The sequence below is a fragment of the Streptomyces sp. NPDC001513 genome (assembly GCF_042894695.1).
GTDB lineage: Bacteria > Actinomycetota > Actinomycetes > Streptomycetales > Streptomycetaceae > Streptomyces.
Map to the genome: position 1 here is coordinate 1 of NZ_JBIAVU010000015.1, position 112,100 is coordinate 112,100.

111 protein-coding genes (1 of these 111 running past the window's edge) are annotated in these 112,100 nt (G+C 71.8%); 25 read left to right on the top strand and 86 right to left on the bottom strand.

Annotated features, from left to right (window positions below; translation table 11 throughout):
* Positions 1-229 precede the first annotated feature (229 nt).
* Positions 230-1,381 (bottom strand): ROK family transcriptional regulator, encoded by a 1,152-nt coding sequence (locus tag ACFYZ4_RS30050; RefSeq protein WP_351302499.1) that lies wholly within the window; start codon positions 1,379-1,381, stop codon positions 230-232.
* Positions 1,382-1,436: 55 nt separating this feature from the next.
* Here ACFYZ4_RS30050 and ACFYZ4_RS30055 point away from each other — a divergent pair, with 55 nt between their 5' ends.
* The 4 genes from ACFYZ4_RS30055 to ACFYZ4_RS30070 all read left to right on the top strand — a co-directional run bounded on the left by ACFYZ4_RS30055 (position 1,437) and on the right by ACFYZ4_RS30070 (position 5,570).
* Positions 1,437-2,684 carry an MFS transporter gene (locus tag ACFYZ4_RS30055; RefSeq protein WP_390785328.1) on the top strand — a complete coding sequence of 416 codons (1,248 nt, stop codon included), beginning with the start codon at positions 1,437-1,439 and terminating at the stop codon, positions 2,682-2,684.
* Positions 2,685-2,789: 105 nt separating this feature from the next.
* Positions 2,790-4,187: a solute carrier family 23 protein gene (locus tag ACFYZ4_RS30060; RefSeq protein WP_351302494.1), complete on the top strand. Its 1,398-nt coding sequence runs from the start codon at positions 2,790-2,792 to the stop codon at positions 4,185-4,187.
* A 76-nt stretch (positions 4,188-4,263) separates the two neighbouring features.
* On the top strand, positions 4,264-4,941 hold the full coding sequence (locus ACFYZ4_RS30065) for a DUF5995 family protein (protein ID WP_351302491.1): 678 nt from the start codon (positions 4,264-4,266) through the stop codon (positions 4,939-4,941).
* 47 nt (positions 4,942-4,988) lie between these two features.
* Complete coding sequence (locus ACFYZ4_RS30070) at positions 4,989-5,570, top strand: hypothetical protein (protein ID WP_390785329.1); 582 nt, start codon at positions 4,989-4,991, stop codon at positions 5,568-5,570.
* Positions 5,571-5,636: 66 nt separating this feature from the next.
* Here ACFYZ4_RS30070 and ACFYZ4_RS30075 read toward each other — a convergent pair whose 3' ends face one another.
* The 4 genes from ACFYZ4_RS30075 to ACFYZ4_RS30090 form a co-directional block, all read right to left on the bottom strand.
* Positions 5,637-7,334: a flavin monoamine oxidase family protein gene (locus tag ACFYZ4_RS30075; RefSeq protein WP_390785330.1), complete on the bottom strand. Its 1,698-nt coding sequence runs from the start codon at positions 7,332-7,334 to the stop codon at positions 5,637-5,639.
* A 40-nt stretch (positions 7,335-7,374) separates the two neighbouring features.
* Entirely contained in the window at positions 7,375-8,175 is an 801-nt protein-coding gene (locus ACFYZ4_RS30080; RefSeq protein ID WP_351302483.1) for a carbon-nitrogen hydrolase family protein, read from the bottom strand.
* Between the two features lie 199 nt (positions 8,176-8,374).
* Positions 8,375-8,806 carry a hypothetical protein gene (locus ACFYZ4_RS30085; RefSeq protein ID WP_390785331.1) on the bottom strand — a complete coding sequence of 144 codons (432 nt, stop codon included), beginning with the start codon at positions 8,804-8,806 and terminating at the stop codon, positions 8,375-8,377.
* Between the two features lie 161 nt (positions 8,807-8,967).
* Positions 8,968-9,093 (bottom strand): hypothetical protein, encoded by a 126-nt coding sequence (locus ACFYZ4_RS30090; RefSeq protein WP_351302478.1) that lies wholly within the window; start codon positions 9,091-9,093, stop codon positions 8,968-8,970.
* 187 nt (positions 9,094-9,280) lie between these two features.
* On the opposite strand from ACFYZ4_RS30090, the gene ACFYZ4_RS30095 reads away from it, so the two are divergent.
* Both ACFYZ4_RS30095 and ACFYZ4_RS30100 read left to right on the top strand, forming a co-directional pair.
* A complete protein-coding gene (locus ACFYZ4_RS30095) occupies positions 9,281-9,997 on the top strand; it encodes a GNAT family N-acetyltransferase (RefSeq protein WP_390785332.1) in 717 nt (238 codons plus the stop codon).
* Positions 9,998-10,077: 80 nt separating this feature from the next.
* Positions 10,078-10,377: a WhiB family transcriptional regulator gene (locus ACFYZ4_RS30100; RefSeq protein ID WP_351302473.1), complete on the top strand. Its 300-nt coding sequence runs from the start codon at positions 10,078-10,080 to the stop codon at positions 10,375-10,377.
* Positions 10,378-10,395: 18 nt separating this feature from the next.
* Here ACFYZ4_RS30100 and ACFYZ4_RS30105 read toward each other — a convergent pair whose 3' ends face one another.
* On the bottom strand, positions 10,396-10,851 hold the full coding sequence (locus ACFYZ4_RS30105) for an Lrp/AsnC family transcriptional regulator (protein ID WP_007262967.1): 456 nt from the start codon (positions 10,849-10,851) through the stop codon (positions 10,396-10,398).
* 10 nt (positions 10,852-10,861) lie between these two features.
* Positions 10,862-12,343, bottom strand: coding sequence for an amino acid permease (locus tag ACFYZ4_RS30110; protein ID WP_351302470.1), 1,482 nt, complete (start codon positions 12,341-12,343; stop codon positions 10,862-10,864).
* A 414-nt stretch (positions 12,344-12,757) separates the two neighbouring features.
* Here ACFYZ4_RS30110 and ACFYZ4_RS30115 point away from each other — a divergent pair, with 414 nt between their 5' ends.
* The 7 genes from ACFYZ4_RS30115 to ACFYZ4_RS30145 all read left to right on the top strand — a co-directional run bounded on the left by ACFYZ4_RS30115 (position 12,758) and on the right by ACFYZ4_RS30145 (position 22,378).
* Positions 12,758-13,777, top strand: coding sequence for a GDSL-type esterase/lipase family protein (locus ACFYZ4_RS30115; protein ID WP_351302467.1), 1,020 nt, complete (start codon positions 12,758-12,760; stop codon positions 13,775-13,777).
* A 118-nt stretch (positions 13,778-13,895) separates the two neighbouring features.
* Positions 13,896-14,876 carry an SCO0930 family lipoprotein gene (locus tag ACFYZ4_RS30120; protein ID WP_390785397.1) on the top strand — a complete coding sequence of 327 codons (981 nt, stop codon included), beginning with the start codon at positions 13,896-13,898 and terminating at the stop codon, positions 14,874-14,876.
* Positions 14,877-15,054: 178 nt separating this feature from the next.
* Positions 15,055-15,882, top strand: coding sequence for a LytTR family DNA-binding domain-containing protein (locus tag ACFYZ4_RS30125; protein WP_351303648.1), 828 nt, complete (start codon positions 15,055-15,057; stop codon positions 15,880-15,882).
* Between the two features lie 196 nt (positions 15,883-16,078).
* Entirely contained in the window at positions 16,079-16,354 is a 276-nt protein-coding gene (locus tag ACFYZ4_RS30130; protein ID WP_351303651.1) for a hypothetical protein, read from the top strand.
* 129 nt (positions 16,355-16,483) lie between these two features.
* On the top strand, positions 16,484-18,238 hold the full coding sequence (locus ACFYZ4_RS30135) for a cation acetate symporter (RefSeq protein WP_390785333.1): 1,755 nt from the start codon (positions 16,484-16,486) through the stop codon (positions 18,236-18,238).
* Positions 18,235-19,479, top strand: coding sequence for a histidine kinase (locus ACFYZ4_RS30140; protein ID WP_351303657.1), 1,245 nt, complete (start codon positions 18,235-18,237; stop codon positions 19,477-19,479). The genes ACFYZ4_RS30135 and ACFYZ4_RS30140 overlap by 4 nt, the downstream gene beginning before the upstream one ends.
* A gap of 85 nt (positions 19,480-19,564) precedes the next feature.
* Positions 19,565-22,378, top strand: coding sequence for an ATP-binding protein (locus tag ACFYZ4_RS30145; protein WP_390785334.1), 2,814 nt, complete (start codon positions 19,565-19,567; stop codon positions 22,376-22,378).
* Here the strand turns inward: ACFYZ4_RS30145 and ACFYZ4_RS30150 are convergent.
* From ACFYZ4_RS30150 to ACFYZ4_RS30290, 29 genes are all read right to left on the bottom strand, one after another.
* Positions 22,324-22,905 carry a sigma-70 family RNA polymerase sigma factor gene (locus tag ACFYZ4_RS30150; RefSeq protein WP_390785335.1) on the bottom strand — a complete coding sequence of 194 codons (582 nt, stop codon included), beginning with the start codon at positions 22,903-22,905 and terminating at the stop codon, positions 22,324-22,326. The two genes, ACFYZ4_RS30145 and ACFYZ4_RS30150, sit on opposite strands and share 55 nt — an antisense overlap.
* A 166-nt stretch (positions 22,906-23,071) precedes the next feature.
* Positions 23,072-24,514: a GuaB1 family IMP dehydrogenase-related protein gene (locus tag ACFYZ4_RS30155; RefSeq protein WP_351302935.1), complete on the bottom strand. Its 1,443-nt coding sequence runs from the start codon at positions 24,512-24,514 to the stop codon at positions 23,072-23,074.
* Positions 24,515-24,650: 136 nt separating this feature from the next.
* A complete protein-coding gene (locus ACFYZ4_RS30160) occupies positions 24,651-25,811 on the bottom strand; it encodes an XdhC family protein (protein ID WP_384349018.1) in 1,161 nt (386 codons plus the stop codon).
* Positions 25,811-27,127: an IS701 family transposase gene (locus tag ACFYZ4_RS30165; protein WP_390785336.1), complete on the bottom strand. Its 1,317-nt coding sequence runs from the start codon at positions 27,125-27,127 to the stop codon at positions 25,811-25,813. The genes ACFYZ4_RS30160 and ACFYZ4_RS30165 overlap by 1 nt, the downstream gene beginning before the upstream one ends.
* A 72-nt stretch (positions 27,128-27,199) precedes the next feature.
* A complete protein-coding gene (locus ACFYZ4_RS30170; RefSeq protein WP_351302944.1) occupies positions 27,200-27,847 on the bottom strand; it encodes a TMEM175 family protein in 648 nt (215 codons plus the stop codon).
* 116 nt (positions 27,848-27,963) lie between these two features.
* A complete protein-coding gene (locus ACFYZ4_RS30175; RefSeq protein ID WP_351302947.1) occupies positions 27,964-28,305 on the bottom strand; it encodes a nuclear transport factor 2 family protein in 342 nt (113 codons plus the stop codon).
* 12 nt (positions 28,306-28,317) lie between these two features.
* Positions 28,318-29,829 carry an ATP-binding protein gene (locus tag ACFYZ4_RS30180; RefSeq protein ID WP_351302950.1) on the bottom strand — a complete coding sequence of 504 codons (1,512 nt, stop codon included), beginning with the start codon at positions 29,827-29,829 and terminating at the stop codon, positions 28,318-28,320.
* A complete protein-coding gene (locus ACFYZ4_RS30185) occupies positions 29,826-31,082 on the bottom strand; it encodes an MFS transporter (RefSeq protein WP_390785337.1) in 1,257 nt (418 codons plus the stop codon). Before ACFYZ4_RS30185 ends, ACFYZ4_RS30180 begins: the two co-directional genes overlap by 4 nt.
* Positions 31,083-31,136: 54 nt before the next feature.
* Positions 31,137-31,967, bottom strand: coding sequence for an FAD binding domain-containing protein (locus ACFYZ4_RS30190; protein WP_390785338.1), 831 nt, complete (start codon positions 31,965-31,967; stop codon positions 31,137-31,139).
* A complete protein-coding gene (locus ACFYZ4_RS30195) occupies positions 31,964-34,369 on the bottom strand; it encodes a xanthine dehydrogenase family protein molybdopterin-binding subunit (protein ID WP_351302958.1) in 2,406 nt (801 codons plus the stop codon). The genes ACFYZ4_RS30190 and ACFYZ4_RS30195 overlap by 4 nt, the downstream gene beginning before the upstream one ends.
* A 5-nt stretch (positions 34,370-34,374) precedes the next feature.
* Positions 34,375-34,905, bottom strand: a complete 531-nt coding sequence (locus ACFYZ4_RS30200) for a (2Fe-2S)-binding protein (protein WP_351592293.1) — start codon at positions 34,903-34,905, stop codon at positions 34,375-34,377.
* Positions 34,902-35,516 (bottom strand): NADPH-dependent F420 reductase, encoded by a 615-nt coding sequence (locus ACFYZ4_RS30205; protein ID WP_384349006.1) that lies wholly within the window; start codon positions 35,514-35,516, stop codon positions 34,902-34,904. Before ACFYZ4_RS30205 ends, ACFYZ4_RS30200 begins: the two co-directional genes overlap by 4 nt.
* A gap of 24 nt (positions 35,517-35,540) precedes the next feature.
* Positions 35,541-37,025 carry an aldehyde dehydrogenase family protein gene (locus ACFYZ4_RS30210; protein WP_351297121.1) on the bottom strand — a complete coding sequence of 495 codons (1,485 nt, stop codon included), beginning with the start codon at positions 37,023-37,025 and terminating at the stop codon, positions 35,541-35,543.
* A 32-nt stretch (positions 37,026-37,057) separates the two neighbouring features.
* Complete coding sequence (locus ACFYZ4_RS30215; RefSeq protein WP_351297118.1) at positions 37,058-37,798, bottom strand: type 1 glutamine amidotransferase domain-containing protein; 741 nt, start codon at positions 37,796-37,798, stop codon at positions 37,058-37,060.
* 69 nt (positions 37,799-37,867) lie between these two features.
* Positions 37,868-38,611 (bottom strand): MinD/ParA family protein, encoded by a 744-nt coding sequence (locus tag ACFYZ4_RS30220; RefSeq protein WP_351592231.1) that lies wholly within the window; start codon positions 38,609-38,611, stop codon positions 37,868-37,870.
* Positions 38,612-39,871, bottom strand: coding sequence for a PP2C family protein-serine/threonine phosphatase (locus ACFYZ4_RS30225; protein ID WP_351592234.1), 1,260 nt, complete (start codon positions 39,869-39,871; stop codon positions 38,612-38,614).
* Positions 39,853-40,326: an ATP-binding protein gene (locus ACFYZ4_RS30230; RefSeq protein WP_390785339.1), complete on the bottom strand. Its 474-nt coding sequence runs from the start codon at positions 40,324-40,326 to the stop codon at positions 39,853-39,855. The genes ACFYZ4_RS30225 and ACFYZ4_RS30230 overlap by 19 nt, the downstream gene beginning before the upstream one ends.
* Complete coding sequence (locus tag ACFYZ4_RS30235; RefSeq protein ID WP_351297106.1) at positions 40,323-40,634, bottom strand: STAS domain-containing protein; 312 nt, start codon at positions 40,632-40,634, stop codon at positions 40,323-40,325. The genes ACFYZ4_RS30230 and ACFYZ4_RS30235 overlap by 4 nt, the downstream gene beginning before the upstream one ends.
* A 16-nt stretch (positions 40,635-40,650) precedes the next feature.
* Positions 40,651-42,789: a glycogen debranching protein GlgX gene (glgX, locus tag ACFYZ4_RS30240; RefSeq protein ID WP_351297104.1), complete on the bottom strand. Its 2,139-nt coding sequence runs from the start codon at positions 42,787-42,789 to the stop codon at positions 40,651-40,653.
* On the bottom strand, positions 42,786-43,130 hold the full coding sequence (locus ACFYZ4_RS30245) for an STAS domain-containing protein (RefSeq protein ID WP_319722283.1): 345 nt from the start codon (positions 43,128-43,130) through the stop codon (positions 42,786-42,788). The genes glgX and ACFYZ4_RS30245 overlap by 4 nt, the downstream gene beginning before the upstream one ends.
* 37 nt (positions 43,131-43,167) lie before the next feature.
* Complete coding sequence (locus tag ACFYZ4_RS30250; protein ID WP_351297101.1) at positions 43,168-44,991, bottom strand: AGE family epimerase/isomerase; 1,824 nt, start codon at positions 44,989-44,991, stop codon at positions 43,168-43,170.
* 1 nt (position 44,992) lies between these two features.
* Entirely contained in the window at positions 44,993-45,436 is a 444-nt protein-coding gene (locus tag ACFYZ4_RS30255) for a VOC family protein (protein ID WP_351297099.1), read from the bottom strand.
* Positions 45,436-46,047 (bottom strand): DJ-1/PfpI family protein, encoded by a 612-nt coding sequence (locus ACFYZ4_RS30260; RefSeq protein ID WP_351297097.1) that lies wholly within the window; start codon positions 46,045-46,047, stop codon positions 45,436-45,438. The genes ACFYZ4_RS30255 and ACFYZ4_RS30260 overlap by 1 nt, the downstream gene beginning before the upstream one ends.
* On the bottom strand, positions 46,040-47,644 hold the full coding sequence (locus tag ACFYZ4_RS30265; protein WP_390785340.1) for a GMC family oxidoreductase: 1,605 nt from the start codon (positions 47,642-47,644) through the stop codon (positions 46,040-46,042). The genes ACFYZ4_RS30260 and ACFYZ4_RS30265 overlap by 8 nt, the downstream gene beginning before the upstream one ends.
* A 10-nt stretch (positions 47,645-47,654) precedes the next feature.
* Positions 47,655-48,026, bottom strand: coding sequence for a nuclear transport factor 2 family protein (locus ACFYZ4_RS30270; RefSeq protein ID WP_351297093.1), 372 nt, complete (start codon positions 48,024-48,026; stop codon positions 47,655-47,657).
* Positions 48,027-48,039: 13 nt separating this feature from the next.
* On the bottom strand, positions 48,040-48,495 hold the full coding sequence (locus ACFYZ4_RS30275) for a nuclear transport factor 2 family protein (protein WP_351297091.1): 456 nt from the start codon (positions 48,493-48,495) through the stop codon (positions 48,040-48,042).
* A gap of 23 nt (positions 48,496-48,518) precedes the next feature.
* Positions 48,519-48,953 carry a nuclear transport factor 2 family protein gene (locus ACFYZ4_RS30280; RefSeq protein ID WP_351297088.1) on the bottom strand — a complete coding sequence of 145 codons (435 nt, stop codon included), beginning with the start codon at positions 48,951-48,953 and terminating at the stop codon, positions 48,519-48,521.
* A gap of 50 nt (positions 48,954-49,003) precedes the next feature.
* Positions 49,004-50,641, bottom strand: a complete 1,638-nt coding sequence (locus ACFYZ4_RS30285) for a thiamine pyrophosphate-binding protein (RefSeq protein WP_390785341.1) — start codon at positions 50,639-50,641, stop codon at positions 49,004-49,006.
* 53 nt (positions 50,642-50,694) lie between these two features.
* Entirely contained in the window at positions 50,695-51,519 is an 825-nt protein-coding gene (locus tag ACFYZ4_RS30290; RefSeq protein WP_351297082.1) for a type 1 glutamine amidotransferase domain-containing protein, read from the bottom strand.
* A gap of 281 nt (positions 51,520-51,800) precedes the next feature.
* Between ACFYZ4_RS30290 and ACFYZ4_RS30295 the strand changes: the two genes are divergently transcribed.
* From ACFYZ4_RS30295 to ACFYZ4_RS30315, 5 genes are all read left to right on the top strand, one after another.
* The gene (locus ACFYZ4_RS30295; RefSeq protein ID WP_384348985.1) at positions 51,801-52,073 is read left to right on the top strand and encodes a UBP-type zinc finger domain-containing protein; all 273 of its coding nucleotides are present in this window, start codon (positions 51,801-51,803) and stop codon (positions 52,071-52,073) included.
* Positions 52,070-53,806 carry an FAD-dependent oxidoreductase gene (locus tag ACFYZ4_RS30300; protein WP_351297079.1) on the top strand — a complete coding sequence of 579 codons (1,737 nt, stop codon included), beginning with the start codon at positions 52,070-52,072 and terminating at the stop codon, positions 53,804-53,806. Before ACFYZ4_RS30295 ends, ACFYZ4_RS30300 begins: the two co-directional genes overlap by 4 nt.
* Positions 53,807-53,861: 55 nt before the next feature.
* Positions 53,862-54,371 carry a hypothetical protein gene (locus tag ACFYZ4_RS30305; protein ID WP_390785342.1) on the top strand — a complete coding sequence of 170 codons (510 nt, stop codon included), beginning with the start codon at positions 53,862-53,864 and terminating at the stop codon, positions 54,369-54,371.
* Positions 54,372-54,444: 73 nt separating this feature from the next.
* Positions 54,445-54,768 (top strand): antibiotic biosynthesis monooxygenase, encoded by a 324-nt coding sequence (locus tag ACFYZ4_RS30310; protein ID WP_030706380.1) that lies wholly within the window; start codon positions 54,445-54,447, stop codon positions 54,766-54,768.
* Between the two features lie 2 nt (positions 54,769-54,770).
* Complete coding sequence (locus ACFYZ4_RS30315; RefSeq protein ID WP_351297071.1) at positions 54,771-55,241, top strand: group II truncated hemoglobin; 471 nt, start codon at positions 54,771-54,773, stop codon at positions 55,239-55,241.
* Between the two features lie 84 nt (positions 55,242-55,325).
* On the opposite strand, the gene ACFYZ4_RS30320 is transcribed toward ACFYZ4_RS30315, so the two are convergent.
* From ACFYZ4_RS30320 to fmt, 11 genes are all read right to left on the bottom strand, one after another.
* Positions 55,326-55,751 carry a barstar family protein gene (locus ACFYZ4_RS30320; RefSeq protein WP_390785343.1) on the bottom strand — a complete coding sequence of 142 codons (426 nt, stop codon included), beginning with the start codon at positions 55,749-55,751 and terminating at the stop codon, positions 55,326-55,328.
* Complete coding sequence (locus tag ACFYZ4_RS30325) at positions 55,748-56,206, bottom strand: ribonuclease domain-containing protein (protein ID WP_390785344.1); 459 nt, start codon at positions 56,204-56,206, stop codon at positions 55,748-55,750. The genes ACFYZ4_RS30320 and ACFYZ4_RS30325 overlap by 4 nt, the downstream gene beginning before the upstream one ends.
* Positions 56,207-56,255: 49 nt before the next feature.
* On the bottom strand, positions 56,256-56,477 hold the full coding sequence (locus tag ACFYZ4_RS30330) for a CarD family transcriptional regulator (RefSeq protein WP_030012151.1): 222 nt from the start codon (positions 56,475-56,477) through the stop codon (positions 56,256-56,258).
* Between the two features lie 103 nt (positions 56,478-56,580).
* Positions 56,581-57,630: a sugar-binding domain-containing protein gene (locus ACFYZ4_RS30335; RefSeq protein WP_319721175.1), complete on the bottom strand. Its 1,050-nt coding sequence runs from the start codon at positions 57,628-57,630 to the stop codon at positions 56,581-56,583.
* A gap of 105 nt (positions 57,631-57,735) precedes the next feature.
* Positions 57,736-58,422 carry a ribulose-phosphate 3-epimerase gene (gene rpe / locus ACFYZ4_RS30340; RefSeq protein WP_351297062.1) on the bottom strand — a complete coding sequence of 229 codons (687 nt, stop codon included), beginning with the start codon at positions 58,420-58,422 and terminating at the stop codon, positions 57,736-57,738.
* A 92-nt stretch (positions 58,423-58,514) separates the two neighbouring features.
* On the bottom strand, positions 58,515-59,039 hold the full coding sequence (locus tag ACFYZ4_RS30345) for a hypothetical protein (protein WP_351297059.1): 525 nt from the start codon (positions 59,037-59,039) through the stop codon (positions 58,515-58,517).
* A 17-nt stretch (positions 59,040-59,056) separates the two neighbouring features.
* A complete protein-coding gene (locus tag ACFYZ4_RS30350; RefSeq protein WP_390785345.1) occupies positions 59,057-59,908 on the bottom strand; it encodes a hypothetical protein in 852 nt (283 codons plus the stop codon).
* Positions 59,909-60,024: 116 nt separating this feature from the next.
* Positions 60,025-61,860, bottom strand: coding sequence for an alpha/beta hydrolase (locus tag ACFYZ4_RS30355; protein WP_390785346.1), 1,836 nt, complete (start codon positions 61,858-61,860; stop codon positions 60,025-60,027).
* 7 nt (positions 61,861-61,867) lie between these two features.
* Positions 61,868-62,266 carry a hypothetical protein gene (locus ACFYZ4_RS30360; RefSeq protein ID WP_390785347.1) on the bottom strand — a complete coding sequence of 133 codons (399 nt, stop codon included), beginning with the start codon at positions 62,264-62,266 and terminating at the stop codon, positions 61,868-61,870.
* Positions 62,267-62,451: 185 nt separating this feature from the next.
* Positions 62,452-63,912: an RsmB/NOP family class I SAM-dependent RNA methyltransferase gene (locus ACFYZ4_RS30365; protein WP_384349706.1), complete on the bottom strand. Its 1,461-nt coding sequence runs from the start codon at positions 63,910-63,912 to the stop codon at positions 62,452-62,454.
* A 189-nt stretch (positions 63,913-64,101) separates the two neighbouring features.
* Entirely contained in the window at positions 64,102-65,046 is a 945-nt protein-coding gene (gene fmt, locus ACFYZ4_RS30370) for a methionyl-tRNA formyltransferase (RefSeq protein ID WP_390785348.1), read from the bottom strand.
* Between the two features lie 306 nt (positions 65,047-65,352).
* Here fmt and ACFYZ4_RS30375 point away from each other — a divergent pair, with 306 nt between their 5' ends.
* Entirely contained in the window at positions 65,353-65,901 is a 549-nt protein-coding gene (locus tag ACFYZ4_RS30375) for a hypothetical protein (RefSeq protein WP_351304736.1), read from the top strand.
* 130 nt (positions 65,902-66,031) lie between these two features.
* Here the strand turns inward: ACFYZ4_RS30375 and ACFYZ4_RS30380 are convergent, their stop codons facing one another.
* The 14 genes from ACFYZ4_RS30380 to pyrR all read right to left on the bottom strand — a co-directional run bounded on the left by ACFYZ4_RS30380 (position 66,032) and on the right by pyrR (position 82,575).
* A complete protein-coding gene (locus tag ACFYZ4_RS30380; RefSeq protein WP_390785349.1) occupies positions 66,032-68,170 on the bottom strand; it encodes a primosomal protein N' in 2,139 nt (712 codons plus the stop codon).
* A gap of 54 nt (positions 68,171-68,224) precedes the next feature.
* Positions 68,225-69,433 (bottom strand): methionine adenosyltransferase, encoded by a 1,209-nt coding sequence (gene metK / locus ACFYZ4_RS30385; protein WP_384349697.1) that lies wholly within the window; start codon positions 69,431-69,433, stop codon positions 68,225-68,227.
* A 196-nt stretch (positions 69,434-69,629) separates the two neighbouring features.
* Positions 69,630-70,844, bottom strand: a complete 1,215-nt coding sequence (gene coaBC, locus ACFYZ4_RS30390; protein ID WP_351302204.1) for a bifunctional phosphopantothenoylcysteine decarboxylase/phosphopantothenate--cysteine ligase CoaBC — start codon at positions 70,842-70,844, stop codon at positions 69,630-69,632.
* Between the two features lie 107 nt (positions 70,845-70,951).
* The gene (gene rpoZ / locus ACFYZ4_RS30395; RefSeq protein WP_004948662.1) at positions 70,952-71,224 is read right to left on the bottom strand and encodes a DNA-directed RNA polymerase subunit omega; all 273 of its coding nucleotides are present in this window, start codon (positions 71,222-71,224) and stop codon (positions 70,952-70,954) included.
* A gap of 75 nt (positions 71,225-71,299) precedes the next feature.
* A complete protein-coding gene (gene gmk / locus ACFYZ4_RS30400; protein ID WP_030706348.1) occupies positions 71,300-71,863 on the bottom strand; it encodes a guanylate kinase in 564 nt (187 codons plus the stop codon).
* A 61-nt stretch (positions 71,864-71,924) separates the two neighbouring features.
* Positions 71,925-72,248: an integration host factor gene (locus ACFYZ4_RS30405; RefSeq protein ID WP_030008746.1), complete on the bottom strand. Its 324-nt coding sequence runs from the start codon at positions 72,246-72,248 to the stop codon at positions 71,925-71,927.
* A gap of 304 nt (positions 72,249-72,552) precedes the next feature.
* A complete protein-coding gene (gene pyrF / locus ACFYZ4_RS30410; protein ID WP_351302208.1) occupies positions 72,553-73,395 on the bottom strand; it encodes an orotidine-5'-phosphate decarboxylase in 843 nt (280 codons plus the stop codon).
* Positions 73,392-74,501, bottom strand: coding sequence for a quinone-dependent dihydroorotate dehydrogenase (locus tag ACFYZ4_RS30415; RefSeq protein ID WP_351302211.1), 1,110 nt, complete (start codon positions 74,499-74,501; stop codon positions 73,392-73,394). Before ACFYZ4_RS30415 ends, pyrF begins: the two co-directional genes overlap by 4 nt.
* A gap of 90 nt (positions 74,502-74,591) precedes the next feature.
* Positions 74,592-77,900 carry a carbamoyl-phosphate synthase large subunit gene (gene carB, locus ACFYZ4_RS30420; protein WP_351302214.1) on the bottom strand — a complete coding sequence of 1,103 codons (3,309 nt, stop codon included), beginning with the start codon at positions 77,898-77,900 and terminating at the stop codon, positions 74,592-74,594.
* Positions 77,893-79,041, bottom strand: coding sequence for a glutamine-hydrolyzing carbamoyl-phosphate synthase small subunit (carA, locus tag ACFYZ4_RS30425; protein ID WP_351598038.1), 1,149 nt, complete (start codon positions 79,039-79,041; stop codon positions 77,893-77,895). Before carA ends, carB begins: the two co-directional genes overlap by 8 nt.
* The gene (locus ACFYZ4_RS30430; protein WP_351302219.1) at positions 79,038-79,619 is read right to left on the bottom strand and encodes a hypothetical protein; all 582 of its coding nucleotides are present in this window, start codon (positions 79,617-79,619) and stop codon (positions 79,038-79,040) included. Before ACFYZ4_RS30430 ends, carA begins: the two co-directional genes overlap by 4 nt.
* On the bottom strand, positions 79,616-80,902 hold the full coding sequence (locus ACFYZ4_RS30435) for a dihydroorotase (protein ID WP_351302221.1): 1,287 nt from the start codon (positions 80,900-80,902) through the stop codon (positions 79,616-79,618). The genes ACFYZ4_RS30430 and ACFYZ4_RS30435 overlap by 4 nt, the downstream gene beginning before the upstream one ends.
* Positions 80,903-80,904: 2 nt before the next feature.
* A complete protein-coding gene (locus tag ACFYZ4_RS30440; RefSeq protein WP_351302223.1) occupies positions 80,905-81,885 on the bottom strand; it encodes an aspartate carbamoyltransferase catalytic subunit in 981 nt (326 codons plus the stop codon).
* Positions 81,886-81,999: 114 nt separating this feature from the next.
* Complete coding sequence (gene pyrR / locus ACFYZ4_RS30445) at positions 82,000-82,575, bottom strand: bifunctional pyr operon transcriptional regulator/uracil phosphoribosyltransferase PyrR (protein ID WP_030706334.1); 576 nt, start codon at positions 82,573-82,575, stop codon at positions 82,000-82,002.
* A gap of 290 nt (positions 82,576-82,865) precedes the next feature.
* On the opposite strand from pyrR, the gene bldD reads away from it, so the two are divergent.
* The gene (gene bldD, locus ACFYZ4_RS30450; protein WP_007263032.1) at positions 82,866-83,366 is read left to right on the top strand and encodes a transcriptional regulator BldD; all 501 of its coding nucleotides are present in this window, start codon (positions 82,866-82,868) and stop codon (positions 83,364-83,366) included.
* Positions 83,367-83,538: 172 nt separating this feature from the next.
* Here the strand turns inward: bldD and nusB are convergent, their stop codons facing one another.
* From nusB to aroC, 8 genes are all read right to left on the bottom strand, one after another.
* Positions 83,539-83,967 carry a transcription antitermination factor NusB gene (nusB, locus tag ACFYZ4_RS30455; protein ID WP_390785350.1) on the bottom strand — a complete coding sequence of 143 codons (429 nt, stop codon included), beginning with the start codon at positions 83,965-83,967 and terminating at the stop codon, positions 83,539-83,541.
* 3 nt (positions 83,968-83,970) lie between these two features.
* On the bottom strand, positions 83,971-84,537 hold the full coding sequence (gene efp, locus ACFYZ4_RS30460; RefSeq protein ID WP_351289718.1) for an elongation factor P: 567 nt from the start codon (positions 84,535-84,537) through the stop codon (positions 83,971-83,973).
* A 56-nt stretch (positions 84,538-84,593) separates the two neighbouring features.
* A complete protein-coding gene (locus ACFYZ4_RS30465; protein ID WP_351289716.1) occupies positions 84,594-85,700 on the bottom strand; it encodes an aminopeptidase P family protein in 1,107 nt (368 codons plus the stop codon).
* 82 nt (positions 85,701-85,782) lie between these two features.
* Complete coding sequence (locus tag ACFYZ4_RS30470; protein WP_351289714.1) at positions 85,783-86,541, bottom strand: AAA family ATPase; 759 nt, start codon at positions 86,539-86,541, stop codon at positions 85,783-85,785.
* Positions 86,542-86,633: 92 nt separating this feature from the next.
* The gene (gene aroQ, locus ACFYZ4_RS30475) at positions 86,634-87,074 is read right to left on the bottom strand and encodes a type II 3-dehydroquinate dehydratase (RefSeq protein WP_351289712.1); all 441 of its coding nucleotides are present in this window, start codon (positions 87,072-87,074) and stop codon (positions 86,634-86,636) included.
* The gene (gene aroB / locus ACFYZ4_RS30480) at positions 87,071-88,162 is read right to left on the bottom strand and encodes a 3-dehydroquinate synthase (RefSeq protein ID WP_351289710.1); all 1,092 of its coding nucleotides are present in this window, start codon (positions 88,160-88,162) and stop codon (positions 87,071-87,073) included. The genes aroQ and aroB overlap by 4 nt, the downstream gene beginning before the upstream one ends.
* Positions 88,159-88,677: a shikimate kinase gene (locus ACFYZ4_RS30485; protein ID WP_351289709.1), complete on the bottom strand. Its 519-nt coding sequence runs from the start codon at positions 88,675-88,677 to the stop codon at positions 88,159-88,161. Before ACFYZ4_RS30485 ends, aroB begins: the two co-directional genes overlap by 4 nt.
* Positions 88,674-89,858, bottom strand: coding sequence for a chorismate synthase (gene aroC, locus ACFYZ4_RS30490; RefSeq protein WP_351289707.1), 1,185 nt, complete (start codon positions 89,856-89,858; stop codon positions 88,674-88,676). The genes ACFYZ4_RS30485 and aroC overlap by 4 nt, the downstream gene beginning before the upstream one ends.
* A 236-nt stretch (positions 89,859-90,094) precedes the next feature.
* On the opposite strand from aroC, the gene ACFYZ4_RS30495 reads away from it, so the two are divergent.
* Positions 90,095-90,538: a spore-associated protein A gene (locus ACFYZ4_RS30495; RefSeq protein ID WP_351289705.1), complete on the top strand. Its 444-nt coding sequence runs from the start codon at positions 90,095-90,097 to the stop codon at positions 90,536-90,538.
* Here the strand turns inward: ACFYZ4_RS30495 and ACFYZ4_RS30500 are convergent.
* The 7 genes from ACFYZ4_RS30500 to ACFYZ4_RS30530 form a co-directional block, all read right to left on the bottom strand.
* Positions 90,513-90,725 carry a hypothetical protein gene (locus ACFYZ4_RS30500; RefSeq protein ID WP_351289703.1) on the bottom strand — a complete coding sequence of 71 codons (213 nt, stop codon included), beginning with the start codon at positions 90,723-90,725 and terminating at the stop codon, positions 90,513-90,515. The two genes, ACFYZ4_RS30495 and ACFYZ4_RS30500, sit on opposite strands and share 26 nt — an antisense overlap.
* Positions 90,726-90,758: 33 nt before the next feature.
* Complete coding sequence (locus tag ACFYZ4_RS30505) at positions 90,759-91,583, bottom strand: shikimate dehydrogenase (protein WP_351289701.1); 825 nt, start codon at positions 91,581-91,583, stop codon at positions 90,759-90,761.
* Positions 91,584-91,589: 6 nt separating this feature from the next.
* Positions 91,590-93,386, bottom strand: a complete 1,797-nt coding sequence (gene mltG / locus ACFYZ4_RS30510) for an endolytic transglycosylase MltG (protein ID WP_390785351.1) — start codon at positions 93,384-93,386, stop codon at positions 91,590-91,592.
* Between the two features lie 128 nt (positions 93,387-93,514).
* The gene (ruvX, locus tag ACFYZ4_RS30515; protein WP_351289697.1) at positions 93,515-93,985 is read right to left on the bottom strand and encodes a Holliday junction resolvase RuvX; all 471 of its coding nucleotides are present in this window, start codon (positions 93,983-93,985) and stop codon (positions 93,515-93,517) included.
* A gap of 2 nt (positions 93,986-93,987) precedes the next feature.
* Positions 93,988-96,657, bottom strand: a complete 2,670-nt coding sequence (gene alaS / locus ACFYZ4_RS30520; RefSeq protein WP_351289695.1) for an alanine--tRNA ligase — start codon at positions 96,655-96,657, stop codon at positions 93,988-93,990.
* Positions 96,657-97,001, bottom strand: coding sequence for a DUF6167 family protein (locus tag ACFYZ4_RS30525; RefSeq protein ID WP_351289693.1), 345 nt, complete (start codon positions 96,999-97,001; stop codon positions 96,657-96,659). The genes alaS and ACFYZ4_RS30525 overlap by 1 nt, the downstream gene beginning before the upstream one ends.
* Positions 97,002-97,009: 8 nt before the next feature.
* The gene (locus ACFYZ4_RS30530; protein WP_327412902.1) at positions 97,010-97,453 is read right to left on the bottom strand and encodes a DUF948 domain-containing protein; all 444 of its coding nucleotides are present in this window, start codon (positions 97,451-97,453) and stop codon (positions 97,010-97,012) included.
* Positions 97,454-97,599: 146 nt separating this feature from the next.
* Here ACFYZ4_RS30530 and ACFYZ4_RS30535 point away from each other — a divergent pair, with 146 nt between their 5' ends.
* Positions 97,600-99,822, top strand: coding sequence for a tetratricopeptide repeat protein (locus tag ACFYZ4_RS30535; RefSeq protein ID WP_351289691.1), 2,223 nt, complete (start codon positions 97,600-97,602; stop codon positions 99,820-99,822).
* Positions 99,823-99,929: 107 nt separating this feature from the next.
* Here the strand turns inward: ACFYZ4_RS30535 and rpsD are convergent, their stop codons facing one another.
* Positions 99,930-100,541 (bottom strand): 30S ribosomal protein S4, encoded by a 612-nt coding sequence (gene rpsD / locus ACFYZ4_RS30540; RefSeq protein WP_008740451.1) that lies wholly within the window; start codon positions 100,539-100,541, stop codon positions 99,930-99,932.
* A 286-nt stretch (positions 100,542-100,827) separates the two neighbouring features.
* Between rpsD and ACFYZ4_RS30545 the strand changes: the two genes are divergently transcribed.
* The gene (locus tag ACFYZ4_RS30545) at positions 100,828-101,505 is read left to right on the top strand and encodes a DUF2470 domain-containing protein (RefSeq protein WP_351289689.1); all 678 of its coding nucleotides are present in this window, start codon (positions 100,828-100,830) and stop codon (positions 101,503-101,505) included.
* Here ACFYZ4_RS30545 and ACFYZ4_RS30550 read toward each other — a convergent pair.
* From ACFYZ4_RS30550 to ACFYZ4_RS30570, 5 genes are all read right to left on the bottom strand, one after another.
* Positions 101,499-102,182, bottom strand: a complete 684-nt coding sequence (locus ACFYZ4_RS30550; protein WP_351289687.1) for an HNH endonuclease family protein — start codon at positions 102,180-102,182, stop codon at positions 101,499-101,501. The two genes, ACFYZ4_RS30545 and ACFYZ4_RS30550, sit on opposite strands and share 7 nt — an antisense overlap.
* A 97-nt stretch (positions 102,183-102,279) precedes the next feature.
* Entirely contained in the window at positions 102,280-103,632 is a 1,353-nt protein-coding gene (locus ACFYZ4_RS30555; RefSeq protein WP_351289685.1) for a replication-associated recombination protein A, read from the bottom strand.
* 52 nt (positions 103,633-103,684) lie between these two features.
* Positions 103,685-104,299 (bottom strand): vitamin K epoxide reductase family protein, encoded by a 615-nt coding sequence (locus ACFYZ4_RS30560; RefSeq protein WP_351289683.1) that lies wholly within the window; start codon positions 104,297-104,299, stop codon positions 103,685-103,687.
* Positions 104,300-104,423: 124 nt separating this feature from the next.
* Complete coding sequence (gene hisS, locus ACFYZ4_RS30565; RefSeq protein WP_351289681.1) at positions 104,424-105,683, bottom strand: histidine--tRNA ligase; 1,260 nt, start codon at positions 105,681-105,683, stop codon at positions 104,424-104,426.
* A 10-nt stretch (positions 105,684-105,693) separates the two neighbouring features.
* Positions 105,694-106,407 (bottom strand): MBL fold metallo-hydrolase, encoded by a 714-nt coding sequence (locus ACFYZ4_RS30570; protein ID WP_351289679.1) that lies wholly within the window; start codon positions 106,405-106,407, stop codon positions 105,694-105,696.
* Between the two features lie 153 nt (positions 106,408-106,560).
* Here ACFYZ4_RS30570 and ACFYZ4_RS30575 point away from each other — a divergent pair, with 153 nt between their 5' ends.
* Together ACFYZ4_RS30575 and ACFYZ4_RS30580 are read left to right on the top strand one after the other, a co-directional pair.
* Positions 106,561-107,352, top strand: coding sequence for a peptidylprolyl isomerase (locus ACFYZ4_RS30575; RefSeq protein WP_351289677.1), 792 nt, complete (start codon positions 106,561-106,563; stop codon positions 107,350-107,352).
* A gap of 190 nt (positions 107,353-107,542) precedes the next feature.
* The gene (locus tag ACFYZ4_RS30580) at positions 107,543-108,772 is read left to right on the top strand and encodes a DUF349 domain-containing protein (protein ID WP_351289675.1); all 1,230 of its coding nucleotides are present in this window, start codon (positions 107,543-107,545) and stop codon (positions 108,770-108,772) included.
* 64 nt (positions 108,773-108,836) lie between these two features.
* On the opposite strand, the gene ACFYZ4_RS30585 is transcribed toward ACFYZ4_RS30580, so the two are convergent.
* The 4 genes in view from ACFYZ4_RS30585 to ACFYZ4_RS30600 are tightly spaced (at most 25 nt apart) and all read right to left on the bottom strand, a layout consistent with a single transcriptional unit that may run on beyond the window.
* Positions 108,837-109,565: a caspase domain-containing protein gene (locus tag ACFYZ4_RS30585; protein ID WP_390785352.1), complete on the bottom strand. Its 729-nt coding sequence runs from the start codon at positions 109,563-109,565 to the stop codon at positions 108,837-108,839.
* Positions 109,549-109,926, bottom strand: coding sequence for a hypothetical protein (locus tag ACFYZ4_RS30590; RefSeq protein WP_390785353.1), 378 nt, complete (start codon positions 109,924-109,926; stop codon positions 109,549-109,551). The genes ACFYZ4_RS30585 and ACFYZ4_RS30590 overlap by 17 nt, the downstream gene beginning before the upstream one ends.
* Positions 109,919-111,271: a serine/threonine-protein kinase gene (locus tag ACFYZ4_RS30595; RefSeq protein WP_390785354.1), complete on the bottom strand. Its 1,353-nt coding sequence runs from the start codon at positions 111,269-111,271 to the stop codon at positions 109,919-109,921. Before ACFYZ4_RS30595 ends, ACFYZ4_RS30590 begins: the two co-directional genes overlap by 8 nt.
* 25 nt (positions 111,272-111,296) lie before the next feature.
* Positions 111,297-112,100 carry the 3' end of a RelA/SpoT family protein gene (locus ACFYZ4_RS30600; RefSeq protein WP_390785355.1) on the bottom strand. Its footprint extends 1,638 nt past the window's final position, so 804 of the gene's 2,442 nt are visible here — the last part of the coding sequence; the start codon falls outside the window, past its right edge — the gene reads right to left on this strand; its stop codon occupies positions 111,297-111,299.

Sequence of the window (112,100 nt, forward strand, 5' to 3'; positions counted from 1 at the left end):
CGAACGCACTGCCGCCGCAGGCTCCGACCCCTCGCCACGTTCGGCGTCCGAGGAGACACCCCGGCGCGCGCCCGGCCCCGGCACAACCGGCCACCACCTCGGCCCGACTCCGGCACAGCCAGCGCCCCACACCCGGCCCGAGCGGCGCAGCCAACCGGCGCACGGCCCCGGCACAACCGGCCCACCCGAAGCCCGGCCCGAGCGGCGCAGCCAACCCGCCCGACCCGTCCTATCCCCCGAACAGGGAGTCCTGTGCCGCCTCGCGGGCGGCCAGGCGGGCGCCCGTGAGGACCGCCCGGTCGCCGAGCACGGTGGCACGGACCGCTGTCGGGACCGGCGTCAGGGTGGCGAGGCGGGCGGCGACGCGGGCGGCCAGCGCGTCGCCCCCGGCCCGGCCGAGTTCACCGCCGAGGACCACGCAGCCCGGGTCGAGCACGGCCGCCACCGCCGCGGCGCCGAGGGCGAGCCGTTCGGCCAGGGCCTCCAGGAACGCGTCTCCGGCCGCGCCGGCCACCGCCTCCTCCGCCGGGCCCCGGAAGCCGTGTTCCGCGGCGAGCGCCGCCACCGCCTCCCGGCCCGCCAGGGCGTGGAAGCCGCCCCCGCACTCGGCGGCCGAGGGCAGGGTGCCGGTGCCCGGGACCGGGAGGAAGCCGATCTCGCCCGCCCCGCCGGAGGCGCCCCGGCGCAGCCGGCCGTCCAGGACCACCGCCGCGCCCACGCCCGCGCCGAGCCACAGGAGTACGAAGGAGTCCAGGTCGCGGGCGACGCCCAGGCGCTGTTCGGCGAGGGCGGCCAGGTTGGTCTCGTTCTCGACCACGACCACGGCGGGCAGGGTGCGTTGCAGGGCGCTCACCAGGTCGCGGTGCCAGGCCGGCAGGCCGATGGTGTCGCGGAGTTCGCCGGTGGCCGGGGCGACCAGGCCGGGGGCTCCGATGACGACGGTGTGGAGGGCGGACGCGCCGGCCTCGTGCGCGGTGCGCAGCAGGGCCGCCACCGCGTCCTCGGGGGCGCCGACGGGCAGGGCGGCCTCGGCGAGGGGGTGGCCGAGGAGGTCGGTGACGACGGCGGTGACCCGGTCGGTGCGGACGTCCAGGGCGGCCAGGTGGGCGCGGTGGGCGACGATCCCGTAGAGCTTGGCGTTGGGGCCGCGCCGCTGTTCGCCGGACTCCCCGACGACCTCGATGAGCCCGGCTCCGGCGAGCCGGTCGACGAGGTCGGCGACCGAGGGGCGGGAGAGCCCGGTCTTGGACTTGAGCTGGGTGGCCGTCAGCGGTCCGGACTCCTGGAGGAGCCGCAGGGCGAGGCGGTCGTTGAGGGCCCGGGCCGTGCTGGGCGAGGCGGGGGCCGGTACCGGGGCGGGGGCGGAAGTCACGGCGCCCATCCTAGGGAGTCGAGGCCATTATCTATCAGGCAGGGTCCCTGATAGTTTAATGTTCATGACCGGGGACAACGACCTCAGCCCGGCGCGCCTGCGCCACGCCCGTTTCGCCATCGCGGCCGTCTTCTGCACCCACGGCGCCGTCACCGGCTCCTTCGCCACCCGCATCCCCTGGATCCAGGACCACGCCCAGCTCAGCGCGGGCACCCTGGGACTCGCCCTCGCCTTCCCCGCCCTCGGTGCGGCGTTCGCGATGCCGCTGGCCGGGCGGATCAACCACCGGTTCGGCGCGCGCACCGCGCTGCGGGGACTGCTGGCGATGTGGACCCTCGCCCTCATCCTGCCGAGCCTCGCCCCGAACCTGCCCGCCCTCTGCCTGACGCTGCTCCTCTACGGAGCCACCGCGGGCATGTCGGACGTGGCGATGAACGCGCTGGGCGTGGAGACCGAGAACCGGCTGGGCCACTCGATCATGTCCTCGCTGCACGGCATGTGGAGCGTGGGCGCCCTGCTCGGCTCGGCCGCCGGCACGGTCGCCGCGCACACCGGTACCGACGCCCGGCTGCACCATCTCGTCGCCGCGCTCGTCCTCACCGCGGGCGGGCTGATCGCCGTACGGGGCGTACTGGACCTGCGGAGCGACGCGGAGGCGCAGGCGCCGCCGCACTTCGCGCTGCCCCCGAAGTCCGCGCTGTTCATCGGGGCCATCGGGTTCTGCGCGGTCTTCGCCGAGGGCGCGAGCCTGGACTGGTCGGCGGTGTACCTGCGGGACGTGCTGCACACGGACGCCGGGCTGGCGGCCGCCTCCACCACCGCCTTCGCGCTCACCATGGCGGTGGCCCGGCTGGCCGGGGACCGGGTGGTGGACCGGTTCGGGCCGGTGCGCACCGTCCGGGCGGGCGGCGTACTGGCCACCGCGGGCGGGCTGCTCGTGGTCCTGGCACGGCACCCGGGGGCGGCCCTGGCCGGCTTCGGGATGATCGGGCTGGGCATCGCGGTGGTGGTCCCGCTGGCCTTCGCGGCGGCGGGGCGCAGCGGGCCGGCCCCGGCGCAGGCCATCGCGGGCGTCGCGACGATCACGTACACCTCGGGGCTGATCGCGCCGTCGGCGATCGGCGCGGTGGCCGACGCGACGTCGCTGGTGGTGTCGTTCGGACTGGTCACGCTGCTGGCTTTCGCGCTGGTCGTGGGCGCCGCAGTACTGCGTCAGCGGCCGCCGGTGGGGCAGTCTGGGGGCGGGACCGGCGAGAAGGCCGGCCCGGCCGATCGCGACGATCGGGGCGAACCCCTCGATATACGTCCGTAACATGTCGACTGGCCGCAGCGGCACTTCCCGTGCGCTGCGGCCTCGACGTGTCGGCCGCCGGCGCTGGGGAGTGTCCGGAGGATCTCCGGAGAAGAGGAGTGGAACATGGGCCTCGGCGTGGGCTGGACCCTGCACGGAGACGGGCGGACCCCCGCCCCCGGCGCGGTGGTACGGCCGGAGGAGCGGCTGTCGTGGCCGCGGACCGCCGGGCTGGGCGCCCAGCACGTCGTGGCGATGTTCGGCGCGAGTTTCGTCGCGCCGGTCCTGATGGGCCTGGACCCGAACCTGGCCATCATGATGTCCGGCGTCGCGACGGTGATCTTCCTCCTCGCGACGCGCGGCCGGGTCCCCTCCTACCTGGGCTGCTCGCTGTCCTTCGTCGGCGTCGCGGCGGCGATCCGGGCCTCGGGCGGGGACAGCGCGGTCGTCACCGGCTCGGTGTTCGTCGTCGGCGTGGCGCTCTTCCTGGCCGGGCTGGCCGTCCAGCGCTTCGGGGCCCGCGTCATCCACACGGCGATGCCGCCCATCGTGACGGGTGCGGTGGTGATGCTGATCGGCTTCAACCTGGCGCCGGTGACGGCGTCGACGTACTGGCCGCAGGACCAGTGGACGGCGTTGCTGACCATGCTGTTCACCGGGTTCGCCGTGGTCTGCCTGCGCGGTTTCTGGTCGCGCATCGCGATCTTCCTGGGGCTGGTCTTCGGGTACACGATCTCCTGGCTCTCCGACCTGATCTTCGGGAAGATCCACTCGACGGTGGGCGGGGAGGCGGCCGTGGACCACTGGCGCCTGGACCTGTCCGCGGTCGCGAAGGCCGACTGGATCGGCCTTCCGTCCTTCCACGGGCCGTCCTTCGAGTGGTCGGCGATCCTGATCGCCCTGCCCGTGGTGATCGCGCTGATCGCCGAGAACGCGGGGCACATCAAGGCCGTCGGCGAGATGACCGGCGACCCCCTCGACGACAAGCTCGGCACGGCCATCGCGGCGGACGGCGCCGCGTCCATGCTGTCCACGGCGGTCGGCGGCCCGCCCAACACCACGTACTCCGAGAACATCGGCGTCATGGCGGCGACCAGGGTGTACTCCACGGCGGCCTACTGGGCGGCGGCCGGATTCGCGCTGCTCTTCGGCCTGTGCCCCAAGTTCGGGGCGATCGTCGCCGCGATCCCGGGCGGGGTCCTCGGCGGCATCACCGTGATCCTGTACGGGATGATCGGCCTGCTGGGCGCCCAGATCTGGATCAGCGGCGGGGTGGACCTGCGCAATCCGCTGAACCTGGTGCCGGCCGCGGCGGGCATCATCATCGGCATCGGCGGGGTGAAGCTCCAGATCACCGACACCTTCGAGCTGGGCGGGATCGCGCTGGGCTCGATCGTGGTGATCGGGGGCTATCACGCGCTGCGCAGTCTGGCCCCCGCGCACCTGAAGCCGCAGAAGCCCCTGCTCGACGCGGGCACTTCCGCCTACGACACCGGCGGGGAGGCGCAGGACAAGCCCCGTTGACGGGGTTTCGCCCGAATCGGGGAAGCGTACGGCCAAGTTCCCCGGTTCCGCGGCGGCGCCTGCGACTCTGCCTCCCATGGAAGCGGTGCTGGCGCGGATGCGCGCCCTGGACGAGCGGCTGCCGCCGCAGGACGGTGTCGCCGTCTTCAACCGGGTCTACCTGACCGTGACGGAGACCCTGCACCATCGGATCGAGCACGGGGGGTTCCCTGCCCCGCGCCGGGCGCAGACCCTCAGCGTGCGGTTCGCGGAGCGGTACCTGACGGCGGTGGAGGCGGACCGGGCCCCGGCCTGCTGGCGCCCCCTCCTCCAGTACCGGCGCCACCCCGGGATCCGCCCGCTCCAGCACGCGCTGGCCGGGATCAACGCGCACATCGGCCACGACCTGGCGGTGGCGGTGGTGTCCGCCTGCCGCTCCCTGGACTGCGAACCGGCCGCCCTCGAAGCCGACTTCGACCGGGTCGGCGACACCCTGGTCACCCTGGAGGAACGCATCCGGGAGGACCTGATGCCGGGCCCGGACCTCCTGGAGATCGCCGACCCGCTGACCCACCTGGTCGGCTCGTGGAGCCTGGAGCGCGCCCGCGCGGGCGCCTGGGCGGCGGCCCGCCTCCTGTGGACGCTGCGCCGCTCCCCCGAACTGGCCGAGGAGTTCACGAAGTCCCTGGACGCGGGCGTAGGCCTGGTCGGCCGCTGCCTGCTGACCCCCGTCAGAACGCCCTCGCAACCGGGCCGGTCCCCAAGCCGGCCCTGACCGCCCGCCCCGGGCGGGCCGCGGGTGCCGTCGCCTAGGCTCACGCGATGGCCAGCTTCACCACGCACCGCCTCCGGGCGCACGATCCCGCGCGCTCACCGGCGCTCCGCTTCGCCGCGCTGTGCACGTGCCTCGCCGAGTTCGCCCCGTACGGGTTCCGCGCGACCTACCACCACCTGTGCCACAGCGCCGGGATCCCGCCCGAACCGGATCAGGACCCGGAGGCGGTGGCACGGGCCGTCGAGGAGCTGCACGCGGCGCGGGAGGTCTGGTTCGCCGCGTTCCGGGCCTGGAAGGGCGTGCGGCGGGTACAGAAGCTGGCCGGCGTACGGGTCCCGGAGCCGCCGGAGCCGCGCCGCGTGCTGTGGTGCCCCGACCCGGGTTTCCACCCGGCCGAACCGCTCGCGGCAGTGATGCCGCGCATCCTGTGCGCCCCGCCGGGAGCCCTGCCGCACTGCCCGGTCTGCCCGGAGGGCCGGGGCATGGTGCCCTGGCACGACGGGAACCGGGTCCACCGGCTCTGCGCGGGCTGCGGGGTGAGTCTTGCCGACCGGCCGGTTCCGCACGATGCCCGCATCGCCGCCGACCGGGCGGAGCGGTGGCGGCTGGTCTGGAGACGGCGGGCATGAGAACGGGCCGCCGGTCCGCGTGCTGACGTTCGCGGGGCGGCGGCCCGTGATCGGGGGCCGGGAGGGTCAGTCCTCCGGGAGTTCGACCGGGGCGATCTCGTCGTAGACGTCGCCCGGGCCCGGGTTGGTGGAGTCCGTGGACCCGCCGAGGTGGTGCATGACGCCCCAGACGGCGTTGAGGGCGGTCTGGACCGCGCCCTCGGCCCAGCCGGCCGTCCAGGAGATGTCGTCGCCCGCGAGGAAGATGCCGCGCTTGTCCTCGGGGAGGCGGTCCTGCATGAAGTGGGTGAACAGGCGGCGCTGGTAGCGGTAGTGACCCGGCAGGTTGGCCTTGAACGCGCCCATGAAGTAGGGCTCGTTCTCCCAGGACACGGTGACCGGGTTGCCGATGACGTGGCGGCGGATGTCGACCTTCGGGTAGATCTCGCCGAGGGACTTCAGCATGACCTCCATCCGCTCGTTCGCGGACAGCGGCAGCCACTTCAGGCTGTCGTCGCACCAGGTGTACGAGAGGCAGATGACGGCGGGCTTGTCCGGACCGTTGTCCAGCAGGTACGTGCCGCGGGTCATGCGGTCCGTGAGGGTCATCGACATGACGTCGCGACCCGTCTCCTCGTCCTTGTCGAGCCAGAAGGGGCGGTCGACGGGGACGAAGAGCTTGGACGACTCCATGTAGTGGGTGCGCTCGATCGCCGTCCAGTGGTCGATCGGGAAGAGCGTGTCGTCGCACTCGATCTTCGACAGCAGCATCCAGGACTGGGCCGTGAAGATCGCGGCGCGGTACGTGCGGATGTCGCCGGAGGAGTCGGTGACCGTGATGCGGTTGCCGGCCGTGCGGTGCAGGCGGGTCACCGCCGGGCGCGGGGTGCCGTCGTGCAGGGTGGACAGCGAGGTGCCCCGGGCCCAGTGCACGATCTTCTCGGGCTCGCGCTCCCACAGGCGCAGCGGCAGCTGCTGCGAGCCGCCCACGATGCCGCGGTGGTGGTCGTCGGCCTCGGTGTAGACGACGCGCAGGATCTCCAGGATGGAGTTCGGGAAGTCGGTGTCCCAGCCGCCCGTGCCGAAGCCGACCTGGCCGAAGATCTCGCGCTTGCGGAAGGACTGGAAGGCCTCGGACTTGCAGAGGAAGCCGTAGAAGGTCTCGTCGTCGAGCTTCTCGACGAGCTTCGCCCAGATCTCGCGGATGCGCGGGACGTCCCGCTCGCGCATCGCGGTGTTCATGTCTGAGAAGTCGGCGCCCTCGTCGAGGCAGGCGTTCCACGCGGCGGCGACGTCACGGTAGACCTGCGGGAGGTCGGCGATGGTCTCGGCGTAGTGGGTCTCGCCCTTGAGGTCCACGACCGTCGAGGGGGTGGCCTCGGCGAGCGGGTTCGGGAAGGGCTCGGTGACCAGGCCGACGAGGTCGATGTAGTGCTGCAGGGCCGTGGAGGACGGCGGGAAGCGCATGGCGCCCATCTCCGCGGTCAGTTCCTCGGTGCCGGCGCCCTCGAAGCCGACGGTGCGCAGCCGGCCGCCGATCTGGTCGGCCTCGTAGACGACGGGCTTGAGGCCCATCTTCATCAGCTCGTACGCGGAGATGATGCCGGACACCCCGCCGCCGATGACGGCGACCTCGGTGCCGAGCTCGGTCGCCGGTATCTGGCCGAGGCCGGCCGGGTGGGCGAGGAAGTCGTCGTACGCGTACGGGAAGTCCGGGCCGAACATGGTGATCGGCGGCTGTCCGTCGCTGTGCGGGACGGCGGTGGTGGGCACCGTGGACGTCATGGGGGTACGTCTCCTTGCGGCAGGGCTGGGGGAAGAGGTCTTAGACGAGGGAGGCGTAGAGCCCGGGGCGGCGGTCCCGCAGGTAGGGGTTGTTCTCGCGGGATGCCGCCAGCAGCTCGGGGTCGGCCTCGCCGAACACCAGCTCCTCGCCGCGGCCGGCCCGGGTCCGGGTGACCCCGTCGGGGCTCGCCAGGCAGCTGAGTCCGACGAACTCGAACTCGCCTTCCGGGCCGGTGCGGTTGACGTACGCGATGTACATCTGGTTCTCGAAGGCCCGTACGGGGACGAGCTGTTCGGCGACGAACTGGAACGGGTGCATCTGCGCGGTCGGCACCAGGAGGAGGTCGGTGCCGGCGAGCGCGTGCGCCCGGACGTTCTCGGGGAACTCCACGTCGTAGCAGATCATGATGCCGATGCGGAGGCCGCCGAGGTCCGCCTGGACGACGGGGGTGTCGCCGGGGGTGAAGGCGTCCTGTTCGAAGCAGCCGAAGAGGTGGGTCTTGCGATAGTTCGCGAGCCGCACCCCGTCGGGGCCGATGAGCTGCGCCGCGTTGAAGACGGCGCCGTCCCCCCGCTCCGGGTAGCCGTACAGGACGGCGATGCCGTGGCGGCGGGCGATCTCGCCGATGGCTACGGCGGACGGGCCGTCGGCCGGTTCGGCGAGCCCGGGGATGTCCTGGAGGTCCAGCGCGTAGCCGGTCAGGAACATCTCCGAGGTGACGAGGAGCCCGGCCCCGCCCTGCGCGGCGTGCGCCGCGGCCTCGTCGAGCGCCTTGAGGTTCTGGGCGGTGTCGCCGAGAACTCCGGAGCTCTGGAGGAGGGCGGTGCGCAGCGCAGGCATGGGCTACCTCTGTGACAGGAGGGGTGGGGTCATACGAAGGTACGTTCGCGTGCTGCACCCGGACAAGCCGTGACCGTTGCGCTGCGCGCATCGATTCGTTGCGTGTTCCACGACCGGTGCGGCGATTCGTTGCGCGGGACCCCCAGAGGCTCCCGGGGAACCCCTGAGGACCGTCGCGGACCCCCTCCGCGGGCCCCTGTTACGCGGCCTTGCGGAAGGCCGGGTGGCCGGCCAGGAAGTGCAGGTCGTCGAGGATGTCGGGGGTGTGGTCGGAGACGATGCGGCCGCTCCAGGTGTCGACGAGGGCCGGGACGGTCACGGTGCCGTCGAAGTGGTGGCCGGCGGCCTCGTAGGCGAGCCGCAGTGCGGTGTACCCGGCCGATTCGATGCCGGAGCCGATGCCGGAGCCGGAGCCGATGTCGGTGCCCGCGCCGGTGCCGGTGCTGAGGACCGTGGTGGCCACGGAGTCCTCCAGGCCCAGCACGGCGAGGGCGGCGGCCACCTGCCGGGAGCGCGGACAGTCGGCGCGGAGGTAGAGGCGGTAGCGGTGCGGGACGGGGGAGAACCCGGCCCCGATGCGGCCGCGCGGGGCGGGGGCCGGGCCGGTGCGGGGCAGGACGGTGTGGGACATGGCTCTCCTGGGGCGGCGCGGGCGATGACCCGGGCGCAGGGCGGCCGGGTCACAGGGGTGGCCCGGGCAGAGCCGCACCTCAAGCGAGGCGGCGCTGCGCAGGCCGGCGCTCCGGGCGGCGTGGCGCACGCCCGGTCCGGGTCACTCGTCTGCGAGAGGGGTCAGCCGCGCGGGCCGAATGCGCTGCACACGCGCAGCAGGTCGATGTGCAGGCGCCGGGTCAGCCACCAGCGCCGCAGGGTCGGGGCTGTCGGGGCTCCCGGTTCCGCCGTCCAGGCCGTGTCCACCGGTGCTCCACCCCCGTCCTGTCCTCGTCCGTCCCGGCCTCGGCCGTCCGCGCCGCGATGGCTAGGCTTCCCACGGCGGGCACGGTCCCTCGTGGCCGTCCCCCGCAGTCTCGTGGCGGCGCCCGAGGCCGTCAAGAAGGCGGCCGCGGGACGATCGCCGCCGCCCCACGGAAGGAGTCCCGCACCCATGTCCCCCGAGACCGGCACCCTGTCCGACAGCGCTGTACTCGACAACCCGGTCTGGGCCGCACTGACCGGAACGCACCGCGCCTTCGCCGAGCCGGGGCCCGCGGGTCTGGCCGCCCGGTACGCCCTGGACACGTCCCCCTTCGCGGCGCTCTCCGACCCGGAGGATCCCGAGGCGTGGGCGGACCTCGCCGCGCTGATGGGGCCGGGTCAGGTGGTCTGGGTGACCGGGCTGCCGACCCCGCCGCCGGACTGGGAGACGCTGGTGACGGTGCCGGGCGTGCAGCTGGACGGGCGGGCGGTACGGGCCGAGGCCGCGCCGGAGGCGGTTCCGCTGGGGCGCGGCGACGTACCGGAGATGCTGGAGCTGGTCGGGCTGACGCAGCCCGGGCCGTTCCTGGACCGGACGGTCGAGCTGGGCACGTACCTGGGGATCCGCCACGAGGGCCGGCTCGTCGCGATGGCCGGGGAGCGGATGCGGCCGGCGGGCTGGTCGGAGATCAGCGCGGTGTGCACCCACCCGGACCACCGGGGCCGGGGCCTGGCCGGCCGGCTGACCCGTGCGGTCGCGGCGGCGATACGGGAGCGCGGGGACAGCCCGTTCCTGCACGCGGCGGCGGCGAACACCGGCGCGGTCCGGCTCTACGAGTCGATGGGCTTCACGCCGCGCCGCCGCCCGCTCTTCCTGGGGCTGCGCACGCCGGCCGGAGGGGCCTGATCCGGCGGCCGTCGGCGACGGCGGGGTTTCAGCGGGCGGCCTGCGGTCACACGCGGGACAACCCACGGAAAGGAACTGCCATGACCGACGTCTCACGCCTGCCCGGCTCCGGGCACCACTTCTGGCAGTGGCAGACCCGGGCGGCCTGTCGGGACCTGGGGTCCGGCCGGTTCTTCCACCCCGCCGGTGAGCGGGGCGAGGACCGCGAGGAGCGGGACGCCGCCGCGAAGCGGGTCTGCGCGGCCTGCCCGGTCCGGACGGCCTGCCTCGACCACGCCCTGCGCACCCGCGAGCCGTTCGGTGTCTGGGGCGGCCTGACGGAGGAGGAGCGCCACGCGCTCCTGGGCCCGGCGGCGGTGACCCTGGCGGCGCGGGCCTAGGCATGTGCCGCCCGACGCTTACGCCGGTGCGCCGGAGGTGAAGCGGCGGAGCAGCGGGGAGAGGACGAGGACCGACTTGGTGCGTTCCACGAAGGGCTCGCCCGCGATGCGTTCCAGGACCCGCTCGAAGTGCCGCATGTCGGAGGCGAAGACCTGGACGAGGGCGTCCGCGTCGCCGGTGACGGTCGACGCGGACACCACCTCGGGGTACCTCTCCAGTCCTCGCCGGATGTCGTCCGGCGAGGTGTTGTGGCGGCAGTAGATCTCGATGAAGCCCTCGGTCTCCCAGCCCATGGCGGCGGGGTCCACGCGCACGGTGAAGCCGGTGATGGCGCCTTCGGCGCGCAGCCGGTCCACGCGCCGCTTCACGGCGGGGGCGGAGAGCCCGACCTCGGAGCCGATGTCCGCGTAGGAGCGGCGGGCGTCCTCGGCGAGGGCGTGCACGATGCGTTCGTCGAGATCGTTCAGTCGCACGGAGGGTGAATCACTTCTGTTCAGCGGCCTCCGCGGCCGGGACGGCCGGGGCGGCCACAGTGGCCAGGCTGGAGCGGCGCATGCCGTAGAAGAAGTAGATCACGAGCCCGACGGCCATCCAGCCACCGAAGAACATCCACGTGATGCCGGGCAGCTCCGTCATCAGGTAGGCGCAGAGCAGGAAGCCCACGATCGGGGTGACCGGGAAGAGCGCGACCTTGAAAGTGCGGTTCATCTCCGGGCGCGTCTTGCGCAGGATGATGACGGCCAGGTTGACCAGGGCGAACGCGAAGAGCGTGCCGATGCTGGTGGCGTTGGCCAGTTCACCCAGCGGGATGAAGGCGGCGAGCAGCCCGCAGAAGAGGCAGACGATGATCGTGTTGACGCGGGGGGTGCCGGACTTCGGGTCGACCTTGGCGAAGGCCTTGGGCATCAGGCCGTCGCGGGACATGGCGAAGAGGATGCGGGTCTGGCCGTAGAGGACGGCGAAGACGACGCTGGCGATGGCGACGACGGCGCCCGCGGCCAGGATGACGCTCCAGAAGGAGTGTCCGGTGACGTTCTCCATGATCTGGGCCAGGGCGGCCTCGCTGCCCTCGAACTCCTGCCACGGCATGGCGCCGACGGCGACCAGGGCGACGAGGCAGTAGATCGCGGTGACGATGGCGAGCGAGAGCATGATCGCGCGCGGCAGGTCCTTCTTCGGGTTCTTGGCTTCCTCACCGGCGGTGGAGGCGGCGTCGAAGCCGATGTACGAGAAGAAGAGCATGGAGGCGGCGGTGCTGATGGCGGTCACGCCGAGCGGGGCCAGCGGGGTGTAGTTGCCGGCCTTGATGCCCATGAAGCCGATGACGCAGAAGAGCACCAGCGTGACGATCTTGACGGCGACCATGATCGTGTTGATCCGGGCGCTCTCCTTGGCCCCGCGCAGCAGGAAGAGCATGCAGAGCAGGACGACGACCAGGGCCGGCATGTTGATGTAGCCGCCCTCGCCCAGCGGGGCGGAGAAGCCCTCGGGGATGGTGAAGCCGAGCGTGCCGTCGAGCAGCTCGTTGAGGTACTGGCCCCAGCCGACGGCGACGGCGGCGACCGAGACGCCGTACTCCAGGACCAGGCACCAGCCGCAGACCCAGGCTATGAGCTCGCCCATGGTGGCGTAGGCGTAGGAGTACGAGGAGCCCGAGACGGGGATCGAGCCCGCGAGCTCGGCGTAGGAGAGCGCCGAGAAGAGCGCGGTCAGGCCCGCGAGGATGAACGCGATGAAGACGGCCGGGCCGGCGATCGGGGTGGCCTCGCCGAGGACGACGAAGATGCCGGTGCCCAGGGTGGCGCCGATGCTGATCATGGTCAGCTGCCACATGGTGAGCGAGCGCTTGAGCGCTCCGCCCTCACCCTGGCCGCCCTCGGAGACCAGCTGCTCCACCGGCTTGCGGCGGAGCAGCGGGTTGACGGGCTTCGAGGCGAGCGGTGGCGCCTGGCCGAGGTCGAGCACGAGGGGACTCCTTGTCACTGCGGATCGGGGAGGTCGGGGATGAGGCGTCGACCGCGACGATCCGGAGCAGGACAGGGCCCGACGGGGGAAGGGCCTGAGCATGGGAGGACCGCCGAGCTGGCGATCCGCCACTCCACGTACAGCGAGTGAGCCTACGAGCTGAGTGATACCGCCCGTAATGCACCATCCTTGCACATTGGCGCACGATCGTTGCGCGGATCTGTCCGGGATGGTCCTTTGTTGCGTACGGATGATCGATCGCTGCGCAGCCCTCCGCGGACCCCCTTTCTTGACACCTCGTCAGATGTGCCGCAGCGTGCCGCCTGACGGCATTGGTGCAACCGGAGGCGGTGGATCCGTGCCTGCGCGGGGTACGGGTCGCCGAGACCGCGGACACACGATCGGAGGCGGAGCGTGAGCAGACCGGGCGCTGACGAGCGGTGGCCGTGGCAGGATCCACAGCCCTTCCTGCGCGGGGTGGCCTGGCTGGACAAGGGGCGCCCGGTGCGGGCCGACCCGGCGGACACCATGCGGCTGCCCTGGGACACCGGCGAGCGGTCCACGCTGCCCATAGGGGTCCGGCTGGAGTTCACCACCGAGGCCGCGCAGGCGGTGGAGGTCCGCTACCGGGCGACCGTGCCCGGCCCCACCGACGCCCTGCGCGACCTCGCGCACGGCTTCGCGCTCTGGGACCGGCACGGGGTGGTCGCCGAGGTGTTCACCGAGCCGGCCGCGGAGGCCGTCGTACGGATCGACCTGGGGGGCGGCACCGGCCCCTTCACCATCCACCCGCCCGAGACCCAGTCCCCGCTGATCCTCGGCCTGCGCGGGATCGGCGGCCCGCTCGCCCCGGCGCCGCCCGCCCCGCGCTGGGTGGTGCACGGCGACTCCATCACCGAGGGCTGGTGGTCCACCCGTCCCGCGCACGGCTGGCCCGCCGTCACCGGCCGGGCGCTCGGCTGGGACACCGTCAACCTCGGCTACGCGGGAGCCGCGCGCGGCGAACTCAGCACCGCCGAACAGCTCGCGGGCCTGCCCGCCGACGTCCTCACGCTCGCCTTCGGCACCAACTGCTGGTCCCGGGTGCCCTTCTCGGCGCCGCTGCTGTACGAGACCACGCGCGCCTTCCTCGACCTGGTCCGGCAGGGTCACCCGCGGACCCCGCTGCTGCTGGTCTCGCCGGTGCTGCGGCCCGACGCGGAGCGCACCCCGAACAAGCTCGGCGCCACCCTGGGCGCGCTGCGCGACGCGATGGAGCGCGCCACCCGGGACCGGATCTCCGCCGGGGACGACCGGCTCGCCGTCCTCCCGGGCCGGGACCTGCTCGGTCCCGAGCACCTGGCGGACGGGCTGCACCCCAACGACAGCGGACATCAGGTCCTCGGCCTCGCTGTGGCCACGGCTCTGAGGCGCACCGGGTTCGGCGCGGGGTGAGTGAAACAGCCCACACGAACTGCCTTGAACAGATCGCTGCCATCAGGGCGTGTCCTGAGCACAGTTGCCGCCGCCGGGGGCGACGGCACGACAGACACCACATGTGGGAGAGATCAAGATGGGCATCAAGCGCGGAACCACCCTTGCAGCCGTCGCGATGACGGTCGTCCTCGCGGCGACCGCCTGCGGTCCGTCGGACGACAAGGCGGCCGACACCACCCAGCCGGCCGGTGCCGCCGCCCAGGCCCCCGCCGCGGACGGGGGGTACGGAGCCCCCGCCGCGGACGGGGGGTACGGAGCCCCCGCCGCCGACGCGGGATCCGGCGCCAAGACCGCCGGGCAGCTGGCGATCGCCAACAGCGACCAGCTGGGCGGGGTGCTCACCGACAGCGCCGGGCTCACCCTCTACCGCTTCGACAAGGACACGGCCAAGCCGCCGAAGTCGAATTGCGAAGGGGACTGCGCGAAGACCTGGCCGGTGGTCGCCGCGGGCGATGCCACCGCCGCGGCGGGCATGGACCCCGCGCTCCTCGGCGAGGTCGTGCGCAGCGACGGCAGCAAGCAGCTGACGGTGGCCGGCTGGCCCGCGTACCGCTTCAACAAGGACGCCAAGGCGGGCGACTTCAACGGCCAGGGCGTCGGCGGGGTGTGGTTCGCGTTCGCGCCGGACGGCAAGAAGGCCGCCAAGGGGGCGGCGACCGAGGGTGCACCGCCGGCCGCGGGCGGCGCCGCCGAGGCCGACGGGAAGCTGTCGGTGGCCAAGGACCCCAAGCTGGGCGACCACATCGTCGACGGCAAGGGCATGACCGTCTACCGGTTCAAGCCGGACACCCAGTGGCCGATGACCTCCAAGTGCGTGGGCGACTGCGTGGCCAAGTGGCCGGTCGTCGCGCCGGTGGAGAAGGCCAAGGACAAGGGGATCGCCGAGAAGAACTACTCGGTGCTCAACCGCCCGGACGGCATGAAGCAGCAGAGCGTCGACTGCTGGCCCGTCTACACCTTCACCGGCGACAAGAAGCCCGGCGACATCAACGGCCAGGGCGTGGGCGGCACCTGGTACGCCGTCGCCCCCGACGGCAAGCTCATCACCGTCCAGTAGTCCCGGGACAGCAGTCCCGGGACGAGTGGTCCGACGAGTGGTCCCGGGACCGTGGTCCCCGGACACCTCCGAGCCCCTCCAGGCCCCCCACCACGGTCGCGCGGCCCCTGCCCCCATCCCCCGGGGCGGGGGCCGCGCCCCGTTCCGCCGCGGCGCGCCCGTACCTAGACTCGGCGGCATGCTGCGCGTACTGGCCGTCGACGACGAGAAGCCGCTCCTGGAGGAACTCCTCTACCTGCTGCGCTCGGACCCCCGCGTGCTCAGCGCGGAGGGCGCCTCGGACGCCACCGAGGCCCTGCGCCGGGTCACCCGGGCGCTGGAGTCCGGTCCGGACGGGGCCGACGCCATCGACGTGGTCTTCCTCGACATCCACATGGCCGGGCTGACCGGTCTGGACATCGCCCGGCTGCTGGCCGGGTTCGCGCACCCGCCGCTGATCGTGTTCGTCACCGCCCACGAGGGTTTCGCCGTACAGGCCTTCGACCTGAAGGCCGTGGACTACGTGCTCAAGCCGGTGCGCCCCCAGCGGCTGGCCGAGGCCGTCCGGCGGGCCTGCGCGCAGCTGGGCCGCGCCGAGGAGGTCCCGCCGGCCGCCACCGGGCCGGCGGCGGGCCCGTCGGCCCCGGTGCCGGCGCGCCGCCCGGCCCCCGAGGTCACGGTCGCCGACCGCGCGCCGGAACAGATCGCGGTCGAACTGGGCGGCGTCACCCGCTTCGTGGCGATCGCCGACATCGCCTACGTCGAGGCGCAGGGCGACTACGCCCGCCTGCACACCGACGAGGGCAGCCACCTGGTCCGGATCCCCGTGTCCACGCTGGAGGAGCGCTGGGCGGCGCGCGGGTTCGTACGGATCCACCGCCGCCATCTGGTGGCGCTGTCCCGGATCGACGAGATCCGGCTGGACGCGGGCGCGACCAGCGTCCGGGTCGGTTCGGCGGAGCTCCAGGTCAGCCGCCGGCACGCACGGGAGCTGCGGGACCTCCTGATGCGGCACGCCACTGGCTGAAAGCGGCCGCGGCCGGGGGCCGTCCGGCGCGCCGGTCCACCGGCCGGCGACCGTCCGGCGCGCGCGGGTGCCGTTCGTCGCGCGGGGAGGGACGTACGGCGATCCGCCGGAGCCGTCGGCCGCACCGCCGGCGTGAACGGCCCGCCACGGCCGGCGCCCCTGCGTATCGTGGATCTTCCGGCGCGGGAGGAGCGAGATGTCCGAGATCCAGGCGCTGGTCGACACCCTGAGCGGACTGCCCCGCACCCGGCCCGCCGGGCCCGCCGAGGCGGAGGCGCTGCTGGCCCGGCTGCGCAGTGCGGCCGCCCGCTGGGCCGACATCCTGTACGAGGCCCGTGAGGGCGTCCGCGAGCAGGTCCCGCCGCGTGCGGAGGCCGCGCTGACGCTGGCCTTCCGGCGCGCGGAGGAGTCGTACGTGGAGCTGGAGATCGCCCTGCGGGACTGCGCCGAGCACCGCGACCCGGCGGTCTGATCCACCAGCGGCGCGGGGTGCCCGGCGAAGCCCCCGGCGGTGGCCCCGCAGGGCCGGATCGGGCCTGTTGCCCGGTCCGGGCCCGTGCATAGACTCCGGTCTCCACCCCCTCCGCCGAAGGACCGACCGGTGAACCAGACGTACGCGCTGACCGCGGTCGCCGTCGTCGTGGTGGTCACCGTCCTGGTCGGCGCGCTGGGCCTGCGCATATCCCGGACCACCTCCGACTTCTACGTGGCCTCGCGCACGGTGGGGCCCCGGCTCAACGCGGCGGCCATCAGCGGGGAGTACCTCTCGGCCGCGTCCTTCCTCGGGGTCGCCGGGCTGGTGCTGCTCCAGGGGCCCGCGATGCTCTGGTACCCGGTGGGCTACACGGCCGGCTACGTGGTGCTGCTCGCGCTGGTCGCGGCCCCGCTGCGGCGCTCCGGCGCGTACACGCTGCCCGACTTCGCCGAGGCCCGGATGGAGTCGCAGGCGGTGCGCCGGATCGCGGTGCTGTTCGTGGTCGGGGTGGGCTGGCTGTACCTGCTGCCGCAGCTGCAGGGCGCCGGGCTGACGCTGGAGATCCTGACCGGGGCCCCGCACTGGGTCGGCGGGCTGGTCGTGGCCTTCGTGGTGAGCGCGGCGGTGGCCGCCGGCGGGATGCGCAGCATCACCTTCGTCCAGGCCTTCCAGTACTGGCTCAAACTGACCGCGCTGCTGGTCCCGGCCTTCTTCCTGCTGGCCGCCTGGGCCGGGGACGGGGCGCCGCGGGCCACCTTCGACGCGCCGGCGGTCTTCCGGGAGCACACCTCGGTGACCCTCGCGGAGGACGTGCGGCTGTCGCTGGGCGAGCCGCTGACGGTCACGGTGACCGGGCAGGTGGACGGGCGCGGCTACGTGGCGGTCCCGCTGACCCTGGCCCCGGGCGGGCATTCCGTACGGGCGCACGCACGGCTGGAGTTCGCCCCGGGCACGCCCGTCCCGGACACCCGCGCGGAAGCCGGTCTCGGAGTGTCCAGCTGGTCGGAGCCGCTGTCCGGGGACCGCCCGGAGCACCGGCTGTACGCCACGTACGGGCTGATCCTGGCCACCTTCCTCGGCACGATGGGCCTGCCGCACGTGGCGGTGCGCTTCTACACCAGCCCCAACGGGCGGGCCGCCCGGCGCACCACGCTGGTCGTGCTCGGGCTGGTCGGCGTCTTCTACCTGCTGCCGCCGGTGTACGGGGCGCTGGGCCGGATCTACGCCCCCGAACTCGCCCTGACCGGCGACGCGGACGCGGCGGTGCTGGTGCTGCCCGAGCGGATGCTGGGCGGGCTGCTCGGCGAGCTGCTGGGGGCGCTGCTGGCGGGGGGCGCCTTCGCGGCGTTCCTGTCGACGGCCTCGGGGCTGACGATGGCGGTGGCGGGGGTGCTGCACCAGGACGTGCTGCCGGCGCGCGGGGTGCGCAGCTTCCGTTCGGCGGTGCTCGTGGCGATCCTGGTGCCGCTGGTCGGGAGCGTCGCGGCCACCGACGTGCCGGTGGCGGACGCGGTGGGCCTGGCCTTCGCCGTGTCGGCGTCCTCGTTCTGTCCGCTGCTGGTGCTGGGCATCTGGTGGCGCGGGCTGACCCCGCCCGGGGCGGTGGCCGGGCTGGTCATCGGCGGCGGGGCGGCCCTGAGCGCGGTGCTGGCGACCCGGACGGGGCTGGCGCCGGCGGGCTGGGTGCACACGCTGCTGGCCTGGCCGGCGGTGTGGTCGGTGCCGCTCGGGTTCCTGACGATGGTCGCGGTGTCGCTGGCCGGCCCCTCGCGGATCCCGGCCGGGACGGCGGCCACGCTGGCCCGGCTGCACCTGCCGGAGGCCGTGGCCGTGGACCGGGCGTGGGGGTCCCCCGGGTGGAGCGAGGGGGGTCCGCGGTGACCGGGGTGTGTCCGGCCCTGCTGGCCGTGCTGGCGGTGGCGGGTGCGGCCCTGCTGCTGGGCGCGGGCTGGGCGGCGGGCCGCTGGCAGGCCCGGCGCGGCGAACGGGCGGCCGGGCTGGACCTGGGGACGCCGGTGGAGCGGGCCACTTTCCACACCCTGCACACGGCTTCGCTGGCCGCTCCCCCGCTGCGCGCCGGGCTGACCGAGGACGCCGCCCGCAAGGCCGCCCGGCGGCTGCGGTCGCTGCTCGGCACGGAGGCGCTGTGCCTCACGGACCGGGAGTCGGTGCTGGCCTGGGACGGGCCGGGCGCCGACCACCACGAGCGGCGGGCGATGGCGCGGGTGGCGGTGATGCTGGAGTCGGGGCGCAGCCAGAGCGTGCGGACCGAGTGCCAGCGGCCCGACTGTCCGCTGAAGTGGGCGGTGGTGGCCCCGCTCACCGGCGAGGACGGGATGCTGGGCGCGCTGGTGGCGTACGGGTCCCGGGAGTCGGCGGTGCTGGTGCGGGCCGCCACGGAGGTCGCGCGGTGGGTGTCCGTCCAGCTGGAGCTGTCCGAGCTGGACCGCTCGCGGACCCGGCTGATGGAGGCGGAGATCAAGGCGCTGCGGGCGCAGATCTCCCCGCACTTCATCTTCAACTCGCTCGCCGCGATCGCCTCGTTCGTCCGCACCGACCCGGAGCACGCCCGGGAGCTGCTGCTGGAGTTCGCGGACTTCACCCGGTACTCCTTCCGGCGGCACGGCGACTTCACCACGCTGGCCGAGGAGTTGCGCTCCATCCAGCAGTACCTGGCTTTGGCGGGTGCCCGGTTCGGTGACCGGCTGAAGGTGACCCTGCAGGTGGCGCCGGAGGTGCTGCCGGTGGCGCTGCCGTTCCTGTGCCTGCAGCCCCTGGTGGAGAACGCCGTCAAGCACGGGCTGGAGGACTCCACCGAGGAGTGCCGGATCACCATCACCGCGCAGGACGCGGGCGCGGAGGCGGTGATCACCGTCGAGGACAACGGGGTGGGGATGGATCCGGCCCTGCTGCGCCGGATCCTGGCCGGGGAGCTCGGCGGTTCCTCCTCCGGCATCGGGCTGCCCAATGTCGACGAGCGGATCCGGCAGGTGTACGGGGACGCGTACGGGCCGGTGATCGAGACGGGCGTCGGCGCGGGCATGAAGGTCACCATCCGCATTCCCAAATACCGTGCGGGCGTGCACAGTTCACCGTCGGGACACCATCCCCCGCGCCCCTGAGCGGCCGATCGCGTGTCATCCTGGGCGGGGCGCGACGTGACCGGCGGGGGCACCCCCCGCGGTGACTGCGGAAGGGATCGCCGACGTGCGGGTCGGGCGAGAGCAGCTTCGTGACGAGTTGTGGCAATGGGTGCGCGGGGGCGCCGAGGGCGGTGGGGCCTTCCTGGTGGTGGAGGGCGAGCCCGGCGCGGGCCGGACCGATTTCGTACGGGACGCCGTGGCGCGGGCGGCGGCCCTGGGCTGCCGCGTGCGGTACGCGGCGGCCGACGCCCCGGGGACGCAACTGCCGCTGCACGCCGCGCTGGACTGCCTGCACCCCCGCGGCCCGGACCGGGCGGCGGTGGTCGCCCTGCTGCGGGAGGCCGAGGAGGCGGCGCGGCCGGGCGGCGCCCTGCTGGCCGCCATGGACCTGCTGACGGCCGCGGTCGAGGAGTGGTGCGCGCAGCGGCCGCTGCTGCTGGTGCTGGACGATGCGCAGTGGGCGGACGCGGCGAGCCTGCTGCTGTGGCGGCGCCTGGCCGACCGCGCGGTGACGGGCCGGCTGCCGCTGCTGCTGGCGGCGACCCGGCGCCCGCTGCCCAGGCGGCCCGAGCTGGAGGAGCTGTGCGCGACCCCGGGCGGGCGCACGCTCCGGCTGGAGCCGCTGTCCGGGGCGGAGACCGCCGGGCTGGTCCGGGACCTGCTGGGCGCGGAGCCCGGGCCCCGGCTGCGGGAGGCGGCCGAGCAGGCGGGCGGCAATCCGCGGTTGCTGCGGGAGCTGCTCGCGCACTGGTCCGGGCTGGTCCGCGTCGACGCGGACCGCGCGGAACTCCTCGTCCCCGAGGAGGAGTTGCCGCCCCCGCCCGGCTCGCTGACCCGCGAGCCCGACCGGCTCTCCGTACCGGCGCGCACCACCATGCGGCACGCGGCCCTGCTGGGTCCGGACTTCACGGCGCGCGAGCTGGCCCTCGTACGGGGCGGGCCGGCCCGCGAGCTGCTCGCGGACCTGGAGGAGCCGGTGGCGGCCGGGCTGCTGACGGACACCGGCGGCTCCCTGCGCTTTCGCCACCCGGCGCTGCGGCTGGCGCTGTACGCCGAGACCCCCGAGGCGCTGCGCGCCGCCCTGCACCAGGACGCCGCGCGGGCCTTCGCCGACGCGGGGCTGGATCCGGCCCGGACCGCCGGACAGCTGGTGCGCGGTGGCCGGCTGGCCCCGTGGGCGGTGCGCTGGCTGGCGGACGCGGCGCCGGCGCTGATCGCCGGGGCCCCGGGCGCGGCGGCCGAGCTGCTGGAGCGGGCCATCGCGCAGGGCGACCCGCGGGAGCGGGAGACCCGCGACGCGCTGGAGGAACGGCTGGCGGACGCGGCGCTGATGCTGCGCCGCCCCGAGTCGGTGGACCTCCTCGGCACGCTGCGCGCCCGGACCGGAGACCCCGACCGGCGGGCCGCGGTGGACTTCAAGCTGATCTCCGCGCTGATGATCCAGGGCGACATGGCCCGCTCCCTGGCGGTCACCGAGCGGGCGCTGGCGGAGGAATTCCCCTCCGTCGCCCTGCGGTTGCGCCTGGAGGCCTGCCGGGTGCTGGCCCTGGCCGATCTGCACCGGGCCGCCGAGGCGTACGCGCCGGCCGAGGCGTTGGTGGCGCGGGCGCGCCGGCTGCGCGATCCGCTGTGCGGGGCGGAGGCCCACCACGCCGCCTCCTACGCGCTGTTCCACCTGGGCCGCGGCCGGGACTCGCTGCGCCACGTCGCGGAGGGGATCGCCTGCGCCCGGCGCAGCACCGACGCCAACGACATGCGGTTGCTGCTGCTGGCCAACCAGGCGGAGGGCCACATGCGGTTCGACGAGCCGGGGACCGTGGCGGCCGCGCTGCGGGAGGCGCGGGAGCTGGCGGCGGCGACCCGTTCGACGGGGCGGCTGGTGGTGACCGAGGCGCGGCTCGCCGAGTTCCACTACCGGCTCGGCGACTGGGACGAGGCCCTCGCCGGGGTGGCCCGGGCGGGCGCGCTGCCGGTGTCGGACGGCTGGCTGCCGGTGGTGGTGCACGGGCTGCGGGCGCTGGTCCTGGGCCACCGCGACGAGCGGGAGGCGGCGGGGGCCGAGCTCGCGGACCTGCCGGCCGATGCGTTCGCCACGCCCACGGCCCGCCGCTACGCCTCCCACGTGCTGCTGGCCCGGGCGCTGCTGGCGGAGCGGGACGGCCGCCCGGCCGACGCGCTGGCGGCGCTGGCGCCCGCGCTGGAGGAGGGGGTCGAGGAGGCCGTGGCGTACGACCGCCCGTGGGTGCTGTCGGAGATCGTCCGGCTGGCCCTGGAGTGCGGGGAGACGGCCACGGCCCGGGCGGCGGTGGAGTGCTGCGGGCGGGCGGCGGCGACGCTGGCCGAGTACCCGGGGCCGGCGCTGGCCCTGCTGCGCTGCCAGGGGCTGTTCGCGCAGGATCCGGAGCTGCTGGAGCGGGCGGTGGCACGGGGCGAGCGCGGCGGGTGGCCGCTGGTGCTGGGCCACACCCTGGAGGACCTGGCGGTGGCGCGGGCCTGGCACGGCGATCTCGCCGGGGCGCGGTCGGCGCTGACGCGCGCGGCGGCGGCGTACGAGGACCTGGGCGCCCGGTGGGACATCGCCCGGGCCGATGCCCGGCTGCGCAGCCTGGGGGTGCGCCGGGGCAGCCGATCGGCGCGGCGCAGGCCGGCGAACGGCTGGGAGGCGCTGACCCCGGCCGAGCTGAAGGTGGCGCTGCTGGTGGCGCAGGGCCGCTCGAACCCGGAGATCGCGAGCGCGCTGTTCCTGTCGCCGAGGACCGTGCAGACGCACGTGTCGCACATCCTGGCCAAGCTGCAGGTCCGCTCGCGGGCGGCGGTGGCGGCTCAGGCGGCCGGGGCGAGGGGGGCGTCGGGGGCGGCCGGGGCGTCGGGTCCGTAGCCGGGCATGGCGGCGCGCAGGGCCCGCAGGGCGTAGTGGGTACGGGACTTCACGGTCCCCGCGGGTACCCCGAGCGCCTCGGCGGCCTCGCAGACGGATGCCCCGCGGTAGTAGATCTGCACGAGCACGGCGCGGTGCTCGGGGCTGAGCATGCGCAGGGCCCGGCGGACGTCGAGGACGGCGACGGCCTGCTCGGTGCGGTCGTCGGCGGCGCCTTGGACGTGCGCGAGGGCCTCCGGGCCGACCTCGGCGGGCCGCACCAGGCGGGCCCGGCGGGCGTCGATGGCGAGGCGCCGGGCGACGGTGTAGAGCCAGGGCCGCATGGAGGCGTGGTCGCTCTCCAGGGCCTCGGGGTGCGTCCAGGCCCGGAAGAGGGTCTCCTGCAGGAGGTCCTCGGCGCGCTGCCGGTCGCCGAGGGTCAGGCCGAGGAGGAAACCGTGGAGGGCCTTGCCGTGCTCGCTGTGCAGCCGGGCGAGGGCGTGGGGTTCGGTTCTGGCCACGGGGGTGCCCCTTCCTGGTCGGGTCACCTCAGCGTGACCGACCGGCGCCCCGGAGTTATCCGCCGCATGACGTATCCGCCGGCCGCCTGCGCCGAACGGTCACCCGCCACGCCGAACGGTCGCCCGCGCCCGGGAACGGCCGTGGCCCCGGCCCGTCCGCGAGGGGACGGGCCGGGGCCACGGAAGGGTAGGTCTAGCTCCAGCTGGCGTGCAGCGGCTTGCCTTCGGCGTAGCCGGCGGCGGACTGGATGCCGACGACGGCCTTCTCCTCGAACTCGGCCAGCGAACCCGCACCGGCGTAGGTGCACGAGGAGCGGACACCGGCGATGATCGAGTCGATCAGGTCCTCGACGCCCGGACGCGCCGGGTCGAGGAACATCCGCGAGGTGGAGATGCCCTCCTCGAACAGGCCCTTGCGGGCACGGTCGTAGGCCGATTCCTCGCTCGTGCGGTTCTGCACCGCACGCGCCGAGGCCATGCCGAACGACTCCTTGTAGAGGCGGCCGTCGGCGGACTGCTGGAGGTCGCCCGGGGACTCGTACGTACCGGCGAACCAGGAGCCGATCATGACGTTGGACGCACCGGCGGCGAGCGCCATCGCCACGTCGCGCGGGTGGCGGACGCCGCCGTCGGCCCACACGTGCTTGCCGTACTTCTTCGCCTCGGCCGCGCACTCCAGCACCGCGGAGAACTGCGGGCGGCCCACGCCGGTCATCATGCGGGTGGTGCACATGGCGCCGGGGCCCACACCGACCTTGATGATGTCGGCGCCGGCGTCGATGAGGTCCTTGACGCCCTCGGCGGCGACGATGTTGCCGGCCACGATCGGGACCTGCGGGTCCAGCGCGCGGACGGCCTTGATCGCGTTGATCATCGATTCCTGGTGGCCGTGCGCCGTGTCGATGACGAGCGTGTCCACGCCCGCGTCGAGCAGCTGCTTGGCCTTGGCCACGAAGTCGCCGTTGATGCCGACGGCGGCCGCGATGCGCAGCTTGCCGTTGGCGTCGGTCGCCGGGGTGTACAGGGTCGCGCGCAGGGCGCCCTTGCGGGTGAGGAGGCCGACGAGCCTGCCGTCCTTGTCGACGGCCGGGGCCAGCTTGCGGTGGCCGGCGTCGAGCTTGTTGAAGGCCTCGCGGGGGTCGATGTCGGCGTCGATGAGCAGCAGCTCCTTCGACATGACCTCGGAGAGCTGGGTGAAGCGGTCGACACCGGTCAGGTCGTGCTCGGTGACGACGCCCACCGGGCGGCCCTCGCCGTCGACGACGACTCCGGCGCCGTGGGCGCGCTTGGGCAGCAGGGACAGCGCGTCGGCGACGGTCTGGGTGGGGGCCAGCGTGATCGGGGTGTCGAGCACGTGGTGGCGGGTCTTCACCCAGGAGATGACGTCGGTGACGATCTCGATCGGGATGTCCTGCGGGATGACGACGATGCCGCCGCGGCGGGCGACGGTCTCGGCCATCCGGCGGCCCGCGATGGCGGTCATGTTCGCCACGACCAGCGGAATGGTGGTGCCGGTGCCGTCGGGCGAGGAGAGGTCGACGCCCTGGCGGGAACCGACCGCGGAGCGGCTCGGAACCATGAACACATCGTCGTACGTGAGGTCGTACGGCGGCTTCGAGTCATTGAGGAAACGCACGTGCTGAACATCCCAGTCGATCGGAGGTACCCCGACGGGTCAGCCGAGGAAACGCACGTACTTCATTCTCCCACGACCTGACGTTCACACGGTCCGGGCCGATCGTCCAGGACATACCGGGCCGCATGGTTCTTTCCTACGGGACCGTGGCCCCGGCGGGCCGGGCCGCCCCCTCCCGGCGGTGCACCGGGCCCCGGCGCCGGGCCAGCGGGAGCACCGATCCTCCGTGCCGCACCGCCGTGAACTCGGCGGCGATGGCCAGGGCCGTCTCCTCGGGGGTGGCGCCGCCGAGGTCCAGTCCTATGGGTGAGCGCAACCGGGCGAGCGCGGAGTCGCCCACCCCTTCCTCCCGCAGCCGTCTCTCGCGTTCGGCGTGGGTGCGCCGCGAGCCCATGGCTCCCACGTAGCCCACGGGCAGCCGCAGGGCGAGCTCCAGCAGCGGTACGTCGAACTTGGCGTCGTGGGTGAGGACGCACACGGCGGTACGGGAGTCCAGGCGGCCGGCCTCCCATTCCGCGGCGAGGTGCCGGTGCGGCCAGTCGACGAGGACCTCGTCCGCGGCGGGGAAGCGCTCCGGGGTCGCGAAGACGGGCCGGGCGTCGCACACGGTGACCCGGTGGCCGAGGAAGGCGCCGATCCGTGCGAGGGCCGCGGCGAAGTCGATGGCCCCGTAGACGATGAGCCGGGGCGGTTCGGCGGCCGATTCGACGAGCAGGGTCAGCGGTTCCCCGCAGAGTCCGCCGGCCGTGCCGAGTTCGGCGGTGCCGGTGCGCCCGGCGAGCAGCAGGGCCCGTACCTGACGGGCGGCGGCCCGGTCCAGGGCGGGGCCGCCGGCGAGTCCGCCCTCGTAGGAGCCGTCGGCGTGGACGGCGAGCGCGCGGCCGAGCTGGCGGGGCGGGCCGGAGACGACCCGGGCGAGCGCGGCGCGGCTCCCTGCCGCGGCGGCGTCGAGCACCGAGCCGAGCACGGGCCGCACGGGGTCGGGTCCGCGTACCGGGGTGACCAGTACGTCCAGGACTCCCCCGCAGGTCAGGCCCACCGCGAAGGCGTCGTCGTCGCTGTAGCCGAAGCGGTGGAGGCCGCCTTCGCCGGAGGCGATCGCGTCGAGGCACAGCTCGTGCACGGCGGATTCCACGCAGCCCCCGGAGATGGAGCCGAGGGCGGTGCCGCGGTCGTCGACGGCGAGGGAGGCGCCGGGGCCGCGCGGGGCGCTCCCGCTGACCGCCACCACGGTGGCCAGCGCGAACTCCCGCTGGGCGGCGCACCACGCGCGTAGCTCGTCGGCTATGTCGAGCATCAGCGGATGTACTCGTGGCGCGGGGCCTGGCCGGGGAGGTACGGGCGCGGCGGCAGGACGGCCGGGGTCGCCGGCCGGGCCGGGGCGGGCCGGGCCGCGGGGCCGGCCGGCCGGGTGACGGCGGGGCGGGCGGGTCCGGGGTATCCGTCGGGCAGCTGGGGCCGGGTGCCGAGCAGTCTGGCGGCGTGGGCCACGCTCGCGAGGGTGGCGTGGTGGTGCCAGCCGCGGAAGGAGCGGCCCTCGAAGTCGCGGATGCCCACCGGTTCGCAGGTCTCGGCGAAGTCCAGGGAGACCCGGTCGGTGAGTTTGGCGAGCAGGAAGAGCTGGGCGAGCGGGCGGTCGCCGATGTTGGTGATCCAGAACTCGGAGGGCAGCAGGGCGGCTTCGGTCCAGGCGCCGACCAGCAGCAGCGGGGTGGGCGGCGCGGGCAGGGGCCGGTCCTCGCAGGGGGTGGCGAGGATCGAGGCGGAGGTCAGCAGGGTCACCGCGCCTTCGGCCCGGCCGTGCCGGGTCCATTCGACGACGCGGCGCTGGGAGCGCAGGGAGTCGATGAGTTCACGGGCGGGGGCGGTGTGCGGTCCGGGTTTGTGCCGGCCGGCGCCGCCGAAGGAGACGGGCAGGGATCCGTCGACCTTGAAGACGAAGGGGATGTCCTGCTGGGCGAAGGACTCGATGCACTGCGGCAGATCGCCGTTGGCGACTTCCATCACCACGGGCCGGCGCTGGAGTTGCCAGGTCGCGGCCATCCGCTGGACGGCGTGTACGGCGTCCTGGGCGGGGGTGAGGGAGCGGGCGGTGTCGGGGATGCCGGCCCGTCGGCGGCGCAGGAGTTCGCTGGTCCAGGGCCCGGGGAGGGTGAGGGTCCATTCGACGGGGAAGCTGGCCTCGCTGGAGGCGAGCCAGATCCCGCTGGCCTGCTGGCAGTTGGCGGTGCGGCCGAGCTGGGGGACGAACTGCCGGCCGACGCCGACCGAGCGGTCGCCGGCCTTCTCTATGACCATGGGCTGGAGCACCCAGGCCAGGGGGCGCTGCGCGGTGCGTTCGAGGTGCTGGGCGAGGGAGCGGCGGACCGGGGTCCAGTCCCAGGGGGACTTGCTGATGAACTGCTGGAGGCTCTGCTCGACGGAACTGGCCCCTGTTCCGGCGATGTTACGGATTGTTTTCTTCCCGGCGGTCCGCACCAATCCGTTCAGATAAACGCGGGCCCAGTTTCGCTGGTCCCGCCGGGGTAACGACTCGAAGAGCAGAGAGATCAGGACGTCGATCAATTCGGAGATTTCCTTCGTGGAATCCTCCGGCAGGACTACGCGAGCCATCTGGGCCTCCCCCGCGACCAGCTAGATCCAATACCCTACTTGACCGCGAAGAACGGCCGTAGGCCCCGGCGGCTACTTCCTGAGGTCGCTGGCAGTTTCGAGCCGCTCTTCCTCTACCACGAGGGGGATGGGGATCTGGTTCGCCGCATAGTAGATCGCGATCAGGAAGTGTGCGACAAGCGTGAGCGTCGCCGAGTAGAAGGCAAGGACGACAGTGAGCGGGTAGGCGATGGCGCCGAGGCCGAATCGCACCCGTGTGGCGCGTGCGCCCGCCCGGTCCACCTTCTCGTGGAAGAGGTGGCCGACCCGGGTGACGTACCACCAGAAGCCCAGGAATGCCACGGCGTAGGCCACGGTGACGCCGCTGTAGAGGACCGCGGCGGCGGTGGCGCCGCCGCCTTCCTCCATGAGGTGCTCGGCGAGGACGTTGGTGGTGTAAGGGACCACCGATACCACCATCAGCACCAGGAGATTCAGGAACAACAAGGGGCGGTCGACCCTCTTCAGGTGACTGAAGATGGTGTGGTGATTCACCCACATCACGCCGATGATGAGGAAACTCACGACGTAGGCGGCGTAATGGGGCCATTGTTCCCGGACCCCGTGCCAGAAGTGGGATCCCGTTTCTTCCGGAACCTTCAATTCCAGAACGAGGATGGTGATGATGACGGCGAATACTCCGTCACTGAATGCCTCGATCCGCCCGGTTTCGTTTTCCATTGCCTCCCCTTTGCCACCGCCCGCATATATGCGCGGTCTGCAATCGCACGGTATGCCACACATACGGGGAGGGCGTTACCCCGCCCTCCCCGCACACGCTACCCAGATTTCAGCCGTCAGCCGCCGAACCCGGCGGTCTGCCGCCAGATTCGGCCATCGCGGACGACGAGTGTCCCGAACGCGTGCTCCGGTTCGCCGTTCAGGTTCATGATCGCCCGGTAGAAGATGGTGTCCTCGGTCTCGATGTACTCCTGGAGTTCGACGAGGGTGGGCTTCACCGTGAGATAGCCGGTGAACGTCTCCCGAACGGCTTCGATGCCGACCGAGACCCCCTCGAAGCGCAGCAGCACGGCGTCGTCGGTGTAGTTCTTCATCACCGCCTCGATGTCCAGGGCCGCCAGCGCTTCCATCTGACGGACGAACACCGGGTGCAGCTTGGAGATGTCGTACTTGGACATGTCGACTCCGTTTCAACCGGGCGGGGTGCCCTCGATGGGTGCCGTTTCGGGTGTTGCAGCAGGTGGGGCGCAGGACTGGGCGCTGCCGGCGAAGGGCAGCCGGACCACCATCCGGGTCTCGCCGGGGCGCGAGCGCGCCGTGAGCGAGCCGTGGTGGCGCTGGGTCACGATGCGGTAGCTCAGGTGCAGCCCGAGGCCCGTGCCCTTGCCCACGTCCTTGGTGGTGTAGAAGGGTTCGAAGATCCGCGGCAGGGATTCCGCGGGGATGCCGCGCCCGCTGTCGGAGATCTCCACGACCATGCAGTCGCCCTCGGCCCGGGCGCGCAGGGTCAGTACGCCCGCGCCCTCCATGGCCTCGGCGGCGTTGTCGACCAGGTTGGTCCACACCTGGTTCAACTCGCTCGGGTAGCCCGTCAGTTCGGGCAGGCCGGGTTCGTACTCACGCACGATGGTGATGCCCCCGAGCTTGGCACGCAGCACGACCAGCGTGTTCTCCAGCCCCTCGGTCACCGGGAAGCGCTGTTCGGGCGCCCGGTCGAGATTGGCGTAATCCCGGGTGGCGGAGACGAGTTGGGAGATCCTGGGACCCGCCGCCCGGAGCTCCGCGGCGAGCGAACGGATCTCCAGCAGCGCCGCCAGGTGGTCCAGGGCGCAGGGGAGGGCCGGCTCGCCGACCCCCTCCAGCCGCTCCAGCAGCCAGCCCAGCTCCAGCCCGAGGTCCGAGACCCCGGAGCCGAGCAGGCCGGGCCGTTCGGTGCCCGCCTCCTCGGCCCAGTCGGCGATCTCCTCCTCGGCGTCGGCCTGGGCGAAGGGGTCGGTGGTCACGGGCGGCGGCAGCTTGTCCAGTTCCTCGGCGAGCCGGTCGAAGACGGCCCGCTCCGCGCCGGTGGCGGCCGCGCCCCAGGCCTGGGCGGTCCGGGTGAGCCGGTCCAGGGCCGGGGCCAGTTCCTGCGCGGCCCGGGCCACGGCGGCCGCCGGGTTGTTCAGCTCGTGCGCGAGCCCCGCGGCGAGCGTGCCGAGCGCCTCCACGGTGGCCCGTTTGCGGGCCTGCACCTCGGAGGACTTGATCCGCCAGGCCAGGACCGGGATCAGGACGGCGGCCACCCCGTGGCAGCGGGTGAGCATCTCGAAGAAGACCGCCTTGGGGTACGCCACGACGGTGGTCGACGGCCCGCTCGCGGCCGCGGTGGCGACGTACGAGCCGTCGGTCAGCAGGGGCAGTTCGCCCGTGAACCGGTGGGCGGCCGACGGTTTGCCGTCGTGTTCCTCGGCGAAAGCGCTCTCTTCTTCCGTGGAGTGCCGGGTGAGCACCTCCTCCCGGCCGTCGACGACCTTGGTGACGACCAGCCCGCCCGAGAGCAGGACGTGGAAACCGGCGGCCTCCTCGCCGTCCCGGAAGAGCACCTCCCCGTCACCGAGGATCCTGGGGTCGGACACCGAGACCAGCCAGTCCAGCTGGTCCTCGGTCAGCCCTTCGAAGATCTCCAGCGAGCGCAGGACGGACCGCAGTTCTGCCGGTTTCATACCGTGCCCTCCTCTGCCCTGGTGCGGGCGGCCAGTCGCAGGGTGGCCAGCAGGGCCAGCGCGCACACCCCGGCGACGGCGGCCATGAAGCCGACGGAGGTGCGGTGCAGCCCGTGAATGTTGGTGAGCATCCCGGCGAGGACCGCCGGCACGCTCATCGCGAGGTACGCGAAGACGTATACGGCCGCGGTCAGTTCACCGCGGTGCGCCGGTTCGGCGAGTGCGCTCAGCGCCCGGAAGGAGCCGAGGAAGGCCGCGCCCCAGCCGCTGCCGAGGACCGCGGTGGCCACCAGGAACACCGCGGCCGAGCCGAGGCCCAGCGCGAGGAGCACCAGGCCGAGCCCGGTGAGCAGGCCGAACAGTCCGAGCACGGCGGTGCGCAGCGCCGGGGTGCCGCCGAGCATCAGCTGGGCGACGGTGGCGGCGCCGGCGAGCAGCGCCACCGTGGCGCCGCCGACGAGGTAGTTGGTGGACTCCAGCAGCGACAGCGCGAGGTGCGGGCCGAGCGAGAGGTAGAAGCCGCCCACCGACCAGACGGCGACGATGGTCAGCACGAGGACGGCGAAGCGGCCGCGGGCGCCCTCCGGTACGCGGATCCGGTGCGGGACCACCCGGAAGCGGCCCCCGGCGCCGGGCGCGCTCTCGCGCATCCGGAACACCCCCACCAGGGTCACGGCGAAGGCCCCGACCAGCAGCAGGTAGCTCAGGACGGTCGGCGCGGGCGCGTACTGGACGAGCAGTCCGGCCCCGATCCCGCCGAGCCCGATGCCCACGGTCGGGCCCGCGCTGTTGACCTGGGCGCCGAGCGCCGGCCGGGAGGCGGGGCTGAGTTCCAGCAGGGCCGCGCCCATCGCCCCGGTGGCCAGGCCCACGGCCAGGCCCTGGACGGCGCGGGCGGCGAGGAGCAGTCCGAGCCCCTGGGCCGCGGCGAACAGGACCATGGAGACGATGGCCAGGACCAGCCCGGCGGCCAGGACCGGGCGCCTGCCCAGGGTGTCGGAGAGGGACCCGAACAGCAGGAGCCCGGCGAGCACGGTGACGGCGTACAGGGCGAAGACCACCGTGATCATGCCGGAGGACAGGTCCCACTCCTGCTGGTAGAGCACGTAGAGGGCGGAGGGCACGGAGGAGGAGAGCATCAGCAGGACGAGGACCGCTCCCACCACCCAGAAGCCGGAGCCTCTGGGCGTACCGGCCGCGGGTGCGGCCGGGTGCACGGTGATCCCCGTGGTCGTCTTCGATGATTCGGCCACTGCTTCACTCAACTCCCCCGTGATGGGGCCCTGCCCGGGCCCCGTGATGGGCGATCAGGCGCGTGCCTGCTCGGCCCTCTGCAAGGCTCGGGCCGTCAGGACCCCCGCGAGGTGGCCGAGGTACTCGGCCGAGGTGCCGCGCCCCGGGACGAAGAGCTCCCGGGGTTCGGCGCGGAAGGCCGCGAGAACGGCGTCGGTGGTGTACGGGCCCCCGCGCAGGCGGTCTTCGACCCCGCGCAGCCGCAGTGCGCGGGGGGTGGCTCCGGTGACGGCGATGCGCGGGCCGCCGGGTGTGATCCGTACGGCCGTGGCGCACACCGGGTAGCGGGTGGCCCGGTCGGCGGTCTTCTCGAAGGCGGCGGCCCGGCCGGCGGCGGGCACCAGCAGGGCGGTGAGCACCGCGGCTGCGGGTGCGCCGTCGGCCGCGAACTCCTCGGCCGCCACGGCCGACCGCCCGTCGGGACCGGCCAGTTCGACCACGGCGTCCGCGGCGATCGCGGCGACCGGCAGGTCGGTGGCGCGGCCGGCGGCGGCGAGGTTGCCGCCGACGGTGCCGAGGTTGCGGACCTGGGGGTCGCCGTTGGCGCGGGCCGCGGCGGCCAGTTCGGGTGCCTCGGCGAGCACCAGCGGGTCCGTGGCGAGTTCGGCGAGCGTGGTGAGGGCTCCGATCCGCAGCTGTCCGCCGTCGGGGTCGCGCCGGATGCCCCGCAGTTCCGCGAGCCGCCGGATGTCGACCAGCAGGCGGGCGTGGTCGGCGCCCGTCCGCAGGTCGGGCAGGAGGCTCTGCCCGCCGGCCAGGAGCCGGGCGCCGCGCGTCCCGGTCAGCAGGGCCAGGGCCTCGTCGAGGCCGGCGGGGCGGACGTAGTCGAACTCGGTGAGGATCACTGGGATTCCCCTCTCAGGCGGCGCCAGACCTTCTCGGGGGTGAGCGGCATGTCGATGTGCCGGACGCCCAGGTCGGAGAGGGCGTCGACGACGGCGTTGACGACGGCCGCGGCGGGCGGGACGGTGGCGATCTCACCGGCGCCCTTGGCGCCGAGCGGGTTGTGCGGGCTGGGCGTGACGGTCTTGTCGAGGGCGAAGAACGGCACGTCGGCGGCGCGCGGCAGGGCGTAGTGGTTGAGGTCGTAGCTGACGAGCAGTCCGTTCTCGTCGTATTCGGCGGCCTCCATGAGGGCCTGGCCGAGGCCGTGCACGATGCTGCCCTCGATCTGTCCGTGGACGATCTTCGGGTTGCCGATGTTCCCGGCGTCGTCGACGGCCGTGTAGGCCACCACTTCGGTCTCGCCGGTCAGTTCGTCGATCTCGACGACCGCGACGTGCGTTCCGAAGGGGTAGTTGAAGTCCGGCGGGTCGAAGTGGGTGGTCTCGTCGAGGGCCGGCTCGATCTCCGGGGGCAGACCCCAGCCGTACCACATGGCCATGGCCAGCTCGGCGAAGGTCTTGGCGTTCTCCGGGTTGCCCTCTTCGTGGACCTTGCCGCCCTCGTAGACGACCTTCTCCTCGGGGACGCCCAGGAACACGGCGCCGGCCTTCACCAGCTTGGTCTTGATCTTCCGGGCGGTGAGGGCGACGGCGGGCGCGGCCATGCTGTACGACCGCGAGCCGTAGGTGCCCTGCCCGTACGGGGCCTTCTGCGTGTCGCCTTCGAGGACCTGGATCGTGTCCGGGTCGATGCCGAGCTCGTCGGCGGCGACCATCGCGAAGACGGTGCCGTGGCTCTGGCCGGTGGACGCGGAGCCCACGGTGACGGTGACCTCGCCGGTCGGGTGGACGCGGATGTTCGCGCTCTCCCAGGTGCCGCCGAGCATGCCCTCCTGGGACATCCGGGTGGAGGGGCCCACGCCGCAGATCGCGACGTAGGTGGCGAGGCCGACGCCCAGGCGCTTGCCGCGGGTGCGGGCCTCGGCCTTGCGGGCGGGCATGTCGGCGTAGCCCGACAGCTCGATCGCCCGGTCGAAGTTCAGCTCGTAGTTCCCGGAGTCGTAGGTCCAGCCCAGACCGTTGTCGTACGGAAACTTCTCCTTCGGCACCAGGTTCTTGCGCCGTACGGCCGCCGGGTCCATGCCGATCTCGGAGGCGTACCGGTCGACCAGGCGCTCCATCAGGAACGCGGCCTCGGCGCGCCCGCTGCCGCGCTGGGCGCCGAGCGAGACGGTGTTGGTGAAGGCGGCGTAGACCTCGCAGAAGGCCGCGTCGATGTCGTACATGCCGCTGATGGAGCGGCCCATCAGGGCGGTGGCGACACCGGGGCCGATGGTGGAGGGGTACGCGCCGAGGTTGGCGTAGCTGGTGGCGCGCACGGCGGTGATGCGGCCGTCGCGGGTGCCGGCGAGGGTGACGTGCTGGCGGTGGTCGCGGCCCTGGACGGTGGAGTTCATCAGGCCGGTGCGGGTGTCCACCCACTTCACGGGCCGGCCGAGCGCCTTGGAGAGCAGCAGGACCAGCGCCATGTCAGGGTAGAGGTAGCCCTTGGTGCCGAAGCTGCCGCCGACCGTCGGGGCGATCACCCGGAGCTTGTTGAAGGGGATGCCGAGGACCAGCGCGGAGAGCAGGAAGCGGTGGTTGTGCGGGCCCTGGGTGGAGGCGTAGAGCGTGTACTCGCCGGTGGCGGCGTTGAAGTCGCCGACCGCGCCGCGGGGCTCGATGGGGCTGTTGATGGTGCGCTGGTTGACCAGGTCGAGCTCGACGGTGACCTCGGCCTCGGCGATGGCCGCGTCGGTGCGGTCCTTGTCGCCACAGGTCCAGTACGCGTTCAGGTTGCCCGGGACCGCCTCGTGCAGCTGGGGCGCGCCCTCGGCGAGCGCCTCGTCGGCCCGGGTGACCACGGGCAGCGGCTCGTACTCGACGGCGATGGCGGCGAGCGCCGCGGCGGCCTGGCGCGGGGTCTCGGCGACGACCACGGCGATCGGGTCGCCGACGTGCCGCACGGCGTCGCCGGTGAGGACGGGGCGGGCGCCGGGAAGTCCGTAGGGGTGGGGCGGGAAGTGGCTCTCGACCCCGCCGGGTATCCAGATGCAGGGCAGCGGCATCACGTCGGTGAAGTCGGCGGCGGTGGCCACCTTCAGCACACCGGGCAGCTGCTCCGCGGCCTTGGTCTCGATGGAGAGGATCCTCGCGTGGGCGACCGGGCTGCCCAGGATGGCCATGTGGGCGGTGCCCGGCAGGTCGATGTCCGCCACGTACGTCGCCTCGCCGCGCAGCAGCTGCGGGTCCTCGCGGATGTCCAGCGGCTGCCCGAGCACCCCGCCACCCACGGCAGGGGCGTCCCCCGTCACTGCGGTCATGTCCCTCACACCTCCTGTCCGGCAGCGGCGGACGCGGCGCCGGCACCGGCCGCGGAGAGGGCCCCGGGCTCCTCGGCGCGGGCGGCCGCGCAGGCGCGCTGCACTCCCCGTACGACGCTGTGGTAGCCGGTGCAGCGGCACAGGTTCCCGGTGAGCCATTCGCGGATCTCGGGCTCGGTGGGGGCCTCGCCGCCGGCGGTGGTGTCGACGAGCTCGCCGAGCGCCATGACCATGCCGGGCGTGCAGAAGCCGCACTGGGTGCCGTGCTCCTGGCGCAGTGCCTCCTGGAGGCCGGTCAGCTCACCGCCTGGGGTGGTGACTCCCTCGATGGTGGCCACCTCGCTGCCGGCGGCCGAGGCCGTGAGGACCAGGCAGCTCTTGACGGACCTGCCGTCGAGCCGGACGACGCAGGAGCCGCACTGGCCGGTGTCGCAGCCGACCTTGGTGCCGGTCAGTCCGAGGCCGTCGCGGAGCCGTTCCACGAGCAGTTCGTTCGGCTCCGCCGAGAACTCCTCCGGTCTTCCGTTCACATTCAGTGTGATATCCATGCCAGCGCCTGCGCTTCCGTGAGCGGCCGGTTGAAGAGGGGCCCGCCGGGCTGCTGGAGAATTCCTCCGGAGTGCAACGGGCCGGTGTCCACGGGTGCGAATCCCAGATCCGCGATGATTCCCGCGACGATTTCCTTCGCTTTCACGTCGTCCCCCGCCGTGTAATGCGCCAGGCGCTCTCCGGATGCGACCCCGGCGACGGCGAGGGTTTCGAAATGCATGGTGTTCAGGGATTTCACGACCTGGGCGCCGGGGTACCACTCGGCGACCAGGTCGCTGGAGCCGCGCCCGCCGAGGTCGGCGGGCGCGCCGGGGCCGCCGAACGCGTTGGTGGCGTCCACCAGCACCTTGTCCTGCACGACGCGCGGCGGGAGCAGCCCCCGGACGCTGTCGAAGGGCACCATCAGCACCAGGAGTTCGGCCTGGCCGGCGGCCTCGGCGGGGTGCGCCGCCGAGGCCGCCCGTCCCAGCTCGGCCACGAGCGGGCCGAGGGTCTGCGGGCCCCGGGCGTTGGCGAGGACGACCTGGTGGCCTGCCGCCACCAGGATCCTGGCCAGGGTCGAGCCGATCCGTCCGGTGCCGATGATGCCTGTGCGCATTGCCGCTCCTTCGGGAAGGGAGTCTCAGTCCATGCCGATCCAGACCGACTTGGTCTGGGTGTAGCTCTCCAGCGACTCGGGGCCGCACTCGCGGCCGTATCCGGAGGCCTTGTAGCCGCCGTAGGGCACGGAGGGGTCGTACTGGTTGTAGCAATTGACCCAGACCGTGCCGGCCTTGATCTGCGAGGCGACCCGGTGGGCGCGCCGGAGGTCCTTGGTGTGGACACCGGCGGCGAGGCCGTACGCGCTGTCGTTGGCGATGCGTACGGCGTCCTCCTCGGTGTCGAAGGGGATGATCGACAGGACCGGGCCGAAGATCTCCTCCTGGGCGATCCGCATGCCGTTGTCGACGCCGGTGAAGACGGTGGGCAGGAAGTACAGGCCCTGGCTGGAGGCGCCCTCGGGGGTCCAGCCGGTGCCGCCGGTGCGCAGGACGGCGCCTTCCTTCTCCCCGACCTCGATGTAGGAGCTGACCTTGTCGAACTGGCCGCGGTGGGCGAGGGGCCCGAAGAGGGTGGCCGGGTCGCGCGGGTCGCCGGGCTTGAGGGCGGCGGCCCTGCGGACCAGGCGTTCGACCATCTCGTCGTGGATGGGGCGGTGCAGGAGCAGCCGGGAGCCGGCGGTGCAGATCTCGCCCTTGTTGTAGTAGATGCCGAAGAAGGCGAGTTCCTCGGCGGCGTCGAGGTCGGCGTCGGCGAAGACGATGTTGGCGGACTTGCCGCCGAGCTCCATCGTCACCTTCTTCAGGGTGCCGGCCGCCTTGCGGATGATCGACTGGCCGACCACGGTGGAGCCGGTGAAGGCGATCTTGTCGATGTCCGGGTGGTCGGTGAGGGTCTCCCCCAGTTCCACGCCGGGACCGGTGATCACGTTCAGCACGCCGTCGGGGATCTCCGCCTCCTGGAAGAGCTCGGCGATCTTCAGCGCGGTGAGCGGGGTGGCCGGGGAGGGCTTGTGGACCACCGTGTTGCCCGCCGCGAGGGCCGGCGCGATCTTCGTCATGGACAGCAGCAGCGGGAAGTTGAACGGGGTGATGGCGCAGACCACGCCCAGCGGTTCGCGCAGGGTGTAGGCGAGCTGTCCGCCGGCCGGGGCCCGGGAGGAGCCGTCGACCCGGGTCACGGCACCGGCGTAGTAGTGCATGAGCTGGGCGGCCATGGGGGCGTCGACCGTGCTGGAGAAGGCGAACGGCTTGCCCATGTCCACGGTCTCCAGCAGGGCGATCTCCTCCAGGTCGCGCTCGATGAGCTCACCGACCCGGTTCAGCCGCAGCGCGCGTTCCTGGGCGGACAGTCTGCTCCACGGGCCTTCCTCGTACGCCTTGCGGGCGGCGGCGACGGCCGCGTCCGCGTCGGCGGCGGCGGCCTGGGCCACCGGCACGATCTCCTGCCCGTCCACGGGGCTGATGTCCGGTTCGGTACGGCCGTCCCGGGCCGGGACCCATCTGCCGCCGATGAACAGTTTCCCGGGGTTCGCGAGGGGCTGGCCGCTCAGCTCACGCTTGGTCATGGCTGCCTTCCGGTGTCGGGTGCGGGGCGGTTCTAGCCCTTCGCGAGCTGCCGTAAGAAGGTCTCGGCGAGGGCCTTGGAGGAGTAGGGGTTCTGGCCGGTCGTCAGCTTGCGGTCCACCACCACGTGCGAGTCCCAGATGGCTTCGGCCTTCTCGTAGCGCGCGCCGAGCCGGGTGAGTTCGACCTCCAGGATCAGCGGGAGCCGGCCGGCCATGTTGGTGACCAGTTCCTCGCTGTGCGAGAAGGCCGTCATCCGGTAGCCCTCGAACGGCCAGCGGCCCTCGCCGTCGCGCAGCGCGAGCAGCGAGGTGTGGCCGTGGCAGACGGTGGCGAGCGGCTTGTCCTGGGCGATGACCCAGCGCAGGATCTGCGCGAGCTCGTCGGACTTGGGCAGGTCGCCGATGGCTCCGTGGCCGCCGCTGACGTACACGCCGTCGTAGTCGGCGATGTCCTTCTCGGTGAGGTCCTCCAGCGCGAGGGGCGCTCTCAGCCCGGGGGTCTCCCCGATGACCCGGACGTACTCGGCGGCGTTGGCCGCGTCCTCGTCGGGCGAACCCTGGGGGCGGACCCACTGGAGGAACTGGGGGTCGATGCTCGTCTGGTCGACCGTGGGCGCGCGGCCCGCGATCGTCGCCACGTCCACGTCGTGGCCCGCCGCCTTGAAGAGCGTGAAGGGCACGACGAATTCCTCGGCCCAGAATCCCGAGGGATGCTGTTCGCCGTCCAGCAGATGCAGTGTGGCCTTGGCCGTCATGACGACGAGAATCTTCATGATTCTCTCCTTGTTCTGGATTCGCTGCCGATTCAACACGCCCCCCGCAGGGGGCGTAAGGGGGTGACGTCAGGCCCGCGATACTTCGTCACGTGCGTCCAACGCCGAGATGATGGTGCGGAATTCACCGACCAGGGGGTGGTCGGGGTGGGCATCTGCGAATATGCGTTCCCCGTACAGGGCCGCCATTTCCGGCGAGTACGGAAGGATTCCGGCCAGCGGCGCCCCGTAGACCTCCTCGGCGCGCCGCCGGGCCCTGTCCCGGTCCATGCCCTCGGGGGCCATGCTCAGCACCACGGTCCGCCGGCAGGTCAGTCGGCCGGCGAGGGCGATGGTCTCCTCGACCCCGGACAGGTCGATCCGGTCCGCCCGGGCCATGATCATCAGTACGTCGGCGCTCGCCATGGCGGTCACCGACTCGTTGTTGAGCCCGGCGTGGGTGTCGAGCAGCAGCACGTCGAGCGCGTGGTGCTCGGCCAGCCTGTCGAAGCCCTCCGGCAGCAGCCCCACGTCGTAGCCGCTGGTCATGATCTCGCGCAGGGCGGCCGTCCCGGTCCGGGCTGGTACGACGTACAGTCCGGGCACGCCGGCCTGCTGGGCGGTGGTCTCGATCTCGCAGCGGCCGAGGAGGTAGTCGGCGAGGGAGGCACCGGGTCCGAGCCGGAACAGCAGGTCCAGGGTGGGTGACTGGATGTCGGTGTCGACCAGCCCCACCCGGCGCCCCCCGGCCGCGATCAGCAGCGCGAGGTTCGCCAGTACCGAGGACTTCCCGGTGCCACCGCGGTGCGAGTGCACCACGATGGTGCGGGCCATCTAGGCCACCACCCTGTGGCCGGCACCGTCCGCGTGCGGCCCCCGCGCCGCGCGTGGCCGGTGCAGGGCCAGCATGGTGACGTCGTCGTGCTGTTCGGCGGTGCCGGTGTGCTCGCGCACCGCCAGGTCCATCCGGTCGACCACGTCCTTTCCGCTCACCAGCGGGCCGGCGAGCAGTTCCAGCATGCGTTCGTCGCCGAGGAAACTGCCGTTCGGGCAGCGGGCCTCGGGCACTCCGTCGGTGAAGGCGAAGAGGGTGTCGCCCGGGTCCAGCTGGGCGTAGCCGAGGGTGTAGACGACGTCGGGCAGGACCCCGACGGCCGGGCCCGTGACGTCCAGGGCCAGGGGCGGGCTGCCGTCGGCGGGCAGCAGCAGGGGCGGGTTGTGGCCGCCGTTGATGTAGACGAGGCTACCGGTGAGCGGGTCCAGCACCCCGAAGAACAGGGTGGCGAAGTAGCCCTGCCGCAGGTGGTTGCGGGTGAGGTAGCCGTTGGTGGCGGTGACCGCGTTGAGCAACGGCGTGGCGCCGACGACCGGGATGCGCCGGCTGCCTCCGGTGCGTCCGGCGGCGACCAGGTGCTGGAGGCCGCTGTTCTGCGCGGTGTGCCGGAGCAGGGAGCGGATGAGCGCCATGAACAGCGCGGCGCCGACCCCCTTGTCGCAGACGTCGGCGACGACGAACGCCAGCCGGCGGCCGCGGGAGATCTCGAAGACGTCGTAGAAGTCCCCGGCGACCTGGCGGGCGGGCCGGAAGCGCACGTCGATCTCCCAGCCCGCCGGGACGGGCAGCGATTCGGGCAGGAAGCCCGCCTGGATCTCCCGGCCGATCTCCAGTTCCTTCTCGTAGCCCATGAGTTCGGCGCGGGCGTCGGCCTCCCGCAGGGTGCGGCCGAGTCCGGCGCGCTCCGAGCAGCTGTGCAGCCGGGCCCCGACGAGGGCGGGCAGGAAGGGCGGTACGAGGTAGTCGTGCCCGATCCGGACGTGTGCCTCCAGGGCGGCGAACTCCGTCACGGTCCAGACGACCACGATGGGGGCGCCGGCCCAGCGGCGCAGCCGGCGCACGGCCGCCCGGACGGACTCCCCGTCGGACTCGGCCGGGGCCAGCAGCACGTCCGCGACGGGCAGCAGTTCCAGCGGGCCCGCGAGCAGCTCCGTCAGCGTACGGGGGACGAGTTCCGCGTCCATGAGCCGTAGCGCCCGCAGGAGCTCGGGCGGTGGTGACGGGTACGCATCGAGGATGATCACGGTCGTGGAGGGCATCGGTCCGTCTCCTCAGCCTTCACGGTCAGCGTGCTGATGTTGCGGCCGTCCCGGTGCGCGTAGCCGAACTCGTCCACACTGGTCAGAGCCAGGTGGATGCCGAGGCCGCCGATCCTCCGGTCCTCCGGGGGGACCCCGGGGGCGGGCGGGAGACGGCCTTCGGCGGGGTCGAAGGCGGGTGCGGCGTCTTCGATGGTGATCTGCACCCCGCCCGGGCCGGCGCGGCCGCGGACGGTGATCCGTCCGCCACCGCCCCGGTACCCGTGCATCACGATGTTCGTGGCCAGTTCGTCCACGGCCAGCCGGATCCGGTACGTGGCGCTCTTGCCCAGGCCCGCCCGGCCGGCCAGCCGCAGGACGAACGCGGCGATGTCGCCCAGTGCCCCCACCGTCGCGGGCACCTCCAGCAGGGAGGACGTCCTCGCCAGTTCGGCCATGTCAGTCACGGTGGTCACTCATCGGAGAGGACGATGCTCCGGTCGAGTCCGGCCGTCCGGATGGTCCGGGACACGGGCTCGATGGCACCGACCACCTTGATGGTGACGTCGTTCGCGACCTTCTGCTGGGCGAAGACCAGGGAGCGCAGTCCGGCGCTGGCCATGTAGCCCACGCCGGCCATCCTGATCTCGACGGTGCTGGTGCCGTGTCCGGCGGCCTTCTCGATGGTCTGGTGGAAGTCCGGTGCGGTCTTGGCGTCCAGCTCGCCCGTCAGCTCGATGACGGTGGTGTCGCCCTCGATGCTCAGGGACACGGAAAGCGGCATGTCAGGTCTCCTTCGGTCACAGCATCTCGGGATCATTGGTACGGCCCACCAGGATCACGACCGAGCGCGGGCCGATCAGGTACTTCCCGGCGTTGTCCAGTTCCTGCTCGCCGCCGGGGGTGCGGATGTCGTGCGGTGCCTCGGCTCCGGTGTCGGCGAACAGGTGCCAGCTCCGGCCTCCCGGCAGGGCGGGCAGTTCCAGGTCGTGCGACTCCCAGTGCGCGTTCATGGCCACGTACACCACGTCGTCGTCCCCGGTGCCGCAGCGGGCCACGGCGATCAGCCGGCTCTCGGACGACCAGTCGGGCTGCCAGGCCCGCTCCCCGTGCCAGCTGATGTCCGGCAGGCCCAGGTTCTCGCGGACCTGGCCGGTGGGGTGGGCGGTGGCGCGCAGCTCGCGGTGGCGCTTGCGGAAGGCGATCATCTCCCGTGTGAAGCGCAGCAGTTCGGCGTTCTCGTCGACCTGGTCCCAGTCGAACCAGGAGAGTTCGTTGTCCTGGCAGTACGTGTTGTTGTTGCCCTGCTGGGTGCGCGCGACCTCGTCGCCGGACAGCAGCATCGGGATGCCCTGACTGGTGAAGAGGATGGCCAGGGCGTTCTTCATCTGGCGCAGCCGCAGCGCGTTGATCCCGGGGTCGTCGGTCGGCCCCTCGGCGCCGCAGTTCCAGCTGGCGTTGTCGTTGCCGCCGTCGTTGTTGCCCTCGCCGTTGGCCTCGTTGTGCTTGTCGTTGTACGAGACCAGGTCGGCCAGGCTGAAGCCGTCGTGCGCGGTCAGGAAGTTGACCGACGCCGAGGTCCCGCGGCTGGAGTACAGGTCGGGCGAGCCGGCGATGCGGGTGGCCAGTTCGCCGGTGACCCCGGGGTCGCCCTTGAGGAAGCTGCGCACGGTGTCGCGGTACTTGCCGTTCCACTCCGCCCAGCGGCCGTACGCCGGGAAGTTGCCGACCTCGTAGAGGCCGCCGGCGTCCCAGGCCTCGGCGATGAGCTTGGTGTGCCGCAGGACCGGGTCGTAGGCGAGCAGTTCCAGCAGCGGCGGATTGGGCAACGGGGTCCCGTCCGCGGAGCGGCCGAGGATGGCCGCCAGGTCGAAGCGGAACCCGTCGATGTGGTAGTCGGCGACCCAGTGGCGCAGGCAGTCGAGCACGTAGTTGCGCACGACGGGGTGGTTGCAGTTGACCGTGTTGCCGGTGCCGCTGAAGTTGAAGTAGTACCCCTCGGGCGTGAGCATGTAGTACGTGGCGTTGTCGAGCCCCTTGAAGGAGATCGTCGGGCCCTGCTCGTTGCCCTCGGCGGTGTGGTTGAAGACGACGTCGAGGATGACCTCGATGCCGGCCGCGTGCAGGTCCTTGATCAGCGTGCGGAACTCGTCGCCCTGCATCCCGTACCGGCCGGTGGCCGCGTAGCCGGCCTTGGGGGCGAAGAAGGAGATGGTGTTGTAGCCCCAGTAGTCGAAGAGGTGCTCGCCGGTCTCCGGGTTGGAGCGCGGGTTGTCGCTCTCGTCGAACTCGAACACCGGCAGCAGCTCGATGCAGTTGATGCCGAGTTCCTTGAGGTACGGGATCTTCTCGCGCAGCCCGGCGAAGGTGCCGGGCGCCGTGACCTGCGAGTTGGGGTGCCGGGTGAAGCCGCGCACGTGGGTCTCGTAGACGACGAGGTCCTCGGCGCGGATGCCCAGCGGGGTGTCGTCGCCCCAGTCGAAGTCCTGGAGGCAGACGCGGGAGCGGTACTGGTAGCCGCGGCTGCGGTCCGGCTCCACGCCCCACACGTCACGGCCGGCGATCAGCCGGGCGTAGGGGTCGGAGAGGACCTGCCGGGCGTCGAAGCGGTGGCCGGTGACCGGGTCGTAGGGGCCGTCGGCCCGGTACCCGTACTCGATGTTCTCGTGGTCGAGGCCGAAGACGGTCATGGCGAACACGCTGCCGGTGCGGAATTCCTGGGGGAACTCCAGTTCGGCCATCGGTTCGGGCTCTCCGCGCTTGTAGATGACCAGCGTCATGGAGGTGGCCTGGTCGGAGAAGACGGAGAAGCTGACCCCGCCGGGGACCACGTTGGCCCCGAAGGGGAACGGTTTGCCCGCGCGGACGCGGTACCCGCCCACCTCGTGGGTCGGGTACGCGTCGACGCGCAGGACCTGCTCGGACCGGGTCTCGGTCATCGCGCGGCCTTGGCCTTGGCGGCGGCCGCGACGGCCTCGCCGGTCTCGAAGAAGTCGAGGAAGCCGGTGGCCGACATGACGAACCGGACTTCCTCGCTCACCCCGTAGAGGGTGACGGCGACGCCGGCGTGCTGCGCCTCGCGGTAGACGACGAGGAGGGTGCGCAGGCCCGCGCTGGAGACGTAGGTGACGGCCGTGAGGTCGATCTTCAGCGGCTTGCCCTCGCGGACGAGCGGCAGCAGGGCCTGGAGCAGCGAACCGGATGTCTCACTGTTGATCTCACCGGTGGCGACGAGCACGGTGCCCGTCTTGTTCCGGCGTTCCTTGACGTTGAGAGTCATTGCCTTCCCCTCTGTTTGGGGCGCCCCCCGTTGAGCGCTACTTCTTTGCCGTCGGCCGCAGCCGGACCTTGACCTTCACCCGGCCCTGGACGTCGGGCAGCCGCACCGTCAGGGCGTCCGCGTCGAAGTCCGTGTACGGCTTCTCGTCGATCTCCACGGACGCGATCCGCACCGAGCCGGCCGGGAGCAGGTCGGGCGAGACGCGCAGGACGCGGTCGGGCAGGTTGGTCGGGTCGGGCTGGAAGTGGAAGTCCATCTCCCGGCCGTTGATGAGCAGGTTGTTGTAGACGGCGGAGAGGTAGCAGAGCTCCGCCGAGTGGTACATGGACATCGAGTGGCTGCCCTTGAGGCGCTCGGTGCCGAGCAGGTACGGCGTACCGCTGGCGAGCACGTTGAAGTAGACGGCGCCCTCGTCGTGGTCGAGGAAGAAGGTGTTGTAGAAGGCCTGCGCCTGCCGGGCCTCGCGCAGGTTCGCCTCGCCGCCGACCGTGCCGTTCAGGATCAGGTAGGCGAGGATCGCCTGCTCCTGCTGCCACCAGGCCTTGCGGTCGTGCCAGGCGAAACGATACGTCTCCTCGTCCCCGGACTTGATCCGCTCGACGACGTCGTACCAGCCGCCGCGCTGCACGTCGCTGCCGACGGCCGGCATGATCTCGCCGATCTTCCTGGCGAGGTCCTCGTACGCCGGCTTGGCCTTCAGCGAGTTCATCCGCATCAGGTTCCAGGCGATCTTCAGGTTGTGGCCGACCACCGCGCGGTTCTGCTGCCAGCTGTGCGCGGTGTCGTGCGACCAGTCGCGGAAGAAGCGCTCCTGGACGAAGGGGCTGTTCTTGTAGTCCGGGAACTTGTCCGCGATGGTGTCGAAGGTGTACTCGAGGAAGTCGGCGTACTTCTGGTCGCCGGTCGCCAGGTACAGGTTGATCAGGTACGCGGGCGCGTGGTCGCCGACCGAGTTCCAGTTCTTGCGCTCGGCGTTCTCGCCGAGGGACTCGTGGTCGGCGCTGAACAGGATCGGGTCGATGTGCGAGTAGTAGCCGCCCTGCTCCGGGTCGAAGAAGAACTTGTCGAACAGCCGGATGGTGGCGTCCGCGTCGTTCTTGATCCGGACGTCACCGGTGACCCGGTACGTCTGGATGGGGCCGGCCAGCGCGTAGATCTGCTCGTACATCGGGATCGCGTCGTAGTCGTCGGAGAACTCCGAGGTGAACAGCTTGCGCTCGCTGTCCCCGTCGACGCTGATGCCGTGGTACCAGAAGACCACGTCCTCCTCGCTGTCCACGACCCGCATGTGCTTGCGCAGGTACTCGGTGCCGCGCTCGGCGACCTCCAGGTACTCGTCCTTGCCGGTCAGCAGGTAGGCCGAGGCCATGCCGTAGACCAGGCGGGAGATCGTGTCGGTCTCCTGGACGTGGCTGGCGGTCTTGTCCCCGCCGAGCCGGATCTCGGTGCGGTACTCGGCGAAGTCCACCGGCCCGTCGCCGAACTGGGCCCGCTTGTAGAAGTCGGCCAGCGACTCGATCTGCTTGATCCACCAGCTGGGCTCCTCGAACCGGAAGTCCTCGGCGCCGCGGCCCAGGAAGACCAGCCGCTTGGCGTCGAACCGCCCGCCGTGCTCCGGGTAGTGGACTCCGTAGACGAAGAGGAAGCGGCCCGGCGAGAGCATCTCGTCGATGTGCCCGGAAGCGTCGATGTAGGGCTCGTCCAGGTTGCGGACCAGCTCGGCGCTGGGGTCCCCGGCGAGCGAGACGTCGAACCCGCGCCCGTCGGAGGTCTTCAGGCGCAGCACGCGCGCCCCGGAGTCGAAGCGTTCGACGTAGCCGGCGATGGTGTCGGAGAAGGAGAAGCTCACGGCATCCGCCATGTCAAGCACCGTCCTTGTCGTGAGAGCCCTCGTGAGAGCGGTCGTCCTCATATCCCTGGCTGACCTCGACGATCACCCCGTCGGGATCGCGGACCCACACGGTCCGCCAGCCGCAGATGAAGTCGTCGAAGTCCAGCGGCCCCAGGGTCACTTCGGCCGCGTCGCCCAGCTCGGCCAGGAACGCGTCCACGCTGTCGGTCTGGAAGGCCAGGTGGCGCATCCGGCCGGGCGCCTGCGGCCCGTCCTCGTGGGCCGGCCGGGCCGGATCGGTACCCGCCGCGAAGAGCTCCAGGTACGCGTCCCCCTTGCGCAGGAACACGATCTGCGACTCCCCGAGGTCGACCACCCGGGCCCGGGAGAAGCCGAAGTAGCGGGTGTAGAAGTCCTCCGTGGTCTTCTGGTCCACGCAGTTGAGGCCCACGTGCGACCAGACCAGGCCGGCCATCAGGCAGCCCCCCGGCCCCGCCCCGCCGCGATCAGCTCGATCAGCCGGCGGGCGAAGAGGTGGTGGTGGGCGCCGGTGCGGCCGGTGACCAGGTCCCCGTCGACCACCACGTCCTCGTTGACGTACTCGGCGCCCATGTTGCGGACGTCGCCGATGAGGTTGTTGTGGCAGACCACCTTGCGGCCCTGGATCTTGTCGGGGATCGAGGCGGCCAGCCACATGCCGTGGCAGATGATCCCCTTGAGGACCGTCGGCTCCTCGAAGGCCCGGCGCAGCAGCTCGGTCGCCGGAGCGAGGACGTCCACGTCCTCGGTGTAGCGCAGCCGGTCGGCCACCATGCCCGAGGGCACGATGATCGCCGCGTACCGGCGCAGCTCCTCGTCGCTCAGCCCCTCCAGGGACTTGTCGGCGGTGAACGGCGCCCGGTACTCGTGCCCGGAGAAGGTGATGGAGTCGTTGCCCCACAGCCGGGTCAGGAAGTCGACCTCGGCGCCCTCCTCGGCGAACCGGTGTCCGTAGTAGAAGATCTCAGGCTCGTAGTAGTCGCTCTCGACCAGGACCGCGATCCGGGTCCCGGACAGCGCGCCCTCGCGCAGGACGGCATCAGGCACGGGAGGTCCCCCTCAGGAAGTCCGCCGCGCGCTCGGCGATCATCGCGATGGCGGTGTGGCAGTTGCCCGACGGGACCGCGGGCATCACGCTGGCGTCGACGACGCGCAGGTTCCGTACGCCGTGCACCCGCAGCTCGGGGTCGACCACGGAGAAGTCGTCGATGCCCATGCGGCAGGAGCCGGCCTGGTGGTGGTAGCTCTCCGACTTCTGCTTCACGAAGGTCCGCAGGTCGTCGTCGCTCACGTAGCCGGGTCCGGGCTGCAGCTCCTGCTTGTACCAGGGGGAGAAGGCGGAGGTCGCGAAGATCTCCCGGGCGGTCTTGACGCCCTGCACCATCCGCTCCAGGTCCCAGCGGTCGCCCAGGTAGTTGGGGTTGATCAGCGGGTGGGCCAGCGGGTCGGCGCTCGCCAGCCTGATCCAGCCGCGCGAGACCGGCCGTACGACACCGGGCAGGATGGACACCGTGTTGGGGTGGTCCTGGCCGACGATCACGTCGAAGGGCACGTGGACGAAGGCGATCTGCAGGTCGGGCGCGGGCAGGCCGGGCCGCGAGGACAGGAAAAGAGCGCTCTCCGACAGGTTCTGCGCCGGCGGCGGCAGCTCCTGGGTGACCTCGGCCATCAGCCCGGTCAGGACGTGGTTGTGGAAGTTCTCGCCGACCCCGGGCAGGGCCGCGGTCACCTCGATGCCGTGCTCGCGCAGCTGCTCCGGATGGCCGATGCCGGAGAGCAGCAGCAGCTTCGGGGACTCGATCGCCCCGGCCGCCACGATCACCTCCCGGCGGGCCCGTACGGTGTGCAGCCCGGGCGCCGCGGCACTGCTGTGCCCGTCGCCCACGGTCCGGCCGGGGACCTCGGCGGGGGCCCGGAGCTGGACGTACTCGACACCCGTGCAGGTGTCCCCGTCGACGAGCAGCCGGGTGCTCTGCGCATTGGTGCGCAGGGTCAGGTTCGGCCGGCCGAGCGCGGGCTCCAGATAGGCGGCCAGTGCGCCCTGGCGGCGGCCGTCGGCCACGTCGATGTGGTGCCAGCCGGTGCCGAAGAGGCCGCGCCGGGGCCCGTCGGTGTTGAAGTCGGCGATCTCCTCGTGGCCCAGCTCGACGGCGGCGTCGATGAAGGCGCGGGAGACCGGGTTGGGGCCGTGCCGCCCGGCGTTGGTGATCCGCTGCGGACCCCGGGTGCCGGTGGTGGCGGCGGTGGCGTCCTCCTGGCCCTCCAGCAGGGCGAAGTACGGGAGCACGTCCTCGTGTGCCCAGCCGGCCGCGCCCTGGTAGGCCCAGTTGTCGAAGTCCGAGGCGTGGCCCCGGATGTGCATCATGATGTAGAGGTTGCTGCTGCCGCCCGGGGCCTTGCCGCGCGGTTCGTACGTGCGGCGGCCGTCCAGGCCGGGCTGCGGGGTGCTGGTGTAGCCCCAGTCCACGGGGCCGCCGAGGAGCTTGTACCAGGAGGACGGGTCGTCCACCTCGGGCGGGATCCGGGAGCCGCCCGCCTCCAGGACGAGGACGGAGACGTCCGGGTCCTCGGAGAGCCGGCCCGCGAGGACACTGCCCGCGGTGCCGGATCCGACGAAGATGTAGTCGTACTCTTCCGCGCTCACGGGTCCCCCCTCAGCCCTGGCTCAGCACCTGGAAGGGAACCGTGTCGTGGTAGTTCGCCATGTAGGCGATCTTTCCGTCCACGATCCGGAAGAAGTTCATGACCTCGGCCTCGATGGGCTCGCCCGAGGCGCTGACCGCGGTCAGGTGCGAGACGGCCGCGGCCTTCTCACCGTCGACGAGGAAGTGCACGGGCTCGTTCCGGAAGACCCGGTACATCGTGCCCATGCCCTTCATCATCGAGCGCAGGACCTCCAGGCCCTCGATGTGCCCGGCCAGCTGCTCGTCCATGACCTGGTCGTCGGCGAACAGGTCGCACCAGCGGTCCCAGTCCCCGGCGTTGGCGTACTCGTAGTACTTCTGAAGGATCTGTCGTGCGTCCATCGCGCTCATCCCCCTATCGGTCCCTGCGGGTTCCGTCCGGCGCGAACGGCGCCCAGAACTGGCTGAAGGCGGCTGCCGAGTCCCCGAAGAGCCCGTCGCGGCCCTCGACGATCCGGCCGTCCTGCCAGCGCATGTAGTGGAAGACCGGGTAGTCCATCCGCTCGTACGGGGAGCCGCTCGTCTCGGCCGCGCCGGCCCGCAGGGCGACGTTGCGGCACACGTCCGCGGAACAGTCCTCGCCGACGAGGACCGCCTCCAGGTCCATCCGGAAGGTGCCGCCCGTGAGCTTGTGGGTCTGCCCCATCAGCTCCAGGAAGGCGTCCAGGCTCTCGTACCAGCCGGCCAGCGGGTGGTTGCCCGGCACCAGCCAGCGCAGGTCCTCGGAGTAGTACTCCAGGATGCGCGCCCGGTCGCCGGAGCCGAGGGCGGCGTAGGCCGCCCGCACCCGCTCCTGCGTCACTTCGGTCATGGTCGCTTCTCCTTCGCCGGCGGTCAGAGGGAGCCGGAACCGGGCATCGGTGCCAGGTCGTTGACGGTGTACTGCTTGATCAGCGGCCCGTCCGGACCGGCGACCACGGTCCACGTCTGATCGGCGTCGAAGCCGAGCCACTCGCTGCGGGCGGCCGGCGGGTTCCAGATCTTGGCCTGCCAGTTGACGAGGACCCGGACGACCGCCCGGTCGCCCTCGATGACGGGCTCCACCTTCGTGACCGTGTGCACCTCGTCGAAGAAGCGGTTGGTGACGGCCTCGTACCAGCGGCCGAAGCCCTCGTGGCCGAGGAAGGTGTCCTCGGGGACCTTGAACTCCAGGTCCTCGGTGATCAGGGCGAGCACCTCGGCCGCCCCCACGTGCCGGTCCAGCGCCACGTACCACTTCTCGGCGAAACTGCGGATCTCGTCCTCGGTCAGCTGCCGCTCGGCGGGCATGCGGTCTCCTCCTGTCCGTGCTGGGACTTGCGTCGGATGGCTGTCGGCTGTCAGATCTGGATGTCGACGAGGAAGGGTCCGGGGTGGGACAGCATCCGGCCCACGGCGGAGACGGCCTCGTCCGGCTTCTCCACCCGCATCCCGCCGGCGCCGAGGGACCGGGCCAGCCCGGCGAAGTCGATCTCGGGGTGCGAGAGGTCGAAGGAGCCCGGGTACTCGTGCGCCGGGATGTCCCGCTCCCGCCAGTACTCGGCGATGTTGTCGTCCAGCAGCCGGTACTTGCGGTTGTTGCAGACCACGAACTTGGCGTCGATGCCGTGCCGGGCGGCCGTCCACAGCGCCTGGTACGTGTACATCGACCCGCCGTCACCCGCGAAGCCGACGACGAGCCGGTCCGGGCGGGCCAGCTTGGCGCCGACCGCACCGGGGAAGCCCACCCCGAGCGAACCGCCCCGCGTGAGGTGGTAGTCGCCCGGGCGCTCCGCCGGCAGGAACCGCGTGACCAGCGGTGAGGTGGTCAGCGCCTCGTCGAAGACGATCAGGTCCCCGCCGGTGCGCTCGGCCAGGGTCTTCAGGAAGACGGCCATCGGCGATCCGTCGTCCGTGGCCACCTGCGCCTCGCGGGCCCGCTCCCGGGTCCGTACGTCGAGCCGGGAGGTCGCCGCCGCCCGCTGCTGCGGGGTCAGCAGCCGGTCCAGTACGCCGGCCAGCGCGCGCAGCGCCTGCTGGGGGTCGGCGGCCAGGCCCAGGTCCACCGGGTGGTTCTTGGCGATCTCGTAGGCGTTGAGATCGATGTGGACGACCTTCGCGCCCGCCCGGAAGGGGCTCTCCAGCTCGGGGAACACCTCCGGGAAGACATAGGTGCCGACGATCAGCACCCCGTCGGCGTCCCCGACCAGCTCCTTGCTGTGCGGGCCGAACATGTGGCCCGTCTGGCCGCGCCGCAGCGGGTGCGAGGCCGCGATGTTCACCTCGGACGAGTCGACCTCGTACACGTCGGCGCCCAGCAGCTCGGCGACGGCGGCGAGCTCGTTCTGCGCCCCGGAGAGCGAGACCCCGTCACCGACGAGGACCACCGGCCGCTGCGCGGAGGCGAGCAGCGCGGCCGCCCGTCCCACCGAGGCCGGCGAGGGCGCCACGTCCGTGAGCGGCACCGTGGACGGCAGGACCGGCTCGGAGTTGAGCTCGTCCAGCACGTCCATCGGCAGCGCCACGAACACGGGCCCCCGGGGCGGGGTGAGCGCGATCTTCACGGCGCGCCGGACGGTACGGAGCACGGAGTGCCGGTCGGTGACCCGCGTCGCGTACTTGGTCACCGGTTTGGCCATCGCCACCAGGTCGGACGCCATCTGCGCGTCCATGGCGTCGTAGCGCACCCCGGCGTCACCGGCGACCACGACGAGCGGGGTGTGGCCGCGCAGCGACTGGTAGAGCATCCCGATGCCGTTGCCCAGCCCCACTCCGGAGTGCAGTTGGAGCAGGGCCGCGCCGCCGGTCGCCCGGGCGTACCCGTCGGCGATGCCGGCGGCCACGGTCTCCTGGAGGGCGAGGATGTAGGTGAAGTCCTGCGCCGCGTCCACCGCGTCGAGGAATCCCTGTTCCACCGTCCCCGGATTTCCGAACATCACATTCAGGCCGTCGGCCTTGAACTGCTCGATCAGCCTTTCCCGTCCGGGAGTGGCTTCCATGAATTCCCCCTCTGCTCTCCGACTTCCCTGCGGATTCTCCGCGGCCGCCGGGATCACCAGCCGTATCGGGTGAGACCGTCCTCCAGGACTTCCACGATCTTCTGCCCCGTGAGATACGAGTCGGGGGTGGAACGTCCGGTGACGAAGGGGAAGTCGACGATCACCGAGACCGGCTTGCCGAAGTTCCCGTGATACGCGCCGCGCGGACCCGTCGCATCGCGCAGGATGTACTCCAGCGGGTACGGCGGGGGCCCCATGTTGAAGTCGGTACCGAGGAATCCGGTGCCGTCCTTGTAGTCGTACTCCTTGCAGTGGCCGGTCACGTGCTTGCCCCAGATGATGCTCCTGCGGTCGCTCCAGTCCCGGGCGAAGGCCAGGCAGGCGACCCCGTAGCACTCCGCGGCCACGACCTTGCCGGCCTTCTTGAAGGCCAGGATCAGGGCGTGCACGCGCTCGTTGTTGGCGAGGTCCGCGATCGGGCCGCTGCCGCCGACGATGAGGATCGCGTCGTGGTCCGCGATGTCGGCGTCGAGCTTGTCCAGATCCCGGTGGTACTGCTCCAGCTTGCGCAGGTAGCCCTCGTCGCTCGTGTACGGACGCTCGGGGACCCACGCCTCGATGTCGAGCGGCGAGTCCAGCCGGCTCGACTGCTCGAACTCCCGCCCCAGCCGGGCGTTCTCCTCGGTGGTGACCGAGCGTCCCAGCGGGGGGTCGATGTAGTTCGCGTCGAGGCTCGGCGGAAGAGCGTGTGCACGCTTCCCGGTCGGCGTGGCGAATACGACCTCGTAGCCCCGCTCGTCGAACTTCGATACGGGGCCTATCAGTTCCTCGGCCCAGTAACCGTGTTCGGAGACAATGACCAGAATCTTTCTGCTCACGAATTCCTCCAGGCGCCGCCTGTTGTCGTTGGCGTCCCCCACACTGGCCGCGCCCGGGGCGTGCGTCAAAGCGCTGGTATGCGACTTCGTGAGGTAGCGGCCCAGGTCGTGTCGGCACCTCAGGAAGTCACCCGCGGACATCATGAAGTAGCTTCAGGACTACCTGACTTCGGCCGATTCGATGAACCATTACCGGGTCCCCGCCCTATGGTCTGGACGCGCCGTGAAACACGGGCGCGCGGGCCGTGTTGGTGAACGAGCACGAGAGAGGGACGGGGACGATGACGATGGACCTGTTGTGCACACACATCGATCAGATACGTCCGGTGAAACCCACCGCCGCCGGCTGCGAGGAGTGCCTCGCCGCCGGTGACACCTGGGTGCACCTGCGGATGTGCCTCAGCTGCGGGCACGTCGGATGCTGCGACTCGTCGAGGAACCGTCACGCCACCCGGCACTACCGGACCACCGAGCACGCCATAGCCGCCTCCCACGAGCCCGGCGAGGACTGGGCCTGGTGCTACGCCGACCAGCTGATGCTGGACCCGGCATGAGCGCGGCCCCGGAGAGCTCCGCCGCCCCCGCGGTGAGCGCGGCCGCCGCGGCGGCCGCCGCCGAGCGCGCGGAGCACAAGAAGCCGGTCATCCTGGCCGTGGACGACGACCCGCAGGTGCTGCGCGCCGTCCGCCGCGACCTGCGCAGCGCCTACGGCGACCGTTACCGAGTGCTCGGCGCCTCCTCGGCGGCCGACGCCCTGAAGATCCTGGACTCCCTCGACGAGCGCGGCCACGACCCGGCGCTGTTCCTCGTGGACCAGCGGATGCCCGACGTCACCGGCGTCGAGTTCCTGCTGGAGGCGGTCAGCCGCTTCCCGGACGCCCGCCGCGTGCTCCTGACGGCGTACGCGGAGACCGACGCGGCGATCACCGCCATCAACCGGGTCCGGCTGGACTACTACCTGCTCAAGCCGTGGGACCCGCCGCACGAGCGGCTCTTCCCGGTCCTGGACGACCTGCTGTCCGACTGGCTGGCCACCTACCGCCCCGCGTACGACGGCATCATCGTCGCCGGCCATCTGGTCTCCCCCGGCACCCACGCCGTCCGGGACTTCTTCACCCGCAACGGCCAGCCGTTCCGCTTCCTCAACGTCGAACGGGACCCCGAGGCGCTGACGCTGATCGCGGCCCAGCCCGACGGCGCGCTGCCGCTGGTCCGCTTCCCGGACGGAACGGTGCTCTCCGCCCCCACCGACACCCAGCTCGCCCAGCGCCTGGGCCTGGCCACGACGGCCTCGCGCCCGCACTACGAGTGCGTCATCGTCGGCGCGGGCCCGGCGGGCCTGGCGGCCGGGGTCTACTCGGCTTCGGAGGGCCTCTCCACGCTGATGCTGGACTCCCGGGCCCCGGGCGGGCAGGCCGGCACCTCCAGCCTGATCGAGAACTACCTCGGCTTCCCGTCGGGCCTCTCGGGAGGCGACCTGACCCGCCGGGCCACGATCCAGGCCTCCCGGTTCGGCGCCGAGATCCTGCACCCGGTGGAGGTGGTCTCGCTGACCCGGGACGACCCGGCGAAGATCCTGACCCTGGCGGACGGCACCGAGATCAGCGCGGAGACGGTGCTGCTGGCCACCGGCGTCTCGTACAACCGCCTGGAGGCCCCGGGCGCGGACCGCTTCGAGGGCGCGGGCCTCTACTACGGCGCGGCCACCACCGAGAGCTCCGCCTGCATCTCCCAGCACGTGTACATCGTGGGCGGGGCCAACTCGGCGGGCCAGGCGGCGGTGCACTTCGCCAAGTACGCCGCCCGGGTGACGATCCTGGTCCGCGCGGCCTCCCTGGACGCGAGCATGTCCCGCTACCTGATCGACGAGATCGACCGCACCCCGAACATCGAGGTGAAGGTCCGTACGACGGTGGTCCGCCTCGACGGCGACGAGCACCTGGAACGGCTGACCCTCCACGACGCGGACACCGGCGAGAACACCGAGGTCCCGGCCCGGTTCATGTTCACCTTCATCGGCGCCCGCCCGCACACCGACTGGCTCGCCGGCGTCGTCGAACGGGACGAGTACGGCTTCGTCCTCACCGGCTCGGACCTGATCGCGAACGGCGGGGAACTCCCGGCCGAGTGGAGCCTGGAGCGGGCCCCCTACCCGCTGGAGACGAGCGTCCCCGGCGTCTTCGCGGCCGGCGACGTCCGCGCCCACTCGGTCAAGCGGGTCGCCTCGGGCGTGGGCGAGGGCGCGATGGCCGTCTCCCTGATCCACCGCTACCGCTCGATGGGCTGAGAGCGAACGTCCGAGTCCTTGCGATCAAGGCGGTATCGGATGCAACGTTGATTACATGATTACAGTCGAACAGAGCGAACAGCTCCGCGCGTGGTTCGCCGAACGCCTGCCGGTGGACGTCTACGAGTCCCTCCTCTCGGTCACGGCCGACCGCGAGGAGATCACGGTCGTCGGCGTCATACCGGGGACCGAGTCGGTCAAGGAGTTCCGCGAACGCACCCGCGAACAGCGCATCGAGGTGGCCCGCGAGGCCGAGTCCCTCTACCGCCGCAAGGTCGCCTGGGGCGTGCGGGTGGGTGAGGAGACGACGCTCTTCACCCACCTCGCCGTCCCGGTGATGACCCGCCTGCGCCAGTCCGAACGCCAGGTCCTCGACACCCTGGTCGCGGGCGGGGTCGCCCGCAGCCGGGCCGACGCCCTGGCCTGGTGCGTCCGCCTCGTCGGACGCAACACCGACACCTGGCTGACGGAACTGCGCGACTCCCTGGACAAGGTCCGCCAGGTCCGTGAGCAGGGCCCGGACGTCTCCGGCGAGACCGACTCCAGGAAGTCCGGGTCCGAATGACCGATCGGGCCCAATCCGGCGCATGATCGCGTAAGGCTGGCCGAGACCACCAACCAGCGAGAGGCACGCACCCATGACCACCACCGTCGAATACATCCGCTACCGGATCGCATTGGACGACCAGCCTGCCTTCGAGGACGCGTACGCCCGGGCCGCCGAGGCCCTGGCCGCGTCACCCGAGTGCATCGACTACGAACTGGCCCGGTGCGAGGAGGAGAAGGAGCGCTACATCCTGCGCATCCGCTGGACCTCGATCGAGGCCCACCTGGGCGGATTCCGCAAGGGCGAGCACTTCCCGGCGTTCTTCAGCGCGATCCGTCCGTACGTGACGGCCATCGAGGAGATGCAGCACTACCTCGTGACGGGCGTCGTGGGCACGGGAAAGGCCGCCGGATAGCCATGAGCACCACACCCACCATCTACGAGTGGATGGGCGGCGCGGAGGCGATGAACCGTCTCACCGACGCCTTCTACGCCCACGCCCTGCAGGACGAGATCCTGGCCCCGGTGTTCGCCGGCATGGACTCGGAGCACCCGCAGCACGTCGCGATCTGGCTGTCGGAGGTCTTCGGCGGCCCCTCGGACTACACCGCCCACCACGGCGGCCACCAGCACATGGCCACCAAGCACCTGGGCCGCGGAATCACGGAGAAGCAGCGCCGCCGCTGGGTGGACCTGCTGATGGACACGGCCGACGAGGTCGGCCTCCCGACGGACCCCGAGTTCCGCGGAGTCTTCGCCTACTACATCGAGTGGGGCACCCGCATGGCCCTGATCTACTCGGGCCCCACCCCGCCCCCGGTCGACGCGGCCAAGATCCCGGTCTGGTCCTGGGGCCAGACCCCACCGTGGATCCCGAAGTCGGACTGAGTCCCACCTGAAAGAACCGGGGCTCCGCCCAATCCAGCCCCTCCGGCGTTTGAGGAGCGGGGTCCGGGGCGGAGCCCCGATCTTTCAGCCTCGCCGGCGCTTCAGACGCGGGGTCCGCAGCGGAGCCCCGGCGGCCGGCCCGGGCCCGGCCTCGGCCAGCAGCACGGTGAGCCCCGGCTCACCCTCCTGCTCCCGCCAGAAATCCACGGCCTCCTCCAGCACGTCCACGAAGGTCTCCCACTCCCCGGCCCGCGCCTCCGCGTACCCGCGCCACGACGTCACCGCCACCAGCCGCCCCGCGGCCCCCGGCAGCCACGACAGGTCCCGCATCGCGTCGGCCAGCGCGTCCCAGTTCCCGCCGACCCACTCCGGCAGCCGCAAGGCGACCCCGCACCGCCGCATCAGCTCCGCCTTGCCCCGTACGCCGTCCAGGTCCAGCCGTACGGTCGTCCAGCCGGCGGCATCCGCCGCCGCGAGCGCGGGGGCGAGCGGCTGCGGGTCCAGGCTCATCGGAGAACCGCCTTGAAGGTGTCGTAGTGGTCGTCCGTGTAGAAGAACTCCCCACCCTCACCCGTCACGATCCGCCGGGCCCCGCGGTCCCGCTCCCCCGGGGTCCGCACCGTGAACTCGTGGTAGTAGCCGCGCTTCTGCTTCGGCAGGACCTTCTCGAAGTTCCCGAAGACGGTGCCGTCCTGCCGGTACTGATACGGCCCGCCCTTGTCGATGAGCGCGAGCACGTCCCGGGCCTGCTGCGGCAGCGCGTCGGCCCGTACGGCGGCCATCCCCTTCGCCCACGCGGGAGCGGTACTACTGCCGGGACTGGCCCCGCGCGCACTGGCACTGGCGCTGGCGGCGGCGGGCGCGGGCTGCTGCCCGCCACAGCCCACCGCGCCGACCAGCGCGGCACAGAGGAACACGGCCCCCAGCAAACGCAGCAACGATCGGGGCACGTTCCGAAAGATCATGCACCGATCGTGCCAAATATCCGATTCGCTCGCGAATCGCCCGGTGGCCTCAGAGTGCGGCCATCTTGGTGTAGGGACTCAGGATTCGCTTCTGGACCGAACCGAAGTCGACGAGAACAGCGATCCCCTCCTCGATTCCGACGACACGGCCGAGGCCGTGCTCATCGTGAGTGACCCGGTCACCCACGTTGAACTGCCGGATGGGCTGTTCCACGGGGGCCTTGAACGGGCTGGACGGCAAATGGCGGCGAGGTACTGCTGACTTTGTCATTGGAACCAGTATGCGCCCAGCGGGCCGCCGCGCGGTCCGCCGTTCGGATCTCAATTCCGGCACCATCCGCACCGGCCACCGCGCGAGGGGCGCCGATCCGCCGCTACAGGTCGTCGGGGTCGGCCCGCTCCAGCGCGGGCCGCAGCCCGGGGGCCGACTCGGTCAGCAGGTAGTCGGCGACGGCCGTGTCCGTGACCAGACTGGTCACCAGACCGGAGCGGAGCACCGCCCCGATCGCGGAGGCCTTGCGCAGCCCGCCCGCGATCGCCACGACCTCCGGGATCCGCCGCAGCCGGTCCGCCTCGACGGTGATGCACCGCTCGCCGAGGTCCCGGCCGACCCGCCGGCCCTCGGAGTCGAACAGGTGGGCGGACATCTCGGCCGCGACGCCGAGCGAGGCGTAGTGGGCCCGCTCCTCGTCGGTGAGCATGTCGTGGACGGTGGAGATGCCCGTCTCCCACGACCCGATGGAGACGGCCGCGACGGTCACCTTGTCGAAGTACTCGAAGGCACGCGCGATCCCGGTCTGGTTGCGCAGCGCGGCCGCGGTCGCCGGGTCGGGCAGCAGCATCGGGGCGTAGATCGGGTGCGCGTCGCCCCCCGAGACCTGGGCGGCCCTGCGCACGGCCTCGACCGAACCGCGCTCGGCGGTGCCCGCGTCGTACACGCCGGTCAGCTGGACCACGGTGCACTGGGGCAGCCGGTGCAGGGAAGCGGCCATGTGGATGGTCGACCGCCCCCACGCCAGGCCCAGGACGTCGCCCTCGTTGACCAGTTCGCCCAGCAGATCGGCGGCGACGGCGCCCAGGTTCTCCGGGTCGGGCGCGTCCTCGGTGGCGTCGGCGGGCGACTCCACCACGACGGCGTGCCGGAGCCCGTACCGGGCCCTGAGCGCGTCCGAGCGCTCCGCGTCGAGTTCGGCCGGTACCCGGATCTCGATCCGTACGAGGTCACGCTCCAGGGCGGTCTCCAGGACCCGGGCCACCTTGAAGCGGCTCACGCCGAACTCCTCGGCGATCTGGATCTTGGACTTGCCCTCCAGGTAGAAACGGCGCGCCATGGCCGCCGCCTGCACCAGCTCCGCGGGTCCCATCCGCAGGGCTGACCGTCCCGCCGACATTGCAGACACCGCGTTCTCCTCACTGCTGTTCACACTCTCGTGTTCACACTCTCGACTCGCCGTTCATCCTGTCAGATCCGACGGCCGTTGATCAGCCTGGACAGCTCCCGTTCACCGAGCTGTTCATCAACCCTTGGCTCAGTGGTCGCAAGCCCACGGCGCCGCGGCGATCGCCGCACCCGCCTGGTCACGCAGCGTGCGCACGGCGGCGGCCGGATCGACCGCGCCGTAGACCGCGCTGCCCGCCACGAAGACGTCGGCGCCGGCCTCGGCACAGCGTTCGATGGTCGAGGCCGAGACCCCGCCGTCGACCTGCAGCCACAGCTCCAGGCCGTGCTTGGAGATCAGCTCCCGGGTCCGGCGGATCTTGGGGAGCATGATGTCGAGAAAGGGCTGGCCTCCGAAGCCGGGCTCGACCGTCATGATCAGCAGCATGTCGAGCTCGGGGAGGAGGTCCTCGTACTGTTCGATGGGCGTCGCGGGCTTGAGCGCCATCGACGCCCGCGCCCCCTTGGCCCGGATCTCCCGCGCGAGGCGCACGGGCGCCGCCGCGGCCTCGGCGTGGAAGGTGACCGAACCCGCACCGGCCTCCACGTACTGCGGGGCCCAGCGGTCCGGGTTCTCGATCATCAGGTGAAGGTCCAGCGGGATGTCCGTGGCCCGGCTCAGGGACTCCACGACGGGCATGCCGAGGGTGAGGTTCGGGACGAAATGGTTGTCCATGACGTCGACATGCAGCCAGTCGGCCCCCTCGACGGCCCTCGCCTCCTCGGCGAGTCGGGAGAAGTCGGCGGACAGGATGCTGGGATAAATCTGCGCGGCCATGCCCCAAGCCTGCCATGCCAGCGGCCGGTTCCGGCCACGACCCCGCAAGTCGAAACAACCGTAGCGACGCTTAACCGATCCCGGACGACGCTTCACCCTCCCTTAAGGCCCGGCGGCAGGAAGCAGGGCGACGTCACCTTGAGAGTGGCGAGGCCCTCGCCCTTGCTCCGGTCCAGGACTCCCGTGATGCCCTCCATCCAGAAGTCATCGGGCTCCGTGCGCATGCTGACCCAGGGGAAGGGCCCGGACATGTCCGCCTCGTCCGAGGAGTGGTACTCGTAGCCCTGCTTCAGCCAGGCGTCCCGCGCCTGCAGCACGAGGTTCCCGGCCTCGGTCCCGGGGACCCCGGTGAGCTTGTAGAAAAGGGTTACCTGCAGCCGGTCGTCACCGCTGCTGTCGTCCTTGGCGATGCAGGCGCCGACGGTCGCGGGGCCCGTACGCTCCGGTGTCGGCAGGGGGGACATGGCGTCCACCGCCTGCCGGATGATCCCTTCCGCCCGGTCGACGGCCTGCTGCTCGGTCATCGTGACCTGCTTCGCCGGCCCTCCCCCGCACGCGGTCACGGTGAGCGTCAGCGCGAGCACCGCAGCGGCCGAGAACGCGCTCAGCGGTTTCATGCGGGGGCCGCCGGCTGTCATGCGTCCGCGGATGCCGGGCCGGTGGCGGGTGTCGTCACCGCTACGCGCACCGCTCCGGTGGTCGAAGCCGCGACCTGGGCAACCGTGCGATCTCCGGGGTGGCCGGCGACGACGGCCGGGGTGCCCTCGACCGCCGGTACGCGGCGCACGGTCCATCCCGCGCTCTGGAAGAACGTCTGCGCGCGCGCCACGGCAGCCGCCCTCTCGCCCTCCGGCAGCAGCTCGGTCGACCAGGCGTGATGGACCGAGGCACCCGACTCGTCCCGGACCGTGCCGAGGCCCTCTCCGGGCTGCGTGGGCGCCGATCCGACCTGCAGCGCGTCGTAGATCCGGCTGGAGTGGGCGAGGGCCCGGCGCGTGGCGGGATCGTCGGCCGACGGGGCCTCGAACGCGGCAGGACTGGCCGGGGTCACCCCCGAGGCCTTGCTCTTGCCCGGCGGGAGGAAGCAGGGCGATGACACCTTCAGAGAAGCGACACCCTCACCCTTGGCGCGGTCCATGACACCGGTCACCGCGTCCATCCAGAAGTCGTCGGGACCGGTACGCATGTAGACCGACGGAAAGGAGCTGGACCAGTCGACCTCGCCCGACGCGTTGTCCTTGTAGCCCTGCTTCAACCAGGCGTCGCGTGCCTGCCGCACGAGGTTCTGGGCCTCGACCCCCGGAACACCCGTCAGTTTGTAGATGACAGTGACCGCCACGCGGTCGTCGGGGCCGTGGTCGTCTCTGGCGATGCAGGCGCCGACGGGCGCGTGGCCCATGCGCTCCAGCGTCGGCTGGGGGGACATGCCTTCCACCGCCTGGTGGATGATCTCCTCTGCCCGGTCGATGGCCTGCTGCTCGTTCATCGTGCCCTGCTTCTGTGCCGTTCCGCCGGTTTTCTGTCCGCCCCCCTGCGCGCCGCACGCGGTCGCCATGATCGCCATGGCCAGCAGTGCAGCAGCCGGGATTGCCTTCCGTAGATTCACGGCCGTCCTCCGGTAACGATCTTCGCCAGGCTGCCTAGGGGCTGCCTGTCCCAGTACTGGGAGTGCGCGGGCATCATTTCCAAGCCCTCGCCCGGCCACTTCCCGTCGGGGACCTCAAAGACCTGGCCCCCGAAGTCGTCGGTGGTCGGGTCGGTTCCGTGGACGATCGAGTGGTCGTCGAAGAGCTCCATGTACGCCTTCGGGTTGAGGGGGGCCAAGGGCCCTGCCGGCGGCGGGGCGATGTTGATGAGGTCGTGGTCGGCCGTCGCCGCGAAAACCCGGTCCGGTGAGATGTTCAGCTCCTTCGCATGGTCCACTCCCACGCCCGGACTGCCCACCATGATCGCGTTGTCGACCGGCAGGTCCACGTGCATGCTCATCGTCTCGCCCACCACCAGGGACCCGTAGCTGTGTCCGAGGAGCGTCTGGTTCACGCCGCTCTCGCGGTGGTTGGATTCCTCGATCCCCTGGATGAAATTGCCGAGCGGCTCCCTGGCGTTGTCCGCCCACTTGGTCTCCGTCGCCTCGGTCGTGATGCCCTGCGGAGCGTCGTAACCGAGCCATACGATCGATGCCGTCGCGTGGGCGGGATCCTGGCGCTCCGCCTCGGCCTGGAGCGCCACGGCCCGGTCCATGTCTCCGCCGATGGACTTCAGTTCGGCGAACGTCCCGGGCACGTACGTCACCACGTTGTCGGCGGTGTCCGGGTTGCCGATCGAGACGATGGCGCGCCCCATGTCCTTGCCGTCGAAGCCGAGGAGATAGAGGCGGTTGCTCTCGCTCGTATTGCTGTCGAAACGTTTCTGTATGTCGTCCATGCCCTTGGAGCCGTTCTCGATCTCCTTCCTCTTCTCCTCCCACTCCTTCCACGCCTCCGTCGGGACCATCGCGCCCTTCACCTCACGGCCCGTGATGGGGCTGATGTAGGGCCTGTAGTGCTCCGGCTCCTTCTTGAGCCAGGCGTCGTACTCCACCTGCTTGGCGCCGCGCTGTTCCGCCAGGACGATGCGGTTCGCGTCGTCGCGTACGGCGGAGGGAAGGCCGTCGAGCGCTCCGATGCTCGCGGGGTGCATCGAGACGTAGGTCTCGCGCTGTTCCTCGGTGAGGCCGTTCCACCAGTTGGCGTTGTCCTGGGGCCAGTCGTTCTTTGGCGGTGGCTTGATCGTGTGGAGGTAGGCATCGGCCGCCCCGCGCACGCCGTCCGTGTCCGCCGTGACGTCCGTCCAGTCACTGCCGGACACGGTCAGGTCGTCGTCGGCCTTGAGGGCCCGTATCTTCGGCTCCCACTTGGCGTCGGCTTCGGTGGCTTCCTTGAGCGCGTCGGCGATGCGGTTCGCGTACGCCATCGCCTTGCCGTAGTTCGGGTTCGGGTGGATGTTCGCCGCCTGGCGCTCCAGGGCGTCGGAGGTCTCGGTCCCGCCCGCGCTCCCGGTCACGGTGCCGCCCTCGGTGGCCTTCTCGGCGCCCGGCTTCTGTCCGGCGGGGAACGCGACCGAGCCGTCGTCGTTCACCCTGCAGCCGTCCGCCTGCGCGTCCGCGATCGCCGCCTCCAGCTTCCGCTTGGCGGCCGCCATGTCGTAGGCGAACCCGTTGAGCGCGGTGCTGATCACACCGCATTCGGTCTGCGTGTAGTGGAAGTTCTTCGCCAGGGCCTGGAGCTGCTTCTGCGCGGCCTCCACCGCCTCGCCCGTCAGCGACTTGCGCATGCCCGTGGCGACCGCGTTCTCGAGGTGCTCCCTGGCCGCCTGGGCCGAGTTGCCCATGGTGCGGTAGCCGTCGGCCGCCTCCTCGAACTCGGACGGCTTGAAGGCCTTCAGGGTCGCGTAGTCCATCGCGCCGTCACCGGCCCTTGGCCTGGCCGCCGACGGCGTTCGTGTCCGCGTACGTGGGGTTCAGCCGGTCCATCTCCGCCCGGACGCCCTCGTCGGTCGTCAACACGTCGCGGCCCACCTGGTTCAGGACTCCCTGGAGCGCGCCGCACCGCTCGCTGACGCTCTCGGCGTACTTCTTCCAGGAGTCGTACACGTCCTTCTGCGCGGCCGCGCTCAGACACCCGGCGGTCGAGCCGATTCCGCTCTGCCCGGCCGCGAGCTTGGTGAGCGCGGTGCCGATCGTCGGGCGGAGGGATCCCACGCCCTCACCGGCCGTGCTCCACGCCTTCTTGCTGGACTGGAGGCCGCCCGTCACGGCGCTCGGGCCGCCGGTACCGGGATCGGCCGGCACGTGATTGAGCCTCATGGCGACGTGCTGCCCGTCGCCCGGACCGGATTTGATCTGTTCCCACTCGTCCCACGCCATGCGCGCGCAGCCCCCGACCGTTCGTGTTGATCACCAGCCGGGAACGCTACCTCGCACCGCAGCACAGCTCATGAGTACCCGTACCTAGACGGGCACGGGCACGGGCACGGGACCGGGGCCCGGCCCTACGCCGTGCGCCGCAGCAGGGCCAGGTACATCGCGTCCGTTCCGTGCAGGTGGGGCCACAGCTGGACGTCGGGGCCGTCGCCCAGGCCCGGTACGCCCGACATGAACGGCCGCGCGTCGATCAGTTCGGCGGACACCGGCGAGGCGCCCGCGCCGCGCCCCTTCAGGACGTCGTCCACGACGACCCGGGTCTCGGCCAGGTGCGGCGAGCAGGTCGCGTAGCCCACGACGCCGCCCACCCGCACCGCCGACAGCGCTTCGCGCAGCAGTCCGCGCTGGAGCGGCGCGAAGCTCTCCAGGTCCTGCGGGCGGCGGCGCCAGCGGGCCTCCGGGCGGCGGCGGAGCGCGCCCAGGCCCGTGCAGGGGACGTCCATCAGGACGCGGTCGAAGGAGCCCGGCCGCCACGGCGGCCGGGTGCCGTCCGCCGTGATGACCTGGTAGGGGCCCGGGTTGCCCGCGAGGGCGCGCTCCACGAGCCGCGCCCGGTGGGGCTGCTTCTCCGAGGCGAGCAGGAAGGCGCCGCGCTGCGCGGCGAGCGCGGCCAGCAGCGCCGCCTTGCCGCCGGGGCCCGCGCAGCCGTCGAGCCAGCGCTCGTCGCTGCCCTCGACAGGCACGGCCGCCAGGGCCATCGCCACCAGCTGGCTGCCCTCGTCCTGCACGCCGGCGCGGCCCTCGCGCACCGCCTCCAGCGCGCCGGGCTCGCCGCCCTCGGCCATCCGGACGGCGTACGGGGACCAGCGCCCGGGCAGGGCCGAGTCCTCGCCGACCGCGTCCAGCAGTTCCTGCGGGGTGGACCGGCCGGGACGGGCGACCAGGGTCACCTCGGGCCGCTCGTTGTCGGCCTCCAGCAGGTCCTCGATGCCGGCGCGGCCGCCGCCCAGCGCGTCCCACAGGGCGCTGACGATCCACCTGGGGTGCGAGTGGTACACCGCGAGGTGTTCCTCGGCGTCGTCCTCGTACGGCGGTGCGACCCGCTCCAGCCAGCCGTCGAGATCGTGCGCGGCGATCTTCCGCAGCACGGCGTTCACGAACTTGGCGCGCCCGTCCCCGAGCACCACGCGGGCCAGCTCGACGCTCGCGGAGACCGCCGCGTGCGTGGGGATCCGGGTGCCGAGCAGCTGGTGCGCGCCGAGCGAGAGCACGTCGAGCACCGGCGGGTCCACCTCGCGCAGCGGCCGGTCGATGCACGCCTTGATGACGGCGTCGTAGGTGCCCTGCCGACGCAGGGTCCCGTAGACCAGTTCGGTGGCCAGGGCCGCGTCGCGGGCCTGGAAGCTCTCGTCCTGGCGGGCCTTCTTCAGCAGCGGCGGCAGGACGAGGTTCGCGTAGGCGTCGCGCTCGCCCACCGCCCGCAGCACCTCGAAGGCCAGCATCCGGACGGGGTCCTTCTGGGGCCGCCGGTACGGCTTGGCCTGCCGCTGGCCTGCGGGGTTGCGACGGGGACGGGGCTGTTCGCTCACGTGAAAGGTGCTCCGGGTTTACGAGGTGCTGCGGTCATGAGGTGCTGCGGTGTCGAGGTGCTGCGGTGATGAAGTGCAGGGGCGGCGGGCGCTGCCCCGGCGGGTCGGCGGTCCGTACGGTCCCGGGTCCCGGGTCCCGGGTCCCGCGCCGTCGGGGCGACGGCGCGGCCGGATTCCGCTCGGCTGGATTCAGCCTACGTCGGCCCCGCCGAGCCGCTCGCCGGGCGCGATCCGCACCCCGCGGGCCCAGTCGGCGGCGCGCATCGGCTTCTTGCCCTGGGGCTGCACCCACAGCAGCTCCACGGCGTGCGAGCCGGTGCCCACGTGGACGTTGTTCTTGGCCGGGGCCAGCTCGCCGGGCGCCAGGTCGGTGCGGTCGGCCACCAGGCCCAGCGAGATCAGCTTGAGCCGCTCGCCGCGGAAGACGGTCCAGGCGCCCGGGGCGGGCGTGCAGCCGCGCACCACGCGGTCGGCGCGCATCGCGGGGGCCGTCCAGTCGATCCGGGCGTCCTCCACGGTGATCTTGGGTGCGAGGGAGAGCCCGTCGTGGGGCTGCGCGACGGCGCGCAGGGTGCCGTCCTCGATGCCGTCCATGGTGGCGGCCAGCAGTCCGGAGCCGGCGAAGGCCAGCCGGGTGAGCAGGTCGCCGCTGGTGTCGGTCGGGCGGATCTCCTCGGTGAGGATGCCGTAGACCGGGCCGGAGTCCAGGCCCTCCTCGATGAGGAAGGTGGACGCGCCGGTGACCTGGTCGCCCGCCATGATCGAGTGCTGGACGGGCGCGGCGCCGCGCCAGGCGGGCAGCAGCGAGAAGTGCAGGTTGACCCATCCGTGCTTCGGGATGTCGAGGGCGCTCTTGGGGAGCAGGGCCCCATAGGCGACGACTGGGCAGCAGTCCGGGGCGATCTCCCGCAGCCGGGCCTGGAAGTCGGGGTCGCGGGGGCGTGCGGGCTTGAGGACCTCGATGCCGGCTTCCTCGGCGCGCTCGGCGACCGGGCTGGCGACGAGCCGGCGGCCGCGGCCGGCCGGTGCGTCGGGCCGGGTGACGACGGCGGCGACCTCGTGCCGCCCGGAGGCGATCAGGGCGTCCAGGGCGGGTACGGCGACCTCGGGGGTGCCTGCGAAGACGAGCTTCACTGGGTCCTACCTCGCTATCTCGGCTGTCAGCAGCGCACCAGTCTATGGGGCGGGCGCCCGGGGGCAGTCCGAAGGTCGCCAGGCTCCGCTCCGCCCGGCGCTCGGCAGGACACTCCCCAGACCCACCTGCGCCGTCGAGGGGGCGTACGCACACGCGCGCGCCTCTCGCATATGCCGACACGCCCCCACAGCGTGACCTGGGCGACGGGTGGCGCGTTGGTCAAGAGAGATTGACCAAAACGGGCCGCGTGTGAACGGTGTCTGCGGCCCGATCCGCCCTTCAGCACCGGTTCGAGAGGCTTCTTCATGGCCGACCACGCCACCCACGACGCCCAAGCCCGGGCCAGCCTGCACCTCCTGGTACGGGACATCGAGCGGGTTCGCCGGCAAGTGGATGCCCTGCGTACGCTCACCGCCCAGCTCGGCAACGTGTACCGCCCGCGCCGCTCCGGTCCCTCCACGGGCTTCGTCGTCTACGGCCGGGCCCCCGCGCCCACCGTCCGCCTCGCGCAGGAGCTGCGGGACAGCGTCGAGACGCTGGTCACCGCCGCGGTGGACTTCGACCGCTCGCTCGGTTTCTCGTGGGACGCGGTCGGTTCGGCGCTCGGCGTCACCAAGCAGGCCGTGCACCGCCGCTACGGCGCCCGGCGGGCGCAGTCCGCCGAGTCCGCGGAGCCGCTGGCCGAGGGCACGACCACCCGGACGCTGGGGCCGTTGCCCACCGTGCCGGCCGCCCGTTCGGTGCCGCCGCAGCCGGTGCGCGAGGAGGCCCAGGCCGCGGCCGGGGGGAGCCCCGGCCGGAGCCTCGGGGAGGCCCCGCGCTCCCCCGCGTTCCCCGGTCCGCGCAACGGCTGACCTCGTGTCCTGCCGCCGGGACGCCGACCCCCGACGGCCGGCCGCCGCCGCTCGCCGCGCCTGAATCCGCCCCCGGCGGGACGACCCACGCGTCTCCCGCCGGGGGCTTCGGCGTCCGCTGCCCGCCCGGTCAGCCGATGTCCGGCGGGTCGATCCGGACCCGCACCGCTTCGGCCGCCGTGACGCCCCGCGCCATCCGGGCCGCCTGGGCGGATTTCAGGGCGGCCGCCAGGGCCGCGCCACTGCCCGGCGGGACCCGGACCAGCGCCCGCTCGCCCGGGGACCGCTCCCCGCGCCGCCCTGGTATCGGGACCGGGCCCAGGATCTCCGCGTCCGGCGGCAGCCCGGCACCCGCCAGGAAGGCCTCCACCGCCTCGCCCCGCCCGGCCACGGCCGCCATCCGCGAGACCGGCGGGAAGCCGAGCTGGGCCCGCTCCGCGAGCTCCCGTACGGCGTGGCCCACCGGGTCCCACCGGACGAGCGCCTGGACCGGCCGCAGCGTCGGCTCGGCGACCACCACGACCTGCCCGTCGCCCCGGACCAGCGAGGCGGCCGTGATCCACCGCCGCAGCGCGTCCTCACCGGCCCGCAGGTCGGGCCGGCTCAGCATGGCCCAGCCGTCGAGCAGCAGTGCGGCCGCGTACCCGGCGCCGGCCGCCACCGGCTCGGCGCCCGGCGTGCACACCACCAGCGCCGGCCGGTCCGGCACCTCGTCGAGCACGTGGTCGCGCCCCGAGGTCCGTACGGGCACGGCCGGGAAGACCCGGCCCAGCTCCTCGGCCGTCCGCCGGGCGCCGACCACCTGGGCGCGCAGCCGGAACGAGCCGCACTCCTCGCAGTGCCAGGACGGCTCGGCGCGCCCGCACCACCCGCACTGCAGGTCCCGCTCGTCGGGGGCCTCCAGGGGGCCCGCGCAGACCGTGCAGCGGGCGGGGGTCCGGCACCGCTCGCACGCCAGCCGCGGGACGTAGCCCCGGCGCGGCACCTGGACGAGCACGGGCCCGGTCTTCAGCCCCTCCCGTACGGTCTCCCACGCCAGGCTCGGCAGTCGCGCGGCGCGGGCCGCCTCGTCGCGGGCGAGCAGTTCGTCGCCCACGGTCCGGATCCGGGGAGCGCAGGCCCGTACCGTCTCGCGGCCGGCGACCAGCGGCCGCGCCCATCCCGACTCGACCAGCTGTGCGGCCTCCACGGTGCAGCTCGTGCTCCCGGCGAGGAAGGCGCAGCCTTCGCTGACCGCGCGCAGTTCCAGCACCTCCCGGACGTGCGGGAAGGGGGCGTTGTCGTCGCTGTGGCTGGAGTCGCCGTCGTCCCAGACGGCGACCAGTCCGAGGTCCCGTACGGGGGCGAACATCGCCGCCCGGGTCCCGACGACGGCGCGCACCGAGCCCCGGTTCACGGCGAGCCACTGGCGGTAGCGCTTCTCGGGCCCGGACTCGGCGGTCAGCAGCGCGTGCCGTCCCTCGCCGAGCAGGGCGGTCAGCGCCCGGTCCACCCGGGCGGCGGTGCGCCCGTCGGGGACCACGGCGAGGGCGCCGCGCCCGGAGGCGAGGGTGGCGGCCATGGCGCGGGCGAGTTCGTCGGCCCAGCCGGGGCCGGGCAGGGCGGTCCACACGGCGCGCGGGGCGGCGCCGGTGGCCAGGGCCCCCAGGAAGGCGGGCCCGGCGCCGTACCGCTCCCAGCCGCCGGGCTCGGGCGCGGCGGGCGGGGGCAGCGGCTCCGGAGAGGGCTTGGCCTCGGCGCGGGCGCTCCGCGCGGGCAGGGCGAGCTGGAGGACGTCGGCGAGGCTGCCAGCGTAGCGGTCGGCGACGGCCCGGGCGAGGGCCAGCATGCCGGGGCTGAGCACCACCTCGGGCGAGACCACGTGGGCGAGGGCGGCGAGGGCTCCGTTGTAGTCGGACTCGGCGCGGCGCTCCACGATGAAGCCGTCGATGAGGCCGCCGCCCTCGCGGCGGCCGCCGTGCACCTGGTGGGAGCCGGCACCGAAGCGGACCCGGACCCGGACGCCGGGCTGGGCGGCCTCGGAGAGCTCGGCGGGCACGGCGTAGTCGAAGGTCCGGTCGAGGTGGAGCACGCCCTTGTTCACGAGGACCCGGGCGACGGGCAGCTCCTCGGCCAGGGCGGCCCCCCGCCAGGTGCGCGGCTTCGCCTTGGGCGCCTTGGCCTTCGCCTCGGCGACCATCTCCCGGATCAGCGCGAGCTGCTCCGGCTGGGAATCGTTCGCGCTGCTCACATCAGCATTCTTACCAAACCCCACTGACAGCCACGGCATGCGTTCGGCCCCGGACCAGAAGGTCCGGGGCCGAACGCCTACGAGCAGTGGTGCTTACAGACCGGCGGCCGCGCGCAGCGCGTCGACGCGGTCGGTGCGCTCCCAGGTGAAGTCCGGCAGCTCACGGCCGAAGTGGCCGTAGGCGGCGGTCTGGGCGTAGATCGGGCGCAGCAGGTCCAGGTCACGGATGATCGCGGCCGGGCGCAGGTCGAAGACCTCGCCGATCGCGTCCTCGATCTTCTGGACCTCGACCTTGGCGGTGCCGAAGGTCTCGACGAAGAGACCGACGGGCTCGGCCTTGCCGATGGCGTACGCGACCTGGACCTCGCAGCGCGAGGCGAGGCCGGCGGCGACCACGTTCTTGGCGACCCAGCGCATGGCGTAGGCGGCCGAGCGGTCGACCTTGGACGGGTCCTTGCCGGAGAACGCGCCGCCACCGTGGCGGGCCATGCCGCCGTAGGTGTCGATGATGATCTTGCGGCCGGTCAGGCCGGCGTCGCCCATCGGGCCGCCGATCTCGAAACGGCCGGTCGGGTTCACCAGCAGGCGGTAGCCCTCGGTGTCGAGCTTGATGCCGTCCTCGACGAGCTGGGCCAGCACGTGCTCGACGACGAACTCGCGGATGTCCGGTGCGAGCAGCGAGTCCAGGTCGATGTCCGAGGCGTGCTGCGAGGAGACCACAACGGTGTCCAGGCGCACGGCCTTGTCACCGTCGTACTCGATGGTGACCTGGGTCTTGCCGTCGGGGCGCAGGTACGGGATGGTCCCGTTCTTGCGGACCTCGGACAGCCGGCGCGAGAGCTTGTGCGCGATGTGGATCGGGAGCGGCATGAGCTCGGGGGTCTCGTCGCAGGCGTAGCCGAACATCAGGCCCTGGTCGCCGGCGCCCTGCTTGTCGAGCTCGTCCTCGTCGCCCTCGACCCGCTTCTCGTAGGCGGTGTCGACGCCCTGCGCGATGTCAGGGGACTGGGCACCGATGGACACCGACACGCCACAGGAGGCGCCGTCGAAGCCCTTCTTCGAGGAGTCGTAGCCGATCTCGAGGATCTTCTCCCGGACGAGCTGCGCGATCGGCGCGTAGGCCTTCGTCGTCACCTCGCCCGCGATGTGCACGAGACCGGTGGTGATGAGGGTCTCCACGGCCACGCGCGAGGTCGGGTCCTCGGAGAGGAGCGCGTCGAGGATCGTGTCGCTGATCTGGTCAGCGATCTTGTCGGGGTGGCCCTCGGTCACGGACTCCGAGGTAAACAGACGACGGGACACAACGCTCCCTGGGGTTGCAGCGGCTGCTGGCTGATCATTTGGCGGAACCACACCGGGGGCTGCGCCCGATCACGTTCCTCATGCAGTTTATCGGTCGCCACCGTTTCCGGGACCACCCGTCTCGCCTTATGGGAGCCGTGTGACCTGCGGCACCTCATTCTGACCCACGGAGGTGACCAGGAGAAGGGCAATCGGCTCAGGCGCGTCGCGGCGTCAGCCGGACGGACACTTGATCCCAAATGGCTTCGGCCAGCGCTTCCTTCGGTCCATAGGGCACCTGGATCTCAGACCCCTCAGAGGACAGGATGACCGCCTCGTTCTCCTCGGAACCGAAGGTACGGGCTTCGCCGACCTCGTTCACGACGAGAAGATCACATCCCTTGCGGAGGAGCTTGGCCCGGCCGTTGGCGAGGACGTCGTCGGTCTCGGCGGCGAATCCCACCACGACCTGCCCGGCCCGGGCCCGGTCGGCCGAAATCTCCGCGAGGACGTCCGGATTGCGTACGAGGGCGACCGGCGCGGGGTCTTCCCCGTCCTTCTTCTTGATCTTCCCGCCCGCGTACTCGGCGGGCCGGAAGTCGGCCACGGCGGCGGCCATCACCACGGCGTCGGCGTCCGCGGCCGCCTTGAGCACGGCCTCCCGCAGCTGTACGGCCGTCCCCACCCGTACGACGTCCGCCCCGGCCGGGTCGGCCAGCGCGGTGTTGGCCGCCACCAGGGTGACGCGGGCCCCGCGGGCGACGGCCGTACGGGCGAGGGCGTAGCCCTGCTTGCCGGAGGAGCGGTTGCCGAGGAAGCGGACCGGGTCCAGCGGTTCCCGCGTGCCGCCCGCGCTGATCACCACGTGCCGCCCCGCGAGGTCCGGCTCGCCCACCCCGCGCGCCAGGACCCTGCGGCACACCTCGTAGATCTCGGCCGGGTCGGGCAGCCGCCCCTTGCCGGTGTCCTTGCCGGTGAGCCGGCCGACCGCGGGCTCGATGACGAGGGCGCCGCGGCGGCGCAGCGTGGCCACGTTCTCCCGGGTGGCGGGGTGCTCCCACATCTCGGTGTGCATGGCGGGGGCGAAGACCACCGGACATCGGGCGGTGAGGAGCGTGTTCGTGAGCAGGTCGTCGGCGAGCCCGTGGGCGGCCTTGGCCAGCATGTCGGCGGTGGCCGGGGCGACGACGACGAGGTCGGCGGACTGCCCGATGCGCACGTGCGGCACCTCGTGGACGGATTCCCACACCTCGGTGGAGGCCGGGTTCCCGGACAGGGCGGCCCAGGTCGCCTCGCCGACGAAGTTCAGGGAGGCCGCCGTGGGCACCACCCGCACGTCGTGGCCGGACTCGGTCAGCAGGCGGAGCAGCTCGCACGACTTGTAGGCGGCGATCCCGCCACTGACCCCCAGCACGACCTTCGGCTTACCCACCACGCACTCCCCTTCGAGCCTTGTCCACGTCCGTCGTTCCTCCCCATGACACACCACAGGCCCGGCAGATGTTCTGCCGGGCCTGTGGTGAAAGGATTTCTCGCGCCTTACTGGGCCGGGGCCTCGATGGCCTCGGAGGTCAGCAGACCCGCGTTGATCTCGCGCAGCGCGATCGAAAGCGGCTTCTCGTGGACGTGGGTGTCCACCAGCGGGCCGACGTACTCCAGCAGGCCCTCACCGAGCTGCGAGTAGTACGCGTTGATCTGACGCGCGCGCTTGGCCGCGTAGATCACGAGGCTGTACTTCGAGTCAGTAGCCTCGAGCAGCTCGTCGATCGGCGGGTTGATGATGCCCTCGGGCGCAGTAATGGAAGAGGACACGCTCTACCTTCCGAAGAATGTGGGAAAGATCGAATCGATCAGGATCCGCTCGATCATGAAAAATCGACCAACGAATCAGACGACTTCCATCAAGGCTAGCAGCTCACGCGCCACGTCCTCGACGGAGGTGTTGACCAGGGTGGTGTCGAACTCCGACTCGGCAGCGAGCTCGATCTTGGCGGAGGCGAGCCGGCGCTCGATCACCTCGGCCGATTCGGTGCCGCGGCCGGTGAGCCGGCGGACCAGTTCGTCCCAGCTCGGCGGGGCCAGGAAAACGAGCTGGGCGTCGGACATGGACTCGCGGACGAGCCGTGCCCCCTGGAGATCGATCTCCAGCAGTACCGGCTCGCCGTTGTCCAGGCGTTCCAGCACCGCGCCGCGCGGTGTGCCGTAGCGGTTGCCCGCGAACTCGGCCCACTCCAGCAGCTCGCCGTTGGCGATCAGCTTGTCGAACTCGTCGTCATTGACGAAGAAGTAGTGGACTCCGTGTCGCTCACCGGGCCGCGGCTTGCGGGTGGTGGCCGACACCGAGAGCCATACCTCGGGGTGAACCTTGCGCATATGCGCGACGACCGTGCTCTTGCCGACCCCTGAGGGGCCGGAGAGCACGGTCAGCCGCGGACGAACCTCTGCTGCCATAGAGCGATTATCCAGGTTCTCGGGACTGCCTGAGAACGCCGGGAGAACTTCAGTCGACGCCTCAGGCGCCGGTGCTGCCGAACTCGCGCTCCAGAGAGGCGATCTGGTTGGAACCGAGACCTCGGACACGCCGGGACTCGGAGATGCCGAGACGCTCCATGATCTGCTTGGCGCGCACCTTGCCCACGCCAGGCAGCGACTCCAGCAGGGCCGAGACCTTCATCTTGCCGATGACGTCGTTCTCCTGGCCCGTCTTGATGACCTCTTGGAGCGAGGCGCCGGAGTGCTTGAGTCGATTCTTGACCTCGGCCCGCTCCCGGCGAGCCGCGGCGGCCTTTTCGAGCGCGGCTGCGCGCTGTTCAGGGGTAAGGGGCGGAAGAGCCACGCCTACGTCACCTCGGATGTCGAACTGTCGGATACGGACCGGTGGGCAGCCCGAAGGCACCACACCTGGCGAGCTCCCGAACAGCGATCGAAACGCGTTCGCTGCACGTTCACTCTGCTCGGAGACTAGCGGCCAACACCGCTCTAGTCAGCGAGAACGGACGAAAAGTCCTGGTCAGCCTCCACTGAACCGTACATCACGGACAAAATACCTCTGTTTTGTCCGATGAAGAGCGTTCAGGTTTCGCCAAGAAGTGCGAGAGGCCGCGCCGCGAGGGACGCGGGCGGCCTCTTCGGGCGAACGATTACGCGGAGACGGCCTCGCCGATCTCGTCGGCGAACCGGCGCGCCGAGTCGCGCAGCGCCGTGACGTCCGGGCCGTGCTTCAGGACGCCCCGCGACACGTTCGGGACGACGTTGCGCACGGCCTTGCCGAACACCGCCGGCAGATCCGCCGCCGTCGCGCCCTGCGCGCCGATGCCGGGGGCCAGCAGCGGCCCGTTGATGTCCAGGTCGAAGGAGGACAGGTCGCCCAGGGTGGCACCGACCACCGCGCCGAAGGACCCCATCGGGGCGGCGTCCGCGTTCTCCGCCGCCAGGTGCGCCAGCATCGTCGCGCCGATGGTCCGGCCGTCCTCCCGGACCGCCCGCTGGACCTCCGCGCCCTCCGGGTTCGAGGTCAGGGCGAGCACGAACAGGCCGGCGCCCGAGGCGCGGGCCAGGTCCACCGCCGGCTTCAGGGAGCCGTAGCCCAGGTACGGGGAGACGGTCAGCGCGTCCGAGAACAGCGGCGAGGCCGGGTCCAGGAAGGCCGAGGCGTACGCGGCCATGGTCGAGCCGATGTCGCCCCGCTTGGCGTCCATCACGACCAGGGTCCCGGCCGCGCGGGCGTCCGCGACGGTCTGCTCCAGGACGGCCACGCCCTTGGAGCCGAACCGCTCGAAGAAGGCCGCCTGCGGCTTGAAGACCGCCACCGACTCCGCGAGCGCCTCCACGACGGTGCGGGAGAACCGCTCCAGGCCCGCGATGTCGTCGGACAGGCCCCACTGGGCCAGCAGCTCGGCGTGCGGGTCGATGCCCACGCACAGCGGGCCGCGGGTGTCCATCGCCTGGCGCAGGCGGGTGCCGAACGGGGTCACAGGGCTCACTTCGCGGCCTTTCGGGTCTCGGCGCCCACCGCTTCGGCGAGCGTCGCGTACGGGCTGACGGCCAGGCGCGCGGCCAGGCCCTTGTGGATGGCGCGGGCGTAGCAGGGGCCCTCGTAGATGAAGGCGCTGTAGCCCTGGATCAGCGTGGCCCCGGCCAGGATCCGCTGCCAGGCGTCCTCGGCGTTCTCGATGCCGCCGACGCCGACGAGGACCAGCCGGTCCCCCACACGGGCGTACAGGCGGCGCAGGACCTCCAGCGAGCGCTCCTTGACCGGGGCGCCGGACAGTCCGCCGGTCTCCTTCACGAGCTCCGGGGAGGACTTCAGGCCCAGCCCGTCGCGCGCGATGGTGGTGTTGGTCGCGATGATGCCGTCGAGGCCCAGCTCCAGGGCCAGGTCGGCGACCGCGTCCACGTCCTCGTCCGCGAGGTCGGGGGCGATCTTGACCAGCAGCGGGACCCGGCGGTCGGTCACGGTGCGGTCCGCGGCCTCCCGTACGGCCGTCAGCAGCGGGCGCAGCGACTCGGTGGCCTGGAGGTTGCGCAGGCCCGGGGTGTTCGGCGAGGAGACGTTCACGACGAGGTAGTCGGCGTGGCGGGCGAGCCGCTCGGTGGAGGCGACGTAGTCCGCCACCGCCTCCTCCTCCGGTACGACCTTCGTCTTGCCGATGTTGACGCCGACGACGGTCCTGAAGACGGGCCGACGGGCCGCCAGGCGGTCCGCGACGGCCGCGGAGCCCTCGTTGTTGAAGCCCATGCGGTTGATCAGCGCGCGGTCCGGCACGAGGCGGAACAGCCGCTTCTTGGGATTGCCGGGCTGCGGCTCGGCCGTGACCGTGCCGATCTCGACGTGGTCGAAGCCGAGCATCGACATGCCGTCGATGGCCACGGCGTTCTTGTCGAAGCCGGCCGCGAGGCCGAAGGGGCCGTGCATGCGCAGGCCGAGGGCCTCGGTGCGGAGCTCCTTGTGGCGGGGGGCGAGCCAGGCCGCCACGAAGGTGCGCAGCACGGGGGTGCGGGCGGCGAGGCGGATCCAGCGGAAGGCCGTGTAGTGGGCCTTCTCCGGGTCCATCCGCTTGAAGACCAGGTTGAAGAAGAGTTCGTACATCGTCGAGAGGATCCCTCTGCGCTCATGGAAAGGGGGACACCCGTCGTGAAACCGGTGTCCCCCCTCCCGTTTCCGGGCTGTACGGGCTGCTTAGTCGCGGGCCGCGGTCAGGTGCTCCGCGTGCTCCTGGAGGGAGCGCACGCCCACGTCGCCGCGGTTGAGCGCGTCGATGCCCTGGACGGCCGCGGCGAGTGCCTGGACCGTGGTGAGGCAGGGGACGCTGCGGGCCACGGCCGCCGTGCGGATCTCGTAGCCGTCGAGGCGGCCGCCGGTGCCGTACGGGGTGTTGACGATCAGGTCGACCTGGCCGTCGTGGATCAGCTGGACGATGGTCTTCTCGCCGTTCGGGCCCTCGCCCTCGCTGAGCTTGCGCACGATGGTGGCGTTGATGCCGTTGCGGCGCAGCACCTCGGCGGTGCCGGAGGTGGCCATCAGCTCGAAGCCGTGGGCGACGAGCTCGCGCGCCGGGAAGATCATCGAGCGCTTGTCGCGGTTGGCGACGGAGATGAACGCCCGGCCCTTCGTGGGCAGCGGGCCGTAGGCGCCGGCCTGCGACTTGGCGTAGGCGGTGCCGAAGACGGCGTCGATGCCCATGACCTCGCCGGTGGAGCGCATCTCCGGGCCGAGGACGGTGTCCACGCCGCGGCCGTGGATGTCGCGGAAGCGCGACCACGGCATGACGGCCTCCTTGACGGAGATCGGCGCGTCGATCGGCAGGGTGCCGCCGTCGCCGGTCTTCGGCAGCAGGCCCTCCTCGCGCAGCTCGGCGATGGTGGTGCCGAGCGAGATGCGGGCGGCGGCCTTCGCGAGCGGGACGGCGGTGGCCTTCGAGGTGAAGGGGACGGTCCGGGAGGCGCGCGGGTTGGCCTCCAGGACGTAGAGGATGTCGCCCGCCATCGCGAACTGGATGTTGATCAGGCCGCGGACGCCGACGCCCTTGGCGATGGCCTCGGTGGAGGCGCGCAGGCGCTTGATGTCGTAGCCGCCGAGGGTGATCGGGGGCAGGGCGCAGGCCGAGTCGCCGGAGTGGATGCCGGCTTCCTCGATGTGCTCCATGACGCCGCCGAGGTAGAGCTCGTGGCCGTCGTAGAGGGCGTCGACGTCGATCTCGATCGCGTCGTCGAGGAAGCGGTCGACCAGCACGGGGCGGGTCGGGGAGATCTCGGTGGACTCGGCGATGTACGACTCGAGGCGGGCCTCGTCGTAGACGATCTCCATGCCGCGGCCGCCGAGCACGTAGGACGGGCGGACGAGGACCGGGTAGCCGATCTCGTCGGCGATGGCCTTCGCACCCGTGAACGTGGTGGCGGTGCCGTGCTTGGGGGCCGGCAGGCCGGCCTCGGCGAGGACCTGGCCGAAGGCGCCGCGGTCCTCGGCGGCGTGGATGGCCTCCGGGGAGGTGCCGACGACGGGCACGCCGTTGTCCTTGAGCGCCTGGGCGAGACCCAGGGGGGTCTGGCCGCCGAGCTGGACGATGACGCCGGCGATGGGGCCGGCCAGCGACTCGGCGTGGACGATCTCCAGCACGTCTTCGAGCGTCAGCGGCTCGAAGTACAGGCGGTCGGAGGTGTCGTAGTCCGTGGAGACGGTCTCCGGGTTGCAGTTGACCATCACGGTCTCGAAGCCGGCGTCGCTGAGCGCGAAGGAGGCGTGGACGCAGGAGTAGTCGAACTCGATGCCCTGGCCGATGCGGTTCGGGCCGGAGCCCAGGATGATCACCGCGGGCTTCTCGCGCGGGGCGACCTCGGACTCCTCGTCGTACGAGGAGTAGAAGTACGGGGTCTTCGCGGCGAACTCGGCGGCGCAGGTGTCGACCGTCTTGTAGACCGGGCGGACGCCCAGCGCGTGGCGGACCTCGCGGACGACGTCCTCGCGCAGGCCGCGGATCTCGGCGATCTGGGCGTCGGAGAAGCCGTGGCGCTTGGCCTCGGCGAGCAGCTCGGGGTAGAGCTTGTCGGCGGCGGTCAGCTCGTCCGCGATCTCCTTGATGAGGAAGAGCTGGTCGACGAACCAGGGGTCGATCTTCGTGAACTCGAAGACCTCCTCCTGGGTGGCGCCGGCGCGGATGGCCTGCATGACGGTGTTGATGCGGCCGTCGGTCGGGCGGACCGCGGTGCGCAGCAGCTCGTCCTTGTCGCCCGGGTCGCCGACGAAGGTGAACTGCGAGCCCTTCTTCTCCAGGGAGCGCAGGGCCTTCTGAAGCGCCTCGGTGAAGTTGCGGCCGATGGCCATGGCCTCGCCGACCGACTTCATGGTGGTGGTGAGGGTGGCGTCGGCGAGCGGGAACTTCTCGAAGGCGAAGCGCGGGGCCTTGACGACGACGTAGTCGAGGGACGGCTCGAAGGAGGCCGGGGTCTTCTCGGTGATGTCGTTGGGGACCTCGTCGAGCGTGTAGCCGATGGCCAGCTTGGCGGCGATCTTGGCGATCGGGAAGCCGGTGGCCTTCGAGGCGAGCGCCGAGGAGCGCGAGACGCGCGGGTTCATCTCGATGACGATGACGCGGCCGTCGGCCGGGTCGATCGCGAACTGGATGTTGCAGCCGCCGGTGTCGACGCCGACCTCGCGGATGATCGCGATGCCGATGTCGCGCAGCCGCTGGTACTCGCGGTCGGTCAGCGTCATCGCCGGGGCGACGGTGATGGAGTCGCCGGTGTGGACGCCCATCGGGTCGAAGTTCTCGATGGAGCAGACGACGACCACGTTGTCCTTGGTGTCGCGCATCAGCTCCAGCTCGTACTCCTTCCAGCCGAGGATGGACTCCTCCAGGAGCACCTCGGTGGTCGGGGAGAGCGTGAGGCCCTGGCCGGCGATGCGGCGCAGCTCGTCCTCGTCGTGGGCGAAGCCGGAGCCGGCGCCGCCCATGGTGAAGGAGGGGCGCACGACGACGGGGTAGCCGCCGAGGATGTCGACGCCCTTGATGACGTCGTCCATCGTGTGGCAGATGACCGAGCGGGCGGACTCGCCGTAGCCGATCTTGGCCTTGACGGCCTCGACGACGCCCTTGAAGAGGTCGCGGTCCTCGCCCTTGTTGATGGCCTCGACGTTGGCGCCGATGAGCTCGACGCCGTACTTCTCCAGCACACCCTGCTCGTGCATGGAGATCGCGGTGTTGAGCGCGGTCTGGCCGCCGAGGGTGGGGAGCAGCGCGTCGGGGCGCTCCTTCGCGATGATCTTCTCGACGAACTCGGGGGTGATCGGCTCGACGTACGTGGCGTCGGCGATCTCCGGGTCGGTCATGATCGTCGCGGGGTTGGAGTTGACCAGGATGACCCGCAGGCCCTCGGCCTTGAGGATGCGGCAGGCCTGGGTGCCGGAGTAGTCGAACTCGGCGGCCTGTCCGATGACGATCGGGCCGGAGCCGATGACCAGGACGGACTGGATATCGGTGCGCTTAGGCACGCTCGGCCTCCATCAGGGTGACGAAACGGTCGAAGAGGTACGCGGCATCGTGCGGGCCGGCAGCCGCCTCGGGGTGGTACTGGACGGAGAAGGCCGGCTGGTCGAGCAGCTGGAGGCCTTCGACGACCTGGTCGTTCAGGCAGACGTGGGAGACCTCGGCGCGGCCGTAGGGGGTCTCGGAGACCTTGTCGAGGGGCGCGTCGACGGCGAAGCCGTGGTTGTGCGCGGTGACCTCGACCTTGCCGGTGGTGCGGTCCTGCACCGGCTGGTTGATGCCGCGGTGGCCGTACTTCAGCTTGTAGGTGCCGAAGCCGAGCGCGCGGCCCAGGATCTGGTTGCCGAAGCAGATGCCGAAGAGCGGCGTCTTGCGCTCCAGGACGCCCTGCATGACGGCGACGGGGCCGTCGGCGGTGGCCGGGTCGCCCGGGCCGTTGGAGAAGAACACGCCGTCCGGGTTGACCGCGTACACGTCCTCGACGGTGGCGGTGGCCGGCAGCACGTGCACCTCGATGCCGCGCTCGGCCATGCGGTGCGGGGTCATGCCCTTGATGCCGAGGTCGACGGCGGCGACGGTGAAGCGCTTCTCGCCGATCGCGGGGACGACGTACGCCTCCTTGGTGGCGACCTCGGCGGAGAGGTTCGCGCCCTTCATCTGCGGCTGGGACTGGACCTTGGCCAGCAGGGCCTCGTCGCGGATGCCCGTCCAGGCGTCGCCGGAGAAGATGCCGACGCGCATGGCGCCGCGCTCGCGCAGGTGGCGGGTCAGGGCGCGGGTGTCGATGCCGGAGATCCCGACGACGCCCTGCTTGACCAGCTCCTCGTCCAGCGAGCGCTGCGAGCGCCAGTTCGAGGGGACGCGGGCGGGGTCGCGGACGACGTAGCCGGCCACCCAGATGCGGGAGGACTCGGGGTCCTCGTCGTTGACGCCGGTGTTGCCCACGTGCGGGGCGGTCATCACGACGACCTGCCGGTGGTACGACGGGTCGGTGAGGGTCTCCTGGTATCCGGTCATGCCGGTGGAGAACACGGCCTCGCCGAAGGTCTCCCCCACAGCGCCGTAGGCACGGCCGCGGAAGATCCGACCGTCCTCCAGGACGAGTACGGCGGGAGCTTTGGCTGCTCCCCTGGTGGAGGTCGTCATCGTTCGGCGCCTTCCGTCGTGATGGATTGGTTCATGAGGTTGATCGCTTCGACCCAGGCGGCGTGTTCGGCCGCGCGGTCGGAGCGGAATCCGGAGTCGATCAGCTTGTCGCCGTGCGCCCAGGTGACGATGAGCAGACCGCCCTCGGTGAGTACCTTGCCCGCGATTCCCTTGTCGAGGCGGGCGCCGCGCAGCTGCGCGGCCGGTACGAAGAAGTCGTTGGCCCCCGGTCGGACCACGTCGAGGCCCGTGTCGGTGAGCGTGAGCTCGACCCGGCTGCGCAGGCCCAGACCGTGGGCGACGATCCGGTCGAGCCACTGCCCGGCGGTGGTGGACCCGTGGTACCGGCCGGTCAGGGCCAGCCGGTGCTCGGGAAGACCGTCGGGGGCGGCGGGCAGCTCCGGCAGATCGTTCTGCAGAGCGCCGCGCCATTTCCAGCCCTGCCGCATCAGCCAGTACACGAACACGACGAACACGACCAGGCCGATCACCCACGCCATGCGGGCACCGAAGCTGGTCACCTCCGCCGACTGTCGTTCGGCGGCCTCGGCGGCCAGTTGGATTACTGCAGGTGTCACGCCAGTTTCCCGTCCACGACCGTTGCCCGGCCCCGCAGGAAGGTGTGAGTGACGCGCCCCGGCAGCTCACGGCCCTCGTAAGGCGTGTTGCGGCTGCGGGAGGCGAAGTGTGCGGGGTCCACGACACCACGGTACGAGGTATCGACCAAGGTCAGGTTCGCGGGTTCACCTGCCGAGACGGGACGGCCGTGGTTCTCCAGGCTGCCGATGCGCGCCGGGGCGAAGGACATCCGCTCGGCGACGCCCGCCCAGTCGAGCAGCCCGGTCTCCACCATCGTCTGCTGGACGACGGAGAGCGCGGTCTCCAGGCCGACCATGCCCATGGCGGCGGCGGCCCACTCGCAGTCCTTGTCCTCGTGCGGGTGCGGGGCGTGGTCGGTGGCGACGATGTCGATCGTGCCGTCGGCGAGCGCCTCGCGCAGGGCCAGCACGTCGCGCTCGGTGCGCAGCGGCGGGTTGACCTTGTAGACCGCGTTGTACGAGCGCACGAGCTCCTCGGTGAGGAGGAGGTGGTGCGGGGTGACCTCGGCGGTGACGTCGATGCCGCGGGACTTGGCCCAGCGGACGATCTCGACGGAGCCGGCGGTGGAGAGGTGGCAGATGTGGACGCGGGAGCCGACGTGCTCGGCGAGGAGGACGTCGCGGGCGATGATCGACTCCTCGGCGACGGCCGGCCAGCCGCCCAGACCGAGCTCGGCCGAGACGATGCCCTCGTTCATCTGGGCGCCCTCGGTGAGGCGGGGCTCCTGGGCGTGCTGGGCGACGACGCCGCCGAAGGCCTTCACGTACTCCAGGGCGCGGCGCATGATCACGGCGTCGTCGACGCACTTGCCGTCGTCGGAGAAGACGGTGACGCGGGCGGCGGAGTCGTGCATGGCGCCCAGCTCGGAGAGCTGCTTGCCCTCCAGGCCGACGGTGACGGCGCCGATGGGCTGCACGTCGCAGTAGCCGGACTCCTTGCCCAGGCGCCAGACCTGCTCGACGACGCCGGCGGTGTCGGCGACCGGGAAGGTGTTCGCCATGGCGAACACGGCGGTGTAGCCGCCGGAGGCGGCGGCGCGGGTGCCGGTGAGGACGGTCTCGGAGTCCTCGCGGCCGGGCTCGCGCAGGTGGGTGTGCAGGTCGACGAGGCCGGGGAGGAGGACCTGGCCCTCCGCCTCGATGACGGTCGCGCCCTCGGCGGACAGGTTCTGGCCGACCTCGGCGATGGTCTCGCCGTCGATCAGGACGTCCTGCGCCTCGCCGCCGAGTACCTTCGCGCCACGGATAAGGATCTTGCTCATGGTTACTTGCTCTCCTCGGTACGGGCGGTGGTGACGGCGGGCTCGGAGCCTCCGAGCAGCAGGTACAGGACGGCCATCCGGGTGGAGACGCCGTTGGCGACCTGCTCGACGGCCGTGCAGCGGTCGGAGTCGGCGACCTGGGCGGTGATCTCCATGCCACGGTTCATCGGGCCGGGGTGCATCACGATGGCGTGCTCGGGCATCTTCGCCATGCGGTCGCCGTCGAGCCCGTACCGGCGGGAGTACTCGCGCTCGGTCGGGAAGAAGGCGGCGTTCATGCGTTCGCGCTGCACACGCAGCATCATGACCGCGTCGGACTTCGGCAGCACGTCGTCGAGGCTGTACGAGACCTCGCACGGCCAGGTCTCGACGCCGATCGGGACGAGCGTGGGCGGGGCCACCAGGGTGACCTCGGCGCCGAGGGTGTGCAGCAGGTGGACGTTGGAGCGGGCCACGCGGCTGTGCAGGACGTCGCCGACGATGGTGATCCGGCGGCCGTTCAGGTCCTTGCCGAGGCCGGCGTCGCGGCCGACCAGGCGGCGGCGCATGGTGAAGGCGTCCAGCAGGGCCTGGGTGGGGTGCTCGTGGGTGCCGTCGCCGGCGTTGACCACGGCGGAGTCGATCCAGCCGGAGGTCGCGAGCCGGTAGGGCGCGCCGGAGGCGTGGTGGCGGATGACGACCGCGTCGGCGCCCATGGCCTCCAGGGTCAGCGCGGTGTCCTTCAGGGATTCGCCCTTGGAAACGGAGGAACCCTTGGCGGAGAAGTTGATGACGTCGGCGGAGAGCCGCTTGGCGGCGGCCTCGAAGGAGATCCGGGTGCGGGTCGAGTCCTCGAAGAAGAGGTTGACGACCGTGAGGCCGCGCAGGGTGGGCAGCTTCTTGATCGGCCGGTCCGCGACGCGGGCCATCTCCTCGGCGGTGTCGAGGATCAGGACGGCGTCGTCGCGCGTGAGATCGGCGGCCGAGATGAGGTGGCGCTTCATCTGGATGGCTCCGTAGGTCGGGAGGGCAGGCAGGCGGACTGACGGGCAGTGGTGCGGGCGGGCAGGGCAGGCTTCGGCGCGGACCCCCCGCGGGGGCCCGTCACTGCGTAAGGGCTACAGCCCTGCTGCCTGGGCGGTCCGCTGGCCGAGCAGCACGGCGTCACGGCCGTCCTCCTCCTGGAGCTGGACCTTGACGGTCTCCCGCAGCGACGTGGGGAGGTTCTTGCCGACGTAGTCGGCGCGGATCGGCAGTTCGCGGTGACCCCGGTCGACGAGGACGGCGAGCTGCACGGCGCGCGGGCGGCCGAGGTCGCCGAGGGCGTCGAGCGCGGCACGGATCGTGCGGCCGGAGAAGAGCACGTCGTCGACGAGGACGACGAGGCGGCCGTCGAGGTCGTCGCCGGGGATCTCGGTGCGGCCGATCGCGCGGGCGGGCTTCATCCGCAGGTCGTCGCGGTACATGGTGATGTCGAGGGAACCGACCGGGATCTTCGTGCCGGTGATCTCTTCGAGCTTGGCGGCCAGCCGGCGGGCGAGGTACACACCGCGGGTGGGAATGCCGAGGAGCACCACGTCGTCGGCGCCCTTGGCGCGTTCGACGATCTCGTGGGCGATGCGGGTCAGGACCCGCGCGATGTCCTGCGCTTCGAGTACCGGGCGCATGGAATCGGGCTGCTGCTGAGTGTCCATGAAAAGGACCTCCTTCTCCGCCTCACGGGACGGACCTTAAAGGACGTCTGATGTACGCGTCCCACGGTACCAGGGTGCGGCCGGTCGTTCGCGCACCGGCCTGGGACGGAGGGGCTCCCACGGGGCTGCTGGGGCCCCTCGTGAGGGGGCGACGAAGACCATTCGGCTTGACGCATCCAAGTAACGCTGCGTAACCTCACAGTGAGTTACCAGCCGCGCGGCGGAGCCGCACGTGGTCAATGTCGTCACAGCGTCCATGTCGTCACAGCGTCACAGCGTCCGGGAGCGTTATGTCCAGCGAATACGCCAAACAGCTCGGGGCCAAGCTCCGCGCCATCCGCACCCAGCAGGGCCTTTCCCTCCATGGTGTCGAGGAGAAGTCCCAGGGCCGTTGGAAGGCCGTGGTGGTCGGGTCCTACGAGCGCGGGGACCGCGCCGTGACCGTCCAGCGCCTTGCCGAGCTGGCCGACTTCTACGGGGTTCCGGTGCAGGAACTGCTGCCGGGCACGACCCCCGGCGGAGCGGCCGAGCCGCCGCCGAAGCTGCGCCTCGACCTGGAGCGCCTGGCGGGCGTTCCCGCCGAGAAGGCCGGCCCGCTGCAGCGTTACGCGGCGACGATCCAGAGCCAGCGCGGCGACTACAACGGCAAGGTGCTGTCGATCCGCCAGGACGACCTGCGCACCCTGGCCGTCATCTACGACCAGTCCCCCTCGGTCCTGACCGAACAGCTGATCAGCTGGGGCGTGCTGGACGCGGACGCGCGGCGCGCGGTGGCGCACGAGGACATCTAGTCCCCGGTTCCAGGACCAGCAGAAACGTTACCGGCGGGGGCCGGGAGCCCGAGAGGGTTCCCGGCCCCCGCCGGTTTTCGTCGGCCCCGGTTTTCGTCGGCCCACACAAAGCGGAGGGGCCGCAGCGCGCGTGCGCTGCGGCCCCTCCGCTTGTGTGCCGAACCGCCGGAGGCTACTCGCGGCGCAGGCTCGGCTTCAGGTCCTTGAACCGGGCCAGCATCCCGTTCACGAACGAGGGGGACTCGTCCGTCGAAAACTCCTTGGCCAGCTGGACGGCCTCGTCGATGGCCACGGCGTCCGGGGTGTCGTCCACCCAGATCAGCTCGTAGGCACCCAGCCGCAGGATGTTCCGGTCCGCGACCGGCATGCGGTCGAGCTCCCAGTCCACGGCGTAGGTGACGATCAGGTCGTCGATGCGGTCCACCTTGTCGGCGTACCCCTCGACGAGATCCATCGTGAAGGCGCTGACCGGCGGCTGACGGTCGTCCGACCGCGAGTGGCGGATCCAGTCCGCGAGGACCTCGCGCACGGGCACCCCGCGCTGGTCGGCCTCGAAAAGGATCTGGAAGGCGCGCTTGCGCGCATTGCTCCGAGCAGCCACGGGTTAGTTGCTCTTCCGGCCGAGGTAGTCGCTGGTGCGGGTGTCGACCTTGACCGTCTCGCCGGTGGTGATGAAGAGCGGGACCTGGATCTCGTAGCCGGTCTCCAGCGTGGCGGGCTTGGTGCCGCCGGTGGAGCGGTCGCCCTGGACGCCCGGGTCGGTGTGCTCGATCTTGAGCTCGACCGCGGCCGGGAGCTCGACGTAGAGCACCTCGCCCTCGTGCTGGGCGACGGAGGCGGTGAAGCCCTCGATCAGGAAGTTGGCGGCGGCGCCGACGGCCTTCTTGTCGACCATCAGCTGGTCGTAGGTGTCCATGTCCATGAAGACGAAGTACTCGCCGTCCATGTACGAGAACTGCATGTCGCGACGGTCGATGGTGGCCGTCTCGACCTTCGTGCCCGCGTTGAAGGTCTTGTCGACGACCTTGCCGGACATCACGCTCTTCAGCTTGGTGCGCACGAAGGCCGGGCCCTTGCCGGGCTTGACGTGCTGGAACTCGACGACGGACCAGAGCTGGCCCCCGTCGAGCTTCAGCACCATGCCGTTCTTGAGGTCGTTCGTGGAAGCCACGGTTGCGGAATCTCCTGCACTGGAAGACCACGGGTGCGCGCACAGCCCGGAAGGGGCTAGAGCGCGAGCAGCTCCTTGGTCGTAATGGTGAGTAGCTCTGGACCGCCGTCCGCCTCGGGGCGCACGACGAGCGTGTCATCGATCCGGACACCTCCCCGGCCCGGGAGGTGAACCCCCGGTTCGACGGTGACCGGCACGCAAGCGTCCAGTTTACCCATTGCCGTAGGTGCAAGCTGCGGGTCCTCGTCGATTTCGAGGCCCACGCCGTGTCCGGTCGACGGAGCGAGGGCTTCCGCGTGGCCCGCGGAGTCCAGGACGGAGCGTGCGGCATGGTCCACGTCCCGGTACGCCGCACCGGGCAGCAGGGCCTCGCGGCCGGCCCGCTGGGCGGTGAACACGAGGTCGTACAGCGCGATCTGCCAGTCCGCGGGGCTGGTGCCGATCACGAAGGTCCGGCCGATCTCGCACCGGTAGCCGCGGTAGTTGGCGCCGAGGCAGACCGAGAGGAAGTCGCCCTCCTCCACCCGGCGGTCGGAGGGCCGGTGGCGGGAGCGGCCCGAGTGCGGGCCGGTGCCGACGGAGGTCGGGAAGGCCGGGCCGTCCGCCCCGTGGTCGACGAGCCGCCGCTCCAGCTCCAGGGCCAGGTGCCGTTCGGTCCGCCCGACGAGGATGGACTCCAGCAGCTCGCCGAGCGCCTGGTCGGCGATCTCGGCGGCGATCCGCAGGCAGGCGATCTCCTCCTCGTCCTTGACGAGGCGCTGCTGCTCCACCGCGGCCCCGAGGTCGGCGAGGCGCAGCTTGGGCGCCACCGAGCGCAGGGCGCGGTGCCGGCCGACCGTGAGGTGGTGTTCCTCCACCGCGAGCGAGTCGGCCCGTACTCCGGCGGCCATGTCGGCGGCCGCGACGGCCGGGTCCGCGCCGGGGTTCCCCAGCACGGAGACCCTGAGGTGCTCGTCGAGCCGTCCCTCGTCGGCCTCCCCGGTGGGTGCGCCGGCGCAGAACAGCACGTCATCGGTGGGTCCGACCAGCAGTACGGCACCGAGCGGGGACGCCCCGGAGAGGTAGCGGACGTTCGCCGGACGCGTGATCAGTGCGGCGGCGTTTCCCGCGGCGGCGCATCGGTCGCGAAGCAGGCCCCGACGGGCGGCGTACACGTCTGACATGTCTTCGAGCGTACGAGCGCCCCGCGGATCCGGCCTGGTGAGCGCGTCCGGACGGGCCCGGGCGGGGAGGGGACGGCCGTGCCTACTGCCCGGTCAGGGCACGGGCCAGCGCCTCGTCGAGGGCGCGCGCGGTGCCCTCGACGTCGAGGTGGGAGTTGTCGATGATCGGCAGGCCGGAGCCGTACCAGCCGGCCATCCGGCCGTGGATCCGCGCGACCTCCTCGTCGGAGAGCCGGCGGTTGCCGGAGCGGGCCGCGTTGCGCTCCAGGACGATCTCCAGGCCGGGCAGCAGCACCACGGGCAGCAGCGTCGGGCCCACGTGCCGCTTCCAGCCGCCCAGCCCGACCACGGGCCGGTCGGGGAAGACCGCGTCGTCCAGGATGCAGGAGATCCCGTTCGCCAGGTAGTTGCGTGCGGCGAAGCCGCAGGTGCGGCGGGCGAGCCGGTACTGGGCCTCGGAGTGCTCGTTCCAGCCCGCCTGCGGGTCCGCGAAGCCCGAGCACACCCACTCGCGGACGTCGTCCAGGCTGACGTGGGCGGTCGGCACGGGCCGGGTGCTGGCCCAGTGCCGGGCCACGGTCGTCTTGCCGGCGCCCGCCGGGCCGATCAGGAGCACGGCGAGGACGGCCCCTCCGGTGCCCGCCACCGCGGGCGGCAGCGGGATGTGACCGGTGGCCTCCGGCAGGGGCGGCATCGGGTGCGGCGGGGGCTGGTGCCCGGGCTGCGGCGGGAGCTGGCCCGGCCAGCCCTGCGCCGGGGTTATGGGCGGCTGCGGGGGCGCCGCCGGGTGCGGACCCGGCTGACCCCAGCCCGCTCCCCCGCCCCCCACTCCTTGCTGCATCCGCTGCCACTCCGTCTCGTTCCGGCGACTGATGCGAGAACGTTATATGACCGCGGAGGCCAGACCGTCCACCAGTACCGCCAGGCAGGGTGTCAGGCGGAGATCTCCTCCGCCAGTGCGCGCAGCGCCAGCCGGTACGAACCGATGCCGAAGCCCGCCACCGTGCCGGTGGCCACGGCCGCGATGACCGAGGTGTGCCGGAACTCCTCGCGGGCGTACGGGTTCGAGATGTGCACCTCGATCAGCGGCGCCGTGCGCTGCGCGGCCGCGTCCCGCATGGCGTACGAATAGTGGGTGAAGGCCCCCGGGTTGATGACCACGGGGATCTTCCCGTCCGCCGCCTCGTGCAGCCAACGCACGAGCTCGCCCTCGTCGTTGGTCTCCCGGACCTCGACGTCGAAGCCGAGCTCCTCGCCCAGCGCGCGGCAGCTCTCGACGAGTCCGGCGTACGAGGTGGCCCCGTACACGTCGGGCTCGCGCGAGCCGAGCCGGCCCAGGTTCGGGCCGTTCAGCACGAGCACCGGGCGGCTCACGCCGACACCTCGCCGTAGGCGGCGATCAGGTGCGCCGGGTCGGGGCCCTCCAGGACGGTCGGCTTGGCCAGTCCGTCGAGGACGATGAAGCGCAGCAGGTTGCCGCGGGACTTCTTGTCGACCTGCATGGTCTGGAGCAGCTTGGGCCACTGGTCGCCGCGGTACGTGAGCGGCAGGCCGACGGCGGCCAGGATCTCCCGGTGGCGGTCGGCCGTCGCGTCGTCGAGCCGGCCCGCGAGCCGGCCGAGTTCGGCGGCGAAGACCATGCCGACCGAGACGGCCGCGCCGTGCCGCCACTTGTAGCGCTCGTTCTTCTCGATGGCGTGCGCGAGGGTGTGCCCGTAGTTGAGGATCTCCCGCAGGCCCGATTCCTTCAGGTCGCTGGAGACGACGTCCGCCTTGACCTGGATCGAGCGGACGATGAGCTCCGCGGTGTGCGGGCCGTCGGGCGTGCGGGCCGCGGCCGGGTCCGCCTCGATCAGGTCGAGGATCTTCGGGTCGGAGATGAATCCGGCCTTGATGATCTCGGCGAGGCCGCTGACGTAGTCGTTGACGGGCAGCGAGTCCAGCGCCGCGAGGTCGCACAGCACACCGGCCGGCGGGTGGAAGGCGCCCACCAGGTTCTTGCCCTCGGCGGTGTTGATGCCGGTCTTGCCGCCGACGGCCGCGTCCACCATGGCGAGGACGGTGGTCGGTACGGCGATCCAGCGCACCCCGCGCAGCCAGGAGGCCGCGACGAAGCCCGCGAGGTCGGTGGTGGCTCCGCCGCCGACGCCGACGATGACGTCGGTGCGGGTGAAGCCGGACTGGCCGAGGGCCTTCCAGCAGTAGGCGGCGACCTCGATGGTCTTGGCCTCTTCGGCGTTCGGCACCTGGATGGCGACCGCCTCGTAGCCCTGCTCGGCGAGGTCGTCGCGCAGCGCCTCACCGGTCGAGGCCAGCGCCTCGGGGTGGATGACGGCGACCCGCTGGGCCTTCGTACCGATCAGGGAGCCGAGCTCGCCGAGCAGCTGCCGGCCGACGAGCACGTCGTACGCGGCGTGTCCGGCACTGGCGCCGACCTGGATGCGCGTCACCTGGTCTGTCATACGTCCTTCAACTCCAGAGCGTCGAGGACCGCCTGGGCGACCTCTTCGGGGGTGCGGTCGTCGGTGGCCACCACGACGCGCGCGACTTCGGTGTACAGGGGGCGCCGCGCGTCCATCAGCTCGCGCCACTGGCGGCGCGGGTTGACGGCGAGCAGCGGGCGCGCGGCGCCGAGGCCCACGCGCCGTACGGCTTCCTCGACGTCCATCGAGAGGTAGGCGACGGGCAGGCCGGTGAGCAGCTTGCGGGTGCCCTCGTCGAGGACGGCGCCGCCGCCGAGGGCGAGGACTCCGGTGTGGCCGGCGACGGCGGCGGCGACCGCCTGCCGCTCCAGCTCACGGAAGTACGGCTCGCCCTCGTCGACGAACAGGTCGGAGATCTCCCGGCCCTCGGCCGCGACGATGTCGGCGTCGGTGTCCCGGTAGGGGACGCCGAGCCGCTCGGCGAGCAGCGCCCCCACCGTGGACTTGCCGGACCCCATGGGGCCGACGAGGACGACCAGTGGTCCGCCGGTCACCGGATCTGCAGGTGGTCGAGGTACGACCGGACGTTGCGGCGGGTCTCCGGGACCGAGTCGCCACCGAACTTCTCGACGACGGCGTCGGCGAGGACGAGGGCGACCATGGCCTCGGCGACGATGCCGGCGGCCGGCACGGCGCACACGTCGGAGCGCTGGTGGTGGGCCACGGTCGCCTCTCCGGTGGCCACGTCCACGGTGGCCAGGGCGCGCGGCACGGTCGCGATGGGCTTCATCGCGGCGCGTACGCGCAGCAGCTCGCCGGTGGTCAGACCGCCCTCGGTGCCACCCGAGCGGCCGGAGGTGCGCTTGAGGCCCTCGGGGGTGGAGACGATCTCGTCGTGGGCCTGGGAGCCGGGCACGCGGGCGAGCTCGAAGCCGTCGCCGACCTCGACGCCCTTGATGGCCTGGATGCCCATGAGGGCGGCGGCGAGGCGGGCGTCGAGCCGGCGGTCCCAGTGGACGTGCGAGCCGAGGCCGACGGGCACTCCGTAGGCGAGGACCTCGACGACGCCGCCGAGGGTGTCGCCGTCCTTGTGGGCCTGGTCGATCTCCGCGACCATCGCCTTCGACGCGTCGGCGTCGAGGCAGCGCACCGGGTCGGCGTCGAGCTTCTCGACGTCGGCGGGGGTCGGGTAGACGCCGTACGGGGCCTTGGCCGCGGCCAGCTCCACCACGTGCGAGACGATCTCGATGCCGGCGACCTCCTTGAGGAAGGAGCGGGCGATGGCGCCGAGGGCGACGCGGGCGGCGGTCTCGCGGGCGCTGGCGCGCTCCAGGATCGGCCGGGCCTCGTCGAAGCCGTACTTCTGCATGCCGGCGAGGTCGGCGTGGCCGGGCCGCGGGCGGGTGAGCGGCGCGTTGCGGCCGGTGTCCTTGAGCAGCGAGGGGTCCACCGGGTCGGCGGACATGACCGTCTCCCACTTGGGCCACTCGCTGTTGCCCACCATGACGGCCACGGGAGAACCGAGCGACAGACCGTGCCGGACGCCGCCCAGGAAGGTGATCTCGTCCTGCTCGAACTTCATCCGGGCACCGCGGCCATAGCCGAGCCGGCGCCGGGCCAGGTGGTCGGCCACCAGTTCGGTGGTGACCGGGACGCCGGCGGGAAGGCCCTCCAGCGTCGCTACCAGCGCCGGTCCGTGCGACTCCCCGGCGGTCAGCCAACGCAACCTGCTCAACGATGCTCCTCATGCTCGCGCCTGGTACAGCGACGGCGCGATCGGGGTGCGCGGCCCGGATCCGCCTCACCCGATCCTCCCATGTCCGGACGGGTTTGCCGGGCCCCGGTCCAGCTATCGGACGCCTGATCCCCCCGGTTTCCGGCCCGACGCCCGAAATTGACGGTGTCCCGACACGCTGCGAGGATCATCCGCGATTCGCGAAAGATCATTTTCTTTTGCTCACAGGGGGAATCTTGCGCCACTTCACCAGGGCTCTGATCACGGCCGGTGCCGCCGTCTTCGTCATGACCGGCACGGCCACGAGCGCGTCCGCCGCCGCGAGCCCGGCCGACGCCTGCGGCCCGGGCTTCTTCGTCCAGGAGTCCCAGGAGCTGGGCTGGTACCAGGGCACCGGCGGACCGCAGGCCACCGTCCACCTGCTCTACAACGCCTCGACCGGCGAGAACTGCGCGGTCACCGTGGTCACGGGCGGCAGGAACCAGGGCACCGTGGGCACCGGCCTGCGGATCGAGGGCGACGAGGACTTCACCCGCGACGAGGGGAACTTCAACTCGTACGCGGGCCCCGTGAAGCTGCGGGCCAACGGCAAGTGCGTCCAGTACTACGGCTCGACGCAGTACCGGAGCCGCACGGTGATGTACGACGAGTTCATCAGTCCGTTCGGTCACTGCGGCTGAGGCGGCGCGCGCCGCGATCGCGGAGCCAGGTGAACGCCGTCCACACGGCGAGGGCCCCGACCAGCCCCAGGACGATCGCCTTCGCCCAGAAGGGCAGGTTGCCGAACGCCACCCGGACCATCCCCAACACCACGAAAGGGATGTCCCACTTCGACGCCAGTATCTGTTCCGTGCCCGACCCGTCCATGCCGCCCCCCTGTGACAAGTGCAGGTGGAAAGCCTAACGGGCGGCGAGCGCCCGTTCTCCGGCGGCCCTCATGGCGGCGAGCGGGCCCGGGGTGCGCCCCGTCATCTGCTCGACCTGGAGAACCGCCTGGTGCACCAGGAGGTCCAGGCCGCCGAGGAGCTTGCCCCCGCGCTGCGACCAGGCGGCCGCGAGGGCCGTGGGCCAGGGGTCGTACAGGACGTCGAAGAGGGTGCCCGGGGCATCGGGCACGGCGGCGGCCAGTTCGTCGGTGGCCCCGGCCGGGGTGGTGGCGATGACCAGGGGCGCCGCCAGCGCCCCGGCCGCCTCGGACCAGTCGGCCGTGCGGACGGGAACACCCAGCCGCTCGCCCCACTGCCGCATCTCGTCGGCGCGCGCCCGCGAGCGGACGTACGCCGTGACCTCGCCGGAGCAGATCCGCGAGAGCGCGGCGAGCGCCGAGGAGGCGGTGGCTCCGGCGCCCAGGACGGCGGCCGAGGACACCTTCTCGACGCCGCGCTCGTGGAGCGCGGCGATGATGCCGGGGATGTCGGTGTTGTCGCCGAGGCGCCGGCCGTCCTCCGTGAGGACGACCGTGTTGACCGCCTCGACGGACGCGGCCGTGTCGCTGATGCCGTCCAGCAGCGGGATGACCGCCCGCTTGAGCGGCATCGTCAGCGACAGCCCCGCCCACTCGGGGCCGAGCCCGGCGACGAATTCCGGGAGCGCGGCCTCGTCGATCTCGAAGCGGTCGTAGGACCAGTCGTCGAGGCCGAGCTCCTGGTAGGCGGCGCGGTGCAGCACCGGTGAGAGGGAGTGCTCGATGGGCGAACCCAGCACCGCGGCCCGTATCCGTGACATGTCCTGCTACCCGCCGTTCTTCTGCTTCTGCCGTTCCTGGAACTCGTCGACGAGCTTGAGGTGCTCGTCGTAGGTCTTGGTGAAGGTCGTCGTGTTGCCGTCGACCGACACGAAGAACATCCACCCGCCGTGATCCGGGTTGAGCGTAGCGGTCAGCGCGTCCAGGCCGGGGTTGCCGATCGGGCCGACGGGCAGTCCCTTGATGAAGTGCGTGTTGTACGGGTTGTTGAACGCCTGGGCTTCCTTGAGGTTGAAGTTGATCTCGCTCTGGCCCTTGGCGTAGTTGTACGTCGAGTCGAACTCGATCTTCTGGTTCGTGACGTCGTTGGTCTTCTTCAGACGGTTGTAGACCACCTCGGACATCTTCCGGAAGTCGTCGTGGTTCTTGCCCTCGGCGTTGACGAGGCTGGCGACCGTGATCACCTGGAGCGGGTTGTCCAGGCCGAGCTCCTTGGCCTTGCTCTCGACGCCCGCTTCCGCGTACTTGTCGCTCGCGTTCTTGACCATCACCTTGAGCAGCGACTCGGGGGTGCTGTCCTTGCTGAGGTCGTAGCGCATCGGGTACAGGAAGCCCTCGAGCGGGTCCATGAGCTTCGGGTTGTTGCCGGCCCAGGCCGGCAGGCCGAGGTTCTTGGCATCGCGCAGGGCGATCTCCCGGGTGGTGCCCTCCGGCTTGCCCAGCTTCTTGTCGATCGCCTCGTACACCTTGGCGTTGCGCATGCCCTCGGTGACGGTGATGACGTTCAGCTTGCTGGGGTCGATCATCAGCGCGACGGCGGCGGCACCCGACATCTTCTTCTTCATCGGGTAGATGCCGGGCTGGATCGACTTGCTGCTGGGGTTGGTGTTCGCGGCGTCGACGAAGGCCTGGGCGCTGGCGACCACGCCGGCGTCCTTGAGGATCCTGCCCATCTGCCCCAGGAGCGCGCCCTTGGGGATCTCCACGTCGACCAGTTCGTCCGTGCCCTCGCCCGCGAAGTCCTCGGCGGCGCCGAACCTCGCCTTGATGTACGAGTAGCCGTAGTAGCCGCCACCGCCGACCACGCCGAGGATGACCACGGCCGCGATCAGGCAGGCCATGCCACTGCGCTTCTTCGGCTTGCCGCCCTTCGAACGGCCGCCCCGGCGGCCGGGCTCGTCCCCGTCGTCGTCGCTGTCGCCTCCGCCGCCCGCGAGGAAGCCGGTCTCGGGCTCCTCGGTCTCCTCCTCGACCGGTTCCGGCTCCAGGTGGCGCCGGCCCGGGGGCTGCGGCGGCGGGTAGGCCTCGGGCGTGGTGTAGAGGTCGGGGGCCTCGCCGGGGTAGCCGGCGACGGTCTGCTGCGCGTACGGGTCCGCGCCCACGTAGGGGTCGGCCTGCACCGCGGCCGCGTACTGGCCCTGGCCGGTGTCCCAGCCCTGGTTGTCGTACACCGGCTGGGGCCGGCCCTGGGGGTGCGGCTGCTGCGGCTGCTGCGGGGCATAGGCCTGCTGCTGGGGGGCGTACGCCTGCTGCTGCGGGGCATAGGCCTCCTGCTGCGCGGCGTACTGCTGGTCGGGGTACTGCTGCTGCTGGTACTGCTGCTGGTACTGCTGCTGCTGGTACTGCTGCTGCTCGTACTCCGGGTACTGCTGCTGCGGGTACTGCTGGTACTGCTCGGGGTACTGCTGCTGGTACTGGGGCTCCTGCGGGTACTCCTGCTGCGGGGCACCGCCGTAGGGCACCTGGCCCTGCTGGGTCTGGTGCCCGGTCCGCCCCTGGTCCCCGTAAAGGGGATCCTCGGGGTGCCAGGGTTCGGGGCCACGGCCCCGGCCATACTCAGTCATCGGTCCCCTAGAGCCGCGAGACGGAGGCCTCGGACTCCGTCGTCCGTGGCACCCGGTTCCGCCTCTTTGACGGTGGGCGACGGCTGTTCGAATGCCGTCTCATCGCGCGGAACGTTACCGTATCGCGATCAGACAACCACTTCGACGCACTCACCAGGCGGATTACCTGATACCCGTTCGGTCTCAAGAGCGTTCTGAAGGATCACCACAGCGGCTGCCTGGTCGATGACCGACCGGCCCTTCTTCGCGTTCTTTCCGGAGGCCCGCAGCCCCTGGGCGGCGGTGACCGTGGTCATCCGCTCGTCGACCAGACGGACCGTCACCGGCTTGATGCCCTTGGCGAGTTCGTTCGCGAAGGCGCGCACCTTGACCGCGGCCGGCCCCTCCCGCCCGCTGAGCGAGCGGGGAAGGCCGACCACGACTTCGAGGGGCTCGTACTCCTCGACGAGCTGCCGCAGCCGCCGGTGGGCGAAGGGGACGTCCCGGCCCGGCACGGTTTCCACCGGTGTGGCGAGCACCCCGTCGGGGTCGCACGAGGCGACCCCGATCCGGGCGTCACCGACATCGATGGCGAGCCGGCGGCCGCGGCGCAGCGTCATCGTCAGACCGTCTCGACGACGAGGCGCTCGACGGCGCTGATGGCCTCCGGGATCGCTCCCGGGTTCTGGCCGCCGCCCTGGGCCACGTCCGGCTTGCCGCCACCGCCGCCACCGAGGGTCTTGGCGGCCGTACGGACCAGGTCACCGGCCTTGAGGCCGCGCTCGCGGGCCGCCTCGCTGGTGGCGATGACGGTCAGCGGGCGGTCGTTCGCCACGGTGAAGAGGGCCACGACGGCCGGGCGGTCGCCCGGGATGCGGCCGCGGACGTCGAGGACCAGCTTGCGCAGGTCGTCGGCGCCGATGCCGTCCGCCACCCGGCCGACGACGAGGGCGACGCCCTTGATGTCCTGGGCGTTCTGGGCGAGCCCGGCGGCGGCCTGGAGAACCTTCTCCGCGCGGAACTTCTCGATCTCCTTCTCGGCGTCCTTCAGCTTGCCGAGCATGGAGGCGATCTTCTCCGGCAGCTCCTCCGGGCGGCCCTTGACCAGCTCCTGGAGCTGGGCGACGACCGTGTGCTCCTTGGCGAGGAAGTTGTACGCGTCCACGCCGACGAGGGCCTCGACGCGGCGCACGCCGGAGCCGATGGAGGACTCGCCGAGCAGCTTCACCAGACCCAGCTGGGCGGTGTTGCCGACGTGCGTGCCGCCGCACAGCTCCTTGGAGAAGTCGCCGATGGTGACGACGCGCACGCGCTCGCCGTACTTCTCGCCGAACTCGGCGATGGCGCCCTGCTTCTTCGCCTCGTCGATGCTCATGATCTCGGCGGTGACGTCCAGCTCGCGCGAGAGCACGTCGTTGATCTTCTGCTCGACGTCGGTGAGGACCGAGCCGGGGACGGCGTTCGGCGAACCGAAGTCGAAGCGGAAGCGGCCCGGCGAGTTCTCCGAACCGGCCTGGGCGGCGGTCGGGCCCAGGGCGTCGCGCAGCGCCTGGTGGGTCAGGTGCGTGGCCGAGTGGGCGCGGGCGATGGCCCGGCGGCGGTTGATGTCGATGGCGGCGTACGCGGAGGCGCCCACCGTCACCTCGCCGACCTGGACGGAGCCCTTGTGCACGGAGACGCCCGGGACGGGCTGCTGCACGTCGCGGACGACGATGACGGCGCCCGAGTCGAGCTTGATGCGGCCCTGGTCGGCGAGCTGGCCGCCGCCCTCGGCGTAGAAGGGGGTGCGGTCGAGGACGACCTCGACGTCGTCGCCCTCGGAGGCGGCGGGCGCGGAGACGCCGTTGACCAGGAGGCCGACGATGGTGGACTCGCCCTGGGTGGTGGCGTAGCCGGTGAACTCGGTGGCGCCGGAGCCGTCGGCGATCTCCCGGTAGGCGGACATGTCCGCGTGGCCGGTCTTCTTGGCCTTGGCGTCGGCCTTGGCGCGGTCGCGCTGCTCCTGCATCAGGCGGCGGAAGCCGGGCTCGTCCACGGCGAGGCCCTGCTCGGCGGCCATCTCCAGGGTGAGGTCGATCGGGAAGCCCCAGGTGTCGTGGAGCAGGAACGCCTTGTCGCCGGAGAGAACCGTGCCGCCGGCGGCCTTGGTCTCGGTCACGGCGGTGTCGAGGATGTTGGTGCCGCCCTTGACGGCCTTGAGGAAGGCGGCCTCTTCGGCGAGCGCGACGGTCTCGATGCGCTTGCGGTCGGTGACGAGCTCCGGGTACTGCTGCCCCATCGTGTTGATCACGACGTCGACGAGGTCCTGGACGACCGGGCCGGTGGCGCCCATGAGGCGCATGTTGCGGATGGCGCGGCGCATGATGCGGCGCAGCACGTAGCCGCGGCCCTCGTTGCCGGGGGTGACGCCGTCGCCGATGAGCATGACGGAGGTGCGGATGTGGTCGGCGACCACGCGCATCGACACGTCGGTGCCCTGGGCGGCGCCGTACTGGACGCCGGTCAGCTCGGTGGCCTTGTCCATGACCACGCGCAGGGTGTCGGTCTCGTACATGTTCTGCACGCCCTGCAGGATCATCGCGAGGCGTTCGAGGCCGAGACCGGTGTCGATGTTCTTCGACGGCAGGTCGCCGAGGATCGGGAAGTCTTCCTTCCCGTCGCCGGCGCCGCGCTCGTACTGCATGAAGACCAGGTTCCAGATCTCCACGTAGCGCTCGTCGTTGACGGCCGGGCCGCCCTCGACGCCGAACTCGGGGCCGCGGTCGTAGTTGATCTCCGAGCACGGGCCGCAGGGGCCGGGGACGCCCATGGACCAGAAGTTGTCCTTCTTGCCCAGGCGCTGGATGCGCTCGGCGGGGACGCCGATCTTCTCGCGCCAGATCGTCTCGGCCTCGTCGTCGTCGAGGTAGACGGTGATCCAGAGCTTCTCGGGCTCAAGGCCGTAGCCGCCGTCCGCCACGGAGCTGGTGAGCAGCTCCCAGGCGTATTTGATGGCGCCTTCCTTGAAGTAGTCCCCGAAGGAGAAGTTGCCGCACATCTGGAAGAACGTGCCGTGGCGGGTGGTCTTGCCGACCTCTTCGATGTCCGGCGTACGGACGCACTTCTGCACGCTGGTGGCACGGGGGGCCGGGGGCTTGGTCTCGCCGAGGAAGTACGGCTTGAACGGGACCATGCCCGCGTTGACCAGCAGCAGAGTCGGGTCGTCCGCGATGAGCGACGCCGAAGGGACAACGGCGTGACCGCGCTCCTCGAAGAAGCTCAGCCAGCGGCGGCGAATTTCAGCCGACTCCATCAGTGGTCCTCATTCCGGTCGTACGAAAACGTGGGGCGGTGGGTGGTGTGGTCGTTCTCGATGGCCCGCAGCCGCCGCGGCCCGGGAAGGGCGGTGACGTTGTCGAGCTTGTCGGGGTCCTGGTGGAGCCCCAGTGCGTCGTTCAGCTCGTCCTCGCGCTGCGTCATTCCCGCTTTGACGTCGAGGGCGAAATCCTTGAGGCGGTGGCCCGCCTCGACGGCCTTGTCGGCCGCCTGGGCCGCGAGACTCTCCGGCGTCAGCTTCTTGAGCTGACGGTTGACCTTGGTGGTGGCCCACACGCCGGCGGCGGCGCCTGCGGTGAACCAGAAGGCTCGGCGGAACATCGGCGGTCTCAGCCCTTCTGCTTCCGGCGCCGGGCGGGCGGCACCGTACGGCCAACGATCACGTTACGTCGGGATGTCTTCGGCGGCATGCCGCCCGACGTCGCGGCATCCCCCTTGCCCAGCGCCTTGCGGACGCCGTAGCCGAAGGCCGCGACCTTCACCAGCGGCCCGCCGAAGGCGGTGGCCACGGTGGAGGACAGTGCGGAGGCGTTGGAGGTGACCTCCTGGACGTCGCTCGCGATGGCGTCGACCCGGTCCAGCTGGGTGCGCGCGGAGCGGACGGTGGTGGAGGCGTCGGCCAGCAGCGGGACGGCCTGGTCGGTCACGTCGGCCACCAGCTTGGTGGTCGCCCTGAGCACCTGGGCCAGCCTCGCCAGCGCCACGGCGAGGAACGAGATCAGGATGGCCCAGAAGACGGCCACGATGATCCCGGCCACCTCTACACCGGACACGTCACACCGCTCTCTGTCTGTTCCTGAAGTGCAGGACTATTCGCCCTCCGACCCTATCGCGCCAGAGATCCCCGGCCGTACCCGAATTCGGGAGGACGGGACCCGCCTTGAACGCAGCGCATCCGGACCAGTACCCTCCGTGTCCCATGGGACAGAGACCCCTTCGAAGTACCGCCGGGGGCAATCTTCCCTCGGAGCTCGGCCGGTTCATCGGGCGGGGTGCCGAACTGGCCGAACTGGGGCGGCTCCTGGAGTCCTCCCGGCTGGTCACGGTGACCGGCGTGGGCGGAGTGGGCAAGTCCCGGCTGGTCCTCGCGGCGGCCTGCTCGGCCGCCGAGGCGGCGCAGGGGTCGGAGGGGACGCTCGCGGCGCGGGCGGCGCAGGAGCGGTACGGCGACGGGGTGTGGCTGGCCGAGCTGGCCTCCGTACGGGATCCCGCGCTGCTGGAGCTGACCGTCTCCGAGGCGCTCGGGCTGACCGACCACACCACCCGTCCGCCCCGCACCGTCCTGGCCGAGCACCTGGCCGGGCGGCGGCTGCTGCTGGTCCTGGACGGCTTCGAGCAGCTGGTCGACGAGACCGCCGCGCTGGTACGGGAGCTGCTGCGCCGCGCCCCCGGCCTGCGGGTGCTCGCGGCGGGCCGGCGCCCTCTCGCCCTGGACGGGGAGCTGGCGTTCCCGCTGGCCCCGCCGGTCCCGGAGGAGGCCCTGGCCCTGCTGGCGGCGCGGGCCGGGGCGGCCGACCCGGGTTTCGCCGTCACGGCGGCGAACCGGGAGGCGCTGGTCGAGGTGTGCGAGCGCCTCGACGGGATCCCGCTCGCCCTGGAGCTGGCGGCGGCCCGGCTGCGGACCCTCTCCCCCGCGCAGGTGCTGGCCCGCCTGGACGACCGCTTCGCGCTGCTGACGGGCGGTGCGCGCGGGGCGCTGCCCCGGCACCGGGCGCTGCGCACGGCCATCGGCTGGAGCCACGAACTGTGCACGCCCGCCCAGCGGCTGCTGTGGGCGCGGCTGTCGGTGTTCGCCGGGCAGTTCGACCTCGACGCCGCCGAGTACGTGTGCGCGGGGCCGGACCTGCCGGTGCAGGACGTGCTGGACCTGGTCGGCGAGCTCCAGGAGCAGTCCCTGCTGGTCCGCGAGGAGACGGCCGCCGGGGTGCGCTTCCGGATGCTGGAGACCGTACGGGTGTACGGGGCGGGCTGGCTGGAGTCGCTGGGTGACGCCCGGCGGCTGCGGCGGCGGCACCGGGACTGGTACATGGGGCTGGCCACCTGGTGCGAGCTGGACTGGTTCAGCCCGCGCCAGCAGGAGGTGGCCGCACTGGTGGAGACGGAGCTGGCGAACCTGCGGCTCGCCCTGGAGTGCTGCCTGGACGAGCCGGACGAGGTGCACCTGGGCCAGTACCTGGCGGGCACCCTGTGGTTCTACTGGGCGGGGTGCGGGCGGCTGACCGAGGGGCGGCACTGGCTGGACCGGGCCCTGGAGCCCACCGGCCGGGCGGTGACGGAGTACGAGAACTCCCGGCTGAAGGCCCTGTGGGTCCTCGGCTACGTCGCGGCCCTGCAGGGGGACGCGGCGGCCTCGATGGGCGCCCTGTACGAGTGCCGGGACGCGGCGGCGCAGAGCGGGAACCCCCTCGCCTCGGCCTACGCGGTGCACCGGCTGGGCTGCCTGGCGCTCGTCTCGGACGACATGGCTCGGGCCCGGGAGCTGCTGGCATCGGCCCTGGAGCAGTACCGGGCGGTCGGGGAGCTGAACAGCAACGTGCTGATGTGCCAGGTGGAACTGGGGATGGCGCTGGCCTTCCAGGGGGAGCTGCCGGGTGCGCTCACCCTGTGCCGGGAGGTCCGGGAGATCTGCGAGGAGCGCGGGGAGCGCTGGACGAAGGCGTACGCCCTGTACGTGCTCGCGTACGCCGCCCTGGACGCGGGGGACGCGCGGGAGGCCCGGCGGCTGCTCAACGAGTGCGTGGCGATCAACCACGCCTTCCACGACCTGGTCGGGCTGGTGCTCGCCCTGGAGCTGCTGGCCCTGGTCACGGTCGCGGAGGGCGATCCGGCCGAGGCGGCGCTGCTGCAGGGCGCGGCGGAGCCGATGTGGGGCGGGGTGGGGCTGCAGCTGTTCGGCTCGGGGTACTTCAACGCCCCGCGGCTGATGTGCCGGGAGCGGGCCGGCGAGTTGCTGGGGGCCGAGCGGTACGAGGCGTACGCGGCCGAGGGGCGGGAGCTGAGCCGCGAGGCCCTGGTCGGGCGGGCCCAGCGCGGCCCCGGTGAGCGCGGGCGCGCGGCGCGGGTGTCCCGGCAGGCAGGACGGGGCGGCGGGACGGGCGGCCCCCGGGTGTCGCGCCGCGCGGCGGCGGCGGACCAGCCGTAGCCCGTCGGCCGGACGTAGCCCGCGGGCCGGGCGGGCCCGTGAACGGGAAAACCCGCCGCCCCCCGGAGGGGACGGCGGGCTGACCAGCCAGTGAGACTAGGCCTGCATCAGCGGGCGTAGTACTCGACGACGAGCTGCTCGTCGCAGATGACCGGGATTTCCTTGCGGTTCGGGTCGCGGTCCAGGCGGAAGGCCAGGGCCTTCAGGTTGACCTGCAGGTAGCGCGGGGTCTCGCCCTCGCCTGCGTAGCCACCCTCACGGGCAACCTGGAACGGAACCTTCTCGCGGCTGCGCTCGCGCACGGTGATGACGTCGTCCGGGCGGACACGGAACGACGGCTTGTCGACCTTGTCGCCGTTGACCTCGATGTGACCGTGAACGACCATCTGGCGGGCCTGGTAGATGGTGCGGGCGATGCCCGAACGCAGAACCAGGGCGTCGAGACGACGCTCGAGCTCGACGACAAGCGCCTCGCCCGTCTTGCCTTCGGCCTTCTTGGCGCGGTCGTACGCGCGGGCCATCTGACGCTCAGAGATGTCGTACTGAGCGCGCAGACGCTGCTTCTCCAGCAGACGAACCTTGTAGTCCGAGTTCTGCTTGCGGCCACGGCCGTGCTCGCCCGGCGGGTAGGGGCGGGCCTCGAAGTACTTGACGGCCTTCGGGGTCAGCGCAATGCCGAGGGCACGCGACTTCTTGACCTTGGGTCGCTTCTGGTTCACGTGGAACCTACCTCCATGTAAGTTAGGTGAGGCTTACCTTAGCGAGGAGGACGTAATGTCTCGACCACATGGGATCCCCCTGCCCAGTGCGCAGCGCAGTTCGGATTCAGACGAAACAGAATCCGCTTGCGCCGACGATAAGCAAGGTCAGCCGCGTCCCAGGGAAGGCGTTCGGCAGCTCACCGGAGCCGAACGCGTACGAACCCTCGTAGAGTCCAACGCCTCAGTATCCCTCACGCTCATCGGTGCTCGTGACAGTCACGAGCACGAGGAGTTCGGGACAGGGATGCCGGCCGCACGGACCGTCACCCCGGACGGGGACGTGATTCTCCTTGTTTCCGGGGAATCCACGGCTGCCAGAGCAGCCGCTCACGCCCAGGACGACGACCTCACCGCCGTGATCGAGATCACGGATGTGGCGCCGGTGTCCGTCCCACATCGTATCCGAGGTCGCGCCTGGCTGGCCGGGTGGCTGACGCCGGTGCGCGGTGACGACCGCGCGGCCTGCGCGGCGCTGCTCGCGGAGCGCCACCCGGTGGGCGAGCTGCTGGGTCTGTCGGAGGCCTCTGACCTGCCGTACTCGGCCCGCCCGGCGTGGATGATGCTGCGGCTGGAGGTCGGCGAGATCTCGGTGGACGACCTGTGGGGCGCCGAGCACGTGGACCCGGAGGACCTGGCCGCGGCGGAGCCGGACCCGATGGTCGCCCACGAGACGGAGCTGCTGCAGCACCTGCACGCGGCCCACGGGGACCGGATCGGCGAACTGTGCGGCCTGCTCGGCGCCCGCGAGGCCGGTGGCATGACCGCCGTCCCGCTCTCCCTGGACCGCCTGGGCCTGCGCGTCCGCTTCACCGGCGGCGCCGTCGGCTCCTTCGACGCCCGCTTCGACTTCCCGGAGCCGGTGGCGGACATCTGCGGCCTGCGGCGGGCGATGCACACGCTCTTCTCGGCGGCCTCTCACTGAGGACAGGCGGCCAGCATCCGCTGGAGGGCGAGCTTCTCGGGCGGGGTGACGGAGAGGCCGTACCTGGCCTTGATGCCGGTGTACCGGCGCGCGTACTCGCACCGGTACTCCTGCCGCGGCGGCTGCCACTTGTCGGCCGTCTTGCTGCCCTTGTCGTAGTTGGTCTGCTTGTCCACGGCGAGCAGCACGTCGAGGTCGTTGGCGTACTCCAGCCTGCGCTGCGCGGTCCAGGCGTACGCCCCCGCCCGCCAGGCCGCGCCGAGCGCGACGACGTGGTCCGTCTGGATCTGCGAGGCGCGGCGATAGGAGTAGGGGAGCCGCTTGCCGGTGTACGGGTCGTGCAGCACCCCGGACACCACGACGCAGGGGTTGCGGTCCCCCTCGCGCAGTTCGTCGAGGTCCCGGCGCAGTACGTCGTCGCGGGTGTCGCAGCCGTTGCGCCCGCCGACGGCATCGGTCTCGTCGGACCAGTACCGGCCGAAGTTCTCCCGCTTGTACGTCTCCCAGTTCCGGCCCCACCCGACCGCCAGCCCCGCCAACTGCGCCGTGGCCGTCCGGGCGTCGGGCGGAAACCCGACCCCTGCGAGCGGCGCCACCGCGCGCGGGGCGGTGTCGTGGTGACACCCGCTCAGCAGGAGCACGGCCGCCACGGCGAGGATCGGAGCAGGGCGTCGCATGCGCGGAGCCTAGCCGTGTCAGCCCCGCCTGGGGGTCCCCCCGGACGGAGTCTGGGGGAGTTCGAGGCGCGGGGGCCGGGGCGGAGCCCCGGGAGGGTCAGGAACCGCCGCGCAGCCGTTCGCGGACCTTTTCCACCACGTCCGCGTACCGCGCCTCCGCTCCGTACCGCGTCGGCTCGTAGTACCGCTTCCCGTGCAGCTCGTCCGGCGCGTACTGCTGCGCCGCGATCGCGCCCGGGACGTCGTGCGGGTACACGTACCCCTGCGCGTGCCCCAGCTTCGCCGCGCCCTTGTAGTGCCCGTCCCGCAGGTGCGCGGGGACCGTTCCCGCCAGCCCGGCCCGTACGTCGGCCAGCGCCGCGCCGATCGCGGTCGTGGCGGTGTTCGACTTCGGGGCCAGCGCCAGCGCGATCGTCGCGTGCGAGAGGGTCAGCGCGGCCTCCGGGAAGCCGATCATCGCCACCGCCTGGGCCGCGGCCACCGCGATCGGCAGGGCCGTCGGATCCGCGAGGCCGATGTCCTCGCTCGCCGAGATCATCAGGCGGCGCGCGATGAACCGCGGGTCCTCCCCCGCGTCGATCATGCGGGCGAGGTAGTGCAGCGCCGCGTCCACGTCCGAGCCCCGGATCGACTTGATCAGCGCGCTCGCCACGTCGTAGTGCTGGTCGCCGTCGCGGTCGTAGCGGACGGCGGCGCGGTCGACCGTCTCCTCGACCGTCTCCAGGGTGATCTCCGCCTCGCCCTTGGCGATGGCCGATCCGGCTCCCGCCTCCAGGGCCGTCAGGGCCCGCCGGGCGTCGCCGCCGGCGATCCGCAGCAGGTGCGCCTCGGCGTCCTCGGGCAGGGTGACCGCCCCGCCCAGGCCCCGCTCCTCGGCGAGCGCGCGCCGCATCAGCGCGCTCAGGTCCTCGTCCGTCAGCGGTTCCAGGGTCAGCAGCAGCGACCGCGACAGCAGTGGGGAGATGATCGAGAAGTACGGGTTCTCGGTGGTGGCCGCGATCAGCGTCACCCAGCGGTTCTCGACGGCCGGGAGCAGCGAGTCCTGCTGGGCCTTGCTGAAGCGGTGGATCTCGTCGAGGAAGAGGACGGTCTCCTTGCCGTAGCCGCCGGCCGCGCGACGGGCGCCCTCGATGACCGCCCGTACCTCCTTGACGCCCGCGGTGATGGCGGAGAGCTCCACGAAGCGCTTCTGCGTGGCCTGGCTGACCACGTACGCGAGGGTGGTCTTGCCGATGCCGGGCGGGCCCCAGAGGATCACCGACGAGGCGCCGGCCGGGCCGCCGGCCCCGTCCCCGACCAGCCGCCGCAGCGGCGACCCGGGCTTCAGCAGGTGCTGCTGGCCGACGACCTCGTCCAGGGTGCGCGGGCGCATCCGGACGGCGAGCGGGGAACTCGCGGGGTCCTTCTCCTGGCGGTCTTCGGCAGCGGCGGTGAACAGGTCTGGTTCCACACAGGAAGCCTAAGCGAGCCCACCGACAGCGCCGGCGGTACCCGGACCGGACCTAGGAGATCCAGAAGTCCCACCAGCGGGTCAGGATCAGCATGCCGATGATCCCGACGTGCAGCACCGGCAGCACCCAGGTGAACTCGTCGAGGAAGCCCTTGAGCCAGCCCGGAGCCGGCAGCAGGCCCTCACGGACGTTGTGCGAGGTGACGTACCAGAACATGAAGATCGTGGCGACCCAGGCCAGGCTGCACCACAGGCAGAGCGAGTTGATGTTGTAGAGCGACTGGTAGGTGAGCCAGGCGCAGAAGACCACGCCGAAGAGGGTGCCCGCGTTCAGCGTCAGCCAGTACCAGGGGCGGAACCGGGCCCCGGCCAGCAGGCTCATGCCGACGCAGATCACGATGCCGTAGGCGACCAGTCCGAGCATGGGGTTCGGGAAGCCGAAGACGGCCGCCTGGTCGCTCTTCATGATGTTGCCGCAGGAGACGACCGGGTTCAGGCTGCAGCCCGGCGTGAAGTTCGGGTCCTCCAGCAGCTTGAACTTGTCGATCGTGATCACCCAGGCGGCCAGCAGGCCCGCGGCCCCCGTGATCACCAGCAGCAGGGCCAGGGCCCGGCTGCCGCCGACGGTTCCCCGGGCGGTGTCCGCGTCCGCACTTCGTGTCGTCATACCGCCCGCTCCACATCTACAAGGTGATCAAGCACGGGCCATTGTGCCGTACGAGCCTGTGAACGGACGGGGCCGGGGAAAGATCCCCGGCCCCGTCCCGTGTGCTCCCGTACGGCTGCCGCCGTCAGGCGAGGCGGGCCCGGACCGTGTCGATCAGCCCGTCGACGGGCACGGCCGTCTGCTCGCCCGACTCCATGTCCTTCAGCTGGACGACGCCCTCGGCGAGGTCGCGGTCGCCTGCGACGATCGCGAGGCGCGCGCCACTGCGGTTCGCGTCCTTCATGGCGCCCTTGAGGCCCTTGCCGCCGTAGGACATGTCCGCCGCGATGCCCGCCTTGCGCAGCTGCGTCACGAGGCCGAAGACGGTCGCCTTGGCCTCGCCCAGCGCCACCGCGAACACCGATGTCGACGCCGGGATGTCGAGCTCGACGCCCTCGGCCTCCAGGGCCAGGACCGTGCGGTCCACGCCGAGGGCCCAGCCCACCGACGGGAGGGCCGGTCCGCCGATCATCTCGGACAGGCCGTCGTAGCGGCCGCCGCCGCCCACCGCGGACTGCGAGCCCAGGCCGCCGTGGACGAACTCGAAGGTGGTGCGGGTGTAGTAGTCCAGCCCGCGCACCAGCTTCTCGTCGTCCTCGAACGCGACACCGGCCGCCGTCACCAGGGCCCGGACCTGCTCGTGGTAGGCCTTGCACGCGTCACACAGGTAGTCCCGCAGCACGGGGGCGCCGACGAGCTGCTTCTGCACCTCGGCTCGCTTGTCGTCGAGCACGCGCAGCGGGTTGATCTCGGCGCGGCGAACGGTCTCCTCGTCGAGGTCGAGACCGCTCAGGAAGGACTGCAGCGCCTCCCGGTACACCGGGCGGCACTCCTTGTCGCCCAGCGAGTTCAGCAGGATCCGGAAGTTGCGCAGGCCCAGCGAGCGGTACGCCTGGTCGGCCAGGATGATCAGCTCGGCGTCCAGGGCCGGGTCCTCGGCGCCGATCGCCTCGGCGCCGACCTGCGAGAAGTGGCGGTAGCGGCCCGCCTGCGGCTTCTCGTAGCGGTAGTAGGAGCCCGAGTACCAGAGCTTGACGGGCAGGTTGCCCTTCTTGTGCAGGCTGGCCTCCAGCGCCGCGCGCAGCACGGAGGCCGTGCCCTCGGGGCGCAGGGCGAGCTGGTCGCCGCCCTTGGTCTCGAAGGCGTACATCTCCTTGGAGACGATGTCGGTGGACTCGCCGACGCCGCGGGCGAAGAGGCCCACGTCCTCGAAGCCGGGGGTCTCGATGTAGCCGTAGCCGGCGTTGCGCAGGGGCGCCGCGATGGCCTCGCGCACCGCCAGGTACTTCACGGATACCGGCGGGATCAGGTCGTACGTGCCCTTGGGGGCCTGAAAAGTAGCCACGAAACTCTCGTCACATTCCTCGTCGTGGAGCGGCTGTCGGGTCCGCTGCCAGGCCGGCTGCGACCTCCCGCAGGTACGGGTTGGTCGCGCGCTCGCGGCCGATGGTGGTCTGGGGACCGTGGCCGGACAGCACCACGGTCGAGTCGTCGAGCGGCAGGCACACGCGGCCCAGCGATGCGAGCATCTCGGCGTGGGAGCCGCCGGGCAGGTCGGTGCGTCCGATGGAGCCGGCGAAGAGCAGGTCGCCCGAGAAGAAGACCGGCGGGATGTCGGCCAGCTCGGGCATCCGGAACGTCACCGACCCCTTGGTATGCCCCGGCGCGTGCGCCACGGAGAAGTCCATTCCGGCCAATTTCAGCGCGGCGCCGTCGGCCAGTTCGCGGACGTCGTCCGGCTCCCCCACGGTCAGTTCGCCCATGAGGGGCATCCCGATGGAGCGGCCGAGGGCCTTCTCCGGGTCGCTCATCATGTAGCGGTCCTCGGGGTGGATCCAGGCCGGTACGTCGTGTGCTCCGCACACCGGGACCACCGAGGCCACATGATCGATGTGGCCATGGGTCAGCACGACCGCGACGGGCTTGAGCCGATGCTTCTTCAGCGTCTCCTCGACACCCTGGGCGGCCTGGTGGCCCGGGTCGATGATGACGCACTCCTCACCGGCGGCGGGGGCGACCACGTAACAGTTGGTCCCCCAGGCCCCGGCAGGGAACCCGGCAATCAGCACGTTCGTCCTCAATCGTCGTCCGGCGGGAGGCTGCAGGTCGGAATCCTGCTGCTCAGAGCCTACCGGCGCCGCTCATTACACAGCGAACCCATATACGGTACGGCCTATCCCAGCCCGGACAGCAGTACCAGACACGCACAAGGAGACGACCCCGTGGTCACGAGCGATCAGCGGCGGCGACAGCTCGCCAGGGAGAAGTTCGAGCGCCAGCAGGCGCGCCGCGCCGAGACCCGCAAGAAGACACGCCAGCGTACGGCGGTGATCGGTGCGGCGGTGGCCGTGGTGGTCGCGACGCTGGTCGGCCTGATCGTCGGCGGTGTCTTCGACAAGGACAAGAAGGACCAGGCCGCGGACCCGGCGGCGAACCCGTCGGCCTCGCCGTCGGCGCCCGAGCCCAAGCAGTCCCCCTCGCCGGAGATGGCGATCGACCAGAAGGCGAAGTACACCTTCGCCCTCAAGACGAGCGCGGGCGACATCAACTTCACGATGGACGCGGCGAAGACCCCGCAGACCGTGAACTCCTTCAAGTCGCTCGCCGACAAGAAGTACTTCGACAACACGAAGTGCCACCGGCTGACGGCCGGCGGGATCTTCGTGCTGCAGTGCGGCGACCCCGAGGGCACCGGCCGTGGCGGCCCCGGCTACAACATCCCGGACGAGAACCTGGACTCGCTCGGCAAGGCCAACGAGCAGGGTCAGGTGATCTACCCGGCGGGCACGGTCGCGATGGCCAACACGGGTCAGCCCGGCTCGGGCGGCAGCCAGTTCTTCCTGGTCTACAAGGACAGCCCGCTGACGCCGACGTACACCCCGTTCGGCAAGATCGACGCGGCCGGCCTGAAGGTCCTGGAGGACATCGCCAAGGCCGGTACGGTCGACGGCGGCCAGGACGGCGCGCCGAAGACCGAGGTCAAGATCGAGAAGGGCACGGTCACCCAGAACTGACCGGATGCGGCGGCCCCGGGCCTTGCCGGCCCGCCGCCCGTACGTCGATATTCCGTCGTGCGGGATGCGGACAGCCGGCCCGGCGGTCGCCTATGTTGGCGTTGTGCAGGGCGGGCGCTGCCCGCCCCAGGAAACTGTGGACGATGCCCAGGGGGTGAACCCCTCGCAGGCATCAGGTGGAGGAGGCGCTGTGAGCAGCGACCCGTGGGGCCGAGTCGACGAGACGGGCACCGTGTACGTGCGTACTTCCGAGGGCGAGCAGGTCGTCGGTTCGTGGCAGGCGGGCACCCCTGAGGAGGCCCTGGCCTATTTCGAGCGCAAGTACGAGGGCCTGGTGGTCGAGATCGGCCTCCTCGAAAAGCGGGTGCGGACCACTGATCTGTCCGCCAAGGACGCGCAGACGGCGATCGACCACCTGCGCACCCAGGTCGACGAGCACCACGCCGTGGGCGACCTCGGCGCCCTGCGCGTGCGGCTGGACAAGCTGGTCGAGACCGTGGAGTCGCGGCGCGAGGAGCGCAAGGCCCAGAAGGCGAAGCAGACGGACGAGGCCCGTGCGGCCAAGGACGCGCTGGTCGTGGAGGCCGAGCAGCTGGCTCAGAGCGACCAGTGGCGCAGTGCCGGCGAGCGGCTGCGCGCCCTGGTGGACATCTGGAAGGGGCTGCCGCGCCTGGACCGCAAGTCGGACGACGAGCTGTGGCACCGGTTCTCGCACGCCCGTTCCGCCTTCTCCAAGCGCCGCAAGGCGCACTTCGCCTCGCTGGACGCGCAGCGCGAGGATGCCCGCAAGGTCAAGGAGAAGCTGGTCGCGGAGGCCGAGTCGCTGTCGAAGTCGACCGACTGGGGTCCGACGGCCGCCCGCTACCGCGAGCTGATGGCGGACTGGAAGGCGGCGGGCCGTGCACAGCGCGAGTCCGAGGACGACCTGTGGAACCGTTTCCGCGGTGCGCAGGATGTGTTCTTCGCGGCCCGCAGCGAGGTGTTCGCGGAGCGCGACGCCGAGCAGGTGGAGAACCTGAAGCTGAAGGAGGAGCTGGCCGACGAGGCCGAGAAGCTCGTCCCGATCACGGACCTGAAGTCGGCCCGTGCCACGTTCCGCTCCCTCAACGAGCGCTGGGAGGCCGTCGGCCACGTGCCGCGGGACGCCCGGCCGAAGGTCGAGGGCCGGATGCACACGGTGGAGCGGGCGATCCAGGAGGCCGAGGAGGGCGAGTGGCGTCGTACGAACCCGGAGGCGCGGGCGCGTGCGGCCGGTCTGACGGGCCAGCTCCAGGCGGCGGTCGACAAGCTGCGTGAGCAGATCGACGCGGCGCGCGCCGCCGGCAACAACGCGAAGGCCGACAAGCTGGCCCGGGAGCTGGAGGGCCGCCAGGCCCTGCTCGACCAGGCGCTGAAGGGCCTGGAGGAGTTCGGCGGCTGAGCCGACGCCGCACCGACGTGCCGGGGCCCGGTGGTGATCCTTCACCACCGGGCCCCGCCGCGTGTCACCGGCTGCGGGCCAACTGGAGCGCGCCGACGCCGTTCTCCTGGGACCGCTGGGGCAGGGGCCGGTTCTTGGCGCGCAGGCGTGACGTCAGCTCGCGGTAGAGCGTGTCGAGGTCCAGGAGCTCGGGGGCGCCCGGGACGCCCTGCCTCAGGATGTGCAGGAGTTCGGCGGTGAAGGCGGTGTGCGGCTCGCCGTCCGGGGCCAGGGCCACCCGGTCGCGGGGGGCGGCGGTCAGGACGTACGCACCGTCCACCGCGGCCTGGTGGGCGATGCTGTCCGTGCCGCCCGACAGGGTGAGGGCGGCCCGGCCGCTGAAGCAGCAGTCGAGGACGATGACCTTGCGGCGGGCCCAGGCGGAGCGCAGGGCGGCGCGGAGGTGCCGGTAGGCGACGGCGGAGTAGCCGACGCCGTCGCGGGATCCGCCGAGGCCCAGGTAGAGGTCGTCGGAGTCGGGATCCCGCATGCCGTGGCCGGAGTAGTAGACCAGCAGGGTGTCGGTGGCCTCGTCGGCGGCCTGGTGTACGGGGTCCAGCATCTCGGCGGCGCTCTGCGGGTCGGCGACGACGGTGCAGTGCTGGACGGGCAGCCCCCACACGGTGGCGTCGCACAGCTCGGTGGCCAGGTCGACGAGGTTGGTCTCCACGGCCGGCAGCTGTTCCAGGTGCAGGTAGGAGGCGGTACCGATGAGCACGGCGCGGGAGCGGCTCGGGTCAGCGAGCGCCGTCATCGACCCGGGCCTCCAGGATCTCGACGATCTTTCTGACGGCCTCGGGGTCGGCGGCGGTCCGGTCGTCCAGCAGGACCTCGACGCCGCCCCGGCGGAGGGTGACGGCCGCGGGGCGGCGCAGGGAGGCCCGCCACTGGAGGACGGAGACGACGAGCGCGCCGAAGGACAGGCCGCCGGAGACGGCGAACTGCACGAGGTCGAAGCCGCCGCCCATGCTCCCCGGAGCGGGCGGCCCCTCTGCCGTGCCTCTGCCCCGCACCGCTCCGGCCAGTGTCTCGTCCGCGTGCACCCAGCCCAGCAGGGAGCGCAGGGCCGCTTCGTCGTCCCCGGTCCCCGCTATCTGTACGGCGATCTCAAGCACCGTTCGATTCCTTTCGTTGGTCCACCGCTTGGTTGACGCGTGCGAACACCTCGACGGCCGGGTGGCGGGCGCCCACCCGCGCGAGGCAGACTCCCTGCCAGTACTCGGCCGTGAGCGTGGTCGAGTGGGCGGGTCCCAGCGAGGCGGTGCAGGCGGACGCGAGGACCGACAGCATCTGCGAGGCCTCTTCGATCCGGCCGCGCAGGACGAGGTTGACGGCCTCGCGCAGCCGTGAGGAGGCCTTCTCCTCGTCCACTTCGCTCAGCACGGTGAGCCGGAACCCCCGGCTGAGCGTGACGGGAATCGGGGTGCCGGGGACGAGCGCCGGGGCCGGGTCGTCTTCCTTCCACCGGTACTCGGGCACGTCCTGGGCGGCCTGCAGCACCCCGGGCGGGGCCGGGGCGGCGGCCGGGGCGGCGGCTGGGGCGGCGGCCGGGGCCGGGGGCTCCTCGAAGACGGCCCGGACCGCCCCGTCCCGGACCCGGGCCCCGACGTGGTCCGCCACCTTCTGCCGTCCGCCGTCGGCCAGGGCGCCGAGCCGGCTCGCGACCTCGGCGGCGGAGGTCGGCCGGTCGGCGGGGTCGCGTGCGCAGAGCGCGTCGACGAGCTCGGTGAGCGCCGCGGGGTAGGACGCATTGCGGTCGCGCAGGCGCGGGATGCCGGCGCCCATCGCCTGGTGGAGGACCGCGCCGAGGTCCTTCCGGTCCCCCAGCGGCAGTTGGGCCGTGGCCAGGAAGTAGAGGCAGGCGCCCAACGCGTAGAGGTCCCCCGACCGGGACGGGCTGCCGCCCTGCATGATCTCGGGTGCCATGTACTGCGGGGTCCCCACCCGGACCCCGGCCGCGGTGACCACCGCCTCGCCGACCAGCTGGGCGAGTCCGAAGTCGAGGATCACGGCGTCGCCGGCCCGGGTGACCCCCACGTTGGAGGGCTTCAGATCGCGGTGCAGTACGCCCGCCGCGTGCACCGCGTCCAGTGCCTCGGCCATGCCGAGCCCGATCCAGGACGTCTCGGCCGCCGTCAGCGGGCCGGCGATCCCGACCAGTTGGGCCAGGTTCATGCCGTCGAGGAGCTGCATGACGAGGTACGGAGTCCCCTTGTGCTCACCCGATTCGTGCAGGGTGATCACGCCCGGGTGGCGGAGCCGGGTCAGCGCCTCCGCCTCGCGGTGGAAGCGGACCCGCTCGTCGCTGTCCGCGGCGAAGCCGGCCGCCTCCGTGAGGAGCTTCAGCGCGACGTGCCGCTGCAGCTTGGTGTCCTCGGCCTCGTGCACCACGCCCCGGCTGCCGCGGCCCAGTGGCCGCAGCAGCCGGTAGCGCTGCTCGACTAACTCGCCTTCGCCCATGTCCCCGCCCCCTCGGCGGATGATCCTACGGCCTGCGTGCGGAGGTCACCCGGTAGACGTCGTAGACGCCCTCGACGCCCCGTACGGCCTTCAGGACGTGGCCCAGGTGCTTGGGGTCGCCCATCTCGAAGGTGAACCGGGAGGTGGCCACCCGGTCGCGGGAGGTCTGGACGGCCGCCGAGAGGATGTTGACGTGCTGGTCCGAGAGGACCCGGGTGACGTCCGACAGCAGCCGGGACCGGTCCAGCGCCTCGACCTGGATGGCGACGAGGAAGACCGAGGACTGGGTGGGGGCCCACTCGACCTCCAGCATCCGCTCGGGCTCCTGGGAGAGGGAGTCCACGTTGACGCAGTCCGCCCGGTGAACCGATACGCCACTGCCGCGGGTGACGAAACCGACGATCGGGTCCCCCGGGACCGGGGTGCAGCAGCGGGCCAGCTTGACCCACACGTCGTCGACGCCCTTGACGACGACGCCCGGGTCGGCATTGCTGCGCCGCTTGCTGCGGGCGCGCGCCGGCGGGATCGACTCCTCGATGTCCTCGTTGGCGGCCTCCTCGCCGCCGAGGGCCGCCACCAGCTTCTGTACGACGCCCTGCGCGGCCACGTGGCCCTCGCCGATCGCCGCGTACAGGGAGGAGATGTCGGGGTAGCGCATCTCGTGCGCGAGGGTGACGAGCGAGTCGCCGGTGAGGATGCGCTGGATGGGCAGGTTCTGCTTGCGCATGGCCCGCGCGAGGGCGTCCTTGCCGTGCTCGATGGCCTCGTCGCGGCGCTCCTTGGAGAACCAGCCGCGGATCTTGTTGCGGGCCCGCGGGGACTTGACGAA

Bases quoted from the DNA above. Each gene is read 5' to 3' on its own strand.
- ACFYZ4_RS30560 (WP_351289683.1), bottom strand. From the start codon at position 104,299: ATGACGACACGAAGTGCGGACGCGGACACCGCCCGGGGAACCGTCGGC.
- ACFYZ4_RS30225 (WP_351592234.1), bottom strand. From the start codon at position 39,871: ATGCCCTCCACGACCGTGATCATCCTCGATGCGTACCCGTCACCACCG.
- ACFYZ4_RS30130 (WP_351303651.1), top strand. From the start codon at position 16,079: ATGTCCGAGATCCAGGCGCTGGTCGACACCCTGAGCGGACTGCCCCGC.
- ACFYZ4_RS30350 (WP_390785345.1), bottom strand. From the start codon at position 59,908: ATGAACGAGCAGCAGGCCATCGACCGGGCAGAGGAGATCATCCACCAG.
- ACFYZ4_RS30050 (WP_351302499.1), bottom strand. From the start codon at position 1,381: ATGGGCGCCGTGACTTCCGCCCCCGCCCCGGTACCGGCCCCCGCCTCG.
- ACFYZ4_RS30175 (WP_351302947.1), bottom strand. From the start codon at position 28,305: ATGTCCAAGTACGACATCTCCAAGCTGCACCCGGTGTTCGTCCGTCAG.
- ACFYZ4_RS30295 (WP_384348985.1), top strand. From the start codon at position 51,801: ATGACGATGGACCTGTTGTGCACACACATCGATCAGATACGTCCGGTG.
- glgX (WP_351297104.1), bottom strand. From the start codon at position 42,789: ATGACCGAGACCCGGTCCGAGCAGGTCCTGCGCGTCGACGCGTACCCG.
- ACFYZ4_RS30305 (WP_390785342.1), top strand. From the start codon at position 53,862: ATGATTACAGTCGAACAGAGCGAACAGCTCCGCGCGTGGTTCGCCGAA.
- ACFYZ4_RS30100 (WP_351302473.1), top strand. From the start codon at position 10,078: ATGACCGACGTCTCACGCCTGCCCGGCTCCGGGCACCACTTCTGGCAG.
- ACFYZ4_RS30330 (WP_030012151.1), bottom strand. From the start codon at position 56,477: ATGACAAAGTCAGCAGTACCTCGCCGCCATTTGCCGTCCAGCCCGTTC.
- ACFYZ4_RS30060 (WP_351302494.1), top strand. From the start codon at position 2,790: ATGGGCCTCGGCGTGGGCTGGACCCTGCACGGAGACGGGCGGACCCCC.
- rpe (WP_351297062.1), bottom strand. From the start codon at position 58,422: ATGGCCGCGCAGATTTATCCCAGCATCCTGTCCGCCGACTTCTCCCGA.
- ACFYZ4_RS30250 (WP_351297101.1), bottom strand. From the start codon at position 44,991: ATGGCGGATGCCGTGAGCTTCTCCTTCTCCGACACCATCGCCGGCTAC.
- ACFYZ4_RS30375 (WP_351304736.1), top strand. From the start codon at position 65,353: ATGGCCGACCACGCCACCCACGACGCCCAAGCCCGGGCCAGCCTGCAC.
- ACFYZ4_RS30310 (WP_030706380.1), top strand. From the start codon at position 54,445: ATGACCACCACCGTCGAATACATCCGCTACCGGATCGCATTGGACGAC.
- ACFYZ4_RS30545 (WP_351289689.1), top strand. From the start codon at position 100,828: ATGCCGGCCGCACGGACCGTCACCCCGGACGGGGACGTGATTCTCCTT.
- ACFYZ4_RS30215 (WP_351297118.1), bottom strand. From the start codon at position 37,798: ATGAAGATTCTCGTCGTCATGACGGCCAAGGCCACACTGCATCTGCTG.
- ACFYZ4_RS30085 (WP_390785331.1), bottom strand. From the start codon at position 8,806: ATGTCCCACACCGTCCTGCCCCGCACCGGCCCGGCCCCCGCCCCGCGC.
- mltG (WP_390785351.1), bottom strand. From the start codon at position 93,386: ATGACTGAGTATGGCCGGGGCCGTGGCCCCGAACCCTGGCACCCCGAG.
- ACFYZ4_RS30355 (WP_390785346.1), bottom strand. From the start codon at position 61,860: ATGGACTACGCGACCCTGAAGGCCTTCAAGCCGTCCGAGTTCGAGGAG.
- ACFYZ4_RS30210 (WP_351297121.1), bottom strand. From the start codon at position 37,025: ATGACCAAGCGTGAGCTGAGCGGCCAGCCCCTCGCGAACCCCGGGAAA.
- ACFYZ4_RS30270 (WP_351297093.1), bottom strand. From the start codon at position 48,026: ATGGACGCACGACAGATCCTTCAGAAGTACTACGAGTACGCCAACGCC.
- ACFYZ4_RS30345 (WP_351297059.1), bottom strand. From the start codon at position 59,039: ATGAAACCGCTGAGCGCGTTCTCGGCCGCTGCGGTGCTCGCGCTGACG.
- ACFYZ4_RS30220 (WP_351592231.1), bottom strand. From the start codon at position 38,611: ATGGCCCGCACCATCGTGGTGCACTCGCACCGCGGTGGCACCGGGAAG.
- ACFYZ4_RS30120 (WP_390785397.1), top strand. From the start codon at position 13,896: ATGGGCATCAAGCGCGGAACCACCCTTGCAGCCGTCGCGATGACGGTC.
- ACFYZ4_RS30245 (WP_319722283.1), bottom strand. From the start codon at position 43,130: ATGACTCTCAACGTCAAGGAACGCCGGAACAAGACGGGCACCGTGCTC.
- ACFYZ4_RS30505 (WP_351289701.1), bottom strand. From the start codon at position 91,583: ATGTCACGGATACGGGCCGCGGTGCTGGGTTCGCCCATCGAGCACTCC.
- alaS (WP_351289695.1), bottom strand. From the start codon at position 96,657: ATGGAGTCGGCTGAAATTCGCCGCCGCTGGCTGAGCTTCTTCGAGGAG.
- ACFYZ4_RS30550 (WP_351289687.1), bottom strand. From the start codon at position 102,182: ATGCGACGCCCTGCTCCGATCCTCGCCGTGGCGGCCGTGCTCCTGCTG.
- ACFYZ4_RS30500 (WP_351289703.1), bottom strand. From the start codon at position 90,725: ATGGACGGGTCGGGCACGGAACAGATACTGGCGTCGAAGTGGGACATC.
- ACFYZ4_RS30160 (WP_384349018.1), bottom strand. From the start codon at position 25,811: ATGCTCGACATAGCCGACGAGCTACGCGCGTGGTGCGCCGCCCAGCGG.
- ACFYZ4_RS30165 (WP_390785336.1), bottom strand. From the start codon at position 27,127: ATGGCTCGCGTAGTCCTGCCGGAGGATTCCACGAAGGAAATCTCCGAA.
- ACFYZ4_RS30280 (WP_351297088.1), bottom strand. From the start codon at position 48,953: ATGCCCGCCGAGCGGCAGCTGACCGAGGACGAGATCCGCAGTTTCGCC.
- bldD (WP_007263032.1), top strand. From the start codon at position 82,866: ATGTCCAGCGAATACGCCAAACAGCTCGGGGCCAAGCTCCGCGCCATC.
- ACFYZ4_RS30525 (WP_351289693.1), bottom strand. From the start codon at position 97,001: ATGTTCCGCCGAGCCTTCTGGTTCACCGCAGGCGCCGCCGCCGGCGTG.
- ACFYZ4_RS30300 (WP_351297079.1), top strand. From the start codon at position 52,070: ATGAGCGCGGCCCCGGAGAGCTCCGCCGCCCCCGCGGTGAGCGCGGCC.
- ACFYZ4_RS30285 (WP_390785341.1), bottom strand. From the start codon at position 50,641: ATGGAAGCCACTCCCGGACGGGAAAGGCTGATCGAGCAGTTCAAGGCC.
- ACFYZ4_RS30095 (WP_390785332.1), top strand. From the start codon at position 9,281: ATGTCCCCCGAGACCGGCACCCTGTCCGACAGCGCTGTACTCGACAAC.
- ACFYZ4_RS30235 (WP_351297106.1), bottom strand. From the start codon at position 40,634: ATGCCGCTTTCCGTGTCCCTGAGCATCGAGGGCGACACCACCGTCATC.
- ACFYZ4_RS30595 (WP_390785354.1), bottom strand. From the start codon at position 111,271: ATGGGCGAAGGCGAGTTAGTCGAGCAGCGCTACCGGCTGCTGCGGCCA.
- ACFYZ4_RS30180 (WP_351302950.1), bottom strand. From the start codon at position 29,829: ATGAAACCGGCAGAACTGCGGTCCGTCCTGCGCTCGCTGGAGATCTTC.
- ACFYZ4_RS30360 (WP_390785347.1), bottom strand. From the start codon at position 62,266: ATGAGGCTCAATCACGTGCCGGCCGATCCCGGTACCGGCGGCCCGAGC.
- ACFYZ4_RS30275 (WP_351297091.1), bottom strand. From the start codon at position 48,495: ATGACCGAAGTGACGCAGGAGCGGGTGCGGGCGGCCTACGCCGCCCTC.
- ACFYZ4_RS30325 (WP_390785344.1), bottom strand. From the start codon at position 56,206: ATGATCTTTCGGAACGTGCCCCGATCGTTGCTGCGTTTGCTGGGGGCC.
- ACFYZ4_RS30065 (WP_351302491.1), top strand. From the start codon at position 4,264: ATGGAAGCGGTGCTGGCGCGGATGCGCGCCCTGGACGAGCGGCTGCCG.
- ACFYZ4_RS30535 (WP_351289691.1), top strand. From the start codon at position 97,600: ATGGGACAGAGACCCCTTCGAAGTACCGCCGGGGGCAATCTTCCCTCG.
- ACFYZ4_RS30075 (WP_390785330.1), bottom strand. From the start codon at position 7,334: ATGACGTCCACGGTGCCCACCACCGCCGTCCCGCACAGCGACGGACAG.
- ruvX (WP_351289697.1), bottom strand. From the start codon at position 93,985: ATGACGCTGCGCCGCGGCCGCCGGCTCGCCATCGATGTCGGTGACGCC.
- ACFYZ4_RS30315 (WP_351297071.1), top strand. From the start codon at position 54,771: ATGAGCACCACACCCACCATCTACGAGTGGATGGGCGGCGCGGAGGCG.
- ACFYZ4_RS30320 (WP_390785343.1), bottom strand. From the start codon at position 55,751: ATGAGCCTGGACCCGCAGCCGCTCGCCCCCGCGCTCGCGGCGGCGGAT.
- aroB (WP_351289710.1), bottom strand. From the start codon at position 88,162: ATGACAGACCAGGTGACGCGCATCCAGGTCGGCGCCAGTGCCGGACAC.
- ACFYZ4_RS30440 (WP_351302223.1), bottom strand. From the start codon at position 81,885: ATGAAGCGCCACCTCATCTCGGCCGCCGATCTCACGCGCGACGACGCC.
- ACFYZ4_RS30055 (WP_390785328.1), top strand. From the start codon at position 1,437: ATGACCGGGGACAACGACCTCAGCCCGGCGCGCCTGCGCCACGCCCGT.
- ACFYZ4_RS30195 (WP_351302958.1), bottom strand. From the start codon at position 34,369: ATGACCGCAGTGACGGGGGACGCCCCTGCCGTGGGTGGCGGGGTGCTC.
- ACFYZ4_RS30470 (WP_351289714.1), bottom strand. From the start codon at position 86,541: ATGCAGCAAGGAGTGGGGGGCGGGGGAGCGGGCTGGGGTCAGCCGGGT.
- ACFYZ4_RS30125 (WP_351303648.1), top strand. From the start codon at position 15,055: ATGCTGCGCGTACTGGCCGTCGACGACGAGAAGCCGCTCCTGGAGGAA.
- gmk (WP_030706348.1), bottom strand. From the start codon at position 71,863: ATGGCAGCAGAGGTTCGTCCGCGGCTGACCGTGCTCTCCGGCCCCTCA.
- ACFYZ4_RS30080 (WP_351302483.1), bottom strand. From the start codon at position 8,175: ATGCCTGCGCTGCGCACCGCCCTCCTCCAGAGCTCCGGAGTTCTCGGC.
- ACFYZ4_RS30170 (WP_351302944.1), bottom strand. From the start codon at position 27,847: ATGGAAAACGAAACCGGGCGGATCGAGGCATTCAGTGACGGAGTATTC.
- pyrR (WP_030706334.1), bottom strand. From the start codon at position 82,575: ATGGACACTCAGCAGCAGCCCGATTCCATGCGCCCGGTACTCGAAGCG.
- ACFYZ4_RS30380 (WP_390785349.1), bottom strand. From the start codon at position 68,170: ATGCCGTGGCTGTCAGTGGGGTTTGGTAAGAATGCTGATGTGAGCAGC.
- ACFYZ4_RS30070 (WP_390785329.1), top strand. From the start codon at position 4,989: ATGGCCAGCTTCACCACGCACCGCCTCCGGGCGCACGATCCCGCGCGC.
- ACFYZ4_RS30435 (WP_351302221.1), bottom strand. From the start codon at position 80,902: ATGAGCAAGATCCTTATCCGTGGCGCGAAGGTACTCGGCGGCGAGGCG.
- ACFYZ4_RS30465 (WP_351289716.1), bottom strand. From the start codon at position 85,700: ATGTCAGACGTGTACGCCGCCCGTCGGGGCCTGCTTCGCGACCGATGC.
- ACFYZ4_RS30205 (WP_384349006.1), bottom strand. From the start codon at position 35,516: ATGCGCACAGGCATCATCGGCACCGGACGGATCGGCTCGACCCTGGCC.
- carA (WP_351598038.1), bottom strand. From the start codon at position 79,041: ATGACGACCTCCACCAGGGGAGCAGCCAAAGCTCCCGCCGTACTCGTC.
- ACFYZ4_RS30415 (WP_351302211.1), bottom strand. From the start codon at position 74,501: ATGTACGAACTCTTCTTCAACCTGGTCTTCAAGCGGATGGACCCGGAG.
- ACFYZ4_RS30585 (WP_390785352.1), bottom strand. From the start codon at position 109,565: ATGACGGCGCTCGCTGACCCGAGCCGCTCCCGCGCCGTGCTCATCGGT.
- ACFYZ4_RS30255 (WP_351297099.1), bottom strand. From the start codon at position 45,436: ATGGCCGGCCTGGTCTGGTCGCACGTGGGCCTCAACTGCGTGGACCAG.